Source organism: Bradyrhizobium sp. ISRA442 (assembly GCF_038085055.1).
Classification (GTDB): Bacteria; Pseudomonadota; Alphaproteobacteria; order Rhizobiales; family Xanthobacteraceae; genus Bradyrhizobium.
The window spans coordinates 1-108,758 of the sequence record NZ_JALGCN010000007.1; the positions used below are offsets into that span (position 1 = coordinate 1).

The following is a 108,758-nucleotide window of genomic DNA, read 5'->3' on the forward strand; positions in this document are numbered from 1 at the left end:
GTTGCCCGCCATCTCGAGCAGGCCGGCGCGCTCCTCTGGCGTGGTCGCCTGCGTAGCCCAATCCAAGCATCAGAGTGCTCCAAGCCTAAGTCATCAAGAGACCAGTTTCGCAGGCGTGCGGTTCCGGCGAGAGGTTTCAGCGCGTTGCTAGATCATGTCTGCGTGTTGCGCGATCTGCGGTTGTGATGCTAGACGCCAAGGATGGGGCATGAACGGTTACCGGGGATTCAGTTGGCGCGCGGGCTCGCGGCCCTCAGCATCGCTTATTTCCATTCGTGGGTCGGTTTGTTGAACTTTCCGAAGGACACGGCGCACCTCATTTACCTTCTCGCACAATACGGATGGATCGCGGTCGACGTGTTTTTCGCTATTAGCGGCTTCGTGATCTGCGTTACTATTTCCCGTTCCTCGTTCAGCTCCGGACAGTTCCTCATCAGGCGGTTTTTCCGCCTATATCCGCTGTGGTGGCTCGCAGCGGGCACCTTCGTTTATATGTCCTACCTGTGGTCCTCGCGCGCCATCGATTGGGGCCATGTGTTCTATTGTGCGACCTTGCTTCCAACCGAAGAGTTTCCGATTCTTGATGTCGGATGGAGCTTGCAGCACGAGATGATGTTCTATCTCGCTGCCGCGATCATCGCTCCATGGTTCGGCCTATACGGCATAGCCGTAGCGCTGGCTGCCTCTACTATCGCCTTCCACACGATTCAGATGCCGTGGTATTTTTCTCATCTTGCCATGTATCACTCCGAGTTCCTGGCGGGCATCTTGGCCTTTCTCGCTCGACCAAAACTCAAAACGATTGGTCCTCTTATTCCGCTAGTCATCGGGGTGGCGGGTCTTGCATTCTTCATCGGGTATTGGGGCGGTCGCACGTATTTCCCGATCGCCCTGTTCTTCCTAATTCTCGGGTTTTCCAATCTGGCAGACGAAAGGTCCGTGCCGATGAAAAGCGGCGTTCTTCTCGGCGACGCGTCCTACTCGATCTACCTGTGGCATCCACTCATGTTCAAATTGGCTTACGTGGCGACCGGAAGGATCGCGCTGCCTATCTGGTGCGAGGAGATCGTCCGCTTTGGCACTTTGGCGGTCATTGTGACGTTTTCCGTCCTAAGCTTCAGGTTCTTCGAGAAGCCGATCAACCGGTTTGCCGGCAAGCTTAGAATGCCCCTACCTCTTCGGAAGCACAAACTTACGAGGCAGGAGCGTGAGCCGGCTTTCCCTTTTCCACACCCACGACTGGCAGTAGCTCGCATCAATTTTGAGGCCATAGTGACGACAAGTGCGAAATGTAGCGTTTGTGGAGAGCCCCGCGGTGACGAGCCTACCTGTGCAAAATGCGGCTCAAGCGCGCGGACCTTTTCCCAAGAAAGCTGTATCGGAGTGAAAACCCGGGTCTCGGCTCGAATGCGGCAAAGGCGCCTAGGAGCTGGACGCTGGCTGGTGGACATGATCGTCGGCCATGAACCCCGGAGAGCGAAGGGCGGAGTGCTGATGGGGTGGGTTGAAAAGTTCTGGCGGATGGACCGGCCGGCCGATCTCTATCAGGAGCGCGTCGTTACGGAAGATGGCCAAGTTCTCAGGGACGTGGAAGAGCCGCTCAGCGCCCACTTCGGACATGGATCCGATCGGCCCGATCTCAAGGAGGAGCGTGAGCGAACACGACGCGGGAAAGGATGAGGCCCGCCAGCGTCCGGCGGGCCCCAGGTCTTCACCGTTTCAACCGGCGCATTGCTTGCTCCCCTTCAGCCGTTCCCGAAGCGCGTGAGCGTGATCCGAGATGATCTGCATGACGCGATGCATCCCATCGATGGCCGTATCGGCGTCGGGTTGCGCGAGCATCACAACGAGCAAATCAGTCAGCAAAACGATGTTCGTGATGTCCGCCTCGTTCTCGAAGCGATCGGGCAGCCGTAGCTCAACGATGCTGCTCATTGCCGCGGCCCTTCGTTGCGAGCCTTGAGGCCGGGCGCGCCGTTCTGCTTGCGCTTCACGGGCGCGGCCTCGGCGCCCATCTTCCGAAGCTGGGTTGCCAAGCCTCTAAGGAACGTGTCGACCCATGGCTTGCCGTTGATCCTGTCGGGCAGGTACGGGCTACCGCTGTCGCAACCGGCCCAGTCGATCCGAACCTTGCGGAGGTATTGCGTCCACCGCATGAGACCGGTCCTTGTCGTGGGGGCGTCGATGATCAAGCAGCGCGCCGCAAACATCATCTCGTCAAAAGCCCGCGCAGTGGCTCGGTGCAGCCGGGCGAACTCCTCATCGCTGACCTTGCCCTCGGCCTCATTCTCGGCATAGACGCAGCGGTCATAGATGGCCGCGGCTTCACGGTGCTCGGCGATGCGAAGGTAAGCGTGATCGCCCCCTTGGGCCGGCATTGTTACGCCGCTGTACGGCGCAACCAGGGCCGCTTGTGCCTTCGCGGCGCGCTCCTCCGGGGTGCCGTTCTTCGATCGGCGCGGCTTCCGGGAGTGGATTCGGCGGCTGACGCTGTACGGAAGTGTCTTGATCTCGGCGACGTTCTCAGGGGGCAACGCTGGGCCTTCACGGCCTACGCGGCGCGTCGACAGTTCGATGATGTCGGTCATGGTGGTTCGTCCAGTTGTGGCCTCTCACAGCCATTGCCCGGTGACAGACCGGGCAGCCGGGGGGTGAGAATCAGCCTGGACGACTGATCGGCAGCGCTTTTAAGGGTCTCCCCTCTGGACATGGCGCACCGCCCCCGGCATAAAGGCTAGGTGAGGCGCGCCCGCCAAGGCGCTCCTAAGCGCCATAGGAAACCCGCCAAGGTCTCCACCGCGCGCATGTCAGGCGGCTCCGCCAGGAGCCGCCCCAAGTCCAAGTCCGGGTTCTCACACCCACCGGGCATCCCATCATGATTTGGTGAATTTTGTCTATCCCCTCCGGGGCGCCTCGGCGCGTCCGTGGCCTGTGCATAGGTGGGACAAGCGGGAAACGTGCATCACTTGCTCGCGCTGCGTGCCATCATCGCGACTGGCCGAATCAGCCGGATCGAGGCCCGAGGGCCGTGGAGCGCCGCCGAATGTCGACACCTGTCAGCAAACCAGCACGGAGCAAAATCGTTCGTAACGAACGCCTCACCAATCCGTCGTCGATATCAGTGGGTTGGCTAACCTAGTGATAAAGCCAAGTCTTCTTCCGTTCGTCGACGACGTTTCTCAGGAAGACTCCAGTTACCTGTATATCCAAAGCCAAGGATGCGGCCATCTCGAGCCTTTGACCGCGCCGCCGTTGATCGCGGCATTAAAGCAACAATACCCATTAGCCCTTTCTGCAGGTTTCACGATCGAGCAATTGAGCGCGGCGCTTCCGGCGGATCGCCAAAGTGCACTCGTCGATCTCATTGCTCCACATCCCTTCGTTGAAGGAAGCTTTCAGTTTCGATTGCCGCCATCTGTACTGGAAATGATCATCCCGACGAGACTTCCAAATGGCCCTCCCGTCGAGACCTTGAAACAGCTCGCAAGCGCTCAGCAGTGTGGCGACGAGCTATGTGTGCAGCAGCTAGAGCAACGCGCTCCCGGCTTCACATCCTTGATGACCAAATGGAATAGCTCACCGCTAAAGTCTTTGGTCCTGAACTCAGTCGGAATAGCTATTGCCCACGCAAATGCAAGACGTGTGTGCGGGCTATCGGCTCCTCTTGAAATCTGGATCAAGTAATGGTGGGTGCCGACGGTCGTAAATCCGTTTTGCAGAGCTGCTGCTGCCGTGACCAATCTTAAGGCGTGATGATCCGCGGCGTGACACATCGGCGCCAAGCGCCGGCTGGCCGACGACTAATCCTCATGGAGCGGCTGGCAACACGAGCCAATAGGACCGGCGGTTTGAGCGCGCATCGGTATTGTCACTGCTTGAAAAGTAGAACCTGCCCTTCTGGTGGGAGTATCGCCCCATTCCCTTCTCAGCAATCACGTACCCGCGCGTATGGGGTAGTGGAAGCAGCTTGTCGTCCTCGTAGAGGAGAACGGGCGATTTCTGATTGTCGTCGTCCTCATCAGCAAAGCGCTCGAGCTGAGGTGGAACGAGAGACGAGTAAACGAAGCCGTTGGGATAAATTCGGTACGGAGTTGGCAGCCTGTAGGCGTTAGGAAAGGGCGGACCCTTTGGCTCGACGTAACCCGAATGCACCCATGTGACTAAGGGGATATTGACCAGAGCGATCGTCAAAGCAGCCGCTATCGCCCACGATGATCGCTTTCGCGCTTGACCTGGATGGGCTTTGTCTTCCGAGTGATAGCGCTCCGCGAGTTCCAGCAATGCCTCGCGAGCCCCTTCCGGGCAGCCGTCGGCCGCCATTTCCTGGGCCTGTTGCTCCAGGCGCTCTAAATTATGCTTTAAGATCAACAAAAATATCCCCTAATGGGGGAAAATTCCAATACTACAACCGTCTAGTCAACCCACAGTCGAAGGTTCGCTTGTCGAACTTTCGGATAGCGCTACTTTCATACCAGCAGCGAGGTCGCCTAGCTATTCTCAACGCCAGGCGCCAATTTGGGGAGGCCCAACATCATGTCGGATATCGAAACCAAATCGATTTCGAACCGGACGATCTTGATTGCCCTTCTCATCTTCAATGTCATTGGAATTGGTCTCTCCGAGGTCCAGCGCATGCGACTTGGTCAGCAGAGCACGGATGCCGTGGTCCAGTTGCAGGCAATCGAGCGCCAAAGGCTCGCAGAGCAAGCGGCGGATTTGGACCGTACTTACAGGCTTATCGCTGGGATCAATGAGCGCGTGAACAATGTCGAAATCGCGCTTCAGTCTGGTCCACTCGCCAGTCAAATCAAGGATATCCATGAACGGCTCATGGCCATCCAAATCAAGATTGAGGCATCAACCGCCGCCAAATAGAGGCGAGCGTCATCACGGCGTGATGATCTGCGGCGTGACGTCGATCATCGGCAGTTGCGCGTCCCGCTGCTGAATGATGATGCAGACACCCGGCGTCGTCGCCGTTGCGGGCGCGGCTGGTGCGGACTGCGGATTTATACCGGCCAGGCCAAGCAGAAAGGTCGAGGCGCGGTCCTTGACCATCTCGTTCGCGCTATCGAGCAGCTTCACCTTCGTGGCACCAGCGCGCGCGGCGTTGAGGGTCAAGTTCCGCAGGATCTTCTCGTTCAGGAGCTCGCGGATGTGCGGCTCGCCAATCGACCGGCTCAGATGCTCCCTGGAGAGACCGGCTTTCTCCGCGGCCTCCGTGACCGATGAGACTTCGCCGTGGACCAGGGCATCGAGGGCGACCTTCATGCGCTTCGAGATGTGCCGCCGGCGTACATCGGAGGCTGCGGGTAAATTTTCGCTCATGGCATTTCCTAGCTTGTAAACCCGCTATAGCTCCGCGCTGGCATCGATCCAGCCCGAAGCACTGTTGAACTGAAGCATTGTCGAGTTGCCAGCAGTAAGGGAGGCGCCGGTCGCGGCACCGGATTGGGTTGCTATAGAATTTGCCGAATTGCCGCTGAAGTTCATCGAGCTGACATTCGTCGGAGTAGCTGCTGTTGCGTTCCAGATCTCCATATGGGCAAGAGACGATACGTTGCTTGTAGGGGTCGCCCGCATCTGCACCGGCAGGTCAAAGAGCTTTCCGAAGAACTGGGTCGCACTCCAAACCTGCATTATTCCGATCACGTCGGTCGCGCTGGCGGAGTTGCGACGGAAATAAAAACGCTGAGCCTTCCGAAGCTGCTCGCCCAGGTCTATCTTGACGTAAGGCGAGGCCGTGAACGCGGAACCAGCGACGACTTCAAGCTGAAGATCGTCAACCGTGAAGCTGTCATCCGCTCCGGCCGTGCCGACCGGAGTAACATTGAACTGGATTTCAAGCTGTGTGCAGTTCGACGGGACGGCGCTCACGGACGTCGCGGTCACGCGCGCCGCAGTTGTCGATGTCGTGGCCGTGCCGGAAATGACGCTGGTCTCTCCAGTGTATGCCGACGCGCCACGCTTGCCAGGCGAGCCGGTGCCGCAATAAACGACATAATTCAAGGAGTGGCTGAAGGACTGGTTTGCGCCCTCTTTTGCTGTGAAGCTCAGCGCAACGTTACTTCCCTGAAGGGGGGCGATCTCGTCGCTATCAAGGGGCATCGCATAGCGGATAACAGTCGTACCGGTCTGGCCCGAATTCCGCGTGACCTTAGCGGCCCACAGAGATCCGGTGGCAATGCCAGCCACCTGCGATACCGTGCTCGCCTGGCTGGCTCCCGTCACCAGATACCAGCCATCATTCGAGTATGCCGTGGTTGAGGCCGCGATCGCGACGCTGGTACCGCGCTGCCAGACATCGAAACCGCCGCCCCTCGCAGCCACAGGGTTCATGTTGCCGCAGGTCGTCGCGCTGACGCCACCGCTAAGACCATTGTTGCAAGTCGTGACCGTGCCTGTGCCTGACGCCGTCACCCAGGATGGATTCGCTGCCGCGCCGCCGCTGGAGAGAAGCTGCCCGCTAGTTCCAGGCCCGAGACACACCCATGTCGACGCATTGCGATAAAGCACCGAGCCCTGTGTCGTGCATCCGGTCAGGGTGTCGATCGAGGCGGTCTGCTGCGAAGATGACAGATTGCCGGAGATGTTGCTGAAGGACGGCTGCGCGCACGCCGGCACACCGGAGGTCGAGATCGTGTTCAGCCACTGGTTTACGGCGCAGGTCAGCGACTGAACGCCGCCAAGTGTGGACGCCGTCGGGTTCGGAAGGCGGCCGGCCGGCAGAGTGCCGCTCGAGATGTTGGCAGCGTTCGTGGTGTCGGTCGAACATGATGCGGCCACGCCCGAAAGATCGGAGCACGCGGCCTGCGAAACGAGCCCTGCCCCGTTGCCCTTGAGCGCACCGGTTACCGTACCCGCGCCGCCGCGGGCGGCCGCAAGCGTGCCGGAGGAAATGTTGCTGGCGTTCGTCGCATCCGTAGTAGCCGATGCCGCGAAACTCACCCCGTTCGTTTTCGTGCAGGTGATCGCGCCAAGCGCAGTCAATGTGCAGTCGCCTGTCACCGTTTGCGCGGTGGCGACGTTGCTGGCACTGCCGATGAAGATTTTGCCGTTCGCCAGCGTCAGGCTTCCGCCACCGACGGCATTCGCAACAAACGCGGTCGTCGCGATGCGGTTGCTGTTGTCACCAGGCGGGGCAGTCGGGGCGATGATCGCGAGGTTCGACTGACCGAACGAGCCCTGCGACATCTGAGCGAATGCCGGCCCGGCAGTCACTGCGGCTAGGGCGGCAAGAATGGCTGTGCGTTTGAGCATACGTGGTCTCCAGGCGTCCGGCCCGGAAAGACCCGACGCGGCAAAGGGTGATCAAAAGATCGCCGGACGCCTGGATCTATGGATTTGGCATCCGCGTCACCGCGCTTTCCGGGCGCGAAGATGTGCGGAATGATCAGCGGGTGAGATTCACCCGCAACGCACTCGTGGTATTTACAGAGCAGAACGGATGATCTTTAGTGCCGCCAAACTTCGCAGTGCGGGTTCCGTGATGCTGTATCAGAAGCTCAAGAGTAAAATTCCCGCGGGCGCTAAGCGGGTCATGAGGAGAGCCCTAGGGATTCCAGCGAGTTTTGCCGGGTCAAAGTCGTACAATCGCATCAATGCGGAGGATGCGGCGGCCCGAGTGAATATTTCAACGGCTCGAGTCCTGGTCGTAGGGGCTAACACCGGAGAAGATTGTAGAGAGTTCATCGAGCTCGGCGCGGCGGAAGTTCATGGCCTGGATGTAATCTCTGAAATCGGATCTGCCTTTGCGCACAACCGCGTGACCTACCATCGGCAGTCGATCGAGAAAGCGGATCTTCCGAGCCGTTCATTCGATCTTGTCTACAGCTTCGCGACCATGGAGCACGTTCCCGACATCGCGGCCGGCTATTCCGAGATGGCACGCTTGGTCAAACCCGGGGGAACGATCTTCTCGATGGCTTCGCCGCTCTGGTACTCGCCCTACGGCCATCACATGAGTTGCTTCCATGGGCATCCCTGGGTCCATGTCGCCTTCGACCGAGCGGGAATCCTGGACTACGCACGCGCGAACAAGATTGATGGCGAGCGGGGTCACGGTATCGAAGGTATCGTCGACTACATGCTGGACGCCAGCAACTTCAACATGCGTCATGCGCGTGAGTACGACGATGCGATAAGATCGCTGCGCAATCTGGAAATCATCGAAAACAGCTTGCTCGAAGAAGACCAGGCGTTACTCGATCATCCCCTCGGACAGCGACTTCTCGCGTCAGGCTTTTCGCGGAATCAACTTTTGCCTGTCACCCATCGATTGATCGCTATCGGTCGGTAGGAGCGTGGAGTGCTGCTGTTCACGCGGCCTGATCCTGCCGGCCCTTGCTCCTGACCTGATGCTCCTGACGCGGCTTTCGCCGTGCAACCGTCCGCGCTGTCAAACCGCTGTCTTCGATCAGCAGCAGCTTGACCCCAAGGACCTCGAGCGCCGGGCCCATGCTCATGCGACCTAATGTCCTGCAGGGGTTCGTCCCCAACAGCTTTCCGGAATAACGATCTGAAAAGCCCGCCAAGATGTCGATCTCTTCGCGCGAAATCTGGAGTTGATCAGCGCGATCGCGCAGCGCGGAGATCAAGCCAATGTAGTCGTCGCAGACTCGGGCAAAAGCCATTGGCGCACGCTCCTAAGCGGCTTGTTCGCGCTTCGGCAAGACCACCTTGAGCGGCCCCGATAGGCCGTCATCGAGCCGAATACGGTCATGGCACCACGGCGAGACAGTCATCCGGGACTTCTGCGCCTTGGTGAAGAATTCGTGCACGCGCTTCGCGCTGTAGTTCAAAGGCCGGAAGCAAGGGTGCGGCCAGCTCCGCGTTTCGATGATCTCGCCCGCCTTCACCGGTCGTTCCGCGTACTGCCAGCAATGCGCGTCGCTCACATCGGTGAATGGCCGCTCGTGGCGATAGCGCTCGCGTGGCGCCGGGTTAACAGCAAACGCTGCCCTGTACCGCGGCGTCTCGAATTCCCAGCCGTCGGGCGGCGGTGGACTGAAGGACCAGTTATCATCGCACCAGACCAGAGCCTGCGCAGCCGATTGGGGCAGCTTCCGCGTCGTGCCGTCCCTATGAAAAATTGTCACTTTGTCGGTCATCAGAAATCTCCTTGCGAAATCGTCAGCGCCGCTCAGGCAGCGCGCCGCCCATGCCGACGGGCGGAATGTTGCGATGCGTGTCGTCGAACCCCTCGCCGGGCCCGTTGATCATCGCCGGCCCAAACTCGTACTCGGCAACAATATGGCCCCCGCCATCCTTAATCGGCGTCGCCGGCGCACCGGACGCGATCTCTGAAGCCGCAGATCGAAGCAGGCTCGCCACGCCCAAACGCTCAGCCATGCTGGTCTCGCCGAAGTGGCCGGTGCGGGTGTGGATGCGCAGTGTAAAACAAGCTTTATCGGTCATGGCTGATGCTCTGGCTTAGGTTGGCGGGCGCAATTTGGTCGGCCCAGTCGGGAGCGGCTTCCATTTGCGCCCCGGAGGCTTTGGCGCCGGCGCGGGTTGCGGGAAGCTCTTGAGCGGGCGCGAGGGCTTCTGCGGCGGCGCTGGATGGCGGACGATTTTCATCAGCTAAATCTCCATGCCGTCAGATGAGTATGCGGGGCTCGCTGGTGCGTTTTGCGCCCGCTGAGTCTTGGGTAGCGACGGAAGCGTTTGGACGCTGTACGGACTCGGCTGGGGATTTTGGCGGGCAAAAAAATCTGGCCAGTGCCCGGATGATTTGGGCTGACGTCGTGCGGGCACCGGACCACAGTCTCGATCGGCGACGCTTTTTTTGGCCCCCATCACGCTATAGGCGGGTCCTGGAATCGCGAGGCCCCCTGCCGCTCGCGCGCGGGCATTCCATTCTGTTGGAGTTGCGTTGCTGCGCCCATAAATCCCCGTCGATCAGCGCTCATGATCATCAATCACGTGGCCTGCTGTGAAATCTCCCTGATTTGCAGCGGCTTGTACATGTCGCGAAATTCAAGTGGGCGCTGTGTGGGCATCTTTCGCGATCGGTGACCCGTCTTTCATCACCGTTGCTCCGCCGCATCACGCTGCTTGTCGGCGCAACGCGTAATCGCCCGAGTTTTGAAGCCTCCGTCGCGCCCGCACGACACCACCCAACGTGATGTTCTCGACCCCCTACTCCCGCCCTTGCACATGGTCGGTCATGCAGATGGGAGCGGTGCGTCAGCGAGTGTCGCCGAAGGCAGAGCGCTGCTGGCGCATAGCGGGTTGTGGATGGATGCGCGCGAGGCGTTGTGCACCATTACTGCGCCAACGCATGGAGGGGGCATTGTCGTGTGCTCCAACGACAACCCCATGGGTAGGGTTTTGGCGTTGTCGGCGCAGGCCGATTTGCGCCAACGGTGCGCCAACGGTTTTGCGGTGATGGCGCAACATCACGAAGGCCGCTTTCCATGGCAGACACGGAGTCCCTTGCGGCTCTTGCGGTCGATCGGATCGTCGTATTCCTCGTTGAAGAGGACCCCATTCTCGACCCAGGTGTTCACGATCTGGCGGCACTGTGGCTCGGTCCGATCGGGACAGTGGCGCTGAACGACGGGCCATGCCGCGCGTGTCTTGGCCGGGCCCGCGTCGGAGTAGCGCTGGCCATTCGGCATGCCGGCTTCGATCTCGTCGAGGGCTGCATTAAGCTGGGCGCTGCTGATGCCGTCCCAGGTCTTCGGCGGATGCCACGGCACGACCGTCTGCACTTCGTCCCCATTCGGATAGTCCGGGGTGCCGTTCTCGAGGGGCACCCCGATCAGCTTGAACCAGGTCGCCTCCCCCGACGGTGGGGCGATGTTGACCTTGCTGCTATCCAGCCGGACATACAGCCGCCGTTCCTCGGCCGGGATACCGAAGGTCTCCCCCTCCCCATCGCTCATCCTGGTTAGCGTGTACATGAGCCTGCCGGCGTCGCGGGCAGCGCTGGCACCGCGGCCGGCATCGGCATCGCCAGCGAGCTGCTGGCCCTTCTTCGTGTGGTGCGGGACGTCGACCGCGATATTGAATTCGATTGCCAGCTTCACGAGCAGACCGCAGACAAAGTCCATCGCGCCGTTGTCGTTCTCCTCCATGCCGTGAAGTTTCACGAAAGGATCCAGCCCGACGAGGTCAATCTGCCGGTCCCGGATGGTCCGCCGCAGCATGGCCTCAAGTGGCCCGGTCGCCCGCACGCCATCCTTGATTTCGGCGAGCTTGATGCCCTTCGGAGTGGCACAAAACAGCCAGCCTTTCAGGTCCGCGGGCTCAATGCCGTGATGGATACGGGCTGCGGCTAGGCGTCTCTGGAGTTCGCTGTCGTCATCCTCGAGGCTGAGCAGCAGCACGCGGCCGCGCTTGAACACGTGCTGACCGGTGAGCGGCCGGCCGGTGGCAAGGGCAAGGTACTGGAGCGTCCGGAGCGCGGTCTTGCCGGTCGCGCCCGGCGCGAGCAGACCCGACAGGAAGCGACGGCAGAACTGGTTGCCGAGCAGCCATTCCCGCGGCGGAGGCATGTCGACAAAGTCGCCGGCGTCCCACTCGTTGAGCCCGTCTGGCAGCTCCTGGGCAAGCTGCGCCGGCCTCTCGACTATCGGTTCGCGCCCCCGATCGTCAGCCCAATCCGGGATACTGTCATAGGCGGGCGGCTCCTCGCGCGCAGGCACGCCGATCCCCACCCTGGCAAATGCCTCGTCTACGTCGCTGGTGCGGTCGAGCATTTGGCTTTCCAAAGTTTATGCAGATGCGGCGCATCCAGCGGATGGCGCGTGAGCCAGTCCGTGAGATATTCGGTGCTCTCGCTACGAGCGACGTGCAGGAACGCGTCGATCGTTGATTGCGGCGTTTGGTAGGGCTTGCGCGGGGGCAGCTCGGTCTGCGGCTCTGGCTTGGGGGGCAGTTCGCCCGTCCATTTCCAGCGATCGCGCTCATCGTCGAGCTCGAAACGCATGAGCAATTGCGCGGCATAGCCGCTGGGCAATTCCGGCATCGGCGCAAACGCATCGGCCATCAGAGCCTGAATTGCGTCCTGTCCGACTTCCTCGATCAGCCCCCAGAGCTCGGCCAGCCGCTGCAAGTTGTCGACTGCGGTGTGCAGGTCGATCCAGCCCTCGGAAAAGAACCAGGCCTGCTGCCCACAGACCTCGACGAAGTCGTCGACGTCACCCAAGATACGCCGGTTGGACACCTTGACGGCGGCGTTCATGACACGGCCTCGATCAGGTCGAGTTCGAGAGCCATGGTCTCGGCCTTTTCCAGCGCCTTGCGCAGCTCGGGCAGCTTGGAAACCGCCAGCACCAAGCCCTTCTTGCTCGGCTGCATGCGGCCGTCCTGGGTCGTGAAAAATACCCAGACGCTAACCACCGGGCGCCCCTCATATCGAGAGAGGGTAATCCGCACCTCCTCCCGTCGCTGTCGATTGCGCCAAAAGCTGGCGATCTTCCGCGGTTCAGTGAGCGGATCAGCGAGATGCGTTGCGAATGCAGGGTCTGAGCAGATATCGAGGCCAGTATCCCGACCGCCTCGAATTGCCTGCCGAGCTCGCCTGCTGTTGAAGCGGGCAGGCCCGGTCATGCGGCCTTCTCCTGGTTACGCAGCCACTGCATGACCGAGGGCCAGAAGTACGTCACATCGCGACCGACCCGGGTCACTGGGGGGCCTTTGCCGTCCAACTCCCAGTTTATGAGAGTGCGCTCATTGTAAGGCTTGCCCCGAACAAGCTCGCCAAGCGTTTCAGCGGTCGCGGGGCGAGAGAGGTATTCAGTTTGATTGTTGCTCATTGCGGTGTCCATGCGTTTCACCTGCATGGACGTTCGCTGATTTGCGTGGGGCAAAAACCCCGGGCAATTGCCCCGGCGTTCTATCGGCCGGCGACCGGCACACTCAACCCCGAATGAAAGATCGCAGTCCGTCCCACCATCAGGACGCACTCGTGAAGCGGATTGAGTGCAGACAGTTGGCTGGCTTCGGCCAGAATTTCTTCGGCGAGACGTTCACAGACCGGCCGGTGCCGGCGAAGCCAAGTCCGGATTTGCTCTGCCGTAAACTGGCGATCGTCCCATCGGATGCCTTCCGCGACACGCTTTGCGGCTGTGCGCTCTGTCACGGCCGCGGCCTGCTGATACGCGAGTGCAATCCCCCCAAAACGTTCATGCTCGCTGATGTTGACGCTGGGCGCCCTGCCCGGTCGATAACGGCCGCTGCGCATACCAGCGATGAAGCTCCAGGCCGGGTGTCCGAATCCGCTGGTGAGGGCGACCATGATGTCTGAAGCTTGAAATAGTCCGGCCTCGACCAAGCGCAGTTGATCGTGCTGATATTTTGCTTTGCGATCTTCGATTGCCTGCGTGATGGCGGCGAGTCCAAACGCTACTCTGCACACATCCAGATCATCTTCGCTGTGCGTGTCAGATTTCCCCAGGAGTGCAGCCTGGTAAAGCGCGAGCACGCGCTCGGCAAATTCCGTCTCCGTGCTGTCCTGGGTCATTTGTTGGCCCGCCGTCCTGCCAACTCCTCGACGTTGGATGCCGGATTTAGAATCCGTTCGATCAAAGCCGCGAGAGCCTCAAACGCCGCCCGCTTCTCTTCGATATACGCATAGCGGTCGTAAACACCCCGGACGCCGCCGATCACGTGCCCCAAGCAGCGCTCGGCATGGTCGGCGGGAACACCGGCGCGCGACATGAGCGAGCGGCCGGTGCGGCGCAGATCATGTAGCACCCAACGCGGCATCGGCTCGCGGCCCGCTTCGGTTCGGATCTTTGCGATAGCCTTGTCGAGCTCGCGCTTGGCCTTGCTGAAGCCGCTGAAGCCCTTGGCGCCCTCGGTCGTCGTGAAGATGAACCAGGAATTACCATTGGCGCCGTCGGGCTTCTCACCGATCAGCTCGCACGCGGCCGCGCTGAGCGGAATGAGGTGGTCGATCCCGGTCTTGTAACGATCGGCAGGGATCGTCCAATCGTTGCCGTCGATCTCGCTGGAGTGCATTAGCGCGGCCTCGTTGCGCCGCGTGACCGTCAGCAGGAGCGATTTGACAAACCGCGGATAACAGGCCGGCACGTTCTCAACAACTTCCAGAGCTGCCCACAAGTCGCGCAATTCATCGTCGTTCAATATGCGATCGCGCGCATTTGTCCCGACCTCCCGAATTCCCTTCACGATCGGGTTCGTGAAATCCTCGTTCCGCGCCGCAAACCAATTGAAGCCCTTACGGAGGTAGGCGAGCGTGCGATCGGCCATTACGGGACCGCTCTCGTCCTCGATTTCGTCGAGCATGTCGACGATGTGCGAGCGCCGTAGCCGCCCCTCGCCAAACACCGGCAGGTCCCCGATATCCGGAGCGACGAGGCGCCGGAACGTGCTGGCATACTGATCGGCGCTTTTCAGCGCCTTTTCCTTTAGGCAATAGCGCTCCACGAACATGTCAAGCAGACCGGGCTGCTTCTGCTCGGGGTCTCTTTCCTCCGGTTTTAGCGCCGAATTATTAGCCCCACCAATCTTCAGCCCCTCGGGATCGTCGCCATCCTGCATGCGGCGGGTACGCTCTGGCCGAGGATCCTCGCGCCGGCCGTTCTTCAAGTCTTTGGCGAGCTTGTCTGCTTTGATGATTGCGTCCCGGACGGTGAGCGTTCCGCCCTGGGGGTTCTCATCCCAGCGCCCCAAGGTCTCGAGGTACTTGCGGCCGTCGACCCTGTGGAAGAGCACGAACGACTTCGTCCCGCCCGCGGTGACGCGCACGCCGAAACCGGCAGGTGCCTTCTTTCCCTGAAGGGTCGCACCGCTGAAGAAGTGGACCTTGTTGCCCTTCACCGGTACCGACAAGCCGGCGACGACTTTCTCGCTGATCTGCTGCATCCCGCCTTCTCCGTGTGGGCATTGTGTGGGCACATCGAAGCAGATGCGAGATTCTGTGAGCTTCAATTCGAGGTCAACAGGTTTCCGTCAAAAGTCACTGATTTAATGGGGATTTCTCGACAGAAAACGAAAAACGAGTCTCCGCCAATGACTTAGCACCGGCAGCCTATTTTGACTTTTAATCACGGGCTCCTGGGTTCGAGCCCCAGCGCGCTCACCAACGCAAAAAGCAAGTTCGACGAGACTGTTGCAAGTTGAGGAGCTTGCCAAGATCGCCACGTCGAACAATCAAGTCGTCCACATCGAAAGGTCAACGCGCCTTTCCTCTTCAAGCTCAAAGGTGCCGGGCGAGGAGTTCGGCGCCGAGATCATGCATGCGGCCGAACGCGGCAGGCTCGATCTACATCAGAGCGGAACGCTTGTTCGGCTGCTGCGCCGCTGGATTTGATGGGATTGAGGGTGCCGGGAGTCGAGAACCCTGCCGCCGCCTGAAGCCGGCAGGTGCAGCCCATTATGTCGACAAGGCTCGCGCTACAACAGTTGAACCGCCCTTCATCGCCCGGACGCCAAAGGGCCGCTGCTTTGAAACAGCGGCCCTACCGGGTTGCAATAAATCCGAAATGAAATGCCAGCCCCGGTTCGCATAAGGTATTTCGTGACCGCTTGTTCCCGCTTTAACATTTCTGAGTTTCGTCAGTGCTCAAGTCTGATGTCAGTCAGGATTTTTGCAAACGATTCGGATTTTTCCTTAAACTTTGTTCAGGGAGCGGTACGCAGTTTGCGCAAACTGTTGACTTGCTACGGGGCCATCACAGGGATGTGTGGCTTGCCTCGAGCTTGGGGTGAGGGCCCGCCAAATGCCAGCCCCCGGCGGGCCTTCCCTCAAAGCCGATGAGTCTGCCAAAGCCGATGAGTCTGCGACGAGGTCGAGAACAGGCCATCCACTGACGACGGCCACGACAATGCGACTCGACCGCGAATTCGGTCGCAACCTGCCGGCTGATTTGCCTGCAGCCGAGTTGCAACTCTACTTTGCATTACATCGCGAGCGTTGCTACTGGAGGCGGCCAAGCACCAGCCTGGGGTAGGTTGAGGACGCACGGCACTCGGCCGCCCCGGTCACGGGGCGGCCGTGACCGTCTCTAAGTAGAACACCGAGTACTTAAAGTTCCGTCGCTTCTGGCGGCTTTAAGCCCATGCATTCCAGGGAATTTTCTACATCCAATACGTTCGCCAGCTCGCGCCCCTTCCGCGCCGCTGACTGCTGATCAGTGGGCCGGACGAGCTGAGCCCGTCGGACTTTGAGCCTCGGTTTGTCTGCACGATTGTGGAAAGCGTGGAGCGGCGAGCCGGTCCGGCTTCAACTGGGATGGGCTTGCCGCTATGGGATTATCGATAGCGGCTCAAAGACGGCCCCGGCCGTGGGGGCTTTTAAGGGGATCGTGGTGGCCGGGGCCGTTTGGAGGCGCTTGGACCTTTGGGGAAGGCCAAGCGACCGCAAGCTTACTCAAAGCTCACGGCGCCGTTCTGTTCGCTTCCGCACATTGGCGGCAATGTTCCTCATAGAACATGCCGTTTTTTCCGTTCGGATTCGCATTTGTTATGGCTCTCTCGCTGCCTCGGTAGCTTTCCATGGCCGGGCTGGTTTTTAAATTTCCGATCTATTGTTGTACCCGCGGCGGCGCACAGCTTTAGGGTTGGCCGTGGGCCTGTTTCCGCACGGAATGAGATCAGCGCTTTCAATACTGAGGCCGCCTTCGGGCGGCCTCTCTGCATTCATCGCGGAAAAAAGTCGGCCCCAGCGGTTGGCGGCGGCTGGGGCCTTGGGGTCGAACTCCGGCACCGTACAGGGGGACCCGGTGACCGAAGCACATCGAGAACGCGCCACATTGCCTGTCGTTCCCGACTCATAGAAGGCCCGAAATTCGGATGAACGACGGCCGACAGTCTCCAATGGACCGCATTTGACCCGTTGCCCGAGCATGGCGCTCGTAGGGGAAGCCGCGCCGGGCACCGATGGTCGTCGTGCTCGTTGAAGCCAAGGACGGCGGAGCCATCCCAATCCACCGTGATGCTTGGGGAAAACCGCTCTTGCGTCAGTGCCTCTGCATTTTCCGAATCGGCGCTCCATGCTCGCTCTCGCGAGTGTTCCGATCGCGGGGGGAGACGTGAGCCAGTTCTTATCCGTGCTGTTGCTAGCGACGGCTCTCATGCTGACGGTATGTTTTGGCGTGGCGGCCTGGCGCCTCTCCGACGAGAGAGGCCTCGACATCACCGGCCAAATTCCGCACCCGTCCTACGGGTGGAAGCCGATGCCGGCCAGGTGAGCGCCCCCGAGCACGGCATGGACGCGCGCGTCCTCGCGATTGCATTCGGCCGCCGCTACGACTTCGCCGTGCCGGGCTCGGCCATCTTGCGGTGCTGCCTGGCGAGCATCTCGTTCGGGGTGATGCTCGCGATCGTCGTCTGGATCTTGTTCTTCAGCCCCGTGACGATGTTGGAGTCCCCGCGCAGCATCGCGTCGAATCCGGCCTTCGCGACCTCATGCGCATCGTCCTTCTTCTCGGTGCCGACCTTGGTGTCCATCATGTCGGCGCGGCGGAAGAATTCCGTCTCGGTGGCGCCAGGCATAAGGCAGGTGACAGTCACTCCGCTGTCACGCAACTCCTCGCGCAGCGCGAAGGAGAATGAATCGAGGAAGGCCTTGGTAGCGTTGTAGACGGCCTGGAAGCTCCCCGGCATGAAGCCGGCGATCGAGCCCGTGATGAGGATACGTCCCGAATTGCGCCGGAGCATCTGGTTGCCGGCGCGATGGATCAAATAGAGCGTGCCGGTAATATTGGTGTCGATCACGCACCTGATGCGGGCAAACTCCTGATCGAGGAAGGCCTTGCCGAGTCCGATGCCGGCATTGGCCAGCAGCGCCTCGATCGGCCGCTCGCCCACCGCCGCGCAGAGCATGTCGACACCTTCGGTGGTGGCAAGATCGGTCTCGACCGCTTCCACGCTGACGCCGAGTTTGCGCAGATCGATGGCCGCGTCCTCGATCGCCGACTCGTTCGCCGCGAGGACGAGATCAAAGCCGGCCTCGGCGCAGCATCTCGCGAGTTCCAGGCCGATTCCTGTGGAGGCACCAGTGACGACGGCGAGCTGCTTGGCGGCCATGGGCCAATCCTCCAGATTGCGTTCGCTACGCCCAATCGCCGCGCCGACGGCTCGTTCCAACTCCAGCGCGCAAGCGCATGTCCGCTCCAAGGAAGGCCCGAAGATCGTCCGACCAAGCCTGATGCGGCCCGGGGACCCGCTTGTCCGTGGGCCTGGCTGGTTCGGCCTTGGCGTGGTGGAGCTGTTTGCGCTGCGGCATGTCATTGGCGCGCGAGGAACCATTCGCCTGCCGCGGAGTCTAGCCGATGCTTCCGGTGTTCCCGCCCCCTGCTTGCCGGAAGCCGTTTGGACGAAGCCGTAGCCCCGGCGTCATTCCCTTTAGCGCGCGCCGGGTCTCGGCGTGAGCTTGGAGGCAGGCGATGAGCAGGACCAAAGGTCTGCAACAGCGGATCATCGGCAAGACGAAGCAGGCTGTCGGCGAAATCCTTGGCGACCAGGATCTCCATGAGGATGGGAAGGCACAAGCGGAGAGCGGCCGCGACGAGCAGGAGCGCGACGAGCGGGAGAAGGAGCCGAGCCCGCTCAATCCGCTGAAGAAGCTCAAGCAGCTCACGTGAACGACGGGGCGCAACCTGCGGTTTTCGATGCAGATCGACGCATTGACGATCATGTTTCGACGGTTTCCAAACGCCGCTTGCGGTCGCGCTGGATTGCTGCGGTCGAGCTCGGCCTGATCAGCAGCACCTTCTCGACCGTCGTCAGCCAGCTCTTCGCTGCCCGGATCGGCCGTGATGCAGCGGTCGACTGGATGACGGTCGCCGCCATTCCGGCGCGCGACTGGGCGATCAGTGCCGAGCCATCATGGAGCGCGATCCTGTCCGGAATCGCTTTCCACCAATGGGCGGATTTTTCCTGGGCGCTTGTCTTCTTCGGTGTCCTCGGCCGCTGGACCGCTCACCTGCGGCCGCAGGCGATCCTGGTCCTCGCGCTTCCCTGGGCGGTGTTCTCTTCGGCGATGGAATGGTTTGTGCTGGTGCCGCTGTTTCCGTTCCGGCAGCCGCTGTTCACGCTGCAGCAGCCCTACTGGATCGGCCTGCTCGTGCACAGCTCGTCGGCCGTGATGTATCCCCTGTTCGCGCGACTGCGCTGGGCAGGCAGCGATGCGCCTAAGCAGGATGTGCGCTTCACCGACGCCTGGATCACGGGCGGCTTGGTCGCGATTGCGCTGCTCGGGACGATCGCGCTGTTCGGCCGGCATTGCTACGAACTCCCGTGGATGGGCCGCGACAGGGACGCGGACCAGAGCTTCATTCGGCACATGACCGCGCATCACGCACAGGGCATCGAGCTTGCGCGGATCGCGGCTGAGCGCGCGCACGATCCGCATCTGCAGAAGCTTGCCATGCTGATGGTGGCGAGTCAGACCGGCGAGAACAGGATTTTCGAGAACTGGTGGCTGAGCTGGTTCGACACGGAGATGCCGGACTGCACCGCGCAAGAGCGCGCCGTCATGCCGGGCTTCCTGACCCCGGCTGAGCTACGCCAGGTTAAAACCGCCGCGCCCGAGCGGTTCGACGCGATCTTTGTCGAGATGATGACGCTGCATCATCTGGGCGCGGTGAAGATGGCTGATCAGATGTGGCACAGAAGCGGCGACCCGCGACTGCGGATCATGGCCCATGCCATTCGCCATGAGCAGCAGGGCGAGATCGCGCTGATGCAGGGCGCGATCGGCGTTGCCGCGGTCACCACCGCCTTCCGCAATATGCTCGGCGACAACGTCAATTGACCCGCTGAGGGACCTCGGACGGGCGAGCGGGCTGATGCGCGCTCGTCGCTGCGCTGGCCGTTCCCTTCGAACGGCATCGCTTGCTGCAAAGGCTGCACTCATGCGGACCTATCACAGGTTAATGCCTGCTCTCACGACCTTGAGCAAAGTACCTATGGCTGGGGACCAGCGGATAATCGATGCAAGCAGGCTTTGCGTTCTCCAAACTCGCCGATCGTTTGGCGGGTCTCGCCGACCTCAGTGCCGAGGACCTCGACCTTCTCTCGGATATGCCGAGCGCCATCGCTCATTTCGGCTCTCGTCACGCAATCCTGCGCCATGGCGACGAGCCGACCCAATGCTGCCTGCTGCTCCAGGGATATCTGTCCTGGCAGGACGCAGAAAGCGGCGACGGGCAAATCACGTCAATCTACGTTCCCGGTGACATACCCGACCTGCACACGCTGTACCGTGCTCGCGCCGACAGCGACCTGGTCGCACTCGGCCCGGCCGTGGTTGCCTTCGTCCCGCACCGCTTCTTTCGCGACCTGTCCGGGCGTTCGCCCGCCATGTCGCGCGCACTGCTACTGATGATGCTCGTCGATCACGCCATCCAGCGAAACTGGACCGTGAACCTCGGCAGCCGGGACGCCCTGACCCGCGTTGCGCATCTGCTTTGCGAGATCACGACGCGCCTGCAAAATGTCGGCCTCGCCAGGGACCTCCGATTATCCTCGCCATTTACCCAGTCCGACCTTGCCGCGGCTTGCAGCATCTCCTCGGTGCATGCCAATCGCACCGTCCAGGAGTTGCGCCGCTGCAACCTCCTGCAATGGCAGGGCAAGTTCATGACGATCATGGACTGGCCGGGCCTGGTTCGGCTCGCCGGCTTCGATCCCACCTATCTGGGCGTTCGTGCCACCGGCGACGCGCGACCGTCGCAACCCAGCCTCGTGTCCTCGGGAGCTGCTCTCGCGTAAACAATCACATCGCGCGCATATCGGCGCCTGCCGGATTTTCGATCATGGAAAGCAAAACAGCGATCAAACCACCGCGCGCCTGCAATTTTCCAGTGCGCAGCGCAGCAATTTACGGTAGTAGTCCCTAGGGACGACTTACGCCACGCGGTCGGAAAACGGGAAGGCCGCAAACAGGCAAAGAATTCGGATGGGGGCAATCCACCAATGCTCCATGGAACCTGCGCTAGCTGAACTTGTTCCCAATTGCGACGAGTTCGCGCGGCGCTGGTTGAGTGGGCCAAAGGGGTTGCAGGTTATGGATTGGGTGCTCGGGACGATTGCGGTCTTCTGCTTCGCGGCTGGCCTTAATACGATCGCGCTGCTCTTCGGCGTGGCCGCGTTGATCACCAACGTGGGCATCATCGGCTTGAGATGGAGGGCCCGGGCGCAGGGGACCCTGCTGGACGACGGGTGGGTCGCGCCGAAGCTGGTAACGGCGATCGTCCTACTGTCCGCCGTCTGGTGTCTCGCCGCGCAGGCGGGATTCATCGGGTCGTAGATCGCTTGCCCCTTCTCTCTCCCCAAGGGCGATCACTGGCTGTCGCGCGTTTGACCTATTCCGTCCCGCTCGTTAGTTGGGCTGAGACGCAGCGGGAGGACTGCCGTGAAACTGGTCGGTGTGGTGGGAGTGATCGTGCTCGCGATCTCGTGCGGGTGCGTGCTTGAGGCGAACGCTGCGCTGGGTGACCAGTTCAACGCAATCCCGAAGGACCTGAAGTAGCGGCAACAGCGGTGTTCTTGCTTTCCAAGACCCTGGGCACAGTTGCCATCTTGCCAAATTTTCTTGCAGCAAGCAGCATGATCGGCTGCTTGCTGATGTTGACGCGATACGCCGCCGCTGGCCGGAAACTTGCGATAGGCTGCACCGTCGGCCTGGCGGTGTGTGGGTTCACTCCGGTGGGAAGCCTTTTGCTAAGGCCTCTCGAAGATCGCTTTCCACCATGGCTCCCGGGGGCGGACGCTCCGACCGGCATCGTCATCCTCGGTGGAAGCACCAAGCCCGATATCTCGGCGGCGCATGGACGACCGGTGTCCGACATCGGAGTAGACCGGCTGATCACCGGTGCAATGCTTGCGCGGCGCTATCCGAATGCACGCATCATCTATTCAAGCGGCAATCCCAACCTCCTCCCCGGGAATCTGCGAGAGGCCGATTACGCTCTGCAGATCCTGTGTGAACTGGGCATTTCGAAGGATCGCGTTCAAATTGAAGGCGACTCGCGCAACACAGCCGAGAATGCAATCCTTTCAAGGGCTGCGGCCTCGCCAAAACCCGGTGACCGTTGGCTGCTCGTCACGTCGGCCTACCACATGCCGCGCGCCGTCGGCCTATTCCGCGCGGCAGACTTTCCGGTCGAGCCCGTTCCTACCGGCTGGTTGACCGGTGGGCACACCACATGGCTCGACTTCGGCAACTTCGCCTCTTCCGTCCTTCTCGTCCATATTGCCAGCCGCGAATGGATTGGCCTTGCAGCCTATCGCGCACTCGGAAGAACGAATGCATTCCTGCCCGGGCCCTAGCTCGGCACGCGGACATCAGCGGAGTCGGTACGATCGCGTCCTGGCTCGCAAAATACGAAAAGCCCCAGCGCTTGGAGCACCGCTGGGGCGTTTCGTTCAAATGAATTGGTCAAGCAATGACGTCTTCATAGCAGCAAACGCGGTAAATGTTTGTGAACTGGTTCACACGCCTCGCTCGTACCGATCGTCGGTTTGAACGTTCGGATGCCGCGAGGTAGCATGGCCTCTTTCATGGAGGCTCATTTGAAACAGGTCATTTGCATTGCGGCCATCGCACTGTGTGCTGCGGCCCCTGCACGGTCCCAGACGCTGGTCGATCCCAACAAGGTTGCCCCTGAATATCGTGAGGCCGCCGAAAAGCGCCGAGCCGAGCAGCTACGGCAACGCGAGTGTGCCCTGAAGGCCGATCTGGAAAAGGTGCTGCCGAGGGACCGCACCGCCTATCTCAACCATTGCCTCGACGCGCTCGCTGCCAAGCCGTAGCGCGGCCTAACTCCGCCGCCGCTTCCTCGGAAACAGGCGATCGCGGATGTAGCGCGAGGTCGGCGTCAGGCGGATGCCGCGCGGCTTCTGCCAGGCGGCGCGATCGATCTCCTTCTTGTCGCCGATCGCGAGCCGTCCCTTGGCGTTCTTGGCGATGAAGATCGCATCGCTCATCCTGCGGCCGGTGCGCTTGTTTCTGGCCTTCACTTCCTTCCAGAGGCTGATCCTGCCGAGCTTGAGCTTTGGCAACTCCTCCTTGATCTCCCGCCGCAGGCAGTCCTTCGAGGATTCGCGCGCGCGCCTGCGGCCGCCGGGGAACATCCACAAACCGTCCGATCGTCGTCTGACCAAAAGAACCTTGCCGCGCTTCGCGGCAACCAGCTTGGAAGACTTCACCATTGCTGCCGTAAATCAATACCAGAATCGCGCCAATGGTAACTTGTCTATTTGAATAGACAAGTTCGAGCCCCCGCGTGTCAGTCGCTCAGATCGATCGACCGCTCACAAAGAGCGGGCTGATCCTTGCTCGCCGCTCCCGCCTGCGCCCGATCGGTCCTGATCCACGCGGCCGCGAGCTCCCAGGCGACCGACAGGACGATCGGCCCAATGAAGAGGCCGACGATGCCGTGAGCGAGCGTGCCGCCGATCACGCCGACGAAGATCACGATCGTGGGCGTGTTGAGGCCGCGCCCCATCACGAGCGGCTTCAACATGGTGTCGATGAAGCCGACCAGGACGAGGAACACGGTGAGCAGCAGCGCCGTGGTGACGTCCTTTGCGGTCCAGATCCAGATGATGACGGGCAGCAGCACGAGGAATGCGCCGATCTGCACGATCGAGAGCAGTAGCACGAGAAAGGCGAGAAGGCCGGCGCTCGGCACGCTCGCAAGCTTGAAGCCGATGCCGGCGAGCAGCGCCTGCACGATCGCAACGCCGATCACGCCTTGCGCCACCGCGCGGATGGTCGCACCCGCAAGCTCCAGAAAATGCTCGCTCTGCTCTGGCACGATGCGAAACAGGAAGCCGCGTCCGGCTTCGACCAGCCGCGGGCCGTGCGGAAACAGAAAGCCGGCCACGAACACCGAGACAAGGAACTGGAGCGTCCCGAGGCTGGCGTCGCCGGCTAGCGACAGGAGCGGCCCTGCCAGCGGCTGGAGATAAGGCGCCACCTCGCGCAGCACCGCGCGGATGTTGTTGTAGGCCTGGTCCCAGAGCTCGTAGAGTGTCGGGCCGATGATCGGCCAGGACTTGATCTGCTCCGGCGCCGACTGCAGCGCGAGGTCGCCGGTGCCGAGCTGGCGCGCGAGCTCCCTCACCCCCTCGACCGCGCTAAGGCCGAGCCAGGTCGCGGGGCCGATGACGATGCCGAGCGTGATCAAGGTGAGGATCGCCGCCGCCGTCTTCGGACGGCCGCCGAGCAGCTTGGCGAGCGAGCTGAACGCCGGATAGAACGCGACCGCGAGCACGGCGCTCCAGGTCAGGATCGGCACGAACGGCCGGATGATCAGGAACGTCCAGATGATCAGCAGCGCCAGCAGGCCGAGCCGGATCACGAGCTGGATGATGTCTTCTCCGGTCAGGAGCTGACGAAGACTTTTCACGGGCACGGCCTTCCTTGCGGCATCAACGCGTCTCCACCGCTTGTGCGGCCTTGGGTTATTGCCAGCATCCAACCGGGCGTCAAGACGACCCGGGGCCGCCCCGCCCCCCATGGCACGGCAGAAGCGACGCAAAATAGGAACGCGGCGCGCAGATTGCGCATTCCGAGACCATGGCCCGCCGACCGCAAGAACTTGATGAGCACAGCGGCGTTCACCGCGGTGTCCACTATTCGTTGAAGCGAAATGGCGCACCGGGTTATTGGCGCTGCGCCTATGCGATCGGCTCGAGAGTCAGAACCGGACGGGTTCAAGGCCGGCTGTCGCTGCTCGCCATCAGGCGCGTGACGATGCGGATCGATCGGGACATGCGGGGCGGCCGGATCGGGCAATAGGCGATGTCGCGGTGTGACCGTCCTCAAATCCGGAACCGGTTTGGCTAACACCCATTAACCGGATTTCCTTGGGCCGGTTTACGCCGATGCAAGCGCCCGCGCCTACGCTTGCCGCCCAGGTCCCCAAAAACACTTCTGTGCAATGGCCAACAGCATCTGGACGATCGAAGAATTCACCTGCGCGGGTTGCAGCATGAACTACACCGCGACCAGGGAAGAGCACACCGAGCCGCACTCCGGCAGCTTCAAATGCAGCATCTGCAGCAGCGTGATTCACACCTGGTCCGGCAATCATCACTTCTTCGGCTGGGCAGCGGTGAAAACGAAGCCACCGGTGTTCGGCCGGCGCTGGGCCGGCGTGGAGTGGTAGGCAGACGCTCGGGCCGGCTCACACTCCCGCAGCTTTGTGCTTCAGTGGCGGGGCATATTGGATGTGAATGTGCGCAGCTCCGCCCGCAACAGCGTGGTAGAGACCGGTATTGCCGCCCTTGATTGGGTTGCTGTTGCTTGAATTATAAGCATTCAAAAAAGCGAGCATCTCAGAAATTTGGGTCTCATTGAAATCGCTGCTCCTGATATCGACCGCCGCCCACACTCCATGTGCGGTCTTTCTGTGCATCTTCGTCTTGTCACTTTTATAGATCCGGTCGTTCTCCTCCTGACTCCTCTCGATTTGCGTAATCGTCACATTCTTGTGGAAATTGGTCTCCACGAAGTGCTGCAGCTTTAGCAGTATGTCGCAGAGCTTGGGGTTGTAGTGATGAAGCTCGGAGTACTCCCTTCGCAAACGCGGAGCATCACTTCCCTTGACCAAGACGGGCATCGAACTACTCCCTCAAATTAGTATCTAGGAAGGAACGCGACTGGAAATTCGGAGGAATAGTGCTGCTTTTCCCGATAACTCATATTTCTCGGTTTCAGAGGCTCAAAATAGATCTGCCAAATGACGCTCTTCGCGGGCAGGTAAGCCTTCATATCGCCGCCGACTGATGAGTTCGCGTGATGTAAACGGACACTCCCAATTCGTCTAAGAACGTCACATGCACCGAAGGGTCGGGATGCCCCTGAGGTGGAACTAGGGCGTGGACTCATTAACGCGCAGCCACAGCCTGATTGAAGCGAGTTGAACGAAGGCAAGGTAGTTGGCGGCAAGCCTGTCGTAGCGTGTCGCCACACGACGACATTGCTTGATCCTGTTGAAGAACCGCTCGACCTGGTTGCGAGCGCGATAGAGATACGGGCTGAAGCAGATCGGATCGCTGCGATTGCTCTTTGGCGGGATGTTGGCCCACGCGCCCTTCTTCATCGCAAGTTCTCTGATCCAGTCGGCGTCATAGCCACGGTCGGCGAGTAACATTGCCCCGGATTTCAGACGAGACAGCAGTTTTCCGGCTAGTCGAACGTCGTGCGCCTCACCGGGGCTCAGCGCCAGCCGTACCGGCAGACCATTGCTATCGACCACCGCATGAATTTTGCTCGTCAAGCCGCCGCGTGACCTTCCCATCGATCGGCGCTGGTTTCTCGTAACGCAGGCTCCATGCTGGTGGACGCGGACAATAGATGTGTCGATCATCTGGACAGCGGCATCATGAGCAGTGGCAAGTGCGTCTATGATGCGGCCCCAGACACCAGCCCGCCGCCAACGGACGAAACGGTTATAGCAGGTCGTGTAAGGGCCAAAATGATCCGGCAGATCGCGCCAAGGTGCCCCGGATCGCAGGACCCAGAAGATGCCGTTTAAAACACGTCGGTCGTTTACCCGAGGAACGCCACGAGGCTTGTTTGGCAGCATCGGCTTGATGGCAAGCCATTCATAGTCGGCGAGTTCGTAGCGCATGATTCGTCCCCCCAGTTTGGGAGTTTGAATCATGGGGGGCGGTCCAAGCGCAACGCTTCTGGCCTGGCTCGGCGCTCTCTGGGCAAAGCTTCAGCTAACCGACAGCCCTCGTTGAGTCCGTCGAAAATGATTCAAAGCGGACGTTAGTCGGACCGTGCGGCCGACTCGTCAATTTTCATGATCGGCTGCCTGCCTTGACCTGCTGGCCGACTAGGTCACGCACGATTCAAATTTTGTTTTTTGACCTTGAGGCAGGCAAATCTCCGCCCACTTGGTCGTTGTCACGGTGCGCGGCGATGAACATGGCGACGGCCGACCGGCAATAGGATTCGATTTCGTTGTCGTCCTCTGCTTTCGCCTGATCGAAGCGTGCGATCATCAGGAGATCGGATCCTTTGAAAAGCGCGGCGAACAAGCGGGCGGACCGGAGAGGATCGGGCACGTTCAGAACCGCCTTCGCGTGCAACCGACGCAACAGGGCCTCGATTTCGGCGATGACATGGGCGGGGCCGGCTTCGAAATGGAGCTTGCTTAACGCGTTTTGACTCGTCTTGTCGGCCATGACCATGGCTTCGAGGCTGCGGACGTCTGATCTCAACAGCGTGCGAAGCAGTGATGATCCCACCGCCACGAGCTGATCTTCGACCGAACCGTCGACGCCTTCAAGAAGGGCCTGTGGTGCAAACAACTGATGGCAGCCGGCCGCCATGGCCGCGCCGAACAGCGCCTCCTTGTTCTCGAAGTGCCTGTAGATGCTGAGCTTGGATATCTTCGCTCGCTGGGCGACCTTGTCCAATGTCGTCGCTTGAAAACCCAACTCCACAAAGAGCTCGCGCGCGGCGTCGATGATGGTTTGGCCAAGCGCCTCGTTGGCGGGCCGGCCGCGCCGGCCCTGGCTGTTTTCGGTCACGGCAATTCCAGTACTTGACAGTATCCTAATTCTTGAATTACGATACCATGAAGTATCTGAAATGTGCAAGCCAGGGGGTTAGGGTGACTCCTTCGATGCAACGACGAGCCCTGCTGAAGTTGGCTGCGCTTTCCGCCATCGGCCTCGCCCGCGCTCAGGCCACCGCCAAGCCCAACTCGTCTCCCTCCATCCACAACACGGAGCCCATCACCATGGATGACGTCATCATCATCGGCGGCAGCTTTGCCGGTCTCGCCGGCGCCTTGCAGCTCGGCCGCGCCCGCCGCAAGGTCACCGTTCTCGATACCGGTCTGCCACGCAACCGCTTCGCCGGCCACTCGCATGGACTGCTCGGCCACGATCACAAGCCGCCGCTGGACATCCTGGCGGAGGCGCGGCGGCAGTTGGCGCGTTATCCCGCGATCAAGCTTGTCAGTGCCCGGGCCGACAGCGTCTCCGGCGCCATCGACAATTTCTCTGTCCTTACTGGCGATGGTGAAAGCCTTGCGGCGCGTCGTCTGATCCTGAGCTATGGCGTCGCCGACCAGATGCCTGATGTTCCGGGCTACGCCGAAAGCTGGGGCACGTCCATCGTGCCATGCCCCTATTGCGACGGCTTTGAAGTCGCCGGCCAGCATTGGGGCCTCGTCTGGTCCAGCCCGCAGTCGCACAATCAGGTCAGGCTGTTCCACGATTGGACTGACAAGTTGACGCTCTTCGCCGATGGTCACGACATTCCGCCCGATATCCAGGCCGATCTGGCGCGCCGCAACATACCTCTCGTCGATGGCCGGATCGTCGAGATCGCCCATCACCAGGGCCATATCGCCACCGTCAATCTCGATACCGGCCGCAATGTCGCGGTCGACATCCTGTTCGCCAATCCGCGCAACAAGCCGTCCGCAAGCCTGCATGAAGCACTGGGCCTTGCCACCGTGGCTACGCCCGCCGGCATCGTCCTCAAGGTCGACGAACGCCGTCAAACCAGCACGCCTGGCATCTACGCCGCCGGCGACCTCACCACGCCCTTCTTGCCCTCGGTCACCCAGGCATCATCGCAGGGCGCGATGGCGGGTATCTTCGTCCAGCAGTCGATGGTGGTTTGAGAGCGCAGATTCCCTTCTCCGGTTGCCGCGTGCCATCGAATTGGAGTTGAGGAAGAGAACGATGTCGAAAGAACCAATGAACAGCTTCGCCGGAAAATGGGCTCTGATCACCGGGGCGTCGAGTGGCCTCGGCCTCGACTTCGCAGATCTCCTGGCTGCGCAGAAAGTCAATCTCGTATTGGCGGCCCGAAGGCGGGAGTCGATGGAAAAGCTTGCCGCCGATCTCCGCCGCAAATACGGGGTGGACGTGCTGGTCGAGGCGATCGATCTTGCCGCGCCGGGCGCCGCCAGCCACTTGAAAAGCAGTCTCGATGCGAGGTCGGTGACGATCGACATCTTGCTGAACAATGCCGGATACGGCTTGCACGGCGCTTTGTTGGACACGCCGGTCGAGCGCACGACAGACATGATCCAGCTCAACATCACGACGCTCACAGAGCTGACCTACCTGTTCGGCCGTGACATGGCCGCGCGGCGCTCTGGACATATCCTTCTCGTCGCCAGTCTCATGGCCTTCCAAGCCGTTCCCAGCTACGCGGCGTATGCGGCGACCAAGGCATATGTACTCGCCCTTGGCGAGGCCCTGCACGACGAACTCCGCTCGCATGGTGTGGTTGTTACCACTCTCTGCCCGGGGCACACCGCGACGGGCTTCGATGCGGCAGCCGGCGCAGCCACAACGGCCTTGCTGCGCCTCCTCACCATGAAGCCTCGTCCGGTCGCCGCGAGCGGTGTTCGGGCGCTTATGGAAGGAAAAGCCATGGTGATCGCCGGCCTCGCGAACAAGATGGCAGCCTTTTCAAATCGTCTGACGCCGCGATCAATGCAAAGGGCCACTTTGAAAAGAATAGTGGACGGTTAACTGCAGGGGCGCTGGCGTGCGGAGCTCATCGAACAAGCGGGGGCTCTGAAGGCTGACGATGTACACGGAGCTTCGATCCGGATCTGGTCGTTCCTCTCAAGGATCAGCGGAGAATGGATCGCTTCATCCCGTTCGCCCTCGCTGCTCGCTGGAGACGATGCGCGCTTTGGCATCGGACAGTTTAGAGAACAAGGATATGTCATGGCACAGCACAATGCCGATCGAGCCGCCGGCTGGAATGACCAAAGCGGGGAGCGCTGGGTCGCCCACCAGGCCCGGCTCGACGCCATAGCGGCCGTGTTCGGTCAGGCCGCGATCGAAGCCGCCGCGCCCGCGACGGGCGAGCGCGTGCTGGACGTCGGCTGCGGCGCGGGCGCGTCGAGTCTGGCTCTGGCCGCCCGCGTCGGCGCGGGGGGCCAAGTGCTGGGCGTGGACATATCCGAACCGCTGATCGCCCGAGCGCGCGCGCTCGCGCCACAGGATACGCCAACCCTGTTCCGCGTCGCCGACGCCAGCAGCGCCGAGCTGCCCGAGGGGGCGTTCGACATCCTGTTCTCGCGTTTCGGGGTGATGTTCTTCGACGATCCGACAGGCGCGTTCGCCCATATGCGCCGCGCGCTCAAGCCGGGCGGGCGGGTCGCTTTCGTCTGCTGGCGTGGCGCGGCCGAGAACGATTGGATGCGCCTGCCGATGGGCGCGATTAAGGGCATCGTCCCGGCGACCGCGCCGCCCGATCCCGAAACGCCCGGCCCGTTCTCGTTCGGCGACCGGGGGCGGGTGGCGCGCATCCTGACGGGGGCCGGCTTCAACGATATCGCTATCGCGCCCTTCGATGCTTCCGTCCCGTTTGGCGAGGGCGCGACGCGGGACGCGGCGATCGACGACGCGGTGAAGATGACGTTCGAGGTCGGCCCGCTGTCGCGCGCGCTTGTTGATCAGCCCGACGACATCCGCGCCCGCGCCTCGGCCGCGGTTCGTGCCGCCTTCGCGGACTGCCCCGGCGAGCGGTCGGTGATGATCGACGGCGCGACGTGGATCGTCACGGCGCGCAATCCCGCGCAAGCTGATAGCGATTAGCAGGGGGAGACGCCCTTCGCTGGCCTTGATGGCCGCTGCGCTGGCCGGGTGCAAGGATACCGTGGCGCAAAAAGCCGAACCGCCGCGGCCGGTTGTGGTTGCGACCGCGCATTTTGACGCCGAGACCCCGGAGCGGAGCGCAGCTGCTTAATGAGTACACAGCCTAGTTTCATCGCGATCAGGTTGCGCAAGACTTGGCCGGAGGTGCCGCGCCGAACCCTCAGTTCCTGTCCTATCTCCAAGATAGACATCGGTGTCTTGCCCCAGATGAAGGCCCCGCTCGGTGACTTAAGCCTGGCCCGGACGAGAACAATTGCGCTCTTTTGACATTGTGTAAATCGTGTTCATGTCATCTTCCCAATGCCCATCGCTGCCGGATTGGCATTCGTTTAACCGCCCCTCGCTCCCCATTTCCGTCACCTTTGATCGCCATGTGATTGCTGGATATTTTCAACGCAGCGTGGCTCGGCGAGTCATGCGATCGATTGCTCAACCAAAACCGTTTGAAGGATGCGGATGAAACGCGCGACGCTCCTTGCCCTTGGCTTCCTGTCTGCTGGCGCCCTGCTGCAGGGCAGTGCGAGAGGCCAGACGTCGGTCCCTCCGCCGCTTTCGCTTGCTCCGCCGCCGACTGAACGGGGTGCGGCGCCTTCGGGCGCGACCAACAACCCCTGGCCGCCTATGGCCGCGCCCAAAGCGTCGCCGCCACGAGCGACCGCCAAGAATTCCAAGCCCGCAGCAAAGCCCGATGGCGGGCCGTCATCGGCGACGAACGGTGCCCTGCCGCCGGCGGCATCCGACAAGGTTTCATCACCACCGGTGATCAGCGGGCCTCCACCGTCGCCGGGTCCAGCCGTCGACTACGATGGCTTCAGCGTCGACACCGTCGACGAGAGTGACACGCCAGCCCAGGCAACGCGCCCCACGAGGTCACGCGCAGCAAAGGCCTCCAAGCCCAATGCGCAGACAGATAACATCACTGCGCAGGAATCGATCGATCAAGAAGATGAGGCGTTGAAACGCAAGCTTACGATCTGCCGCGGTTGCAAGTAGGAGACCTGCGGCTGCTGGCTCGTCGCCGGCGTCTCAAGATACGACTAGCCCGTTCTCGCATGAGCCTATTGCCGGATGAAGGCTTTGGCATGTGGGGGGCGCGGAGCAACATAAAAGCGCGCCTCACAGGCGAGGCACGTCAAGTGCTCCGCAATGTCAACCCGCAATCCTGGCGACATTCTTTCCGAGTGGCAATCCGGGCATTCCCTCTTGTTCAACGCGTCAAGAGCTACCGCTTCAGTCATCTCGAACTCATGGAAAGCCGCTCAATCAGACACCGTAGGAGCGCTTGATCTGTTTCGCCATCACGATGGCAGCATCGGTATAACGGCCGTCTGACCAGTATAGATCGCACATTGCCAGACATAACAACGCGAGAAGCGTGATCAAAATTCCCTTGCACATAGCAGACGTCCCCAGTGAAGAGACTGCCAACCGAGCAGGTATCATTTGAGATTGACTGGATATTTCTAGAAGTCGCTGCTGCGACGATCTGCAATGGCCACAAGCTGGCAAGAAGTCGTAACTATTCTGTTAACTGACCCTCGCTCAGGGCGATGATTTACTCGGCTCTCGGAATGAGTGCCCGGCGACCGTGCGAGGTTCGTTGCAAGCCGGCTACTTCTTGTCGGCATCCTCGTCGCTCAGCTTTTCGATGTTTGCGGGAAGGTCCGGATATCGGCCGTATCTGTAGGTGGCGTTCTCGCACTTGACGACCCACACGTCGTAGTCCCGCTTTGACAACTTCGCATCGCGAGTCGCTTTCTGAGGCTTGTTGCAAACAAGGCCCTGGCTGCGTATCTGGGTCGCGAGCAAGTCTGCTGTCGCGTCGGCATAAGCAGGTCCCACATATCGTTTGCTGGCAGGCAAGAGAGCTGCGGCTAGAACAACCAGCATCAAAACGGAGCGATTGGAGCTGTTCACGGTCAACCTCCTTCCAGGTTGTATCGCATTTCTCAGCCTCAAGATTATAATCCCACTCTGGCGCGCGGCAACGTCTGCGAGCGACCAAGCCCGTGCGACGCGATCTGCCGCGAAGGGCAAGGAGCCGACCTACCGTTCGGCCCAACCAGTAGCAATCGCGCTCGCCCAAATGTGCATCCCCTTGCTGCGCGCGAGTTCGGCCATGGGCGCGTTGTCGTATGGTACGTACCGGAGCGTGGCGGACCACCCCGCGCGTCTGTGGTCCAAAATTGTATAGCACGCGTGCGATGTGCCGACCTCGACCACGTATGGGACAGGCACTCGCCCATCGTAACCGGGCAATCCAACGCTGCCAGGATTTACCACCATTCGTCCATTCCTCAGACGAACGACTCGCGGAATGTGTGTGTGCCCGCACAAGATGACTTGCGCGTCTATTCCCTCGGCCGCAGCCTCGATAGTCTCGATCTCCGCGGAAAGACTCCTGGATTTCTTCGCTGCGCTCGCAATGCCGGGTTTATGGCCGAGTGCAGGACCCTCCCCAACGTCGTCCTGGCGGAGCGCCAGGGACCCACGCCGCAGGTCAGTGTCGTCTGTAAGAACTGCGGCTTCTGCTACACTGCGACACCAGTTACACTCCCCTGCCCGCAATCGAGTTTTGGACACAATGACCGCAGCTTTCGTCCCCCAGATCGCCCTCTACCGCCGCTGGCTCGCTGAACAGCGCGGCCTCTCCTTCGCCGGCTATGAGGAGATGCGGCAATGGTCCGTGCGCGATCTCGAGGGCTTCTGGCGCAGCATCTGGGACTATTACGATCTGCAGTCGCCGACGCCGTTTTCGGCCGTGATCACCGAGCGCAAGATGCCCGGCGCGGTCTGGTTTCCCGGCGCGCAGGTCAACTACGCGCGCCAGGTGTTCCGGCACGTCGTGGCGGCGGACGCCGCCGGCCTGCCCGCGATCGTCAGCAGCGGCGAGGACGGACGCCTCACCGAGACGAGCTGGCCGGAGCTGAGGCGCAAGGCCGCCGCGCTCGCGCTGCATCTGCGCGACATGGGCGTCAAGCCTGGCGACCGCGTCGCGGCCTATCTGCCCAACATCCCCGAGACCATCATCGCGTTTTTGGCCACCGCCAGCGTCGGCGCGGTCTGGAGCGTCTGCGCGCCCGACATGGCCGCCCCTGCCGTCATCGACCGCTTCAAGCAGATCGAGCCGAAGGTGCTGATCGCCTGCGACGCCGTCACCTATGCAGGCCGGCGGCACGACCGTAGCGATGTCATTGGCGAGCTCCGCCGATCGCTGCCGACGGTCGAACATGTCATCCTGCACGGCGCGGAAGCAGCGGCCCCCGACGCTCTGCTCTCGGCCATTCTCGCAAGGACCGGTGCGGCGATCGACGCGTTCGAACCGGTCTGGCTGCCGTTCGACCATCCGCTCTGGATCGTCTACTCCAGCGGCACCACCGGCCTACCAAAGCCGATCGTGCACGGCCATGGCGGCGTCGTCATCGTGGTGCTGGCGCTGCTCGGGCTGCACAACGACATCGGCTGCTCCTACCACGAGAACTCGTTCGGCGAGCGCTATCACTGGTACAGCTCGACCGGCTGGATCATGTGGAACAGTCAGGTCGGCGGGCTGCTCAGCGGCACCACCTGCTGCATCTTCGACGGCAGTCCCGCCGGCCCCAAAGACAAGCCGGACTGGACCACGTTGTGGCGCTTCGTCGCCGACTCGAAGTCGACCTTCTTCGGCGCGGGCGCGGCATTCTTCGCAAGCTGCGCCAAGGCCGAGATCGACCTCGCCGCTGCGGGCGACCTCTCACATCTGCGCTGCCTCGGCTCGACCGGCTCGCCGCTCAGCGCCGACACGCAAGCCTGGTTCAACGCGCGCTTCGCGGCGCTGTCGAAGCGCAACGGCAGCAAGGCGCAAGCCGACATCTGGTGGGCGAACATCTCCGGCGGCACCGATTTCGCCGGCGCCTTCATCGGCGGCAACCGCGAGCTGCCGCAGACGCCGGGCGCGATGCAGTGCCGCCTGCTCGGCGCCGCCGTGGAAGCTTTCAGCGAACAGGGCCGCGCCGTGATCGACGAGGTCGGCGAGCTCGTCTGTACCGAGCCGATGCCGTCGATGCCGCTCTATTTCTGGAACGACAAGGGCGACGTGCGCTACCGCTCCAGCTATTTCGAGACCTATCCGGACAATTTCGACGGTAGTGGCCGGGGACCGGTGTGGCGGCACGGCGACTGGCTCAAGATCAATCCCGACGGCTCCTGCGTGATCTACGGCCGCAGCGATGCGACCATCAACCGCCACGGCCTGCGCATGGGCACGAGCGAGCTCTATTCCGCAATCGAGGCGCTGCCGGAGGTGCTCGACTCCCTCGTCGTCGACCTCGAATATCTCGGCCGCGACAGCTACATGCCGCTGTTCGTGGTGCTGCGCGAGGGCATCGCGCTCGACGGCGCGATGCAGGCGAAGATCAACAAGGCGATCGAGGCCGGCCTGTCGCGCAGATTCTTGCCGAACGAGATCTTCGCGGTCGCCGAGATTCCGCGCACCCTCTCGGGCAAGAAGCAGGAGCTGCCGATCAAGAAGCTGCTGCTCGGCCATCCCGTCGAGAAGGTCATCAACAAGGAGGCGATGGCCAATCCCGCCTGCCTCGACTGGTACCTCGCGTTCGCGCGCGACTACCTCGCGCGAACCGCAGCTTGAAGCGGCAATCAGCCGCCGCCGTAGTTGGAGGGATCGAGATTCCTGTTCTCCGACGGCGGGATCGGCGGATAGCCGGGAAACTTGTACCAGCCGGGCGGAACGGCTGAATTCTCGGCGGGCCGAACCACCTCATGTGGCACGGCATGTGGCCGCGGGTGGGCGCGACGCGCCGGCGCTGCAGCGGCTGCGCTGCATGCCGAGATCAAGAGAGCCAAGGCCAGGACGGACCGCATTGAATGTGCTCCAGAAATCCACCCGTCCTGATGTGGTCCGGGAACCCTGCCCCGCCCACGCGCCGCGAGGTCACGACCGGTCACATCGGCGGCATCGCGGATGCCACCGCTTCGCGAAGATCTGCCGAATTGCGCTGATGGCATTTGGAGTCCGTTCACCCATCGTCGCTAGATCAGGACGGATCCTCCGCGACCCCAATGCTCTGTGATGCCGGACCTCAACGCCGTCCTGACCAAACTGAACGATCGCCTGCTCCGCCTCGAAGGCGAGCTGTTCGTGCTGCGCTCGCTGGCGCGCGCGACGCTGACAGCCGGCGACGACCATGCGATCCGGATGCGCAAGCTCGTCGAGGCCGCCAAGGTCGCGCTCAACGACGAGGCCACGCGCCCCCTTGACCGGCCGACGCGCAAATATGTCGATGCGGCTACTGCGCTGGTGGAGGAATTGCTGGTCGAGCCGACGCCGGCGCGGCCGCTGTTCACCGTCATCGACGGCGGCAAGCGGGACTGACGCGTCTCAGGCTGCGGCGCTAGCCGCCTTCAGCCGCCCGATGCCGGCCTCGATGATTGCGATCTCCGCATCGATCTGGCCGATCGGCAGACTGAAATCGTAGCCGGACCTGCTCTTGAGATCGACCGCGAGCCGTTGCCTGTGCATCATCAGCTCATCCAGGCCGCGGCGGTTCTTCAGGCGGACATAGGTGTCGACGATCTGCTCAATCGCGCTCGGCATCCAAATCGGTCCCGGCAGAAAACCCCGCACGGCATTGGCGCCGGCGGGACATTTTCAGTGTCGCGGTACGCAATACAAATCCGCGACAGATTCGTCGATACGCGAAGCTGGTTGAGATCGTGTTACCGTTCGATGATTTCACCGCGCGGCATGAAAAAGCCGCTGGCGATCATGCCAGCGGCTTTACCGGGTTCGAAAATGGATGCGGGATGAAATGTCGCCAGCCCCGGTTCGCCGAGTGTAGCGGCAGGCGGCGGCTCGTTCTGTCCGGAATCGAACACAGGAACGGGCCTTCCGTAGTCTGCCGGCGACGCGGCAACGATCGCGCAAGGCGCAATGTGACGTTCATCGCTCCTGCACATACATCACGATCGAGCCGAGCAGCCCGATCAGCCCACATGCCAGCAGCGCGTATTGCAGGATGGCGAGCGCCTGGCTCGGCGCCTCCGTCGCGCTCGTGATCTCATAGATCAGCAGCGCCGATGTGATCCCGCTCATCAGCATCAGTTTCGGCCATCTCGACACGGCATTCCCCCAACTTGGACGGGTGTTGGACGCAATGAGGCGGCCGCCGGTTCGATACGACCCTATTTGTGCGCATTGTTGATAACCGGCGCAAATGCCCCGCGGGTGGTGACAGAGCGTCCCAACATGTTATCGGGGGATGACGCAGTTGCGAGACGGAACAGAAGCCCATGCGCATTACCCTCGTCGGCTCCCGCCATTTCGGCGTGACCACCCTGAACATGCTCCGGGAGCACGGCGTGCCTGTGGTGCGGGTCGTGGTGGCCGACGGCGAGGATCGCCTGGCCGCGGCGGCCAAAGCCGCCGGCATCGATGTGGTGGTTCAGGCCAATCCAAAGCTGGTGGTGGCCTCGGAGATTGCGCCCGACACCGACCTGATCATCACGGCGCACAGCCACGCCCGGGTCGGCCGGGACGCGCTCGTCGCGGCCAAGCTGGGCGGGATCGGCTACCACCCGTCGCTGCTGCCCCGTCATCGCGGCAAGGCCGCGGTCGAATGGACCATCAAGGAAGGCGACCCGATCGCCGGCGGCACCATCTACCACCTCGCCGAGCGCATGGATGCCGGCGCGATCGCCGCCCAGGACTGGTGCTTCGTCAAGAAGGGCGAGACCGCGCGTGAGTTGTGGGAGCGCGCGCTGGCCCCCCTCGGCCTCAAGCTGCTGGCCGACGTGATCGACTACGCCACGGTGCACAAGGCGCTGCCGGCCAAGCCTCAGGACGAGCAGTTCGCGACCTCGGCGCCGAGTCTTGCCTGACGTTTACCCTTAACGGCCAGCCGCGTTGATTCCACTTCAAAAATCGAAGCCGGAATTGCAAATAAACTATTGTTTCCACAGGAACAATTTTCGCTTTGGCATTGCAACAAACTTCTGTCACATTTCGCCCGAATAAAGCGTCAACATCTTAGACATATTCAAGGACGGAATTCATGCGTTTTGCTCGCATTGCGGTGATCTGTGCCGCTTCAGTTTTCACCGGTACCCTCACCGCTCCCGCCTTCGCCCAGAACCCCTATGACGGCAACTGGCAGGTCACGATTGTGACGAAGACCGGCTCCTGCGAGCCCACCGCGAGCTCCATGCTGACCGTTGCCGATGGCAGGATCACCGCGCCCGGCGCTAACGTTTCCGGCACCATCGGCCGTGAGGGTCTTGTGCGGGTTTCGATCAATGGTGCATATGCCAACGGTCAACTCAACGGCAACGCCGGATCGGGGAAGTGGAATGGAGCATCAGCAGGCATACCGTGCAGCGGGCGCTGGGAAGCATCGCGCCAATAAACCAACTGAGGCTCGTGCCCGAAACCGGCGGCTGCTGATGGCGGCCGCCGTTTTGTTTGTGGGATCAATCGCCAACTCCGAGAGCCACGCCCAAGCCGGTCCGTTCGCGCCGATGGCGGGCACGTGGAGCGGCGCCGGTACCGTCATCCTCGATGACGGATCTACCGAGCGCATCCGCTGCCGGGCCAAATATGCGCCCGTCGGCCCGACCATGGAGATGTCGCTGACCTGCGCCAGCGATGCCTACAAGTTCAACCTCGCCGCCAGTGTGCGTGCCGAAGGCAGCGCCATCACAGGCGCCTGGAGCGAGGCCAGCCGTAATATCAGCGGCTCCCTGCAGGGCCGCGGCGGCGGCGGCAACTTCGAGGTGGTTGCCTCGACCGCTGGCGCCGGCTTCAACGCCAACATCGCGCTGAGAACCAGCGGCAACAAGCAGACCGTCACGATGCGCGCGGACAGCCAGTTCCGCGGCGCCAACATCACGATGTCGCGCTAAGCCGCTATCACGACGCGACAAACGATCCGGCGCCCGCGCCGGATCGTTTGCGTTCAGGCGGTCGGAATGAACGCCGTTACCTCGATTTCGACCTTGGCCCGCTCATCCACCAGCCCTCCGATGTAAAGCAGGGTCGAAGGCGGGAAATTGCGCCCGAGCGTCTCCTTCCAGGCCGCGCCGATACCAGGGCCGGCGGCCTCATAGTCGCTGCGGCTGGTCAGATACCAGGTCAGGCGGACGATGTGCTCTGGGCCGGCGCCGGCTTCCGCCAGAAGCTTGACGATCCGCTTGAGTGCGGTCGCGACCTGGGCCGCAAGGTCCGGCGCGTAATTCCCGGTCTCATCGCCGCCGGTCTGCCCGGCCAGCACCACCCATCGGCCCGGTCCTTCCACCACCACGCCGTGGGAAAAGCCGCGCGGTTCCGACCATCCGGCCGGCTGCAAGATACGCATGAGCGAAGACCTCCCGATTTTCTTGTTGTTCGGTGCAGCCTTAGCACGCCGCCATGCATCGCTGCATCCGCAGATTTGGCCGTTGCAAACTGCGTTGATGTCACCGATACCGGAGATCTCCCTCGGATTCTCTCCTCCTGCACTTTGCGCCGATGAGCACGACACCGTCCAAAATGATGGCTGCGCTGTGGATGGCCGGTTGGCTGTCGCTGATGCTGATCATGGCGGTTGCCGGGCGCGAGACGACGCGCGAGCTGAACGTCTTCCAGATCATGGAGGTGCGCTCGCTGCTCGGCTTCGTGCTGCTCTCCCCGATCATTTACCGCGCCGGCGGTTTCAAGGTGCTGCGGACAACGCGGCTGCCGCAGCACATCGGGCGCAATCTGGTGCACTACGTCGCCCAACTCGGCTGGTTCTTCGCGCTGACGCTGATACCGATCGGTCAGGTCGTGGCGATCGAATTCACCATGCCGATCTGGACCGCGATCCTCGCGGCGAGCTTCTTGTCGGAGCGCATCACACCCTGGAAGACCGCCGCGATCGTGCTCGGCCTTGTCGGCGTCGTCGTCATCGTCCGGCCCGCAACCGGCGAGATCAATCCGGGCCAGCTCATTGCGCTCGGCGCCGCCATGGGTTTCGGGATATCGATGGCGCTGGTCAAATCGCTGACCCGCACGGAAACCGCCCTGTCGATCCTGTTCTGGATGCTGGTGGTGCAATCTGTCGCAGGCTTCGTTCCGACCCTGTTCGTCTGGACCTGGCCGACACCCTATGCCTGGGCCTGGATGATCGTCATCGCCATCTGCGGCACGTTTTCGCATTACTGCCTCGCCAGCGCGATGCGCTATACGGACGCGACCATCGTCGTGCCGATGGACTTCCTGCGGGTGCCGCTGACCGCGACCGCCGGCTGGCTCCTGTATTCTGAGCGGCTCGACGCCTGGACCGTGCTTGGCGCTGCGCTGATCCTGTTTGGTAACCTCCTGAATTTGAAGCCGACTGTGCCCATTCCCGCCCGCGCGCAATGAACCACAAGCCCGCTCGGACGACCAAACAAAGTGGTCGAGCGTGATTTGGATCACGCTCGAGGGGCATTCCATCGTGCACATTCGGCCACACAGTAACGGGTTTGGACCAGGCGAACCGCCTTTTGGTGGCACGAAGTCCGGCACTTCGTGTAGTTTCGCTGCCAATTTGTTGCTGCCTGTAATTCGATTCTGTTGGGGATTTCAGATGCGCTATCTCACCCTCCTCGTCTCGCTGATGTGCATGGCGTTGTCGGTCAGCGCCGCGAAGGCCGACCGCCGTGTCGCTTTCGTCGTGGGCAACGGCGCCTACAAGAACGTTGCGCAATTGCCGAATCCGCCGATCGACGCCAAGGCGATGGCGGCCACGCTGCGCAATGTCGGCTTCGAGGTGATCGAAGGGGCCAATCTCAGCCGCGACCAGATGACGGAAAAGCTCCTGGACTTCGGCCGCAAGGCGCAGGGCTCCGACATCGCCGTGTTCTACTACGCCGGTCACGGCATCGCCGTCGGCGGCACCAATTACCTTCTGCCTGTCGACGCCGACATCAAATCGGAAATGGACGTCAAGCTCGGCGCAGCCATCAACATCGACCTGACGCTCGACCAGACCATGGGTGATGCCAAGGTCAAGCTGGTCTTCCTCGACGCCTGCCGTGACAATCCCTTTGCCGCCAAGATCAAGTCGAACTCGGCGACCCGCAGCGTCAACGTGCAGAGCGGTCTCGCCGAGATGAAGTCGGGTGAAGGCACGCTGATCGCATTCGCGACCGGCCCGGGCCAGACCGCGCTCGACGGCCAGGAAGGCAACAACAGCCCGTTCACTCGCGCGCTGATCGACAACATCACCAAGCCCGGCGTCGAGATCCAGCAGGCGATGACTTCGGTGCGCGCCCAGGTCAACGAAGAGACCCACAAGGGCCAGCTTCCATGGGGCCACACCAACCTGATCGGCGCAGTCTACCTCAATCAGGCCCCGACGGCCCAGGTTGCCAACGCGGCGCCGACTGCGGCTGGCAGCGTGCCGGCAGCCGTGAGCGGCCCCAACGCCGATGCGGCCAATCTCGAGCTCGAGTACTGGCGCTCGGTCAAGGAGAGCAACAAGCCGGAAGAGCTCAACGCCTATCTCTCCGCCTATCCGAACGGCCAGTTCAAGGCGCTGGCGCTGGCGCGACTGGCGGCGATCAAGAGCGGACCGTCGACCACGACCCGCAACCTCAACGCGGGTGTCGATCCGGCGACCTTCACTGATGAAGCCACCCAGCTCACCGAGGACCAGATCGGGCTCGACAAGGGGCAGCGCCGCGATGTGCAGCGTCGCCTGACCGGTCTCGGCTTCGATACCAAAGTCACCGGTGCATTCAGCGAGGAGACTCGTTCGGTGATCAAGCGCTGGCAGGCCGCGCGCGGTTATCCGTCGTCCGGCTATCTCAACAAGCTGCAGCACAAGGCCCTGCTCGCCGAGATCGTGGCTGCCCCGCCGACCGCGAGCGCTGACAGCGCCAAGCCGGCCCGACGCGCCAGCAGCGCCCCCGCGCCCAGCAGCGCGCCTGCGCCCCAGCGCAGCAGCGGCCCCAGCGATGCCGGCGCGGCCTTCGTGGGCGGCGTCGTCGGCGGCATGATGGGCGGCATGTTCCGCCGTTGAGGCTTTGACGTAGATCCCAAACACAAAAAGCCCGGCTCGCCCCGGGCTTTTTTCTTTCGTCCCTCATGGTGAGGAGGCGCGCAAGCGCCGTCTCGAACCATGAAGGCCCAGCTCTCGCAGCGTCGGCCTTCATCCTTCGAGACGCGCGCAAAAGGCGCGCTCCTCAGGATGAGGGGCCAGGGCGGAATGCGCGGAGAAATGCCTACTTCCCCGCCGCCTTGCGCAGCGCCTCGTTGATCCGGTCCTGCCAGCCGGGACCGGCCGCCTGGAAGAACTCGAGCACGTCCTGGTCGATGCGCAGCGTGACCTGCTCCCTGACGCCGGGCGCTACGTTCTTCTTCGGCGGCGCCTCGGCGACCTTGGCGGTCACCTTCTTGAACGCAGCCTCAGCCTCAGTCCTGGCATCGGCCAGTGTCCGCGGCCGCCTCGGTTGATCCGCCATGTCCTAGATCCCCTCAAACAGCGCCGTCGAAAGATAGCGCTCGGAGAAGGACGGTACCACCGCCAGGATAGTTTTTCCCGCAGCTTCCGGTCGCTTGCCGATTTGGAGCGCGGCGGCAATTGCAGCGCCCGAGGAGATGCCGCCCGGGATGCCTTCGTGCCGCGCCAGCGCCCGCGAGGCATCGATGGCTGTCGTGGAGTTGATCTTCACGATCTCGTCGATCACGGAGCGGTCGAGAATCTCGGGAACGAAGCCGGCGCCGATACCCTGGATCTTGTGCGGGCTGTGCTGACCGCCCGACAGCACGGGACTTTCCTCAGGCTCGACGGCGACCACCCGCAACGAGGGCTTGCGCGGCTTGAGCACCTGGCCGACGCCGGTGATGGTGCCGCCGGTGCCGACACCGGCGACGAAAATATCGATGTTGCCGCCGGTGTCGTTCCAGATTTCCTCCGCGGTGGTGCGGCGGTGCACTTCGGGATTGGCGAGGTTCTTGAACTGCTGCGGCATCACCGAGTTCGGCGTTGTCTTGAGCAGTTCTTCCGCGGCGGCGATCGCGCCGTTCATGCCCTGAGCGGCCGGCGTCAACACCAGCTCCGCACCGAGGAACGCCAGCATCTTGCGTCGCTCGATCGACATGGATTCCGGCATCACCAGCTTGAGGCGATAGCCGCGCGAGGCGGCGACGAAAGCGAGCGCGATGCCGGTGTTGCCCGAGGTCGGTTCGATCAGCACGGTGTCCGGCTTGATGATACCGGCCTTCTCCATCGCGATGATCATGGCCGCGCCGATGCGATCCTTCACGCTCGCAGCCGGATTGAAATATTCAAGTTTTGCCAAAATGGTCGCGTTCACGCCGTGCATGCCCGGCAGGCGGCGCAGTCGCACGATCGGCGTATCGCCAAAGGCCTCGACGATCGAATCGTAGACCCGGCCGCGGCCGGGTTGGTGCGCTGCACCCGTGGTGGACGGTGCGTCCATGATGAACTCCCTGTGACAACAATTCGCGCTCTGATCGCAGCTTTCGCGCAGTTACAGACAGCTTATGGCGACACGCAAGCGGCAATGCGGCACATGTTAAATACGCTGCATCGCAAAATCGCGTGAGCTGCAGATATTAGAAAACCAACGTATTTGTGTTGCGACCTCGTCAACTGATTCTGCTTATGTTAGACTTACGTCTTAAAGCAGGGAGGTCACCACGATGTCAGCAGTTGCTGAAGTGTTGTCGACCGTCGCGCTGAACCGCTATCCGCGTTGCAGCGAGTTGCCCACCTGTCCCGTCTGCGCCGACTCGATGGTCGCCGCCGAAGCTTCTGCCTATGTCTCGGACCACGTGATCAGCTATCTCTGGACTTGCGACACCTGCGGCTATGGCTTCGTGACCAAGCACGCCGTCAAATCGCGGTTTACGTGCAACTAGCGCGGGGCGATGTCGCCCCTCGCCCAGTCCTCGCGCGTACGCTGATAGAATTCTTCGAACTTTCCGTGTGAGATCGCGTCCCTGATGCCCTGCATCAGGAACTGGTAGTAAGCGACATTGATCTCGGACAGCAGCATCGCCCCCAGCGTCTCGCCCGCCTTGACGAGATGGTGGAGATAGGCGCGCGCATAGTTGCGCGTCGCCGGCCATGAGCTCTCTTCATCCAGAGGACGGGAATCGTCGGCGTGTCGCGCATTGCGCAGGTTGACCTGGCCGAAGCGCGTGAAGGCGACGCCATGCCGGCCATTGCGCGTCGGCATCACGCAATCGAACATGTCGACGCCGCGCTTCACCGCTTCGAGAATGTCGTCCGGCGTGCCGACGCCCATGAGGTAGCGCGGCCGGTCGGATGGCAGCGCCGGTGCCGTCTCGTCGATCATCGCCAGCATCACCTGTTGCGGTTCGCCGACGGCAAGGCCGCCGATCGCATAGCCGTGAAATCCGATTTCGACGAGGCCCTGCGCGCTGGCGTGACGGAGCTGCGGTATGTCGCCGCCCTGTACGATGCCGAACAGCATGTAACCGTCGGGTGCGCTCTCGAAGGCACGCTTGGAGCGTTCGGCCCAGCGCAGCGACAATCGCATCGCGCGATCGATGTCGTCGCGCTCGGCCGGCAGCCGCACGCATTCGTCCATCTGCATGGCGATGTCTGAGCCGAGGAAGCGCTGCACCTCGATCGAGCGTTCAGGTGACAGCTCCACCTTGGCGCCGTCGATATGCGAGCGGAACGTCACGGCCTTCTCGCTGACCCTGCGCAGGTCGGACAGCGACATCACCTGGAAGCCGCCGGAATCCGTGAGCATCGGCCCGTTCCAGCCGGTAAACCTCTGCAAGCCTCCCAGCGCCGCGATGCGCTCGGCGCCAGGACGCAGCATCAGGTGGTAGGTGTTGCCGAGCACGATGTCGGCGCCGGCATCGCGCACCTCGCGCCAGTGCATGCCCTTCATCGCGCCGGCGGTGCCGACCGGCATGAACGCGGGCGTCCGCACCACGCCGTGCGGCGTGGTCAGGCGGCCGGTACGCGCGGCGCCATCGGTGGCGAGCAACTCGAAATGATTGGGGAGACTCATGGCGGTGCTTATTGCGTGTCGAGCGAAGCCAATCAACCCGCCCGAGACGCCGTTGGAGCGGCCTCTGCCCCAAGCTGGGACACAATTTATCCAGACTTGTTATCGCGGACTTGGGGAACACGGCGGCTTGTTAAATAAAACGATACAGTATAGTTTTATCAAAAGGAGGCTGGACGAGACACCGCGGCAACGCTGACTGCGGCAGCATTTGCGTGATCTCCCGCCGCCAACCCATGCATTCCTCTTCACACTCGACTGATGTGCCCATCGCCTCCGGTGATTGGATCAAACTGGCTGCCTCTCGCTTGTTCGCGTCGGCAGCGGTGGCGTGCAGCGTCGCGCTGACCGCCTGCACCTCCCTGCCGCGGACGCCCTACACCGCGGCCGAGGCCAGCACCTCACGCGTCCTCGACATCGACGGCTTGCGGCGCTACGCCGACGAGCCCATCACGAAGTTCAGCTTCGAAAAAGAGTATAGCGCCGCGAGCCGAACCTATCTGGCGCTCTCCGGCGGCGGCGCCGACGGCGCTTATGGCGTTGGCGTGCTGAATGGTTGGAGCAGGGCCGGCACCCGTCCCACCTTCTCGGTCGTCTCCGGCGTCAGCACCGGCGGCCTGATCGCGCCGTTTGCATTCCTCGGGCCCCAGTACGACGACACGCTGCGGGAGGTCTACACCAGCGGCATCGCGGAGAGCCTTTTGAATGATCCCAGCATCATCCGGGTGCTGTTCGGATCCGGCCTGTTCGGCAATAAGCGGCTGCGCGAGTTGGTGGCACGCTACGTCGGGCCGGAGATCCTCGCGCAGGTCGCACACGAAAATGCCAAGGGCCGGAAACTGCTGGTCGTGACGACAGATCTCGACACCCAGCGGACCGCCATCTGGGACATGGGCAAGATCGCCGCGGTCGGCACGCCCGAAGCGCTGCACCTGTTTCGCGACGTGATGGCGGCCTCCGCCAGCATTCCCCTGGTGTTTCCGCCCATCCTGATCGAAGCCGAGGGCCAGGGCCGGCGGTTTCAGGAGATGCATGTCGACGGCGGCGTGACAGCCCCGGTGCTAACGCTGCCGGAAGCCCTGCTCTTCCAGGGACGTCTGCCCGGCAACGCGAAGATGGACATCTACATCCTCGTCAACAAGAAGATCGAACGAAACTTCGAGCTCGTGTCGAACAGCACCATCGATGTCGCCTCGCGCAGCCTGTCATCGATCACCCAGTCGCAGACCCGCTCGATCATCTTCTCGACCTACGACTTCGCCAAACGCAACCGGCTGGGCTTCCATCTGTCCTATATCGAGCGCGACTATCCAGCGCCGCCCTCGGAAGGGTTCGACACCGCCTACATGCGCGCGCTGTATCAGTATGGATATGAGAAGGCAGCAAGCGGTCAGGCCTGGACCTCGGCGCTGCCGTGACCACCGGGGAACGGCGCCCTTTCGAAACCGTTGACGATACGGCCAATTCGGCCAGATTCGCGATGACGCCCCCGTCCCTGCGCGATATAGAGCGAATGACGACATTGGGAACGCGCAGGAATCATTGGGCATGGGATTGACTGCGACCAAGACAAGAACGCCAACGCGCTCCGTAAGACGCGAGGTGCCGAAATCGCGCGGCGGCCGACCGACGAAGAGCGCCGCGCTCGAGCGCGATCAGCGCCTGATCGAGGTCGCCACCCGCCTGTTCCTGGACCGCGGCTTTGACGCAACCTCGCTCGATGCGGTCGCGGAAGCGGCCCGCGTCAGCAAGCCCACCGTCTATTCCCGTTACGGCGACAAGCGCGGGCTGTTCACGGCCGTGCTGAGGCGCGAAATCGACCGCTGGCTTGCCCCGCTGTCCGCGGCAGCCGAAACCCAGTTCGGCAGCTCCTCGGACATCTCGGTCGAGCAGCGGCTGGTCGAGGTCGGGAGGGAGATGCTGACGTTCACCTGCGGCCCCGACGCCATGGCCTTCAGCCGCATGATGACGTCACAGGCCATCAACTTCCCCGACATTGCCAAGCTCGGCAAGGAGGAAGGCTGGCTGAAAGCCGTCGCCACGACGGCGCGCTTCTTCGATCACCTCGTGACGCAGGGCGCTCTCGACGTCGAGGACACCACCATCGCGGCCGAGGTGTTTCTCGATGTCGTCGTCGGTCACACCCATCGCATGGCGACATTTGGCATGCCGCTCGAGATCAAGTCGGCCGAAAAGCGCATGCGGGCGGCGATCAGGCTGTTCCTGACCGGCGCGCTGGGGCCCGCGGACCGCATTCAAGGCGCCGGCAAGGCCAACGCACGACGGCGCCCGTCCCGCTGACAATTGCGTGAGCTCCGCGAGCTATCCACACGGCACGACGCTCCGGTCGTTGACTAAAATAAAACGATACGGTATGGTTTCATTATAAGCAGGTACGGACCCGTTTTCACCAGCCCCAAAGGGTACGCACCGCCTTTCAGACTTCGATCGCCGCGACGAGCTCCGGCCCGTTGCGACGCTCCGCGGCCGACCGATGCCCAAGGTCGGCCGCGTCTTGTTTGGTGTATGATGCGGCCCGCCCGGCGGCGAGGATTCGAGGATGACGACAGCCAGACGAACTTCGTGGCAATTGTTTGCGATCGCTCTGGCGGCGCTGCTCGTTGCGGCGCCGGCGCGCGCGATCGTCACGACCAGCGGCACGCCCGCCGCCCTTCACAACGAAACGGACGGTGACGCCGAGGCCGACCGTCAAGAGGTCAGCCGCGAGATCGAGCGCTTCCGCAGCTCCACGATCTCGCTGAGTCAGGCCATGACGATCGCCGAAGCACGGCATGCCGGCGCGACCACGGCCGATGTGAGCTTCGACGGCGCCTCGGGCGTGCCGGTCTACCGGGTGAAGACCCTGCACAACGACCGCATCTGGCGGCACACCATCAATGCCGCGACCGGCGAAGTCATCGGCGGCGAAGCCGCCCTGCCCCTGACCCAACTCGACGCGGAGGATCGCAACAACCTCGCAGCGCTTGGCGCGATCCGGCACCGCCTCGCGGATGCCGTGCGCGTCGCCGAGCGCGCGGCGTCCGGCAAGGCGATCAGCGGCGGGCTCGTGCGTGAGCGCGGCCGGCTGAATTTCGCGATCGTCGTCATCAGCGGCGACGATCTCAAGGAGGTCATCCTCGAGCCTCCGGGTGCCCGGACCAAATAGCGGCAGGTCCCGCCCGCGGCCACAATCCCGCCGAAAGGCCATTGACGGGCGCAAAACTCTCCCGCATAAGTCGCCGCCATGTTCACGATCACGAAACGCACGACCAAAACCACCACGGCCTTCGGGGCCCGGGGAGGCGTGCGCGCGTAGTCGTCGACTGAACGCATCAGCTCTACCGAAGCCCCGCCCTCGATGGTCCGGGGCTTTTTTGTTGTCTGCAGCTCAATGGAGGAGAAAGTGAGTAACGATCCCGTCGTCGCGATTGTCGGCGTCACCGGTGCGGTGGGCGCCGAATTCATCGCCACCATGGACAAGCGCGGCTTTCGCGTCGGCAAGCTGAAGGCGCTGGCGAGCGCCCGCTCGGCCGGCAAGACGGTGTCGTTCCGCGGCAAGGCTGTCGTCATCGAGGAGCTCACCGAGCGGTCCTTCGACGGCGTCGACATCGCCCTGTTCTCCGCCGGCGGCAGCATTTCAAGGAAGTACGCGCCGATCGCGGTCAAGTCCGGCGCGGTCGTGGTCGACAACTCCTCGGCGTTCCGTATGGACCCGAACGTGCCGCTGGTGATCCCCGAGATCAACGCGAACCGCATCCGCGACCACAAGGGCATCATTGCCAACCCGAACTGCGCCGCTATCACCGCGCTGGTGCCGCTCTGGCCGATCCACCAGAAGAACCGCATCAAGCGTGTGATCATCTCGACCTACCAGGCCGCCAGCGGCGCCGGCGCGGCGGCGATGGACGAGCTTGTTGAGTCCACCCGCGCCAATCTCAACGGGCAGGTCTATACGCCCAAGGTGATGCCGCACCCCTACGCCTTCAATCTCTTCAACCACAACACGGCCGTTGATCCCGAGACCGGCTACAACGACGAAGAGACCAAGGTCATCAAGGAGACCCGCAAGATCTTCGAGGACGAGAAGATCGCGGTCGGCGTGACCTGCGTGCGCGTGCCGGTGCTGCGCGCCCATTGCGAGGCCATCACCTTCGAATGCGAGAAGCCGATCACTGAGGATCAGGTCCGCGCGATCATGGCGCAGGCCCCTGGCGTGAAGATCGTCGACGACCGCGCCAAGAACTACTTCCCGATGCCGGTCGACGCCTCGGGCCAGGATGACGTCCTGGTCGGCCGCATCCGCAAGGACCTCAGCGATCCCTCAGGGCATTCGATCTCGATGTTCGTGGCGGCGGATCAGCTCCTCAAGGGCGCGGCGCTGAATGCGGTGCAGATCGCAGAGCTGCTGCCGCAACGGGTAATGGCGTAACGAGGAAGATCCGTAGGGTGGGTTAGCGCAGCGTAACCCACCTCTTCTCGTGCGGCGACAAAAGTGGTGGGTTACGCCTTCGGCTAATCCACCCTGTAAGTGCGCCGACGCTAGCCCCTCGCCCGAAACAGCAAACACGCATCCCCGTACGAATAGAACCGGTAACCCTCCGCGATCGCGTGCGCATAGGCCTGCTTCATAGTGTCGAGGCCCGCGAAGGCCGACACCAGCATGAACAGCGTCGAGCGCGGCAGGTGGAAATTGGTCAGCAAAATGTCGACGGCACGGAAGCGATAGCCGGGGGTGATGAAGATCGACGTGTCGGCCGCGAACGGCTGGATCGTGCCGTTCTCGTCGGCGGCGCTTTCGAGCAGTCGCAATGACGTCGTGCCGACCGCGACGATGCGGCCGCCGCTCTTCCGCGCGGTGTTCAGCTTCTCCGCCGTCTCCGCCGAGACGGTCCCCCACTCGGCATGCATCCTGTGGCCTTCGGTGTCCTCCACCTTGACCGGCAGGAACGTCCCCGCCCCCACATGCAGCGTGACGCGATTGATGCCGACGCCGCGATCTCGCAGCGCCTGCTCCAGCCTCGGCGTGAAGTGCAGCCCTGCGGTCGGCGCGGCGACGGCGCCTTCATTGGCCGCGAACATCGTCTGGTAATCGGCAAAATCCTGATCGTCAGGCGTGCGCTTCGAGGCGATGTAGGGCGGCAGCGGCGGGCTGCCGAGATCCGATATCGCCTGGTCGAGCGTCGGCCCGTGGAACGAGAACGATAGCGTCACCTCGCCCTCTGCGCCCTTGGCCTCGACCTCGGCATCGAGATGACCGAGCAGGCAGACCTTGCCCTCATTGCCGAAGCGGATGCGGTCGCCGGCAACGAGCTTCTTGGCCGGCTTCACCAGCGCCAGCCAGCGCGAACCATCCAGTCGCTTGATCAGCGTCGCTTCGATCCTTGGCTCAGTCTCGCGTCCGATGCGGCGGCCCTTGAGCTGGGCGGCGATCACCTTGGTGTCGTTGACGACGAGCTGGTCGCCGGGCTTCAGCCACTGCGGCAAGTCGGAGACCGTCTGGTCGCGCAGCACACCGTTCTCCACGACCAACATCTTCGCGGAGTCACGCGGCTGCGCCGGGCGCAGTGCAATGCGCTCGGGCGGCAGGTCGAAGTCGAAGAGATCGGTGCGCATAGTCGGGCCTGACGCGACACAGTCAGACCCTCATCCTGAGGAGCGCGGAACGCGCGTCTCGAAGGATGAAGGCCCGGTCTGTGGCCTCATGGTTCGCTCGGCGATAGCATCGTCCGTAGACGGCGCGTCGCGCCTCCTCACCATGAGGCGAAACGCCTACTCCCCGTCCGCGGCCATCCGCGCCTTGACGATCTTGTCGGGGTTCTGCACGGGCTCGCCGCGCTTGATCTTGTCGACGTTCTCCATGCCCGCAGTGACCTTGCCCCACACCGTGTACTGGTTGTCGAGGAAGCGGGCGTCGTCGAAGCAGATGAAGAACTGGCTGTCGGCGGAATCGGGATTGGCGGCGCGGGCCATCGAGGCGGTGCCGCGCACATGCGGCTCCTTGTTGAACTCCGCCTTCAGCTTCTGACCCGAACCGCCGGTGCCGGTGCCGTGCGGGCAGCCGGTCTGCGCCATGAAGCCGTCGATGACGCGATGGAACACGATGCCGTCGTAGAAGCCTTCGCGCACCAGCTCCTTGATGCGCGCGACATGGTTCGGCGCGAGATCGGGCCGCATCTCGATGGTAACGGGGCCCTGCGTGGTTTCGAGGATCAGGGTGTTTTCGGTGGCGCTCATGCTCGTTTCTCTTGGGTTGGGGGTGAAGCCTTCCGGCCGTGGAACTGGACCGCGAATGGACGCCCCGCAGCGGCGCCGCCCATCGCATCGGTAAATGGCATTGGCGTGCAGCGTTGCAATGCCTCCATCACCGCAATCCGGTACTGGAGCCGGTCATTGTCGGAGGCCTCCGCGGATTCGTAGGTAATCTTCGGATGGCCCAGGATGTCTCCGGTCCGGTTAAAGCTCACGACGACCGTGATGTCGAGTGCGCGGGCCCGGGAGGGTGGCGGCGGTCTCCAGCAACTGCCCAGCCGTGCGAAGAGGTCGTGGAGGGTGTTGACCCGGTCGGGCGTCTGAGTGCTCGCGCCGGAGGTGCCAAGCAGGAGCGCCGCGACAGCTACCAGGAGCTTTTCGCCGCGGCGCGGCATTGCGCTTGCTACTTGATGTCGGAGGCGACCTGCACCTTCACCATCTTGTCGGGATCGGTGACGGTGCCGCTCGCGGATCCGGGCGGGGCTTTCTTCAGCTTGTCGACGACGTCCATGCCCTGCACGACCTCGCCGACCACGGTGTACTGGCCGTCGAGGCTGCCGCCGTCCGCGAACATGATGAAGAACTGCGAGTTGGCGCTGTCGACGCTGTCGCCGCGCCGCGCCATGCCGACGATGCCGCGGGCAAAGTGCACCTTGGAGAATTCCTGCTTGAGGTTCGGGTATTTCGAGCCGCCGGTGCCGTTGAAGTTCTGGCCGTCGCCGGTCTGCGCCATGAAGCCGTCCATCACGCGGTGGAACGGCACGTTGTTGTAATAGCCTTCGCGCGCGAGCTGCTTGAGGCGCTCGGCGTGCTGGGGCGCAAGATCAGTCCGCAGCTTGATGACGATGCGGCCCTTGGTGGTGTCGATGACGATCGCATTGGCCTTGTCGAGGCCTGCCGGCAGCGATTGCGCGAGTGCCGGGACCGCGAACACGAGCGCGGCAAGAACTGCGAGAATACGGATCATGAAAACTCCGGATCAGATGAGATGAACGCGTGCCGTCAGCCGGCGAACTTTGCCTTGAGCAATGCCGCAACCAGCGGCGGTACGAAGGCCGAAACGTCCCCGCCCATGCCGGCGATCTGGCGCACCAGTGTGGCGGTGATCGGGCGGACCACGGGTGAGGCCGGCAGGAAGACCGTGTGCACCTCGGGCGCCATCGCCTCATTCATGCCGGCGAGCTGCATCTCGTAGTCGAGGTCGGTGCCGTCACGCAGGCCCCGGATCATGATCGTCGCGCCATGTTTGCGCGCAGCGGCCACCGAAAGATCGTCAAATGTCGTCGCTTCGAGAATGCAGCCGGCCTTCGCCGCCACGGGATCGCAGACATCGTGGAGCATCTTCAGACGCTCCTCGGTCGAGAACAGCGGCTTCTTGCCGGGGTGCACGCCGATGGCGACAACCAGCCGGTCGCACAGCGGAACGGCGTGCCGGACCACGTCCAGATGGCCGTTGGTGATCGGGTCGAAGGAACCTGGATAGAAGGCAATGCGCGACATGGCACCGTCCTACCGCGCCCGGCCGTGCCCGGCAAGCCGGACAGGTTCCTCGGCCGTTTCCGGCAAAATATCACCCGCCATATCGGCGCCGGCCCATTTGTTTCGTCCTGAGGCCGACCACGAAACAAAACGGACCGCCAACGAAACCATTTTGCGCATCCGCGAAGACGTCCCGAAACTGGCCATGGTTACTGATCCGCCCAACGAATGACGGGCCGCAAACAAGGCGCAGCGGCCGCATCACAGGGGACCGTCGATGATCAAGGCTCTTTCAGCGATCGCTATTGCCGCGTGTGTTGCCGCAGCACTCACCGTCCTGCCCGGCTTCGCACCGAGGGTTGAGGCCAGCGTGCCGCAGCCGCTTGCCAAGGCCGACCGGCTCGACATCCGCACGACCGGCAAAGACTGCTCGCAGCAAGCTTGGCCGAATTTCGAGGCGTCCTGCCTGCGCCGCGCCGACAGCAAGGCCAATGTCCGCGAGGCCCGGCTGGTGACGGCCGACCGCACCCCGTAGGGCGGTCTGTCAGCTTCGCGTCATATAACCCCCGATATAATCTCGTGGAAATTTGCGACGTCTCGTCGCAGACTGCGTGATACTCGCGCCCCTCGGAATGGCCCGTCGGGCGCGATCCCATCCGGGGGTCGCCGTTGTCCAGTACGCCAGCAGTCGCTTCCGGCCATCATCCTGATCCGCTGCCCCTTGCAATGACCGTGGGCGCCCTCGGGGTGGTCTATGGCGATATCGGCACCAGCCCCCTCTACGCCCTGAAGGAAGCCGCCAAGGCGGCCGCCCATGGCGGTACCGTGACTCACGACGCAGTGCTGGGCGTTGCCTCCCTCATCCTCTGGGCGCTGCTGCTGATCATCTCGCTGAAATATGCGCTGCTGATCCTGCGCGCGGACAACCGCGGCGAAGGCGGCATCGTCGCGCTCTTGGCGCTGCTGCATGCTCGTCATGCCCAGCCCGGCACCTGGCGCGCGCAGCTTCTAGTGGTCGGCCTCGTTGGCGCGGCGCTGCTCTACGGCGATGGCGCGATCACACCGGCGATCTCGGTGCTGAGTGCCATCGAAGGTCTCAAGGTCGATGCGCCCTCGTTGGCGCCGGTCGTGGTGCCCGTGACCATCGCCATCCTGGTTGGGCTGTTCATGATGCAGAAGCAGGGCGCCGGCTTCATCGGCCGCATCTTCGGTCCGGTGATGCTCGCCTGGTTCGTGGTGCTCGCAGCGCTCGGCATCCATGGCATCGTCAAGGCGCCGGCGGTGCTCGCTGCGCTCAGCCCGCTCTATGCCTTCGAATTCCTGATCCATCAGGATTTCCACGTCTCCTTTGCGATTCTCGGCTCGGCCTTCCTGGCCGTGACCGGCGGTGAGGCCATGTATGCCGACATGGGGCATTTCGGCCGCTTTCCGATCCGGCTCGCCTGGTTCGCCGTCTGCCTGCCCGCCCTGGTGCTGAACTATTTCGGCCAGGCCGCGCTGTTGATCACGGATCCGGGCATGCTCGAGAATCCATTCTTCCAGCTCTGCCCCGACGCACTGCATTATCCACTGGTTGCGTTCTCGGCGGTCGCGACCGTGATCGCCTCGCAGGCGATCATCTCAGGCGTGTTCTCGCTGACCCAGCAGTCGATCCAGCTCGGCTTCTTGCCGCGCATGCAGATCCGACACACCACGAGCCACGCGATGGGTCAGATCTACGTGCCGCTGGTGAATTGGCTGCTCGCCGCCGCAACGCTGGGCGCCGTCCTGAGCTTCGGCACATCGGATGCGCTCGCCGGCGCCTATGGCATCGCGGTCTCGCTCCTGATGGCGATCACGACGCTGCTCGCTGCGCTCGTGGCGATCCAATGGGGCTATTCGCCCTGGCTCGTGGTCGCGGTCAACGGCTTCTTCTTCGCGATCGACGTGATCTTCTTCTCGGCCAACTCGATCAAGCTGTTCGAGGGCGGCTGGTTTCCGCTGCTGCTCGCCGGACTCGTCGCCTTCCTGATGTTGACCTGGCGCGGCGGCGTGAAGCTGGTCGAGGCCGCACGCGGCAAGCTGCGCCAGCCGGAAGAGGACCTGATCGAGACGGCGGTCAACAAGTGCCGCGCGAGGTTGCCCGGCACCGCCGTATTTCTGGCGTCCGCGGCGAAAGGCGTGCCGCTGGCGCTGACGCAGTTCGTCAAGCACAACCGCGTCCTGCACGAACGCGTACTGCTCGTCACCGTGCTGATCGAGGAATCCCCGCACATCGCCGACGAGGAGCGTGCCGAGGTGAACGAGATCATTCCCGGCATCACCCGCGTGGTCCTGCATTACGGCTTCATGCAGAACCCCACAATCTACGAGGGCCTGAAGCTCGCCTGCCGCCAGGGCAAGCTGCCCGGCGTCGACCTCTCCGACATCACCTATTACGTCGGCCGCGAGACAATCATCCCGCGTGAAGACGTTCCGGGCATGTGGGTGTGGCGCGAGGGCCTGTTCTCCTTCCTCCAGCGCAATGCCGAACGCTCGGCGGCATTCTTCGGCGTGCCTACGGGACAGGTGGTGGAGTTCGGAACGGAGATCGAGATCTAGCCGACGCGTTGCTCGCACGCGGCAACAACAATGCGCGCAGCGACGCTACGCCGACACCGGTTGCGACAAGACCCCAGGCCAACGAGCACGCGGGCGCCCGAGCGCTGGAGGCGCGGGATTCAGCAAAACAGCGTCCAGCCGCGGATCGGTTGGTGAAAAAAGCTCCACGCCGAATTTGGAACAAGGTGGGCTGCCTTTCGGTTGGTTCTGGCGAGACCAAATCCTCGGCTGGTGCTCCACCATGAATTCTGGCGCCAACGCCACACTCAGCAACTTGCGCGCCGTCGTCATCCTGATCGTGGTCGCCTTCCATTCGGCCCTTCCCTACCTCGCCTCGCAACCGCCGCATCCGTTCGCTTTCGACTCACCGCCCTATCGGTGGATCGCGTTTCCGATCATCGATCGCGAGCGCTGGTTCGGGCTCGACCTGTTCTGCGCATGGCAAGACGTCAGCTTGATGTCCCTGATGTTCCTTTTGGCGGGCCTGTTCGCCCCGCGAGGCCTCATCCGCAAGGGCGCTGCCGCCTATCTCGCGTCGCGGTGGTGGCGAATTGGATTGCCCTTCGTCCTCGCGGTCGCCTTTCTCAGTCCGGTGGCGTACTACGCGTCGTATCTGACGACCGCGACCGATCCATCGCCTGCGGCGTTTTGGCAGCACTGGCGCGCCTTGCCGATGTGGCCCTCGGGCCCGCAATGGTTCTTGTGGCAGCTTCTGCTGCTCAGCGCACTAGCTGCTGCACTGCATGAATTCACGCCATCATGGCCACGGGCCGCGAGCCTAATCGTCGCCAGGTGCGACGATCGTCCGCTGCTCTTTTTTGCAGGCCTGACAAGTCTGTCGGCGCTGGCCTATGTCCCGCTGGCCATGATCTTTACGCCCTGGGAATGGACATTTTTCGGCCCATTGTCTTTCCAGCTAAGCCGCCCGCTACACTATCTTCTCTATTTTTCCGCAGGATTTGCCATCGGCGGCTACGGCTGTGATCGCAGTGTCCTCCGCACCGATGGCCCGCTCGCGCGCCGCTGGCCAGCCTGGGTGGCAGCAGCATTCGCCTGCTTTGCGGTATGGGGCGTGTTGACCTCGCTGACGATGCCGGACTGGAATGCCAGCCCGCCGGCAGATCGCCTCGCCGCGGCTTTCGCCTTTCCCGTTGCGTGCGCAACAGGAGTTATCGCTTTCGTGGCGAGTTCGCTGGCATTGTTGCGTCGCCGTTCGGCGCTCGTCGACAGCCTTTCGGTCAATGCCTACGGCATCTACCTCACGCATTACCCGTTTGTGTTGTGGCTGCAATATGCCCTGCTCGACACGAGCCTGAATGCCGTCGCCAAGGCCACGTTCGTCCTCGTCGCGGCGCTGGCTCTAAGCTGGGCCGCAAGCGGATTGCTGACCGCGAGCGTGAGACTGCTGGTCCACCGGCATTCCGGACTCCCGAGCAAGAGCGCAATCTCAGATCAACCTCGATGACGGAACGTCCATGTCACTGGTCCCGACACTCGCGTCCCGCAATCTCTTCCACGATCGCCTGCGTTTCCTCGCGACGCTCGTTGGAATCGTCTTTTCGGTCGTGCTGGTGATGATCCAGATGGGCCTGTTCCTGGGCTTCGGTCGCATGGTGACGACGATGATCGACCATGCGTCAGCCGATCTCTGGGTGTTGCCGAAGGGAGCGAAATGCTTTGAGGACCCCTCGCTGCTGGATGCGAAGCTGCGTGACAAGGTCGCATCCGTCGATGGCGTCGCCTCTGTGGTCCCGCTAGTCATCGGCTTCTCGGACTGGCGCCTCGAGAGCGGCGAGATAACACCCATCTTTGTTGTCGGCGCCGATTTGCGTGATGGAATCCTGGGGCCATGGAACGTAGTCGAGGGCGACGTCCGCGCGCTGTCGCAAAATGGAGCCGTGGTCGTCGACCGCTCCTACTACGATCGCCTCGGCGTCTCCGAAGTCGGATCGACGGCCGAGATCCGCGGCCGCCGCGTGAAGATCGTGGCCTTGACCGACGGCATCCGCTCCTTCACCACGACACCCTATATCTTCGTGGACCTGAAAAACGCCCGCACCTACACTGGAACCTTTCCCGACCGCGCCAGCAATCTCCTCGTTCGCCTCAAGCCCGACGCCAATCGCGACACAGTCCTTAAGGCCGTCCGGGCTCGGGTTGGTGAGCATGAGGTGCTTACGACAGATGAATTCCGCAGCCGTAGCCGCTCGTTCTGGCTGTTCGGGACGGGCGCGGGCGCTGCGCTGTTTGCCGGCGCATTGCTCGGAGTGATCGTCGGCACCGTCATCGTCGCGCAAACCCTCTATTCGAGCACCAAGGATCACCTCAGCGAATTCGCCACCCTGCGCGCAATGGGTTCGTCGAATGGATATATCTACGGGGTCATCATCTATCAGGCGCTCCTCAATGCGGTCATCGGCTTCGTCCTTGCGACTGCGATTGGCGCCGTCGTTGTTGAGATGACTGCCAAGAGCGCGTTGCCGATCGTCATCACGCCCTGGCTGATTGCAGCTCTGTTTGTGCTGACGGTCGTCATGTGCGTGGCATCGGCGATCGGCGCAATCGTGCGTGTGGTGCGCATCGATCCAGCAACGGTATTCATGCGATGAACGAAACCATCATTGAGGCTGCCGAAATCAAGAAAACGCTTGGCCGTGGCGCCAGTGAGGTGAAGGCGCTGCGCGGTATCGACATGACGCTGCGGCGCGGCGAGTTCACACTGCTGATGGGGCCGTCCGGCAGCGGCAAGACGACGCTGCTTCTCATTCTCGGATGCATGCTGGCACCAAGTTCGGGCACGCTCACCGTCTGCGGCATGCCCACGTCCGGTGTCGACAAGGAGGGACTGGCCAAAATGAGGCGCGACCATATCGGCTTTGTGTTCCAGTCCTATCATCTGTTTCCAACGCTGACTGCCGCGCAGAACGTGCAACTCGCCCTCGACATCCGTCGCGAGCGTGGGCGCAAAGCCAGCGAACGGGCCCGGGAAGCTCTCAGCATGGTTGGTCTGGAGCAGAAGGCCGATACGTTGCCGGGCGAACTCAGCGGCGGTGAGCAGCAGAGGGTCGCGATCGCGCGAGCCTTTGTCGCCAATCCCTCGGTCATTCTCGCCGACGAGCCAACCGCTGCGCTCGACGGCAATAACGGGCGAAGCATCATGCGGATTCTGGCTGACACCGCACATCAGCGCGAGCGCGCCGTGCTCGTCGTCACCCATGATCCCCGGGTCATTCCCTTTGCGGATCGCATCGTCGAGATCGAAGACGGCCTGCTGGTCGACACCGAATCCGGCGGACCTGGGCGGCTGCATTTGCCGAAGGCGGCCGCATTCAGGTCGTAGGGTCCGTGCGGATGAAGCAAGAGGAGAATGATGACCCTTCGCGCCGAAATGCTGCGCCTCGGCATCCGCATGTTCCTGAAACGCCACCATCAGCCTTTCGATGTCGGGACGTGGCGGGCGAAAATGCATCGCATGGAGCGATGGGTGCCACATCCGCCAGCCAGCACCGAGACGAGCGTCGTGCGGGCCGGCCGCCTCACACTACACCGGATCGCCACGCCGGCGTCGCGACCGGGGCGCAACCTGCTCTATCTCCATGGAGGGGCCTACATCTCGGGCGCGCCGATCTACTATCGTCACTTCACCTGGCGCATTGCCAATGCGACCAGGTCGACGGTGTGGGCGCTTGAATATCGCCTCGCACCCGAACATCCGTTTCCCGCCGCGCTGGACGATGCCGTGGCGGGTTTTCTCTGGCTCGCCAACGAAACGAGCGCTCCCGGCGAACTGTTCGTAATGGGTGATTCAGCCGGTGGAGGATTGGCGCTGTGCCTTCTCATGAGGTTGCGTGACGAACGTAAGCCGCTTCCAGCGGCAGCGGTTGCCATGTCGCCCTGGACTGATCTGGCGCTCACCGCGCCCTCGTTGACCGAGAATGCCGCGTCAGATCCGATGTTGAATGTGCATGATATTCCGGAATTCGTGCGCTGCTATCTTGCAGGCGCCTACGCGTGTAGCCCCTATGCATCGCCGCTCTATGGCGACGTATCCGGGCTTCCGCCGGTGCTGATTCACGTCGGCAGCGACGAGATATTGCGGGATGATGCGATCCGCATGGCCGAGAAGCTGAAACAGTGTAATCCGCGGAGCCGGCTGGAGGTCTGGCCGCGCATGCCGCACGTCTTCCAGCTCTTCGTCCCCGTGCTGCCGGAAGCCCATGCTGCCATCGCGCAGATCGGAGAATTCATCTCCAACCTGCGATGCGAGGTAACTTTGCCGGCTTCGCGGCCGGCCTAGGCCGCGCTGCCGTTCCCGTTCTCGCCGTTGCCGTTCTCGGTCTCTTCGGTGATGTGCTCGACCGAGACCACGTGCTCGTCCTCGGCGGTGTCGAACACGATCACGCCCTGCGTCGAGCGCCCGGCGATGCGGATGCCTTCGACCGGGCAGCGGATGAGCTGGCCCTTGTCGGTGACCAGCATGATCTGGTCGGCCTCTTCCACCGGGAAGGACGCCACCAGATTGCCGTTGCGGTTATTGACGCTCATCGCGACGATGCCTTTGCCGCCGCGGCCCGTGGTGCGGTACTCGTAGGACGAGGTCCGCTTGCCGTAGCCGTTGACGGACACTGTGAGCACGACCTGCTCCTGCGCCGACATCTCGACATAGCGTTCCTGCGGAAGCTGGAAGCTGCCGGACGTCTCCTCGGCCTCGGCATCCGCCGCCGTCTCCTCGGCGGCGCTTTCACCGGCCACCGCGCGGCGCATCTTCAGGTAAGCCGAGCGCTCGTCCGACGTGGTCTCGACATGGCGCAGGATCGCCAGCGAGATGACCTTGTCGCCGCCGGCGAGCGCAATGCCGCGCACGCCCATCGAGGTGCGCCCAGTGAACACGCGCACGTCGGTGACGGGGAAACGGATGCACTGGCCGCCGGCGGCGGTGAGCAGCACGTCGTCGCGCTCGGTGCAGATCTGCACATCGACGATCGCTTCGCCCTCCTCCAGCTTCATGGCGATGATGCCGGAGCGGCGCACGTCGACGAAGTCGGACAGCTTGTTGCGCCGGACGTTGCCGCCGGTGGTGGCGAACATCACGTCGAGCTGCCCCCAGGTGGATTCATCCTCCGGCAGCGGCATGATGGTGGTGATACGCTCGCCCTGCTCCAGCGGCAGGATGTTGATCAGCGCCTTGCCGCGCGCATTCGGAGCCGCCATCGGCAGGCGCCAGACCTTCTCCTTGTAGACCTGGCCGCGCGAGGAGAAGAACAGCACGGGCGTATGCGTGGAGGCCACGAACAGGCGGCTGACGAAATCCTCGTCGCGGGTCTGCATGCCGGCGCGGCCCTTGCCGCCGCGGCGCTGCGCCCGATAGGCCGACAGCGGCACGCGCTTGACGTAGCCGGCGTGTGAGACCGTCACGACCATGTCCTCGCGCTGGATCAGGTCCTCGTCCTCGACCTCGCCTTCTTGCTCCATGATCACGGTGCGGCGCGGCGTGGCGAACTCCGCCTTCACCTCGGCAAGCTCAGCCTTGATGATGTCGAGGATACGGGCGCGCGAGCGCAGGATGTCGAGGTAGTCGCCGATCTCACCGGCGAGCTTGGACAACTCCTCGCCGATCTCGTCGCGGCCGAGCGCGGTGAGGCGCGCCAGACGCAGTTCCAGAATCGCCCTGGCCTGCTCCATCGACAAGCGGATCGTACCGTCCGCGTTGATGCGGTGACGGGGATCGTCGATCAGCGTGATGATGTCCTCGACGTCCCGCGCGGGCCAGTCGCGCGTCATCAGCGTCTCGCGCGCGGCAGCCGGCGTGGGCGAGGTCCGGATCACACGGATGATCTCGTCGATATTGGCGACCGCAATCGCAAGGCCGACCTGCTCGTGCGCCCTTTCGCGCGCCTTGCGCAGCTTGTATTTGGTCCGGCGCGTCACGACCTGCTCGCGGAAGCCGACGAAGATCGTCAGCATGTCCTTCAGGTTCATTGTCTGCGGACGGCCGGAGTCGAGCGCGACGGCGTTGACGCCGAAAGAGGTCTGCAGCGGCGTGAACTTATAGAGCTGGTTCAGCACCACGTCGGGCATGGCATCGCGCTTGAGCTCGACGACGACGCGGTAGCCGTCGCGGTCGGACTCGTCGCGCAGGTCGGAAATGCCCTCGATCTTCTTTTCCTTGTAGAGCTCGGCGATGCGCTCCACCATTGTCGCCTTGTTCACCTGATACGGAATCTCGGTGATGACGATCGCCTCGCGCTCCTTGCGGATCGTCTCGAACTCGACCTTGCCGCGCATCACGATGGAGCCGCGGCCAAGATGATATGCGCTGCGGATGCCCTGGCGTCCGAGAATGATGCCGCCGGTCGGGAAATCCGGACCCGGGATGATGTTGTTGAGCTCGTCGATGGTAAGCGACGGATTGTCGATCAGCGCCACGCAAGCGTCGATCACCTCGCCCAGATTGTGCGGTGGGATGTTGGTGGCCATGCCGACCGCGATGCCGCCGGCACCGTTGACCAGCAGGTTCGGGAACCTGGCCGGCAGCACCACCGGCTCTTTCTCGGAGCCGTCATAGTTGTCCTGGAAATCGACGGTATCGTCGTCGATGTCCTCGAGCAGCTTCAGCGCGATCTTGGTCAGGCGGGACTCGGTGTAACGCATGGCCGCCGGCGGATCGCCGTCGACGGAGCCGAAATTGCCCTGCCCGTCGATCAGCGGCGCGCGCATCGAGAAGTCCTGCGCCATGCGTACCAGCGCGTCGTAGATCGCCTGGTCGCCATGCGGGTGGTATTTACCCATGACCTCGCCGACGGCACCGGCGGACTTCTTATGCTTCTTGTCCGGAGTATCGCCGCGATTGTTCATCGCGAACAGGATGCGGCGATGCACCGGCTTCAACCCGTCGCGCGCATCGGGCAGCGCACGCGCCACGATCACGCTCATCGCGTAATCGAGATAGGACTTCTTCATCTCCTCGTAGATGGAAACGGGGCGAATGTCCGAGGGTTGCGCCGGCTGGTCGCCGGGCTTGTTGTCGTCGTCAGCCAAGGGGAAATCCGGTGAGGTTTTGTCTGGGAATCATATAGCGCATCGAGCGCGTGATAACCACCCTCGCAAGGTCCCCAGGAAGCGCTTTTTCCGCTTATTTTTCCAACGACTTACACGCTCTATAGCACTGCCCCCGGAACCGCCGGAACGTGCCGCCGGAAACCACTCCTCAAGCGCCGAAAATCACACGGTGCATGATGCGTCCGGGCACCAGCGTGAACAGGCCCGCCACCACCAGCGCGCCGGTAAAGATGAAGATCATCATCCGGCGATGATCGGCGACGCGATGAGTATGGGCGCGCCACACCGCCAGTGGCAGCACCACCAGCGTGAAGATCGACAGGAGATGGATCGGGCTGAACGGGCCAACCAGCCGGATCTGGTGGATCCAGAATGACGACGCGGCCACGACGGCCATCAGGACGACCCAGATCCAGCCGATCGTCCGATGCGGCAGCGTGCCCTTGGGCGCCGCGAACTGAACGAGGCCAAGCCCGAACGCGGCCATGGCCGCGAAGGCATGCAGCGGAATGGCCGGCGCGGCCTCAAGCAGTGGCGCGAGGCTCATGGGCGGGCGACCTCCAGAGCGGCGGAAACGGCAATGTGAATAGAATTAACATCAAGTTAATACCATTCACATCGCGCCCCGGTCAAAAGCTCAGGCGCAATCTGAAGCAAGGCCCGGAAATGCCAAGCCCTATCAGACGATTGGTAAGGAATTTTGCCGCTTTACGCGAGTTAGCGGGATCCAAGATGCGAGGTACCCTGCGCCCTCGCGGCCTCAGAACGGGATGTCGTCATCCATGTCGCTGTTGCGACCGCCGCCAGCGGCCACAGGACGGCGCGGAGCGCTGCTGACCGGACCGCTGGAGCCGAAGTCGCCGCCCGGCTCCTCGCCGAAGTTGCCGCCTCCTCCGCCGCCACGGCCGTCAAGCATCGTGAGGTTCGAGTTGAAGCCCTGGAGCACGACTTCGGTGGAGTATTTCTCCACCCCGCTCTGATCGGTCCATTTGCGGGTCTGGAGCGCGCCCTCGACGTAAACCTTCGAGCCCTTCTTCAGGTACTGTTCGGCGACCTTGGCGAGACCCTCGTTGAAGATCACCACGCGGTGCCACTCGGTCTTTTCCTTGCGCTCGCCGGTCGCCTTGTCCCGCCAGGTTTCCGAGGTCGCGATCGACAGATTTGCGATCGGTCGCCCGTCCTGGGTGCGGCGGATTTCCGGATCCTTGCCGAGATTTCCGACCAGAATGACCTTGTTGATGCTTCCCGCCATCGCCGCTCTCCACTCCAAACGTCACTGAATTTCGAAAAAGGCCGCACGTTGCCGCGCCATTCGCCCGTTGGGGGGACCCTATACGCTCGCAAGGCGCTTGCAGCCGCCGATCAGCCCGCCACCCCTCAACTTATCCCCACATATAGCATCGGCGGCCGCCTTGTTCCAGATTTGTTCTTGGCGGAACCAACGGAAGGCTGTGACGGCTGAATGACACGGATGCGTCGAGAAAGTGGCAAACCGAGATGGAACTTTTTTGGGTTCCCGCGGACAGTGGAAACCACTTAACATTCATTAACTTACCGGCTCTGTCGTTCGTCAGCGGCTGTTGCATTTCGGAGACGGACTCGGGTGCGACATTAAGCTAGGGTTGTCTCGGAATTAGTTCATATGGGCGTCGCGCCTAATTGACCGCTTCGGGGATTTCGAGAAGCGGGCGAAACTGGGGAGACTGCAATGAATAAGATTTGGGTGGGTGCAATCGGAGCTGTGGCACTGAGCCTGTCAGCTCCAGCGAGCGCGGCGGACCTCGCCGCGCGTCCGTACACCAAGGCTCCGCCGCCTGCGGTGGCCGCGGTCTACGACTGGAGCGGCTTCTACATCGGCATCAACGGCGGTGGCGGCACCAGCCACAAGTGCTGGGACTTCGTGGGCGTTGGCGGTACGCTGTTCGGTGAAGGATGCCACAACGCGACCGGCGGCACGGTCGGTGGACAGATCGGCTATCGCTGGCAGTCGACCAACTGGGTGTTCGGCATCGAGGGCCAGGGCAACTGGGCTGACTTCTCGGGCGACAATGTCAGCCTCATCTTCCCCGGCAGCGCGCTCGTCACGGGCGACCGCAATCGGTCGCGAATCGACTCCTTCGGCCTGATCACTGGCCAGATTGGCTATGCCTGGAACAACGTCCTGTTCTACGTGAAGGGCGGCGCCGCGGTGGTCGGCGACAAGTTCGATATCTTCGCTGCCTCTGGCACGCCCTTTGCGGGCACCCTGCTTGCTTCGGCCCGCGACACGCGCTGGGGCGGCACGGTCGGCGCTGGCCTCGAGTTCGGATTCGCGCCGAACTGGTCGGTCGGTGTCGAATACGACCACATCTTCCTTGGCAATCAGACCAGGGACTTCACCACGCCCGGCGGCCTGTTCTTCCAGACCGATCGCATCAGCCAGAATGTCGATATGGGTCTCGTCCGCGTGAACTATCGCTGGGGCGGCCCGGTGATCGCAAAGTACTGATATCACCCGGATATCGATCGGCGCTTCAAGGCCGGCCTCGCGCCGGCCTTTTTGCTGCGCGCTGCTGAACAATAGGTCAGCAATGCAGCCCGTTTTCTGACCTGTTGTGACTTTTGGGGTACACAACTTCCAGCTTCGCTGGTGTAAGCCGGCTGCAGTTGGACGAGAGCGTCCGATGTCCTTCCTTTCGCACGGAAGGCAAAAACAGAAACCGGGACTGGGACTGAATTGAAGATGAAGAAGGTTTTGTTGGCTTCGGCCTGTTTGTTCGCACTGGGCGCATTTGCTCCCGCCACGGCTGCCGATCTCGCAGCCCGCCACTACACCAAGGCTCCGATCGCTCCGGCCGCGGTCTACAACTGGACCGGCTTCTACCTCGGTGTCGTCGGTGGCGGCGCGTGGGAAAATTCCTCGACCGACCCGAAAATGAAGGGCGGCTTTGTCGGCGGCACGGCCGGCTACAACTGGCAGGCCGGCAACGTCGTGTTCGGCCTCGAAGCCGACGGCGCCTGGGCTGACGTCAGCGCTTCGGTGACCGGCGCCACCGTCGTCCCCGGCTTCGGTGTTGCGACCGCAACGGCGAGCTCGAAGACCGATGCGATGGGCACCGTGCGCGGCCGCATCGGCTGGGCGGTCAACCAGGTCCTGTTCTACGGCACCGGCGGCTATGCCTGGATCGACAACAAGATCAGCCTCTCCGCACTCGGCATCACCGCGTCGGACAGCAAGTGGCACTCCGGCTGGACCGTCGGCGCCGGCGTCGAAGCGTTCTTCGCGCCGCAGTGGTCGGTCAAGGGCGAGTATCTCTATCGCAGCCTCGCCGGCGAGACCTATTTCTCCGGCGCCCTGCCCTCGGGCACGCTCAACTTCCACACCGTGCAGGTCGGCGTGAACTATCACTTCGGCGCCCCGGTGGTCGCGAAGTACTAAGCTTCGCCCCAACGCCATCGCGTTACGAAAGGCCGGCCTTGCGCCGGCCTTTTTGTTCTTGCGCGCTCCTGCTCAGGCGCCGATCACGCGATCCGTATTCGACTGCGAACGAAGCGCCGACAGCCGCTACCGAGCGTTGCTACTGCCACGTGCCGCCAGCGCACCAACAATCCGTTGACGATTCGCAACTCGCACTGGAAATCCGCCCTCGTTCTTCCTACGTTCGCTGACATACCCATCGGCGCCGATCCCGGTTCCCGGCAAAGCGCGCGCCTGAACGCTGGCGCGGCCGCGCGCCTTTGGGATTTTCCCGTTGGGTTTGGGTTCTTGTTTTCGGTTCTTGGGGACCACCAGGATGGATGAAGTGATCAAGGCGAAGCGCCAACAGCAGAACGCGGGCTCGAGCCTGCGCGCAATTACGATCCGTGGCGCACGCGAGCACAACCTCAAGAACATCGACGTCGAGATCCCGCGCGACAAGCTCGTGGTGTTCACGGGCCTGTCCGGCTCCGGCAAATCCTCGCTCGCCTTCGACACGATCTATGCCGAAGGCCAGCGCCGTTACGTCGAGTCGCTGTCGGCCTATGCGCGCCAGTTCCTGGAGATGATGCAGAAGCCGGACGTCGACCAGATCGATGGCCTGTCGCCCGCGATCTCGATCGAGCAGAAGACGACCTCGAAGAACCCGCGCTCCACCGTCGGCACCGTCACCGAGATCTACGACTACATGCGCCTGCTCTGGGCGCGCGTCGGCGTGCCCTATTCGCCGGCCACGGGCCTGCCGATCGAGAGCCAGACCGTCTCGCAGATGGTCGACCGCGTGCTGGCGCTGCCCGAGGGCACGCGCCTCTATCTGCTCGCGCCGGTCGTGCGCGGCCGCAAGGGTGAGTACAAGAAGGAGCTCGCCGAATGGCTCAAGAAGGGCTTCCAGCGCGTCAAGATCGACGGCACCTTCTACGAGCTCGCGGAGGCCCCTAACCTCGACAAGAAATTCCCGCACGACATCGACGTCGTGGTCGACCGCATCGTGGTGCGCGCCGATATCGGCCAGCGTCTCGCCGAGAGCTTTGAGACCGCGCTGAAGCTCGCCGAGGGCCTCGCCGTCGTCGAGTTCGCCGACACGCCGGCCGCCGCGCCTGCGGAAGAGAAGAAGAAGACCGCAAAGATCCACGACAAGAGCGGCCCCGAGCGAATCCTGTTCTCGGAAAAGTTCGCCTGCCCGGTCTCCGGCTTCACCATTCCGGAGGTCGAGCCGCGGCTGTTCTCGTTCAACAATCCCTATGGCGCCTGCCCGGCCTGCGGCGGCCTCGGCATCGAGCAGCATGTCGACGAGGATCTCGTCATCCCCGACAAGGAGCTCACTCTTCGCAAAGGCGCGATAGCGCCCTGGGCCAAGTCGTCGTCGCCCTACTATGTGCAGACGCTGACCGCGCTCGGCAAGCACTACAAGTTCGCGCTCGACACCAAGTGGAAGGACCTGCCGAAGAAGACGAGAGACGCGATCCTCTACGGCTCCGGCGACGACGAGATCAAGTTCTCCTACGAGGACGGCGTGCGCTCCTACGACACCAAGAAGCCGTTCGAGGGCGTCATCACCAACATCAACCGCCGCTATCGCGAGACCGAGAGCGAGTGGGCGCGCGAGGAGCTGGCGAAGTATTTCCACGACGTCCCCTGCGAGGCCTGCAAAGGCTTTCGGCTCAAGCCCGAGGCGCTGTGCGTCAAGGTCGGGGGCAAGCATATCGGCGAGATCTCCGAGCTGTCGGTGAAGCGCGCCGGCGAGTGGTTCGAGGGCGTGCCGGAGGCGCTGAACGCGCAGCAGAAGGAGATCGCGAGCCGCATCCTCAAGGAGATCCGCGAGCGCCTCACCTTCCTGCTCGACGTCGGCCTCAACTATCTCACCCTCTCCCGCTCCTCCGGCACGCTGTCCGGCGGCGAGAGCCAGCGCATTCGCCTCGCCTCGCAGATCGGCTCGGGGCTGACCGGGGTGCTCTACGTGCTGGACGAGCCCTCGATCGGCCTGCACCAGCGCGACAATGCCCGCCTGCTCGATACGCTCAAGCGGCTGCGCGACCTCGGCAACACCGTGGTCGTGGTCGAGCATGATGAGGATGCCATTCGCTTGGCCGACTACGTGCTCGACATCGGCCCCGGCGCCGGCATGCATGGCGGCAACATCGTTGCCGAAGGCACGCCCGCCGAGATCATGCGCAACCCGAAATCGCTGACCGGCAAATATCTCACCGGCGAGCTCGAGGTCGAGGTGCCGGAGCGGCGCCCGCCGAACCATCGCCGCACCATCAAGGTGGTGAACGCCCGCGGCAATAACCTGAAGAATATCACGGCCGAGATCCCGCTCGGCCTGTTCACCTGCGTCACCGGCGTCTCCGGCGGCGGCAAGTCGACGCTGCTGATCGACACGCTCTACCGCGCCATCGCCCGCAAGCTGAACGGCGCGAGCGAAGGCGCCGCTCCGCACGACCGCATCGAGGGCCTCGAGCACATCGACAAGATCATCGACATCGACCAGTCGCCGATCGGCCGCACCCCGCGCTCGAACCCCGCAACGTATACCGGCGCCTTCACGCCGATCCGCGAGTGGTTCGCCGGGCTCCCCGAGGCGAAGGCGCGCGGCTACGAGCCCGGCCGCTTCTCCTTCAACGTCAAGGGCGGCCGCTGCGAGGCGTGCCAGGGCGACGGCGTCATCAAGATCGAGATGCACTTCCTGCCCGACGTCTACGTCACCTGCGACGTCTGCAAGGGCAAGCGCTACAACCGCGAGACGCTGGAGGTCCTATTCAAGGGCAAGAGCATCGCTGACGTCCTCGACATGACCGTCGAGGAAGCCGCCGATTTCTTCAAGGCCGTCCCGCGCGTCCGCGAAACTTTCAACACGCTGCACCGCGTCGGCCTGGACTACATCCACGTCGGCCAGCAGGCGACCACGCTATCCGGCGGCGAAGCGCAGCGCGTCAAACTGGCAAAAGAACTGTCGAAGCGCGCCACCGGCCGCACGCTCTACATCCTGGACGAGCCGACCACCGGCCTGCACTTCCACGACGTCAAGAAACTCCTGGAAGTGCTGCACGAGTTGGTTGCCCAGGGCAACACGGTCGTCGTCATCGAGCACAATCTCGAGGTGATCAAGACCGCCGACTGGGTCATCGATCTCGGCCCCGAGGGCGGCGACGGCGGCGGCGAAATCGTCGCCTGGGGCCCGCCCGAAGACATCGTCAAGGCGCCGCGGAGCTATACGGGCCAATTCCTGGAGCCGGTGCTGAAGAAGGCGCGGAAGCCGAAGCGGCGGAGCACAAGCGAGGCGGCGGAGTAGTTCCCGGCTCTGATGGTATTGAGGGATCGCACCTCTGATGGAGTGCCGGCGATGCTCAGCGCAAACTACCTGCTCCTTTGTGACGCCATTCTCGCCGAGCAGCAGGTGCTTTGCGTCTATGAGGGCCGCTATCGCTGCGCGTATATCACAGGCACCAGGAAACGCGGCGAGGAAGCGGTGCTGGCCAGGCAGTTCGGCCGCGAGAGCAGCAGCCCATTGCCGCAATGGCGGTGCTTAAAGCTGGCGAATGTCAGCGACGCCCACGCTCGTAACGGCCGCCGCTAGCTGCCAACGAATTCAATGACTGCCTCGCCCCGCGCAACGGCTTCGACAATTTGCGGCATGGCACTCAGAAACTGACGGACTAGCGCGCGATTGTCGATATTGCCGACGCGGACCCACAGCACGATCGGCCCCTGCCTCTTTGCAGCGAGAAATCGCGATCCTTGGTCACGAGAATGGCTGATCGAGAAATGGCTTCGTTCCAAATCGCTCCGTCGGTCGCGGTTGCCATCCCGAACTCGACGACATGAGCCGCCTCGAATCCTGCTCGACGCATGGCATCCGCGAGTGCGGGTGGAAGCTGAGCGTCGATCAGGTAAAGCAAGCTATTTGGCCGCTATGATCGGGTGATCGACTTGACGGGCAGCATAGGCGAGCACCGCGTCAATGTCGGCCTCCTCCAGATACGGATAATCCTCGAGAATGCTCTCGCGCGACTGCCCGGCGGACAGCAATCCCAGAACGTCGGCAACTGTGATGCGCAGATCGCGAATACAGGGGCGTCCATGCATGCGTTCCGGGTCGACCGTAATCCTTGCCAGTAGCTCCGACATCTGTCACCTCTGTGGAGGTCAATATAGCATCTCAGATAGCATCTGTCAGTGCGTCGCCAGCGAGCATGTTGCTCGATCCGCCCGGCACCTCTCCCGCAATGCCCTACTCCCTCGCCATCTTCGATCTCGACGGCACGCTGGCCGACAGCTTTCCGTGGTTCCTGCGCACCATCAACGATGTTGCCGATCGCTTCGGCTTTCGGCGCGTCGCAGATGAGGAGGTCGAGGGGCTGCGGCATGCGTCGACGCGCGAGATCCTCACGCGCCTCGAGGTGCCGCTGTGGAAGCTGCCGGCGATCGCGCGGCATGCGCGGCGGTTGAAGGCGGAGGCGGCGGCGGAGATTTCGCTGTTTGCGGGCGTCGAGGCGATGCTGGAGGCGCTGTCGCAGAGCGGCGTGCAGCTCGCGCTGGTGACCTCTGACAGCGAAGCCAATGCGCGCGAAAAGCTCGGCGATGCCGCGGCCCTGTTCTCGCATTTCGACTGCGCCGCATCGCTGTTCGGCAAGCCCGCGAAATTCCGCCGTGTCATCCGCCGCGCCGGCGCGGAGCGAAGCCGTGTGATCTCCATCGGAGACGAGGTCCGCGACATCGAAGCGGCGCGGGCTGTCGGCATTGCCTGCGGCGCCGTGTGCTGGGGCTACGCGGCGCCGGCGGCGTTGCGGGCGCAGAAACCGGACCACACGTTCGAGCGGATGGATGAGATTGCGCGCGCGTTGGGTCCGGTGCCGTAGCCCGGATGAGCGTAGCGATATCCGGGGCCGTCCATGGATGAAAGCGGCCCCCGCATGTCGCTTCGCTCATGCGGGCTACGGGACATCCGCCTCCTACTGCGTCCGCCTGAGAAACGCCCCGAACGCGCGCGGGCCGTCGCCGACCTTGACCTCGCCAATCACCTTCAGCTCGACCGCGTCGATGATGCTGAGTGAGTTGCTCTCCCAGTTGGCCACGATGATCCGCTTGCCGTCCGCGGTCGCCGCGATCCCTTCCGGATAATCGCCGACCGTGATGCGCGTGACCGGCTTCAGTGTCGCAAGATCGAACACGCTGACGGTGCCGCCATATTGGTCGGTGACGAAGCCGCGGCCTTGTGCCAGCGCCACGGCATAGGGGCGCATGCCCACGGCGATCCGGCCGACCTCGCGCGCCCCGGCGATATCGATCACCGACACGTCGTTCGATTCGACGTTGGCGGTATAGGCGCGCTTGCCGTCCGCGTCGATCGTGACGCCGAACGGATGTGTGCCGACCTTGACGATCGCCTTGCGCTGCCGCGTTGCGGTATCGACAATGGACACGCTGTCGGCATCGCGATCTGCCGAGAGCAGGAGCCGCCCGTCTGATGTCACCGCGAGGCCCGACGGCGAGGCGCCGACCGCGATTTCAGCGACCAGGCGCTGCTCTTTCGGATCGACCACCCGCACCGCCGCGGCGTACCAGTCGGCAACATAGACTGCAGCACCATCCGGCGCCACCGCGACACCGAGCGGACCGCCGCCGACATTGATCTTGCCGATGATCCGCCGGGCGGCGGCATCGACCACCGTAAGCGCCTTGGCTTCGGGGCTCGTCACATAGGCGAAGCGTCCGTCCGGGGTCACGGCGACACCCGCGGGCTTGCCGCCAATCGCGATGGTCGCGACAGGCCGCGCGGTTGCGAGGTCCACGACCGTTAGATTTTCGCTTAGCTGATTGGTGACGAACGCCTCCTCGGCCGAGGCTTTCTCGGCCGAGACCAGGCCGATGCTGGCGGCGAGCGCCGCCAGAACCAGGACGCGCACGGTCAGCTTCCGCTCTCGATCTTCTTCTTGAGCGCCGCGAGGCCGGTTTGATAGAGCGCCCTCACCGCCTTGACCGAGTTCTCGTCATTCAGCTCCGGCGGCGGATCGTTGTTGGGAAAGCCGCGGTAGAACGCGCCGGCCCATTCCAGCGTCGAGCCCTTGCCGTCGGCGCTCGGCGACACCGTCAGCGTCGAGGAATAGTTGGTGACCGGCAGCACCTTCACGTCGACGGTGGTGATCCGGTAGGAATAGGTCATCGCGCCGGCGTCGAATTTGTAGAGCTCCTCGTCGACGGTGGCGCCGCCGGTCAGCGTCAGCCGCCGCGTCGCGCCGATCTCATTGCCCTTCTCGCCCTCGGTCTTGGTGACCGGCGCGAGCCAGCTCATGTCCTGGAAATTGCCGATCACCGCCCAGACCTTGGCCGGCGGTGCGTTGATCTCGATGGATTCCCGCACCTTCTGCCGGGTCGGCCCGTGGGCCCAAACCGGCTCAAAAACCGCCGTCAATGCCATCCCCGCCACCGCCAGCGCCGCCACCCCGGCGATCGCCCTTCCGATCGTCACCCTCATGTCGTGTCCTCACGTTTGATCTTGCGCGACTGACGCGCGCTGGGAACATCGTAACGCATATTTGGACCGTGGGGAGACAAGTTCGTGGCGCCGCCGTGGCGGGACCACTGTGGGCCACCATCCCTTGGGTTGCCCGACGGGCAAAACACCCCAGTGCCCGGTCAAGCCCGGCATCCATCGTCGCCCTCAAATAATTCGCTTTACGCGAATTCGGAATTGTCGCATATTTTGCCCATCCTGGCCCGGTCCGAGGGGCGTATCGCGATCGTCACGACACGTGGGTTGGGATGCGGTGGACGCGGCGGCATCGGCGCGAAGGGAGTTGCAGGGCGGGTCACTCCGTGAGCGACTACCGCGCGCACACGACCGGTGCAGCTCGCGTACGGCAAAATCGCGTGGTCCTGGCGCCCGGAGTCTGTGCGCCAAATCTTGCGGTGATGTGGCGGCCCGACCGGGTCCGCAACATCAGTCATCCGCAAGGCGACGGGGGCAATAGTGCATCGCTCCCCGGGGAGAGCGCGACATAAGCCGTAAAGCCACTGCGCAGGGAAGGCCGGGATGTCCTGGCTGCCCTGTGTGCCGCTGTGCATCTGTTTCCAGCGCATTTGCGCACAGCGGACCGCGGGTGCCAGCCGGCACCCGGCCTTCCCTGCGCCCTCGGCACTTTTGAGGGCGGCAACTGCCGCAAAGCTCGGGCAGGTCATGCCGCGAGAACGGGAAGGTGTGTTCACAGAACGGGACAGAAATGGGAATTGAAGCCAAGCACTCTACGCACACTCCGTCATTGCGGGCGACTGGTCCGCCGAAACTCGCAGAGCGAAGCTGGAAGCGAAGCAATCCAGAGTGCTCCCATGGAGAGAGTCTGGATTGCTTCGTCGCAAGAGCTCGTCGCAATGACGACGGAGAGAACGAGGTTCACTCCGCCAGCGTCGCCTCCACGAAGCCGCGCGGGTCCGCGCAAAACTCCCGCATCACCCGGTAATGATCAGTCTCTTCCACCGTCACCGGCTCAAGGCCGTATTTGCTGAGCCGCAACAGCTTCGCGTTGGGATAGGCCATCAGCATCGGCGAATGAGTGGCCATGATCACCTGGCAATTGCGGGAGGAATCCATGCGGTGCAGCAGCTTCAAAAATTCCATCTGCCGCGCTGGCGACAGGGCCGACTCCGGCTCGTCGAAGATGAAGATGCCTTGCCGCTGACAGCGCTCCTCGAAGAACCGCAAGAAACCTTCGCCGTGGGAATAGGACAGGAAATCGGGCGGCATGTCCGAGACTTCATCGAGATATCTGGCGACGGAAAAGAACGTCTCGGCGCGAAAGAACCAGCCGTTGGTGATCTTCGGTACCCAGCCGGCACGCAGCGCGACGGACAGCTCTCCACCCATGATCTCGCGCGCATTGGAATGATCGACCGGTCTATACCCCTTGCCCCCGCCGGCGTCGTCATAGCCCGCGAGCGCGGCGATACCCTCCAGAATCGTCGATTTGCCGGTGCCGTTCTCCCCAACGATGATCGTGATCGCGGTGTCGAAGTTCAGGTCGAATTCTTCGCTGAAGAGGGGAAGACAGTACGGATAGGCCTCCCAGTCCGGCACCAGAGCGCGGTCGAGCCAGACGCGCCGGAGATAGGGCGCGGGCAACCTGATGTCGCGATTTCGGCCTCGCATCTCCGCTCCTCCCTACACGTGCCATATCGCACGCCCAATTGGAACATAACAGGAACAATTCCGCTTGGGAAGTGGCATCATGACCCGGCCACAAGCCCCGGTGGCACCCTAGGCCAGCGCCTCCAGCACCAGCTCCATGGTCATAAGCACCGGATTGTCGCCGCGGATCAGGCGGCCCTCGGCGAGACCGCCGGTGTAGTCGACCAAGGCGACGTCGAGCACGGCTTCGAGCACGCCGGGCTGGCCCGGTGCGATCGTCCCGGCCGTCACCGCCAGCTCGGTGGCAAATGGCTCGGTCACGCCGCCATGGGTGAATCGCGCGCCGATGGTCGAGCCGACGCCGCCATGGATCTTCGCCCGCGCGATGTCGCGCTCACGGCAGAAGCCTTCGAGGCAGCCCGCAAAATCCTGGTTCGGTCGCACCCGCAGCGCGAAGGCGCGGCTGGTCGTGCGCGCACCACTGCTCGCGGCGGCCACCGGTCCGAACAGCTTGAAGTTGGTCTCGGGATCGGACTCCGCCTTGAACATCGCACCATCGAGACCGAAGGCTTCGACCTCGAACGGCTCGGCAACGATCGTCTCCTCCGGCAGCATGTGGCCGCCGCTGGCGCGGCCATCGGCCTCGTTCCAGAGTCCGTGGCAATGAAAGAATGGTGCACCGTCGCGCGTGCCGAGCGTCATGCTGCCGAGCTTTGTATGCGTTACACCGTTGGGGCGGAACGTCTCGCTGTAGAACGCGGCATTCTGACCGGTCTTGGACAGCGCCGGCATGACATAGGCGAACGGTCCGAGCGCGCCGCGCCGGAAGTTCAGCACGCCCCCGGCAAAGCCTTCCGCCGCAAAGCCACGCCGCGCGGCTTCCAGCAGCGGCACACCCGCTTGAAGCCTGAACGAGAAAGCGCGCCCCCTCGCCTCCACCCATTGGATGCGCTCGGCGACCGGCGCGCCCGGCTGCTTGATGCTGCGCATGACGCCCGCTCAGCCCGCCTGCTTCTTGTCGAGATCGAGCAGCCCGCGGGCCTCGAGCTCGTCGCGCACCATGCGCTTGGGGATCTTGCCATAGCCGGACTTCGGCAGGGCCTCCCAGAAGAAGAAGCGCTTCGGCATCTTGTAACGTGGCACCTTGGGGCCAAGGAACGCCGCCATCTCGGCTTCGCTTACGGGCTTTGCGCCCTCGCGCGCGACGCAGACGGCAACGCCGACCTCGCCCCAGGTCGGATCGGGCACGCCGAGGACGGCGACCTCGCCGACGGCGGGATGCGTCAAGATCTTCTCCTCGATCTCGCGCGGATAGATGTTGGAGCCGCCGGAGATGTACATGTCGGAGGCGCGGCCGGTGATGTAGAGGAACCCTTCCTCGTCCATGTGGCCGAGATCGCCGGTGCGGAACCAGCCGTTGCGGAACGCCTTCGCATTGGCCTCGGGATTGTCGTAGTAGCCGGCGAACACCGCAGGGCCAATCACGCAGATCTCGCCGCTCTGGTTCGGCTTCAGCTCGCGGCCCTCATCGTCCTGGATCGAGACCTGCATCCCGGTGCGCTCGAAACCGCAGGTGCCGATCTTCGCGTGCGGACCGTCCTCGGGATCGTGCAGCGCCGCCGGGAGCACGGTAATGTTGCCGGTGACCTCGCCGAGGCCGAAATACTGCACGATGACCTTGCCGAGCTTCTTCAGCGCGGCCTTCTGGTCCTCGCGATACATCGGCGCGCCGGCATAGATCACCTGGCGCAGCGAGGAATGATCGTATTTGTCGGCGGCGGGATGCTCGATCATCATCTTCAAAATCGTCGGCACCGTGAACAGATTGCTGACGCGATGCGCTTCGATCAGGCGGAACGCCTCGTTGATATCGAATTTTTCCGTCGGCAGCAGCACGGTACGCGCGCCGCGCGCGGTCTGCATCAATTGATGCACGCCGGCGCCATGAGACAGCGGCGCCACCACAAGCGATGCGTCCTGCTCCGTCGTGCCGGGCGTCAGATCGGCGAGATGATTGGTCACCACGAACCCCATCTGGCCGTGGGTGAGCACGGCGGCCTTGGAGCGGCCGGTGGTGCCGGAGGTGAAGAAGAACCAGCAGGGATCGTCGTACTCGACATCCACATTCGCGACATCAGCGCCGGCCTGCGAGGCGATGGCCTCCGCCACGCTTCGCTCGCCGAACGAGGCCTTGCCGTCGATGCTCCAGATGAAGTCCAGCGCGCCGCCGCTCACGGCCGCAGCGTGCTCGGGAAAATCGACGTGACACAAAAACGCCTTCGCACCGGAGGCCTGGGCAAGATAGGCGACCTCGTCCGGCATCAGGCGGAAATTGGTGGGAACCCAGACCGCACCAAGCCGGAACGCCGCGAACATCGAGACGAACATCTCGTCGCCATTCTTGGAATGGACGAGGATGCGGTCGCCCTTCTTGATGCCGCGCGCTGCGAGCGCCGCCGCCAGTGCCGAGACCTGCGCATCGATTTCGCGCCAGGTCCAGGATCTGTCGCCCCACACGAATCCGGGGCGCGAACCATGCCGCCGCGCATTCTGGGTCAACATGTGAGCGAGATTCATGACGCGGCGGGACATGCGCAGGGGCTGCATGGGGTTTCCTCTTCGATGGCGGATCGCGTGCTTGTGCCCCGCCCTTTGCATCCCATTTATCGCCATCGCCCGCAACGTAGCAAGGCCGCCGGCCGCACCTCGCCTTACGGCTTCCCGAACTCAAACGGCATCGCCGAGATGGCCTTCTCCTTGAAACAGCAGAACGAAGATGAGGAGCAAATATCTCATTCGCGTTGGTCGCCGCCGCGACCGCGACCGTTCAGGGAATCTTAAACATGATCGGCGCAACCTCGCGCAGTTCTCGCGTACAGAGTGCCGCATCATGGTCAAAGCGCCCGCCGTCCTCCTGTTGTCGCTGGCGCTTGCCGGATGCGCTGTGGCGCCGCAAGCGCGCCTCGCCTCGGATCCCGCGTTCACACCCGCGCGCTATGCCTGGGATGGCGCCGGCGAGGATCCCAATCAACCGCGTTCCGTCTCTGGCCCATCGCGCACCGTTGCACGAGCCGACCGCAACAACGCGCAGGCGGGATTTTAGCCCTATTCGAAAGAATGGTGGCAGGCCCAGGACGGCATCGAGGCCGAGCAAGACGCCAGGGTCAACCGTTCGCTCGTCATCTGCCAGGGGTGCCTGCGCCCGCGGCAACAACAGCCTGAAGACGCGCGGCTGGCCAAGGCGGCCGATTGAACCGACCGCAAACCCGCCGACCAGATCGTGCATTATGATTTCGTAGGCGAGGCCGATAGCTGGAAGATCGACGACATCAGGGGCGCCTCCGACGACGAGGCGTGGTCGATCCGCAAGATGCTGACGGAATCGCTGAAGAGCTGACCGGAGACGACATGAGCGACGTCATCAACAACAAAACCCACAGCCGCTACGAGCTCGCCGTCGAGGGCCACCTCGCCGCGACCTACTATAAGCTCGATGGCGACGTCATCACTTTCGTCCATACCGAGGTGCCATCGGAGCTCGGCGGCAAGGGCATCGGCTCGAAGCTGGTTAGGGGCGCGCTCGATCAGGTCCGCACCTCAGGCCTGAAGGTCGTCGCGCAATGCCCGTTCGTGAAGGCGTGGATCGACAAGCACCCGGACTATGCGGATCTTGTGAAGAGATGAGGGTTCAGGCCCGCCCATAGCCAGGCGGATCTGCCGACATCTACGGCCTACTGTCCATGCTTGAGCATCTCCTGGTCATTCAGGTCCCAGTCCTGCCAAAGCTGGAGCACGCCGAGGAGCACCACCACCGCGCCGAGGCTCGTGTGGTAGATGCGCAGAAAACCCTCACCGGAATAGCCGAGGACATAGGGCGAGCCGATGAGCCACAGTCCGATCAGAATCGTCGTCACCTCTTGCCAGCGCTGCAGCGAGACATATTCGAGCTGGCTGATGCCAAATACGGCGAGGCCGACTGCGACCGCATTCAGGATCGCCATCTGCTGTCCCACAATCGCCGCCTGATCCTGGATGGGAAACCATGGCGACGCGACGATCAGCGCGCCGAGCAGCATCCCGCACCAGTCTTCCCATGTTCGATGAGTATTCAAGAAACCAAAGTCCGACATCGTACCCTCCTACAACAGAGGCATACGTCGGCGGCTGGCGATCATGACACTCCGAATGTCTAACGACCCTGCCGGCCGCATTCGGGCGTATGTCCTGTCAAGAATGTCGCAACCGCCGTGGAACTTGCAAGAGCGATGGCGCGGATTATTTGCGGTCGCGTGCGGTGCTGCCTGGTCAGGCACTCGTACTGCACTGCAACTACAGGGCACCGAGCTTCTGGAGCGCCTCGCGCGCGGCCGGCAACCCGGGCCGCAGCTCCAGCGCCTTCCTGAAGTCGGCGATGGCACCTTGCCTGTCACCAAGCCGAAGCCTGGCCTGGCCGCGATTGTTCCAGGAGAACACGTCGGACGGATCGTATTGCAGCGCCTTGTCGTAGTCGGCGAGCCCGCCCTTGTTGTCGCCCTGGTAGAGCCGGATCATACCGCGATTGCGCCAGCCGCGCGCATCCGTCGGCGCGACCCGGATCGCCTCGCCGTAATCGGCGGCGGCGCGGTCGAGCTGCTCGCTGTCGCGATAGACGTTGCCGCGATCGATATAGGCGAGCAGACCGGGCGCCAGCTTGATCCGCATGGTGAAGTCGGCGAGCGCATGCGGCATGTCGTGCTTGCGATAGTAGGCGTAGCCGCGATTGGCATAGGCCGTGGCATAGTTGGAGTCGAGCTTGATCGCGGTGCTGAAGTCAGCCAAGGCGCCGTCGAGGTCGCCCTTGTTATAGCGGGACTCGCCGCGGTTGCTATAGGCGAGCGCCAGCGACGGATCGAGCTTGATGGCCTGGTCGTAGTCGGCGATCGCGCGATCGTAGTCGTGCTTGAAGGAAAAGACGCGGCCGCGATTGTTGAAGGCGCAGGCATAATCCGGAGCGAGCCTGACCGCCTCGTCGAGGTCGGACAGCGCGGCATCGAGTTCGCGCTTCTCGGTCAGGCCATGGCCGCGGTTGCAATAGGCACCGGCGAGCCTGCGGCCGCTCTCGCTCCTAGTATCGATCACGGTCGAGCAGGCCTTGACCCGCTCATCCGGCGAGCTGGTCAGTCCGACGCACGCCTCCCAGGCCGGGCCGCCTTCCGCCGAGGCCGGCACCGGCGACATCGCGGCGAGCGCGGCAAGTACGGCCATGAGGCTGATCGGGACACGCATTTTTCGGATATCTCCCCTGCGGCAACCTTCCTTGGTCGCGCCTTGGCAAGAGCCGGTTCAGGCGCCTAGATCGGGGAAACAAGCCTCGCTTCGGAAGGGTCACGCATGGCGGCATCGGTACGCGACAACAAGGACAAGAGCCGCTTCGAACTCGACGTCGGCAGCGAGGTCGCCTTCGCCAATTATCGGCTGACGCCGTCGGCCGTGATCATCACCCACACCGAGACGCCGCGCGCGCTGCGCGGCCGCGGCATCGCTTCCGAGCTGATAAAGGGCGCGCTGGAATTGATCCGCCACGACGCCAAGAAGGTGATTGCCGGCTGCGGTTTCGTCGTCGACTATCTCGACAGGCATCCGGAGGATGCCGATCTCGTCGCCTGAAAGCAAAAGGGGCCCGCGATCTCGCGGGCCCCTGCTGCGACGGTGATGCCGATCAGTGCTTGATCTCGGGCGGCAGCTTGCCGCCATTGGCGGCGAGCTTGGACATGACTTGCTTGTGCAGCCAAACATTCATGCTGGCCGAGTCGTTCATGTCGCCGGTGTAGCCGAGCTCCTTGGCGAGGTCCTTGCGGGCGGCAAGGCTGGAATCGATGTCGAGCGCCTTCATGAGGTCGACGATCGAGGTGCGCCATTCCAGCTTCTCGCCCTTGTGGGCGGCGGCGGCCTTGTCGACGATCGCGGCGACGTCCACGGTTGCCATGGGCGCAGCAGCAGGCGCAGACGACGGCGCCGATGCGCTCGGCGCCGAGCCGGCGGGCGCACTGCCCGCAGGGGGCGCGGCAGCGGCCGGCTCGCTGCCGAAGATCGCGCTCATGATTTTCCCGAAAATACTCATGTCTGCTCCCCGAATAGGATCCGTTGGAAGGCCTTCACTTATAGCCGAAGTTTCTGCGTTGCGCCCGCCGAGTTCAGCGAAGCTGCAACCAGCATCAGCTTATCTGCGGCGAAATGACGACCGAATGACACGCTCGAGGTTGCACTGCGGCATCGAATCTCACCCATGCGTGCGGGACAGGACTCGGAATTGGGAGTACGGTTGACGTTCAGCTCGCGATGCCATCTGGATCTCGCGTCTGGTCGGGATCGCGAAAGTCAGAGAAGAGCGGCCGCTTGCGCCGTTTGCCGGCGCCGGAGTTCGGCCGCATGGCAAGGGAGCTAGCGACCATGGCCACGTTCTACCAGGGCAATGTCCCCACGATGGCCCAGACCGCGGATGCGGCTGGACCTGTGATCCGAACCATCCGACTGTCCGACCTGCATGACGCGCTCAAGCGCGGTTGGGAAGATTTCAAGGCGGTTCCGAGCCACGCCATCATCCTCTGCGTGATCTATCCGGTGCTGGGCCTCGTGCTCGCCCGCGTGGTGATGGGCTATTCGGTGCTGCCGCTGCTGTTTCCACTGGCCGCGGGCTTTGCCCTGATCGGCCCGTTCGCCGCCCTCGGACTCTATGAGCTCAGCAGCCGGCGCGAACGCGGTGAGGAAGCCAGCGCCTGGGATGCCATGGAGGTGCTGCGCTCGCCTTCATTCGGCGCGATGCTCGGCCTCGGCACGCTGTTGCTCGCGCTGTTCGTGACCTGGGTCGCGACGGCGCAGGCGATCTACGTTGCAGCCTTCGGCTATGAAGGCGTGACCGGAATCTCGGATTTCGCAAGGCGCGTGCTGACGACGCAACAAGGCTGGTGGCTGATCGTGGTCGGCTGCGGCGTCGGCTTCGTGTTCGCGCTGGGTACGCTTTGCGTCAGCGTCGTGTCGTTTCCACTGATGCTCGACCGCCATGCCGGCGCGCTGGAGGCGGTGGTGACCTCGCTTCGCGTCGTGGCGAAGAACCCGGTGCCGATGGCGGCCTGGGGCCTGATCGTGGCAGTGCTGCTGGCGCTCGGAACGATCCCCGCTTTCCTTGGCCTGGCCGTAGTCATCCCCCTGCTCGGCCACGCCACCTGGCACCTCTATCGCAAGGCAATCGCCTCCGAACCCGGTGCCCGTCCGGTGCCGCCACCGCCGCATCGTCCACGCAAGCCGGCGGCCGATTTCCCGGCCAACCTCTTCCCCTGGCGGAATGACACGAACGCCTAGTAACATGCAGCGACAGCCGATCCTACCCGCGTCGTGGGCAGGATCGGAGTGTCTTCAAACGCCTTGCTTTGGCCGCGGTTACTCCCGAGATTGTCGCCGCCGGTCATGCCACTTCACGGAATGAATTCATTCGAATGACCCCGACGATTTCTCGTCTCGCCCTCACCGCCTTCATCCTCACCGCGTCCATCCTGTCCGCCGAGCCCACGCTTGCCGCAGTCGCCTGCGGCTCGGGCAACTTCGATGCCTGGCTTGCCGACTTCAAAACCGACGCCGCCGCCAAGGGCATCTCGCAGCAGGCGATCACCGCGGGGCTTGCCGGCGTGACCCTCGATCAGACCGTGCTCAATCGCGACCGCTCGCAAAAAGTCTTCAGCCAGAGCTTTGAGGAATTTTCCGGCCGCATGGTGCCGCCGCGCCTGCAGCGCGGCTCCAACATGATGAAGCAATATGGCTCGGTGCTCTCCCGCATCGAGCAGGCGTACGGTGTGCAGGGCGAGGTGCTGGTCGCGATCTGGGGGCTCGAGACCGATTTCGGCGTCAACATCGGCAAGTTTCCGACGATCCGCTCGCTCGCGACGCTGGCCTATGACTGCCGGCGCGCCGAGCAGTTTCGCGGCGAGCTGATGGATGCGCTGCGCATCGTCCAACGCGGCGATCTGGCGCCGGCTGAAATGCGCGGTGCCTGGGCCGGCGAGATTGGCCAGACCCAGTTCATGCCGTCATCCTGGATAAAGTACGCCGTCGACTTCGACGGCAACGGCAAGCGGGACCTGCTGCACAACGCGCCCGACGTGCTCGCCTCCACCGCGAATTATCTGGCCGGCTATGGCTGGCAGCGCGGCAAGGATTGGCAGCCGGGCAGCCCGAATTTCGCGGTGCTACAGCAGTGGAACAAGAGCGAGGTCTACGCCAAGACGGTCGCCTATTTCGCGACCCAGCTCGCGCGCGCTCCTTAGGACAGGTCCTGAACAAAAGCGTAGGGCCGATCGCGCCGCGACCGGCCCTCTTTGAGCGTTTACTTACCCATGGAGGCGCGCATCGCCTTGTTCAGGTGTGCGCCGCATACACCCATTTTGCCGTTGAGCAGTGAGTCCTGAGCTGCCGCGATCTCCTTCTGGGCGACCGTCTTGCTGTCGCCATCCGGCATGTTCTCGATCGCGGTCTCGGTGTGCTCCAGATTGGCCGAGCTGCACCCACCAGCCGCATGTTTTGCGGCTTGAGCCGGCGCAAGGGCCAAGGGAACGGCAGCAATTGCAATAACCCCGAGTAACTTCGTCATGATGTTACTTTCCTTCTCTTATTCTTGAACACAGAGCCGGCGGCATTGCCGGAATCTGCCACGTGACTTTCCCCGGATGCGGCAACTTGCCGCAATAAATTCCCCGCGAGAATTGCGTGATGTTGCGCGCCGCGCAGAGCCGCATGCGAAATTTCTGATTTTCATTACAACTTTGTAATCAGCTTCACACGCTCGGCGTGTGTACAGCGCGGCAACGATGCGCGCCAACTGCACGAACCAAAACGACCGGCTCTTCATGCCCCGGGGGATGATTCCGGATTTCGAACGCTCACGCGAGCTGCCCAAGGATTGGTTGGCCTAAGTAATGAATATATATTCATTTCAATAAGATCGCTCAACATGCGATTCGCGCATATGTCACTTGGGTCTAAAAGCTGCCGGACTGTCTTGCGGACGGTCGATACACGACTTATTTCATCTCCATTGGGAACCGTCAGGCACGGCAATAAACCCATGATCTCATGGAAGTTTATCGCTGAACTTAGGCGATCCCGCCCATCTCTTGGGCGAGACTGCCGAGAGGTTAATCGTTTCTTACTTGCGCTATGCGCTATTTGCTTAGCTGCATCGCAACATCGGAACTTCCGCACTGCAACACACCCATCTATATTCATTTCAACGATGACGCTCAGGTCAAGAGCTGAATCGAACTACAGGAGACTACAATGCTGCTCTCGCTCATCCGCATGATCCAGGCTTTCCGGGACTATCAGCGCAATGTTGCCGAGCTGTCCCAGCTCAGCGATCGCGAACTGGCCGACATCGGCCTCGATCGCTCGGACATCCCGCGCGTTGCCGCCGGTCAGTATCAGGGCTGATACCGTTTCAGCCCTTACCGGACGAACCCGATAGCGCCCGCCTCGTGCGGGCGTTGTCGCATCTGGAAGGCAGAAAACTCGATCTCGGCGATTCCAACGGCCGCCAAAAAGCGCTACCTGTCCGAGCCATGACAGGACCCCAATCCAACACCGTGCATGTGATCGGCGCCGGGCTAGCCGGCTCGGAGGCCGCCTGGCAGGTGGCTAAATCAGGCATCCCGGTGGTGCTGCACGAGATGCGGCCGACCCGCATGACTGAGGCTCACCGCACCGACGGGCTCGCCGAGCTCGTCTGTTCGAACTCGTTCCGCTCCGACGATGCCGCCAACAACGCTGTGGGCCTGCTCCACGCGGAGATGCGCCGCCTCGGCTCGCTGATCATGCGCGCCGCCGATGCCAACCAGGTGCCCGCTGGCGGCGCGCTGGCGGTCGATCGCGATGGCTTTTCCGCCGCGGTCACCAAGGCGCTCAACGACCATCCCCTGATCGAGATTGCTCGCGACGAAGTCGCCGGCCTCCCGCCGGCCGAATGGGACAACGTGATCGTTGCGACTGGCCCCCTCACCTCCGCACCGCTGGCCGACGCGATCCGCGGACTGACCGACGAGAACGCGCTCGCCTTCTTCGACGCGATCGCGCCGATCGTGCACCGCGACTCCATCGACATGTCGGTGGCCTGGTTCCAGTCGCGCTATGACAAGGTCGGTCCGGGCGGCAACGGCGCCGACTACATCAACTGCCCGATGACCAAGGAGCAGTATGACGGCTTCGTCGCCGCGCTGCTGGCGGGCGAGAAGACCGAGTTCAAGGAGTGGGAGACCAACACGCCCTATTTCGACGGCTGCCTGCCGATCGAAGTCATGGCGGAGCGCGGGCCCGAAACCTTGCGCCACGGGCCGATGAAGCCGGTCGGGCTGACCAATCCGCACGATCCCAGCACAAAGCCCTACGCGATCGTGCAACTCCGCCAGGACAACAAGCTCGGCACGCTCTACAATATCGTCGGCTTCCAGACGAAGTTGAAGTACGGCGAGCAGCAGCGCATCTTCCGCGCGATTCCGGGTTTGGAGAAGGCCGAGTTCGCTCGTCTCGGCGGCCTGCATCGCAACACTTTCCTCAATTCACCCAAACTGCTCGACGGCCAATTGCGCCTGCGCGCACAGCCACGACTGCGCTTTGCCGGCCAGATGACCGGCTGCGAGGGCTATGTGGAATCCGCCAGCGTCGGCCTGATCGCGGGCCTCTATGCGGCAGCGGACGCGCGCGGCGAGCGGCTTACGAGCCCGCCGGCCACGACGGCGCTGGGATCGCTGCTCGGCCACATCACCGGCGGCCATATCGAGACCATCGAGGCGGGCACACGATCGTTCCAGCCGATGAACATCAATTTCGGCCTGTTCCCGCCGCTTGCAAGCGCACCGACGAAGAAGGCCGACGGCACACGCCTGCGCGGCAACGAGAAAACGGTGGCCAAGAAGCAAGCGTTGAGTGCGCGGGCGCTTGCCGATCTCGATCGCTGGATCGCCGATCACCTGCACATTGCCGCGGCGGCGTGAGCTTTCGATGAGCCTCCCCAAGGAAGACGCCGCGGTGCTTTCGGCGCGCTGGACGGACGGCGTGCTGCTCAAGCGCGACGTGTTCTCGACAGTCGAACGGGGCCGCTTTCGCAGCGACAGCGGCGAGGTCGACGCCGTCCTGCGCCGGCTCGACGAAGTCCCGTGGTGGTCGTTCCTACTGGCGCGCCACCTATTCGCGCGCGAGAAGCATGCCCTGGCGCTCGCCAAAGGCCTGAACGTCGGTCCCGAGTTGCTGTGGGCTGGACGTCGCGCGCTGGTCCGCGGCTTCGTCGACGGCGCCGCGCTGCATTTGGCCAAACCGCATGGCGACCTCGCCTATTTTCGCTCGGCCAAGGCGGCGCTGCGCCGGTTGCGCCGCGCCGGTATCTGCCACAACGATCTCGCCAAGGAGCAGAACTGGCTGGTCGGTCGCGATGGGCGCGCCTATGTCACCGACTTCCAGCTTGCCGCCTGCTTTGAGGGACGCGGACGGCTCTATCGCATCCTCGCCTATGAAGATCTCCGGCATCTCCTCAAGCACAAGCGCTCCTATGTGCCGGAGGCCCTGACGCCGCGGGAGCGCAAGATCCTGGCAAAGAAATCCCTCGCCGCGAGCCTGTGGCTTGCCACCGGCAAGAAGGTCTATCGCGCGATCACGCGCGGCCTGTTCAACTTCACCGACCGCGAAGGCGGCGGCCGCCGCTTGGTCAACGACGCGCCGGTGCTGACCGCCCTGATCCGCAAAAATCCGGCCGTGCGCGACACCGCCATCGTCGCCTTCGCCGACCGCCGCTCGGGCGTCGGGCTCTATGCCTTCGTCGAGGCCGACCAGGCCGCCCTCGAAGGTCAGCTCCGCAACGAGCTCACTGCCGCCAGGGGACCGAAGCCTCCCGAACACATCCAGGTCGTGCATGCCCTGCCGCGCGATACCAGCGGCAAGCCGCGCACCGAGATCCTGCAGCTAGTTGCCATGAACCAGCTCGACCTGATCGAGCCGATGATGAGGAACGACCAGGACCGCGCCTTCCTCAAGGACATCCTGGAGCAGCGCAAGAACCTGCGTGACCGCTTCAATTTCGAGGCGAATCTGCCGGCCAGCTAGCTTGGACCTGCCTTGAAGCGTCCACATTGCCGATGGAGAAGCGACGCAGATATCACGGTGGCTTGGTGGGGAATGAGCACCTGGGGGTCAATGACGCGTCGCATGGCCGGCGGAATCGTCGCGGGTCTTCTGCTGGCAGCCGCGCCCGCGATGGCCACGGACTCCCCTGCCGAACTGATCTCCAGCTACCGCCTCAAGCATGGCGAGGCCCGCGTCGTGCGCGACGCAACCCTCGACCGCATTGCGCTGGAACAGGCGCGCGCGATGGCGGCGAAGGACGATCTCAGTCACGAGGTCCTCGGCCCGTTCACCAGGCGGGTCGCGCCGGCGCGTGCGGGCCGCGCCGCGGAAAACATCGCCTATGGTTATGACAGTTTCGAGAAGACGCTCGGCCAGTGGATCGACTCCTCAGGGCACCGCAAGAACCTGCTGCTGCACAACGCCTCCCGCGTTGGGATCGCAAGCGCCAGGAATGCAAGCGGCAAGCGCACCTACTGGGCGATGGTGATCGCAGGCGATTACGAGCCGAAGCCAGGCAAAGGCAAGAAGGACAAGGAACCGCTTGTCGTTGTGAAGCGTGAAGTCGCGCCCTCAAGCCGGCCCAAAGCCGGCGGCTGCCACATCAAGCTGCTCAGCCTCTGCATTTGAAACCGAGCCCGGCGGCGTACGCTGCAAAGCGAAAAGACCACCTGCGGCAAATCGACCGCGACCTTCGGGCCAGCTTCAGGTGCGAGCCGCCCTTCCTCCAAGGCAGGCGGTCATATATGAGGGATTTGCCACCGGAATATCCTTCGAAGCGAATTGGCAACGTTCATGGCGGTAGTTCGTTAATCCGAGTATCGCAATCTGACACTTGATCGACGCAAGCGCGGATAGGCAGTTCGGGGAATGACATGGCAGATCGGTTGACGGCGGCGCAATGCAGCACGGCGATGCGGCGTCGAGGCCCCCCCGGCATTGTCACATTCGCGGCGATGGCCGCTCTGACGGCACTGACCGCAGGCGCCGCGGCCAAGCAGGCGCGCCCCGCCGTCGAGGCGACGGCGCCGCGCGAGGCCGGCGCGCCGATTATGGCGATCGTGTCGATCCAGAGCCAGAAGGTCACATTCTACGACGCCGACGGCTGGATCCTGCGCGCCCCGGTGTCGACCGGCACGACCGGACGCGAGACCCCGGCCGGCGTCTTCGCCGTCATCGAGAAGGACAAGGACCACCACTCGACCATGTATGACGATGCCTGGATGCCGAACATGCAGCGCATCACCTGGAACGGCATCGCACTGCATGGCGGCCCCCTGCCCGGCTATGCGGCCTCGCACGGCTGCGTACGCATGCCCTACGGCTTTGCGGAGAATCTGTTCGAAAAGACGCAGATCGGGATGCGGGTGATCATCTCGCCGAACGACGCGGCCCCGGTCGATTTCTCCCACCCGGCGCTGTTCGTGCCGAACAAGCAGGCCATTGCGGCAGCCCCGGCGCGTGCCGATACACTCTCCCGCGAAGCCGAGGAAGCCACCAGGGCAGCCGACGAAACGAAGAGCGCCGCCGCGGCGGCGGCACGCGAAGCCGCATCGCTCCCGACGACGTTGCGCAAGCTGGAACAGCTCAAGGCTCGGGCCGACGCCGAACTCGCCTATGCCGACAAGGCACTCGCGACCGCAAAAACGGATCAGGCCAAGGCTCGGGCCGAGGAGCAGAAGCAGAAGGCCGCCGCCAACGCCGCGGATGCGGCGACGCAGCTCGACGCCGCCAAGACCGATGCGCAGCCGAAGCGCGACGCCGCTGCGGCGGCAAAAGATGCCGCCAAGGCGGCTGCAACCAAAAAGGCCGACGCCGTCAAGGCGGCGACCGAGGCGAAGCTCGCGCTCGAGCCGGTCTCTGTGTACATCAGCCGGTCGACGCAAAGGCTTTACGTGCGGCGCAACACGCACAAGCCGGCGCCGGACGGCGGCGGCGAGGTGTTCGATACGAGCATCGAGGTTCCGGTCACGATCCGCAACCCCGACCAGCCGATCGGCACGCATGTGTTCACCGCGATGGCGAAGAACGATACCGGCCTGCGCTGGAGTGTGGTCACGATCGACGACGGCGACAACGCCAAGGACGCGCTCGACCGCATCACCATTCCGCAGGACGTGCTCGATCGCATCGCGCCGACCGCCGTGCCGCGATCGTCGATTATCATCTCGGACGAGCCGCTGAGCAAAGAGACCAACTATCGCACCGAGTTCGTCGCGGTGCTGAGCAACCAGCCCCAGGGCGGCTTCATCACGCGCAAGCCGACGACAGATATGATTGCGAGCCGCGACGGCGGCTGGGGCGACGACGACGGCTTCGGTTTCTTCTTCCAGCAGCGCAGTTATGACCAGCAACCCGGCACCGGTTATCCGCGTCGCCGCGGCGGCCAGTATTATCAACCGATGCAGCCGATGCAGCGGGGTTGGTGGTAGGACGGCACACTCGATCGCTAGCGCACCGTCTCGATCAACGCGCCGGACGAAGTGCCGGCGACGTCAGCCGCGGCGCGCCGCCTTGATCGCGGCGACATCGATCTTCGTCATGCCCATCATCGCTTCGAATGCGCGCTTTGCTTCGGCACCGCCGGCCGCCAACGCCTCGGTGAGCACGCGCGGCGTGATCTGCCAGGAAACGCCCCATTTGTCCTTGCACCAGCCGCAAGCGCTTTCCTGTCCGCCATTGCCGACGATGGCGTTCCAGTAGCGGTCGGTCTCGTCCTGATCGTCGGTGGCGATCTGGAACGAGAAGGCCTCGTTGTGCTTGAACACGGGACCGCCGTTGAGGCCGAGACAGGCGACGCCGGCAACAGTGAACTCGACCGTCAGCACATCGCCCGCGTTGCCGGACGGATAGTCGCTGGGAGCGCGGTGGACAGCCTGCACTGCGCTGTCGGGAAACGTCTCGGCATAGAAGCGGGCAGCAGCTTCGGCGTCCTTGTCATACCAGAGGCAAATCGTGTTCTTCGCCATCGCGAGTCCTTTCAGTTCCAACTCAAAGCGTGCCCATTCCCCAAGCGCGCGTCAGCTTAGAATCTTGTTCGCCTGGCTGTCACCATGGGTGGCCAACTTGCCGCAGTGGCGCGTGTTCAAATATCGCGTTCGGAGCCGGCAAAATCTCTCAAAGCGTCCCGCTGCCACAGTCGAAATTGGAATGTGGACGCAAGATACGACGAATGCGCTTCATTCGAATAGTCGCACGCCGCTCACGTGCAGCGCGCGCTCAGGCCGGACGCGCTGAGTCTGGCCATGACTTCGTCGAGATGCGCGCTGTCGCGCGTCTCGATGACCAGTTGCAGCAGCGTCGCCTTGGCCGGAAGGTCAGAGAACGTCCGCTGGTGCGAGACCTCGATGATGTTGGCTCCGGCCTCGGCGAGCAGCGCAGCTACCGCAGCGAGCTGGCCCGGCCGGTCGGGGATATCGAGCGACAGTTGGGTCAGCCGTCCCTCGCGCGCGAGCTCGCGGGTCAGGACGGAGGCGATCAGCCGCGTGTCGATATTGCCGCCGCTGAGGACCAGGCCAACCTTCTGGCCGGCAAAGCGGGACGGATCGGACATGATCGCGGCAAGGCCGGCGGCGCCGGCGCCCTCAACGACCGTCTTCTCGATCGAGATCAGGCTCGCGACCGCGCGCTCGAGCTCAGCTTCATTCACGAGCGCGATGTCCTCGACGAGACGGCGGACGATCTCCATGGTGATCTTGCCGGGCGATTTCACCGCAATGCCTTCGGCCAGCGTGTCGCCGCGCGCGGGCAGGTTGCCGTCGTGAATCGCGTTGTACATCGAGGGATAGAGCCAGGCCTCGACACCCAATATCCGCAATGAAGGCTTCAGCGACTTCGCGGCAATGGCGATGCCGCTGATCAGTCCGCCGCCGCCGATCGGGACGACCAGCGTATCCAGCTCCGGCACCGCCTGAAGCATTTCCAGCCCGACCGTGCCCTGCCCCGCGATGACGAGCGGATCGTCATAGGGGTGGACGAAGATCATGCCGCGGGCCTCGCCATGGCTTCGTGCAAACGCAGCGGCCTCCTCCAGCGTCGCACCGGTGACGATCACCTCGGCGCCGTGGTGCCTGGTGTTCTCGACCTTCACCATCGGCGTGCCGACCGGCATCACGATGGTGGCGGGAATGCCGAGCCGCTTGGCGTGATAGGCGACACCTTGCGCGTGGTTTCCCGCCGACATGGCGATCACGCCCCGCGTGCGCTCCTCCGGCATCAAGGCCGTGAGCCGGTTGAGAGCACCGCGCTCCTTGAACGAGGAGGTGAACTGGAGGTTCTCGAATTTGAGCCAGATGTCGCAGCCGCAGATGCTGCTCAGCGTCCGGCTGTAGTTGCAGGGCGTTTCGACGACGGCACCCCGAACGATGTCGGCCGCGGCACGGATATCAGCCGGCGCAACCGGAAGGCCGGTCAGATCGACCGGATCAACCGTCGTCGAAGATGCGGTTTGGGACAACTCAGCCATAGGACAGCATAGAGCATTTGGCCGGTCCAGGCGATATGCGAGCCGCTATTTGGTAAATTCACGCGACCGCGAGGCCCGCCACAACGTCCATAGCGTGCGCAGTCTCGACGACGGGGCCGGCGTGAACGGATTGCGATCCGCCCGCGACAGCCGCCTCAGGTCGGCGCGCGCCTGGCTCAGGGGCAAAAATGCTGATCGTGCCGATGCCGGCACCTCAGCCAGCAGCGAAGCGGCCGTTGCGAGGTGCTGCCGCGCTTCATTGAAGAGCTGGTCGAGAACGGCGCGCAGAGCGGGCGTCTGCTGGCCGGCGAACACGTCCTCCATGCGGCAGCCATGGCTCTCGAGAATCTGCTGCGGCAGGAACAATTGCCGGCGCGCGGCATCGCGCGGCAGGTTGGCGACGACCTGCACCATGCCCTGGGCGAGCCCGGCATGGCGTGCAAGGTGCTCCATCGCCGCCCATGGCGGCGCCACGATCCGGGCCGCCAGCGCGAGCAGCGCCGAAGAGGTCGCATCCAGATAGCCTTCCAGGGCCGACATGGTCGGCATCGGATCGTTGTAGAGATCGAACTGGTGCTCGTCGACGAGCAGCGACAACGGTTCAACCGGCAGATCGAATTCGCGGATCGCGCGCAGGAGCTCGGCGGCCACCGGGTTGCCCTCGGCGCTGCCATGCGCATGGCCCGCCAGCATGTCGGTCCACCATTGCAGGCGGATTTCGCCGGGCAAGGGCTGGCTCACCTGGTCGCGTACGCGGACGATCTCGACATTGAAAGCGTAGAGCGCGAGCAGCGCGCGGCGCTCGGCGGCGGGCACGAACAGGGTTGCGACATAACGCGGAAAGTCGTGACTGCGCACGAGATCGGCGCAGAAGGCGACGGCATCGGCAGAAGGCGCAGTGCTGCTCATGGCACGGCGATCAAGGCGGCCGCGACACGCCGCCGTTCGCCGATCATGATGTTGTAGGTGCGTACCGCGGGCCCGGTCTGCATCGTATCCAGCACCACCCTCACCGCCTTCAGCGCCTGGCGCAGCTCCGGCGGCGGCAGCCAGAGACCGGTTCCGGTTCCGATCAGCAGTGTGTCGATGCTGTTGGCGGCCGCGAACACCCGATCCAGCGAATAGCGGTCGATCTTCGCGGGATCGGTCACGTCCCAGGCCCAGATCGCGTCGGGCAGGCAGAGTAGCGAGCCTCGGTGCGACATCCCGGCAAAAGCGAAGCCGCCCTTGCCATAGGCTTCGATCGGCGCCGAGCGCGGGAAATGCGGAGCGTTGGGATCGCCGGTCATGCGCTTCGTCCGAATTGGCCTACTGCCCTCGCAAACTCGTGCGAGGGCACGCGGTTCGGATCATGGCCGATTTTTCTTTGCCGGCGCAGCCGTATCCGCGGTGTCTTCACGATGCGTGCCCACGCCGAGATAGATCAGGATCGGCGCCGCGATGAAGATCGAGGTGTAGGTGCCGACCAGCACCACGCCGAACATCATCACCGCGGTGAAGCTGTGGATGGCATGGCCGCCGAACAGGAGCAGCGCGAGCAGCGCGAGCGTCACCGTGACATGGGTGATGATCGAGCGCGACAGCGTCGAGTTGATGGACTCGTTGAGGAGCTGCGGCATCGGCATCTTCTTATAGCGCCGCAGCATTTCACGGATACGGTCGTAGATGACCACTGTATCGTTCAGCGAATAGCCGAGAATGGTCAGAAGCGCCGCGATGCTGGTCAGGTCGAAATCGACCTGGCTGATCGACATGAAGCCGATCGTCAGCACGATGTCGTGCACGTTGGCGATCATGGCCCCTAACGCGAACTGCCATTCGAAGCGGAACCAGAGATAGATCAGGATCGCGACGATCGCGAGCATCAGGCCGAGCATGCCGAAGGCCAGCAGCTCGCCGGACACGCGCGGTCCCACCACCTCGACGCGGCGGTATTCGACGGTATCGCCGAGCGCACCGCGGACCTTCTGCACCGCCTCCTGCTGGGCAGCATCACCACCCGGCTGCTCCGCGACACGGATCAGGACGTTCTCGGGGCCGCCGAACTGCTGCAACTGGACTTCGCCGAGGCGCAAGGCATCGAGCGTGGTGCGCATCGCCGCGATGTCGGCGGTGCCGGACTTGGCCTGCACCTCGAGCAGCGTGCCGCCGCGGAAGTCGATGCCGAAATTCAGGCCATGGGTGAAGAACAGCGTGATCGCGACGATCGACAGCGCTGCCGAGATCGGGAAGCTGATGCGGCGGAAGCGCGTGAAGTCGAAATGTGTGTCGTCCGGGACGATGCGCAGCGACGGCAGCACGCCGAGCGCGGCAACGACGGTGAGAATGGCAATCAGGATGCCAAGCCCGATGAGAACGTAGTGGGTCACGGTCTTAGCTCCTAGATCGGCACGCTCTGCGGCCGCTTCCACCGCACCCACCCCGCCACGATCAGCCGGGTCAGCGTGAAGGCGGTGAACACCGTGGTGATGATGCCGATGCCAAGCGTCACGGCGAAGCCGCGCACCGGACCGGTGCCGATGTAGAACAGCACAGCGGCGGCAATGAAGGTCGTGATGTTGGAATCGAGGATGGTCGCCAGCGCCCGCTTGAAGCCGGCGTCGATCGCCGAGATCGCGTTGCGGCCGCCACGCAGCTCCTCGCGGATGCGCTCGTAGATCAGCACGTTGGAGTCGACCGCGATGCCGACGGTGAGCACGATGCCGGCAATGCCGGGCAGCGTCAGCGTGGCGTTGAGCAGCGACAACAGGCCGAAGATCATGGCGACGTTGATCGCCACCGCGATGTTGGCGAACAGGCCGAACAGCCGGTAGGTCAACAGCATGAACACGATCACCATGATCGAGCCGACATAGGCGGCAAGCTCGCCCTTCTCGATCGAGTCCTGGCCGAGGCCCGGACCGACGGTGCGCTCTTCCACGACCGTGAGCGGCGCCGGCAGCGCGCCGGCACGGAGCAGCACGGCGAGATCATTGGCCGACTGGACGGTGAAATTGCCGGAGATCTGCCCCTGCCCGCCGGTGATCGGCTCGCGGATCACCGGCGCCGAGATCACCTCATTGTCGAGCACGATTGCAAACGGCAGCCCGACATTCTCGGTCGTGGCCTGCGCGAACTTGCGGGCGCCGACCGAATTGAAGCGGAAGCTGACGATCGGCTCGTTGGTGCGCTGGTCGAAGCCGGGCTGCGCATCGGTGAGCTCGCCGCCCGAGACCAGCACCTGTTTCTTGACGACGTAAGGCACCTTCGGCGAGCTCGTGCTCATCAGGAGCTCGGATTCCGGCGGCAGCCTGCCCTGCTGCGCCTGGTCCGGCGATATCGAAGTATCGACCATCCGGAATTCCATCTTCGCGGTCTTGCCGAGCAGCTCCTTCAGATGCGTCGGATCCTGAAGCCCCGGCACCTGCACTAGAATGCGGTCATTGCCCTGGCGCTGGATCACCGGCTCGACGGTGCCGAGCTCATTGACGCGGCGCTCGACGATCTGGATCGACTGCTCGATCGTGCGGCGCATGCGCTCGACCATCGCGGGCTGCGACAGCGCCAACCGAATCAGGCCGCCGCCGGCATCGGTGACCTCGAGGTCACGTTGCGAACCCGAGCCCAAAAGGCCGCCGATCGGCTGCGCGAGATCACGCAGCTTGGCGAGCGCGGGCTGCAGGTCGGTGTCCTTGACACGGACCTCGACCGCGTCGCCGCGGGTCACGAGGCCGGTGTAACCGATCTTGGCCTCGCGCAGGGCGCGGCGGACATCGTCGCGGACCTGGTCGAGCTTCTCTTTCTTCACGTAGTTGGAATCGACCTCGAGCAGCAGATACGAACCGCCCTGCAGGTCGAGGCCCAGCACGAGCCGGCGCTGCGCCCAGGCGGGCCAGGTCTTGACCTGCGCCTCGGGGAAGAAGTTCGGGACCGCGCAAAGGCACACGATCAGCGCTGTCAGGATAATCCCCAGCGCCCTCCACCGCGTGAAATACAACATCGACTGGACCTGTCAGATCAGGAGATTCTCGAGACTCGCGCGAGCGCTCAGCTTGCCGAGGTGTCGTCCTTGGCGCTTTCCTTGGCCGGCTCGCCCTTGGCGCGAACGCCGGAGATCATCTGGCGCATCTGCCGCACGCGCACACCGTCGGAAATTTCGAACTCGATCTGGTCGTCGTCGACGACCTTGGTGACCTTGCCGACGAGGCCGCCCGAGGTCACCACGGTGTCGCCGCGGCGGATGTTCTTCACGAGGTCGGCATGGTCGCGCACCTTCTTCTGCTGCGGCCGCAGAATCAGGAAGTACATGATCACGAAGATCAGGGCGAACGGCAGCAGCGACATCAACATGCTGTTGGTGTCGCCAGCGCCCGCAGCCTGGGCATACGCAGGGGTAATGAACATACGGACGGTCCTCGTGAGAACGGGGGAAAGCCGGTCAGGCCCGTTGGGCGACCGGCTCGGTCAAATTCGCGCGGACTATAGCGGCCAGCGCCCCAATTGCAACGCTGCCAGACCGTCGATTTGGCCACCTTGCGGCGGGCCTTGAGGCCCGATAAGGCTGCGTTCTCAGGAACTTCGGACATGCCCAGAAAACCAAGTAAAAGCCCGGCCGGCAAAGGCCTCAAGACCCCTGCCGGAAAGCCCGCCCGCGTCGCGGCAAAACGCCCCACAGCAGCCCCCGTCGACCTCTCCCAGGAGCGCATCGTCCGCGCGCTGGAGACCATCGCGGCGCACCTTTCCGCCCAGGCGAGCCCCGCCGCGGTGGCCGAATCGTTCGACCGCGCCGATGCCTTCGTCTGGCACCCGGACGGCCGCCTCTCGGCGGTACCGCGGGTCAGCCGTGTCGAGCTCTTCCTGCTGAAGGGCGTCGACCGCATGCGCGACATCCTCATGGAGAACACCGAGCGCTTCGCAGACGGCCTGCCCGCCAACAATGCGCTGCTCTGGGGCGCGCGCGGCATGGGCAAGTCGTCACTGGTGAAGGCCGCTCACGCCAGCATCAATGCCGACCGCGCCGCCGCTGACAGGTTGAAGCTGATCGAGATCCATCGCGAGGACATCGAGAGCCTGCCCTCGCTGATGGAGCAGCTTCGGGCCTCCTCCTTCCGCTTCATCGTGTTCTGCGACGACCTCTCCTTCGACGGGAACGACGCCTCGTACAAGTCGCTCAAGGCCGTGCTCGAAGGCGGCATCGAGGGCCGGCCAGACAACGTCATTCTCTACGCCACCTCAAACCGCCGCCATCTGCTGGCGCGCGAGATGATCGAGAACGAGCGCTCGACCGCAATCAATCCCGGCGAAGCGGTCGAGGAGAAGGTCTCGCTGTCGGACCGCTTCGGCCTCTGGCTCGGTTTCCACCGTTGCAGCCAGGACGAATACCTCGCGATGGTGCGCGGCTATTGCAGCCATTTCGGCATCAAGATCGACGACGAGGCGCTGGAGCGCGAAGCGCTGGAATGGTCGACGACGCGCGGCTCGCGCTCGGGCCGCGTCGCCTGGCAGTTCGTGCAGGAGCTGGCGGGACGGCTGGGTGTGAAGCTGACGGTGAAGTAGGCAGTAGGCCCCGGGGCTGCCGCCCCAAGCACCACCGTCATTCCCCGCGAAAGCGGGGAATCCAGCACGCTGCGGCTTCTCCGGATCGCGTCACTGTCTCTGGAATACTGGATCGCCCGCTCCAGTGCGCAATTGCGCACAAGGCGGGCGATGACAGTCTCTGTGTGGTGATAGCCTGCCCTACGACGAGTTCAGGCCTCACGCCCCGTTCAGGAATTGAAGCGGGTCAACCGGGCTTGATCCCTTGCGGATCTCGAAGTGGAGCTGGGGCGACGCCACTTCCCCGGATTGACCCGACTTGGCAATGACCTGGCCGCGCTTGATGGTATCGCCGCGCTTCACCAGCAGTTCACTCGCATGGGCATAGGCGGTGACGTAGCCGTTGGAGTGCCGCACCAGGACCAGATTGCCATAGCCCTTCAGCTCGTTGCCGGAGTAGGCAACGACGCCGTCTTCCGCCGCCTTGACCGGCGTGCCTTCGGGCACTGCAAGGTTGATACCGTCATTCGACTTGCCATTGGTCTTGGCGCCGTAGGTCGTGATCACCTTGCCACGCACCGGCCAGCGGAAGGTCGGCAGCGCGCCGGTGGCGTCCGCGGCCTTCGGTGCCTCGGCGGGCTTCTCCTCGATGTTCGCCGTGGCCTGGGCCAGGCGAGCACTCTGAACTGGTGTTGCGGCGGCGACCTTGGTGGCGGGCGCGACCGCGGCGGGCTGGGCAACGGGTGTCGGCGCCACCAGAGCCGGCGCCGGAGCGACCGGCACGGCGACCGCGGCGGTCTTGGCACCGGGTACGGTCAGCTTGGTGCCGAGCTTGAGCTTGGCGGACGGCTCGAGACCATTGGCGCGGGCGAGCTCGGCCGCGGAAATGTGGTTCTTGCGGGCGATGCTGGCCAGCGTGTCGCCGCGATTGACGAAATGGATGCTCGGCGGAGCGGCGACGGCAACCGGCTTGGCCGCAGGCGCCATCGTGGGAGTCGCAGCGACGGGGGCTGGCGCGGCGGCAGCCGTTGTGGCCGCGCGCGGGATGATGAGCTGCTGGCCGGGCGACAGCGTGCGCGGGCCCTTGTAGCCGTTGGCGGCAAGGATCGCCTGCGGCGTGACGTGATAACGCTTGGCGAGAATGTCGAGCGTGTCGCTGGTGCCGACGATGATCTTGGTCCCACCGGCCGGCTGGGCCGCTGCGACCGAGCGCGGCGGCACGGTGGCAGTGGTCTCAAGATGCGGCTGCGCCGGCGGCGTGTAGGAGCCGACGCCGCGCCCGCCTCCGGACACGCCCCCGCCCGAAACCGGATAGGATTGCGGCGCGGCAACCGCCGGCGGCGGCAAGGGCTGCGACTGGTAGTAGCCCGGCTGTGTCTGCGGCCGCGCATATTGCGGCAGCTCACGCTGCGGCGGAGGCGCTTGCTGCACCGAACCGGTCGACTCGGAGGCGAAGGGGTTGGAGAAATTCGTCTGGGAAAGCCGCGACGACATGTCGGCGCTGCACCCCGCGAAACCGAACGAGATCAGCGCCAGCACCGCGACCTGCGGCACGCGGCGCGAGTAAAGCAACTCGGCGACAGCGGACATGGTTACTCACTCGTACGCAACAGAACTGGTCTTTTAAGTAAACACGCGCCGAGTAAATAACGGCTTAACCCTCCCAATAAGATGTTGGCAGCACAACCGATCCGGGAATCTACAACTCCCGTGCCACGCCGGGCAGCGCGGGCACGAAGCGGACGTCGACCAGTTCCTTGCGCTCCAGGCCCGTTTCACTACGGGTCAGGCGGATCAGCGTCTGCACGCCCTGATGCGGCCCGACCGGCGCGATCAGGATGCCGCCGACATCGAGCCGCTCGATCAGATTCTCCGGAATCTGCTCCATGGCGGCCGTCACAATAATCCGGTCGAACGGGCCGATATTGGCGGGCAGGTTGAGGCCGTCGCCCAGCATCACCTCGACATTGTGACAGCCGAGCTTCTCGAGCCTGGCGCGCGCGGCATCGGCGAGCCTGCGGTAGCGCTCGACTGTGAGCACATGCCCGGCGAGCCGAGACAGCACGGCAGCCTGGTAGCCGGAGCCGGCGCCGATCTCGAGGACGCGGTGCTGCTTCCGGAGCTGAAGCTGTTCGGTCATGTAGGCGACGACGAAGGGCTGGCTGATGGTCTGCCCGCAGGCGATCGGCAGCGCGCTGTCGCGGTAGGCATCCTCGCGATCGGCCTCGTCGACGAACAACTCGCGCGGCACCTCCTCCATGGTGCGCAGCACCGCTTGGTCGCTGATCCCCCGACGCCTCAGCGTGAGCTGAAACATCATCTTCTCCGGCGGCTGCTGATGGGAGGCCATGTGCCTGTGTTCGTCTCTTCGGGACAGTGCCGAACTCTCGATTCTTGTTCCGGCTCAGGAACTCATGATAGCCTTTTGGCGCAGCATTTGACCACATTTGGCCAGCAACGGATCAACTGCGATCGCCGTTTGCAGGTTTCCGCCAGCCGAAACGCGCATTGCGTCGCTTGGCGTTATCTGCGAACGTTTGTGCGAATGGGCAAGGACTCACTTATGGCTGCGGGAAGGCTGTCGGGCCGTTCTGTATTCCTCGTCGAGGACGAGGTCATGATCAGAATGATGGTCGCGGACATGCTGGAAGAGCTCGGCTATAGGGTCGCGGCTGAGGCAGGCGACATCAACGAGGCGATCCGGCTCGCCCAATCGACCGAGTTCGACCTCGCCATCCTCGACGTCAACGTCAACGGCAAGGTGATCTCGCCGGTCGCCGACCTGATCAAGGCCAAGGGCTGCCCCTTCATCTTCGCGACTGGTTACGGCTCGTCGGGCTTGCCCGAGCAATATCGCGACCGGCCGGCGCTCCAGAAGCCGTTTCAGCTCGACGCGCTCGGCAAGACCATCGAAGCCGCGCTTCGCGGCGGCTAGATCCTATTTCAGCATCGCGTCGAGCGCCTCGGAAAACGCTTCATCGGTGCGGTCGAGCCTGAGCGGCGTGACCGAGACGTAGCGGTCCCGCAATGCCGCGAGGTCGGTGCCGTCGGCAGGCGTGTCCAGCATCGCGGTCCGCTCGAAGCCGATCCAGAAATAGGGATTGCCGCGGCCGTCCCGGCGCTCGTCGATCTTGAGGAAGCCGAGATTGCGCTTGCCCTGCCGCGTCACGCGGATGCCGAGAACATCCTCGGGCGCACAGGACGGGAAGTTGACGTTGATCACCGTATCCTTCGGGACGCCTGCCGCGATCACCTTGCGCAGGATGTCGGGTCCGAACTTGCGCGCGGTGTCCCACGGCGGACGCTCGCGCGTCTCGACGCTGAATTCCTGCGACAGCGCGAACGACGGCAGGCCCAGTATGGTGCCTTCCAGCGCGCCGGCAATGGTGCCGGAATAGACCACGTCCTCGGCGACGTTGCGGCCCTTGTTGACTCCGGACAGCACCACATCGGGCAGCTTGGCGCCCAGGATGTGGCGGGCACCCATGATGACGCAGTCAGTCGGGGTGCCGCGCACGGCAAAGTGCTGCGGACCGACCTCGCGCAGGCGCAACGGGTCGTTCAACGACAGCGAATGCGACACGCCGGACTGGTCGAGCTCGGGGGCCACCACCCAAACATCATCCGACAGCGCCCGCGCGATTTCCTCCACGACCTTGAGCCCGGGGGCGTGGATACCGTCGTCATTGGTGCAGAGAATGCGCATGCCGGGGTCGATTCCAAGAGTTGGGCGAGGCGTTGGGTGAGGCCGTCTTATCTGGCTCTGGCCGATCAGGCAAACCGGCTGGTTTTGCGGGATTTCGGCTGAGCCCGACAATCCAGGACTGCTGGAACCGCTGCCCCCGAGCCGGCACCGCACCCCTTCCGGCCCTGCCCGCCTAACGGCGGATGCGCCACTGCGGCAGGAAGCGCGCGAGTCTGCCTTCGGCCCGCAACTTCATCGCCGGCATGACCGGGTTCGCGGCCGGCGATGCGTCGATCCGGTCGAGCGCATCCAGTTGCGCTACGATGGCAGCGGCCGCTTGTGCTTGCGGAAAGCGTCCGCGTGCCACCGTCAGCGCCTTATCAAAGTCCTCGACATTGACGCCGGGCTTGGTCCGCCGGTTCTGGATGAGATCGTCGTCCCAGAGCCGCGCGATCGCGATGTCCAGCACGCCGCGCAAGCGCTGGTCGACGGCCTGGATGCCAAATCCGGTCACCGCCCATTGTCTGCCGACCCAGAAGATGTCGCGGTGCAAGGGCATGAGGCTGCGATTTCGAGTTCTCGGGCAGCCGTCAGGATATCCAGCCGCCCGATCTTCGCAACCCGAACGACGTACTACTCGCGCGCGATCACCTTCAGCCCGCCCATATAGGGCTGGAGCACGTCCGGGACGGCGATCGAGCCGTCCTCCTGCTGATAGGTCTCCATCACCGCGATCAGCGCGCGGCCGACCGCGGTGCCGGAGCCGTTCAGCGTGTGCACGAAGCGCGGCTTTCCGTCGGGTCCGCGCGAGCGCGCATCCATGCGCCGCGCCTGGAAGTCGCCGCAGACCGAGCAGCTCGAGATCTCGCGGAACATGCCGCCCTCGCCCTGCCCGGGCATCCAGACTTCGATGTCATAGGTCTTTTGCGCCGAGAAACCCATATCCCCTGCACAGAGCGTCATCACGCGGTAGTGCAGGTCGAGCTGGCGCAGCACTTCCTCGGCGCAAGCGAGCATCCGCTCCAGCTCGTCCTTGCTCGTCTCCGGCGTCGTGATCGACACCAGCTCGACTTTGGTGAACTGGTGCTGGCGGATCATGCCACGGGTGTCGCGCCCGGCAGCGCCAGCCTCGGCGCGGAAGCACGGCGTCAGCGCGGTGAGCCTCATCGGCAACTGCTTCTCGTCGAGGATGGATTCGCGCGCGAGATTGGTGAGCGACACCTCCGCCGTCGGGATGAGGCCGAGACGCTCGGTCCGCAACCGCTCCTGGTCCGGCGCGGCCAGCAGTTCGCCCTTGATCGCCCAGAACTGATCGTCCTCGAATTTCGGCAGTTGCCCGGTGCCGAACATCACCTCGTTGCGCACCAGCAGCGGCGGATTGATCTCGGTGTAGCCGTGCTCGGTCGTGTGCAGGTCGAGCATGAACTGACCGATCGCGCGCTCCAGGCGCGCCAGTCCCTTCTTCAGCACGACGAAGCGCGCGCCGGAGAGTTTTGCCGCCGCCTCGAAATCCATGTAGCCGAGCGCGCTGCCGAGATCGTCATGCAGCTTCGGCGCGAAGCTGTAGTTGCGCTTGTTGCCGAAGACATGGTGCTGCACGTTGCCGTGCTCGTCGACGCCATCGGGCACTTCATCAAGCGGCAGGTTCGGGATCGCGGAGAGTTCTTTCGCAAGCTCCTCGTCCGCCGCTCTGGCGGCGGCCTCGAGCTGCGGCATCGTGGTCTTCAACTCGGCCACCTCGGCCATCAGCTTGCCCGCACGCGCCTCATCCTTCGTCTTCTTGGCGTCGCCGATCTCTTTCGAGGCAGCATTGCGCCGGGCCTGCGCCTGTTCGGAGGCCAGGATCGCCGCCCGCCGCTTCTCGTCGATCGCGAGCAGTGATGCCGACAACGGCTTCAGGCCCCGTCGTGCGAGGCCGGCGTCGAAGGCTTGCGGATTGTCGCGGATCGATTTGATGTCGTGCATGGCCGTGGTCCTGATGAGCGCTCAACAGCCAACGCTCGTGCTGGGAGTTTGCGCCGCGCTTCCCACTACCACAGGCGTCATCGCCCGCGAAAGCGGGCGATCCAGTATTCCAGGGACGGCAGTGATTCCTCGATAGGCCGCGGCGTACTGGATTCCCCGCTTCCGCGGGGAATGACGTCCGCAATTGGGCACGGTCGAGCGCCCTACTCGGCCGGATTGGCGCTCGACGATGCGCCGCTGCTGGAGGCCTGCGACGCGGCCGCCTTCTTCTCCACCATCGCCACCGCGATGATCGAGCCCTCATAGAGAGCCAGCAGGGGAATGGCGAGCGAGCACTGGCTGAGCACGTCCGGCGGCGTCAGCACAGCCGCGATGATGAAGGCGATGACGATGAAATAGCGCCGCTTCTCCCGCAGCATCTGCGAGGTGATGATGCCGATGCGGCCGAGCAGCGTCAGGATCACCGGGAGCTGGAAGGCGATGCCGAAGGCGAAGATCAGCGACATCATCAGCGACAGATATTCGCCGACCTTGGGCAGCAGTGCGATCTGCGCGGTCTCCTCGCCCCCCGCCTGCTGCATGCCCAGCGAGAAGCGGATCAGCATCGGGAGCACGACGAAATAAACCAGCATAGCGCCCAGCACGAAGAAGAACGGGGTCGCGACCAGATATGGCAGGAAGGCCTGTTTCTCGTGCTTATAGAGGCCGGGCGCGACGAACTTGTAGATCTGCGTGGCGACGATCGGGAACGAGATGAAGCCGGCGCCGAACAACGCGAGCTTGAGCTGCGTGATGAAATATTCGAGCAACGCCGTGTAGATGAACTTCGAATTCTCCGGCCCCGCGACCCACACGAACGGCCAGACCAGCACGTTGTAGATCTGCTTGGCAAAGAAGAAGCAGAGGATAAAGGCCACGCCGAAGCCAAGCAGCGCCTTGATCAGCCGCGACCGCAGCTCGATCAGGTGGTCCATTAATGGCGCTTTGCTGGCTTCGATATCGGCGTCGGTCATGACGCTTTAGCGTCCTTGATCGCCTCGGGTGGCGCGGTGTCCTGGGTGACCGGCGCTGGCTCGACCTCACGGGTGATGGCGAGCGGTTCGTTCGCCGCGGCATGTGCCTCGGCTTCCACGAAGGTCTCGGGCGTCGGGGCTTCCGGTGTGGTTGGCGTTACCGGCGCCTCACTTGAAGTCGCCGGCGGCTCGATTGTAGCGGTCGTTGAGGCCTCGGCCGGCTTGTCGAGCGCATCAACGCGCAGCGCGTCGCTGACGTCCTTCTGCAGCGAGGTCATCAGGTTGTTGCCGGTGAAGCCGGAGGCGGCTTCCTTGACCTCATCAAAGCTCTTCTTGAGGTCGGCCATCTCGGCCTCGCGCATCGCCTCCTGGAATTGGCCCTGAAATTCGGCGGCCATCTTGCGGGCCTTGCCCATCCACTGTCCGACCATGCGCAGCACGCCCGGCAGCTCTTTCGGGCCGATGGCGACGAGCGCTACGACCCCGATGAGGACCAGTTCACTCCAGCCGATGTCGAACATGAGATGTTCCGTTCAGGCCAGCCGCAGCCGGCCCAATCCTCTTCGCTGAGGGATCGGGGCCGCCCGCGTCTGTCCACTCTTTGGCTCAGACGGCCTTGCTGCCGACGTCGGACCGGGCCGCGGTCGGCGCGCCATTGTGCTCGATGGACTTGGCCGGCTCCGGCTTGTCGGCGGGCTTGTCGTCGTCCTGCATGCCCTTCTTGAAAGCCTTGATGCCCTGCGCCACGTCACCCATCAGGTCCGAAATCTTGCCGCGGCCGAACAGCAGCAGGACCACTGCGATCACCAAGATCCAGTGCCAAATGCTAAGCGAACCCATCCTGCAACCCTCCAAACACGCATGGCCGGGGACCGGCCGATCTTTACCGAAACCTAGGCTTCGCAGGTGTCAAAAACAAGGACCAAGGCAGCGCCAATTCGCTGTTGGCGCTAGGTAATCTTGCTAGTGTTAACTCGTCGCAGGGGGCCCGTAGAAAGACGGGACGTCAGTCCTCGCTGCCGCCCTCGCCGCCACCTTCCGATGTCTCCGGCTCGGGTGCAGGCGCGAGCGCCAAGTCGAGGTCCTCGCCCGGTTCCAGCGGATCCTCGTCCTCGCGCAATGTCGGATCATCGGAGGGATTCGGCACGCTGAAGCCGGTCGGCAGCCGCGAATCCAACAGGCCCGTGCCTTTCAGTTCCTCCAGACCCGGCAGGTCGCCAAGCTGTTCCAGGGTAAACTGCGACAGGAAGGCCTCGGTGGTTCCGAAGGTCAACGGACGGCCCGGCGTCTTGCGCCGGCCGCGCGGCTTGATCCAGCCGGTCTCCAGTAGCACGTCCAGCGTGCCCTTCGAGGTCACGACGCCGCGGATCTCCTCGATCTCGGCGCGCGTTACCGGCTGGTGATAGGCGATGATCGCCAGCACCTCGATTGCGGCGCGCGACAGGCGGCGGGTCTCAGTGCTCTCCCGCGTCATCAGCCAGGCGAGATCGCCGGCGGTGCGGAACGTCCATTTGTTGGCGACGCGCACGAGATTCACTCCGCGCGTCGCGTATTCAGCCTGCAACTGGTTGAGTGCGGCCTTGACGTCGACGCCTTCCGGCATCCGCTTGGCCAGCGTCGCGGTATCCAGCGGTTCACTCGAGGCGAACAGCAACGCTTCGAGCAGCCGCAATTCTTCGGGGCGCGCCTGGGATTCGTTGTCCATCGGCTCGACCTCTTCTACCCGAACTTCCGCCAAGGCCATGGCAGCTTCTCCTTCTTGCACTTAACCGACCGGAGCGTCAGGCGCAGGAGCTGCGTCTGGTACCGGTTTATGGCGCCCCTTCCGAAAATAGATGGGCGCAAACGCCTCTTTCTGGTTCAGTTCCAACTGACCTTCCCGCACCAGTTCGAGCGCGGCGGCGAAGCTCGAGGCGAACACTGTCGCGCGCTGCGACGGATCGGCGACGTAGCGGACCAGGAAGTCGTCGAGGCTTCCCCAGTCATCCGATTCAGTGATGCTGCCGACCAGCCGCTCCAGAGTGGCGCGTGCTTCGGCGAGCGACCACACCGTGCGCTTGGCGAGATGTACGCTCGCGAGCACACGCGACTGGCGCTGCGCGGCATAGGCGGTGAGCAGGTCGTACAGCGTCGCCGTGTATTTCGGATGCTTGACCTCGGCGATCTGCTCGGGCTCGCCCCGCGGGAAGATGTCACGCAGCAACTGCTGCCTGTTCATCAGCCGGTTGGCGGCCTCGCGAATGGCTTCCAGGCGGCGCAGCCGGTTGGCGAGCGCAGTCGCCATCTCTTCTGCGCTCGGACCTTCAGCCGTCGGCGGCTCTGGCAAAAGCAGGCGCGACTTCAGGAACGCGAGCCAGGCCGCCATCACGAGATAATCGGCCGCAAGCTCCAGCCTGATCTTTCGCGCCGCTTCGATGAAATGCAGGTACTGATCGGCCAATGCCAGGATCGAGATCTTGGCGAGATCGACCTTCTGCTGCCGCGCGAGCGCGAGCAACAGGTCGAGCGGGCCCTCATAGCCTTCGACATCAACGACCAGCGCCGGTTCACCCTCGGCAAGCTCTGCGGGCCGCCCGGTTTCGAACGATAGGATTTCTGCGGTCATGCGGAAGCCGTGTTTGCCCGTGCGATCAATGCGTCCAGTTCCGCGCGAGCGGCCGCCCGGTCGAACGGCTGCGGCGGCTTGCGCGCGGCGAGCGCAGCATTCGCCCGGTCCAATGCCTTGCCCGACAGTTCAGGCGTTTGCCCGGCGACATCGCGCATCTCCTCGATGTTGCCATTGCAGTGCAGAGCCATGTCGCAGCCGGCCGCGAAGATGGCCCGGGTCCGCTCGGCAAGGCTCCCCGCCAGCGCGTTCATCGACACGTCATCACTCATTAACAAACCCTGGAACCCGATCAGGCCACGAATCACCTGAGCTATCATTGTCGCAGAAGTCGTCGCCGGATGGGCGGGGTCGAAGGCGCTAAACACAACATGTGCAGTCATGGCCATCGGCAGATCCGCGAGCGGCCTGAAGGCGGCGAAATCCGTCCGTTCCAGCTCATCCCTGGACGTGTCGACCGTCGGCAGCTTGAAATGGGTGTCGGCGGTCGCGCGTCCGTGGCCGGGGATGTGTTTGAGAACGGGCAGCACACCGCCCTGTTCCAGCCCGTCCGTCACTGCGCGCGCGATCGCCGCGACCTTGCCCGGCGAGGTGCCATAGGCGCGGTTGCCGATTACGGCGTCGGCGTCCGGAACCGGTACGTCTGCCAACGGCAGGCAGTCCACGGTGATGCCGAGATCGGCCAGATCGGCCGCGATGAGCCGGGCGCTGAGGCGCGCCGCCGTCAGCCCAAGGGCCGAATCAGTGTCGTACAGGGCCGCGAAAACGGCGCCTGGCGGGTAGACCGGCCAGTGCGGCGGTCCTAGCCGCTGCACCCGTCCACCTTCCTGATCGATCAGGACCGGGGCATCAGGGGCGTCTGCAGCGTCCCGTAATTCCCTAACCAGTGAAGCGACTTGCGCCGGATTATCGACATTGCGCTTGAAGAGAATGAAGCCCCATGGCCGTTCGGCACGGATAAACTCCCGCTCGGCGGTGGTCAGTTCCGTTCCGGATACACCGGTAATGAAGGCCCGCGTGCTCATAAGGGCCGATTAACCCTACCCCGCTAGGGGGTCAAGGAAAGCGCCGTTAATTCCTCTGGACGAGGCACTGCGGTCCACCGGCAGATTTCAGACTGTTGCAGACCTGCACGGCCTCATCCGCCGAACCGAACGGCCCCGCGAAGGCGCGGTAGACGATTCCCTTGCCCTTGTCGGTAAGATCGACCCGCTTCACCACCGGAGACCGCGAGCCCAGCACGTTGCCGTACTTGCCTTGGAGCACACGATAGGATGCCTGGGCGCTCTCTTCGCTGAGCTGCGAGGAGACCTGCACCAGATAGCCACCACCAGCGCTGCTCGGGGGCGCGATCTGCGTCGGATTCGTTGCCGCCATCCGCTGCCCCGCCATTGGTGCGGGCGGTTCGGACGGTGCCAGCGACAGCGGTTGGTTGGCGCTGGCATTGGCCGAGGTCGGCGGATTGTGTGATGAGGTCGGCGCAGCGACAGGCTTCGGCGGAGCCGCGGGCTTCGCGGCCGCAGCCGTTTGCGGCGTCGTGCTGTCGGTCTGATCGCCCTTCACGGCGAGTGTCTTGATCCGGCGCGGCTCGTTATTCGGCAGAGTGCCGTTGCTGGCCATCTGGCCTGCGTTCGGCGGCGGCAGCGTTGACGGCGAGACGCTCGCGACCGGCGGCGGATTTGCGTTCTGGTTCAGCGGCGGAAACACCACGCGTGGACCGCCCGACTTGGCGTTGAGATCGACCGGCGCTTCCTCGCGCGGAACGATCTTCTCGCTGCCGTCGCCGCTCACCATGCGGTCCGGCACCTTGGCCGAGGAGTCGGACGGCGTCGGCACGACCTTGGTTGGCGTGTTGTCGGCCTTGATAATCGGCGGCTCGCCGCTACGCGGCGATCCCATGTAGCTCTTGTAGGCGAAGGCTGCGCCGGTGCCGACCACGGCCAGCGCCAGGATCGCCACGACCGTCATCATGCCGCCGCGCTGCTTTTTGGGCTCGTCGAGCTCAGCCTCGGGATAGTCGCTCTGGAAGGCGTAAGGATCGTCCGGATACGCCGCCTCGCGTTGAAAATCCTCCTGGCCAGCCTCGAGCCGTCCGTACAGAGCCTCATCGTAGCGCGACGGATCGGGCTGCTCGTGTGGATCCTGGTACGCTTGGTCGTGGTAGGCTTGGTCCCGGTAGCCGTGATCCTGATACGCTTGCCCCTGACGGGCCTGCGGCTGATCAAAATCAGGCTCCCGCTGTGCCGGCTGCGCCGAATAGCGATGCAGCGGGTGCACGGGATTCACCGTCACGGGATAGTCGGGCTGCGGCGCAGATGCGGGCTGCTGCGGCTGTACGTTGGCGCGGCGCATCCATGACGGCGGCCCGGGCGGAGGCGCCGGCGGGGCCGGCTCCTCGTAGCCCTGCTGGTAGCTATCCTGCGGGTAATCGTCTTCCGGATGGTGTTGGGCCGGCTGCTGGTACGGTGCGGGCGCAGGCGCCGCCTTCCGCGCGCCGGGTTGGCCCTGCGCCGCAAACGGATCGGTCTGCCCGATCAGGCGGGCGAGTTCGGCCAAAGGATCGCTTTCCGCCCGCCCATGCTGGTCGTCACCACGACGATAGTCATCGGAAGGAAACGGTCTGTGCTGATATCGATCGGCCATCGTGATGATGCGTCCCTTCGGGAAAGCCGCGCGCCCCTCGACCAAGGCGCGACTTTCGACCCACAAGGCTTTCAACCAAGTCTAAGCGGTCCGGCTTCTGCCGGTTACCCCCGAATTCCCATTAAGTAGTTCGCCCCAAACTACCGCATCTCGTTCGGGGCATGGACGCCGAGGATGGCGAGGCCCGATGCCAGGACCGAGACGACGCCCTGGACCATGGCCAGCCGCGCCTTTGTAAGCTGTGCATCATTATTGATAATGAAGCGTAAATAGGGCAGATCGCGCCCCTTCGTCCAAAGCGCGTGAAATTCGCTAGCTAAGTCATAGAGATAAAAGGCAATTCGGTGCGGCTCATGGGCGCCTGCTGCCGCTTCCAGCATCCGCGGATAAATTGCGAGCCGCTTGAGCAGGTCGAGCTCCGCCGGGTCTGACAGCCGCTCCAGCGCCGACTCGCCGAGCCAGGCAAGGCGCTTGTCCGCCTCCTCGGGGAGTTCTGGAAATACCTCCGCCCGGGCGTTCCGGAAAATCGAGTGACCGCGGGCATGGCCGTACTGCACGTAGAATACCGGGTTGTCGCGCGATTGCTCCATGACCTTGGCGAGGTCGAAATCCAGCACCGCATCATTCTTGCGGTAGAGCATCATGAAGCGGACGGCGTCCTGGCCGACCTCATCCACGACCTCACGCAAGGTGACGAAGTCCCCGGATCGCTTGGACATTTTGACTGGCTCGCCGTTGCGCAGGAGCTTGACGAGCTGGACGATCTTGACGTCGAGGCTTCCCTTCCCGGATGTCGTCGCTTTCACCGCCGCCTGCATGCGCTTGATGTAGCCGCCATGGTCGGCGCCCCACACGTCGATCATCTCAGCGAAGCCGCGGTCGAACTTGTTCTTGTGGTAGGCGATGTCGGAAGCGAAGTAGGTGTAGGAATTGTCCGACTTGATCAGCGGACGATCGACATCGTCGCCGTAAGACGTCGCCTTGAACAGAAGCTGTTCGCGATCTTCCCAGTCCTCGACCGGCGCGCCCTTCGGCGGCGGCAGGCGGCCCTCGTAGATGTCGCCCTTGGCGCGCAGGAAATCGATGGTCTCGGCAACCTTGTTGTTGCCGCTCTCGATCAGCGAGCGTTCCGAGAAAAACACGTCGTGGCGGATGTTGAGGGCGGCGAGATCGTCCTTGATCTCGTCCATCATCATCG

General features: G+C 63.5%; 121 protein-coding genes and 2 pseudogenes (1 of these 123 running past the window's edge). 53 read left to right on the plus strand and 70 right to left on the minus strand.

What is annotated here, in order from left to right; all coding sequences use genetic code 11:
* Positions 1-231: 231 nt before the first annotated feature.
* Positions 232-1,680, plus strand: a complete 1,449-nt coding sequence (locus tag MTR72_RS16445; protein ID WP_341510647.1) for an acyltransferase family protein — start codon at positions 232-234, stop codon at positions 1,678-1,680.
* A 39-nt stretch (positions 1,681-1,719) separates the two neighbouring features.
* Here MTR72_RS16445 and MTR72_RS16450 read toward each other — a convergent pair whose 3' ends face one another.
* The gene (locus MTR72_RS16450) at positions 1,720-1,935 is read right to left on the minus strand and encodes a hypothetical protein (protein ID WP_341510648.1); all 216 of its coding nucleotides are present in this window, start codon (positions 1,933-1,935) and stop codon (positions 1,720-1,722) included.
* Complete coding sequence (locus MTR72_RS16455) at positions 1,932-2,588, minus strand: hypothetical protein (RefSeq protein ID WP_341510649.1); 657 nt, start codon at positions 2,586-2,588, stop codon at positions 1,932-1,934. The genes MTR72_RS16450 and MTR72_RS16455 overlap by 4 nt, the downstream gene beginning before the upstream one ends.
* Before the next feature lie 550 nt (positions 2,589-3,138).
* Between MTR72_RS16455 and MTR72_RS16460 the strand changes: the two genes are divergently transcribed.
* Positions 3,139-3,684, plus strand: a complete 546-nt coding sequence (locus MTR72_RS16460) for an LPO_1073/Vpar_1526 family protein (RefSeq protein WP_341510650.1) — start codon at positions 3,139-3,141, stop codon at positions 3,682-3,684.
* 123 nt (positions 3,685-3,807) lie between these two features.
* Here the strand turns inward: MTR72_RS16460 and MTR72_RS16465 are convergent, their stop codons facing one another.
* Complete coding sequence (locus tag MTR72_RS16465) at positions 3,808-4,368, minus strand: hypothetical protein (protein ID WP_341510651.1); 561 nt, start codon at positions 4,366-4,368, stop codon at positions 3,808-3,810.
* A gap of 165 nt (positions 4,369-4,533) precedes the next feature.
* On the opposite strand from MTR72_RS16465, the gene MTR72_RS16470 reads away from it, so the two are divergent.
* The gene (locus tag MTR72_RS16470; RefSeq protein ID WP_341510652.1) at positions 4,534-4,875 is read left to right on the plus strand and encodes a hypothetical protein; all 342 of its coding nucleotides are present in this window, start codon (positions 4,534-4,536) and stop codon (positions 4,873-4,875) included.
* A 12-nt stretch (positions 4,876-4,887) separates the two neighbouring features.
* Here the strand turns inward: MTR72_RS16470 and MTR72_RS16475 are convergent, their stop codons facing one another.
* Positions 4,888-5,328 carry a hypothetical protein gene (locus tag MTR72_RS16475; RefSeq protein WP_341510653.1) on the minus strand — a complete coding sequence of 147 codons (441 nt, stop codon included), beginning with the start codon at positions 5,326-5,328 and terminating at the stop codon, positions 4,888-4,890.
* 24 nt (positions 5,329-5,352) lie between these two features.
* Positions 5,353-7,260 carry a hypothetical protein gene (locus MTR72_RS16480; protein ID WP_341510654.1) on the minus strand — a complete coding sequence of 636 codons (1,908 nt, stop codon included), beginning with the start codon at positions 7,258-7,260 and terminating at the stop codon, positions 5,353-5,355.
* Positions 7,261-7,447: 187 nt separating this feature from the next.
* On the opposite strand from MTR72_RS16480, the gene MTR72_RS16485 reads away from it, so the two are divergent.
* Entirely contained in the window at positions 7,448-8,299 is an 852-nt protein-coding gene (locus MTR72_RS16485; RefSeq protein ID WP_341510655.1) for a class I SAM-dependent methyltransferase, read from the plus strand.
* Between the two features lie 19 nt (positions 8,300-8,318).
* On the opposite strand, the gene MTR72_RS16490 is transcribed toward MTR72_RS16485, so the two are convergent.
* The 9 genes from MTR72_RS16490 to MTR72_RS16530 form a co-directional block, all read right to left on the minus strand.
* Positions 8,319-8,597: a hypothetical protein gene (locus tag MTR72_RS16490; RefSeq protein ID WP_341510656.1), complete on the minus strand. Its 279-nt coding sequence runs from the start codon at positions 8,595-8,597 to the stop codon at positions 8,319-8,321.
* 48 nt (positions 8,598-8,645) lie between these two features.
* On the minus strand, positions 8,646-9,110 hold the full coding sequence (locus MTR72_RS16495) for a hypothetical protein (RefSeq protein ID WP_341510657.1): 465 nt from the start codon (positions 9,108-9,110) through the stop codon (positions 8,646-8,648).
* Positions 9,111-9,132: 22 nt separating this feature from the next.
* On the minus strand, positions 9,133-9,417 hold the full coding sequence (locus MTR72_RS16500; RefSeq protein ID WP_341510658.1) for a hypothetical protein: 285 nt from the start codon (positions 9,415-9,417) through the stop codon (positions 9,133-9,135).
* 983 nt (positions 9,418-10,400) lie between these two features.
* A complete protein-coding gene (locus MTR72_RS16505; RefSeq protein ID WP_341510659.1) occupies positions 10,401-11,705 on the minus strand; it encodes an AAA family ATPase in 1,305 nt (434 codons plus the stop codon).
* Positions 11,681-12,190: a hypothetical protein gene (locus MTR72_RS16510; protein ID WP_341510660.1), complete on the minus strand. Its 510-nt coding sequence runs from the start codon at positions 12,188-12,190 to the stop codon at positions 11,681-11,683. The genes MTR72_RS16505 and MTR72_RS16510 overlap by 25 nt, the downstream gene beginning before the upstream one ends.
* Positions 12,187-12,558: a transcriptional coactivator p15/PC4 family protein gene (locus MTR72_RS16515; protein WP_341510661.1), complete on the minus strand. Its 372-nt coding sequence runs from the start codon at positions 12,556-12,558 to the stop codon at positions 12,187-12,189. The genes MTR72_RS16510 and MTR72_RS16515 overlap by 4 nt, the downstream gene beginning before the upstream one ends.
* The gene (locus tag MTR72_RS16520) at positions 12,555-12,776 is read right to left on the minus strand and encodes a hypothetical protein (RefSeq protein ID WP_341510662.1); all 222 of its coding nucleotides are present in this window, start codon (positions 12,774-12,776) and stop codon (positions 12,555-12,557) included. The genes MTR72_RS16515 and MTR72_RS16520 overlap by 4 nt, the downstream gene beginning before the upstream one ends.
* A 68-nt stretch (positions 12,777-12,844) precedes the next feature.
* Positions 12,845-13,471 (minus strand): hypothetical protein, encoded by a 627-nt coding sequence (locus MTR72_RS16525; RefSeq protein ID WP_341510663.1) that lies wholly within the window; start codon positions 13,469-13,471, stop codon positions 12,845-12,847.
* On the minus strand, positions 13,468-14,838 hold the full coding sequence (locus MTR72_RS16530) for a tyrosine-type recombinase/integrase (RefSeq protein ID WP_341510664.1): 1,371 nt from the start codon (positions 14,836-14,838) through the stop codon (positions 13,468-13,470). The genes MTR72_RS16525 and MTR72_RS16530 overlap by 4 nt, the downstream gene beginning before the upstream one ends.
* A gap of 247 nt (positions 14,839-15,085) precedes the next feature.
* On the opposite strand from MTR72_RS16530, the gene MTR72_RS16535 reads away from it, so the two are divergent.
* Both MTR72_RS16535 and MTR72_RS16540 read left to right on the plus strand, forming a co-directional pair.
* The gene (locus MTR72_RS16535) at positions 15,086-15,286 is read left to right on the plus strand and encodes a hypothetical protein (RefSeq protein ID WP_341510665.1); all 201 of its coding nucleotides are present in this window, start codon (positions 15,086-15,088) and stop codon (positions 15,284-15,286) included.
* A gap of 1,720 nt (positions 15,287-17,006) precedes the next feature.
* The gene (locus tag MTR72_RS16540; protein WP_341510666.1) at positions 17,007-17,165 is read left to right on the plus strand and encodes a hypothetical protein; all 159 of its coding nucleotides are present in this window, start codon (positions 17,007-17,009) and stop codon (positions 17,163-17,165) included.
* A 55-nt stretch (positions 17,166-17,220) separates the two neighbouring features.
* Here the strand turns inward: MTR72_RS16540 and MTR72_RS16545 are convergent, their stop codons facing one another.
* A complete protein-coding gene (locus tag MTR72_RS16545; RefSeq protein ID WP_341510667.1) occupies positions 17,221-18,003 on the minus strand; it encodes an SDR family NAD(P)-dependent oxidoreductase in 783 nt (260 codons plus the stop codon).
* 359 nt (positions 18,004-18,362) lie between these two features.
* On the opposite strand from MTR72_RS16545, the gene MTR72_RS16550 reads away from it, so the two are divergent.
* The 6 genes from MTR72_RS16550 (at position 18,363) to MTR72_RS16575 (ending at position 22,734) form a co-directional block, all read left to right on the plus strand.
* Positions 18,363-18,560, plus strand: coding sequence for a CsbD family protein (locus MTR72_RS16550; protein WP_280963812.1), 198 nt, complete (start codon positions 18,363-18,365; stop codon positions 18,558-18,560).
* A gap of 77 nt (positions 18,561-18,637) precedes the next feature.
* Positions 18,638-19,732: a DUF305 domain-containing protein gene (locus MTR72_RS16555; protein WP_341510668.1), complete on the plus strand. Its 1,095-nt coding sequence runs from the start codon at positions 18,638-18,640 to the stop codon at positions 19,730-19,732.
* 179 nt (positions 19,733-19,911) lie between these two features.
* A complete protein-coding gene (locus MTR72_RS16560; protein ID WP_341510669.1) occupies positions 19,912-20,691 on the plus strand; it encodes a Crp/Fnr family transcriptional regulator in 780 nt (259 codons plus the stop codon).
* Positions 20,692-20,902: 211 nt separating this feature from the next.
* On the plus strand, positions 20,903-21,229 hold the full coding sequence (locus tag MTR72_RS16565; protein ID WP_280963809.1) for a hypothetical protein: 327 nt from the start codon (positions 20,903-20,905) through the stop codon (positions 21,227-21,229).
* Positions 21,230-21,468: 239 nt separating this feature from the next.
* Entirely contained in the window at positions 21,469-22,251 is a 783-nt protein-coding gene (locus MTR72_RS16570) for a YdcF family protein (protein ID WP_341510670.1), read from the plus strand.
* Positions 22,252-22,494: 243 nt separating this feature from the next.
* A complete protein-coding gene (locus MTR72_RS16575) occupies positions 22,495-22,734 on the plus strand; it encodes a hypothetical protein (RefSeq protein ID WP_280963807.1) in 240 nt (79 codons plus the stop codon).
* A gap of 6 nt (positions 22,735-22,740) precedes the next feature.
* Here the strand turns inward: MTR72_RS16575 and MTR72_RS16580 are convergent, their stop codons facing one another.
* Complete coding sequence (locus MTR72_RS16580) at positions 22,741-23,133, minus strand: NUDIX hydrolase (protein ID WP_341510671.1); 393 nt, start codon at positions 23,131-23,133, stop codon at positions 22,741-22,743.
* Between the two features lie 77 nt (positions 23,134-23,210).
* Complete coding sequence (locus tag MTR72_RS16585; protein ID WP_341510672.1) at positions 23,211-24,341, minus strand: AI-2E family transporter; 1,131 nt, start codon at positions 24,339-24,341, stop codon at positions 23,211-23,213.
* Positions 24,342-24,869: 528 nt separating this feature from the next.
* Here MTR72_RS16585 and MTR72_RS16590 point away from each other — a divergent pair.
* Positions 24,870-25,097 (plus strand): hypothetical protein, encoded by a 228-nt coding sequence (locus MTR72_RS16590; protein WP_341510673.1) that lies wholly within the window; start codon positions 24,870-24,872, stop codon positions 25,095-25,097.
* A gap of 18 nt (positions 25,098-25,115) precedes the next feature.
* On the opposite strand, the gene MTR72_RS16595 is transcribed toward MTR72_RS16590, so the two are convergent.
* From MTR72_RS16595 to MTR72_RS16605, 3 genes are all read right to left on the minus strand, one after another.
* Positions 25,116-25,550, minus strand: a complete 435-nt coding sequence (locus MTR72_RS16595; RefSeq protein WP_341510674.1) for a hypothetical protein — start codon at positions 25,548-25,550, stop codon at positions 25,116-25,118.
* A gap of 252 nt (positions 25,551-25,802) precedes the next feature.
* Positions 25,803-26,564: an IS5 family transposase gene (locus tag MTR72_RS16600; protein WP_341510675.1), complete on the minus strand. Its 762-nt coding sequence runs from the start codon at positions 26,562-26,564 to the stop codon at positions 25,803-25,805.
* Between the two features lie 226 nt (positions 26,565-26,790).
* A complete protein-coding gene (locus tag MTR72_RS16605; RefSeq protein ID WP_280963899.1) occupies positions 26,791-27,474 on the minus strand; it encodes a TetR/AcrR family transcriptional regulator in 684 nt (227 codons plus the stop codon).
* Between the two features lie 212 nt (positions 27,475-27,686).
* Here MTR72_RS16605 and MTR72_RS16610 point away from each other — a divergent pair, with 212 nt between their 5' ends.
* From MTR72_RS16610 to MTR72_RS16625, 4 genes and pseudogenes are all read left to right on the plus strand, one after another.
* Positions 27,687-28,580, plus strand: coding sequence for an NAD(P)/FAD-dependent oxidoreductase (locus MTR72_RS16610; RefSeq protein WP_280963898.1), 894 nt, complete (start codon positions 27,687-27,689; stop codon positions 28,578-28,580).
* A gap of 61 nt (positions 28,581-28,641) precedes the next feature.
* Positions 28,642-29,442, plus strand: coding sequence for an SDR family NAD(P)-dependent oxidoreductase (locus tag MTR72_RS16615; RefSeq protein WP_280963897.1), 801 nt, complete (start codon positions 28,642-28,644; stop codon positions 29,440-29,442).
* Positions 29,443-29,643: 201 nt separating this feature from the next.
* A complete protein-coding gene (locus tag MTR72_RS16620; protein ID WP_341510676.1) occupies positions 29,644-30,519 on the plus strand; it encodes a class I SAM-dependent methyltransferase in 876 nt (291 codons plus the stop codon).
* A gap of 28 nt (positions 30,520-30,547) precedes the next feature.
* Positions 30,548-30,658 (plus strand): annotated as a pseudogene (locus MTR72_RS16625) (efflux RND transporter periplasmic adaptor subunit); the annotation flags it as partial.
* A 1,532-nt stretch (positions 30,659-32,190) separates the two neighbouring features.
* Here the strand turns inward: MTR72_RS16625 and MTR72_RS16630 are convergent.
* Both MTR72_RS16630 and MTR72_RS16635 read right to left on the minus strand, forming a co-directional pair.
* On the minus strand, positions 32,191-32,496 hold the full coding sequence (locus MTR72_RS16630; protein WP_341510677.1) for a hypothetical protein: 306 nt from the start codon (positions 32,494-32,496) through the stop codon (positions 32,191-32,193).
* Between the two features lie 129 nt (positions 32,497-32,625).
* The gene (locus MTR72_RS16635) at positions 32,626-33,162 is read right to left on the minus strand and encodes a metallophosphoesterase family protein (RefSeq protein WP_341510678.1); all 537 of its coding nucleotides are present in this window, start codon (positions 33,160-33,162) and stop codon (positions 32,626-32,628) included.
* 1 nt (position 33,163) lies between these two features.
* Here MTR72_RS16635 and MTR72_RS16640 point away from each other — a divergent pair, with 1 nt between their 5' ends.
* Positions 33,164-35,206: an acetoacetate--CoA ligase gene (locus MTR72_RS16640; protein ID WP_341510679.1), complete on the plus strand. Its 2,043-nt coding sequence runs from the start codon at positions 33,164-33,166 to the stop codon at positions 35,204-35,206.
* Between the two features lie 8 nt (positions 35,207-35,214).
* Here the strand turns inward: MTR72_RS16640 and MTR72_RS16645 are convergent, their stop codons facing one another.
* The gene (locus MTR72_RS16645) at positions 35,215-35,439 is read right to left on the minus strand and encodes a hypothetical protein (RefSeq protein ID WP_341510680.1); all 225 of its coding nucleotides are present in this window, start codon (positions 35,437-35,439) and stop codon (positions 35,215-35,217) included.
* Positions 35,440-35,647: 208 nt separating this feature from the next.
* On the opposite strand from MTR72_RS16645, the gene MTR72_RS16650 reads away from it, so the two are divergent.
* Positions 35,648-35,950 carry a hypothetical protein gene (locus MTR72_RS16650; RefSeq protein ID WP_280963797.1) on the plus strand — a complete coding sequence of 101 codons (303 nt, stop codon included), beginning with the start codon at positions 35,648-35,650 and terminating at the stop codon, positions 35,948-35,950.
* 6 nt (positions 35,951-35,956) lie between these two features.
* On the opposite strand, the gene MTR72_RS16655 is transcribed toward MTR72_RS16650, so the two are convergent.
* The 3 genes from MTR72_RS16655 to MTR72_RS16665 form a co-directional block, all read right to left on the minus strand.
* On the minus strand, positions 35,957-36,172 hold the full coding sequence (locus MTR72_RS16655; RefSeq protein ID WP_280963796.1) for a hypothetical protein: 216 nt from the start codon (positions 36,170-36,172) through the stop codon (positions 35,957-35,959).
* Between the two features lie 122 nt (positions 36,173-36,294).
* Complete coding sequence (locus tag MTR72_RS16660) at positions 36,295-36,453, minus strand: hypothetical protein (protein ID WP_341510681.1); 159 nt, start codon at positions 36,451-36,453, stop codon at positions 36,295-36,297.
* A gap of 64 nt (positions 36,454-36,517) precedes the next feature.
* Complete coding sequence (locus MTR72_RS16665; RefSeq protein WP_280963794.1) at positions 36,518-36,697, minus strand: hypothetical protein; 180 nt, start codon at positions 36,695-36,697, stop codon at positions 36,518-36,520.
* 170 nt (positions 36,698-36,867) lie between these two features.
* Here MTR72_RS16665 and MTR72_RS16670 point away from each other — a divergent pair, with 170 nt between their 5' ends.
* The 3 genes from MTR72_RS16670 to MTR72_RS16680 all read left to right on the plus strand — a co-directional run bounded on the left by MTR72_RS16670 (position 36,868) and on the right by MTR72_RS16680 (position 38,475).
* Positions 36,868-37,455, plus strand: a complete 588-nt coding sequence (locus MTR72_RS16670) for a formyltransferase family protein (RefSeq protein WP_341510682.1) — start codon at positions 36,868-36,870, stop codon at positions 37,453-37,455.
* Between the two features lie 173 nt (positions 37,456-37,628).
* Positions 37,629-37,979 carry a hypothetical protein gene (locus MTR72_RS16675; RefSeq protein WP_280963792.1) on the plus strand — a complete coding sequence of 117 codons (351 nt, stop codon included), beginning with the start codon at positions 37,629-37,631 and terminating at the stop codon, positions 37,977-37,979.
* Positions 37,924-38,475: a hypothetical protein gene (locus tag MTR72_RS16680; RefSeq protein WP_341510683.1), complete on the plus strand. Its 552-nt coding sequence runs from the start codon at positions 37,924-37,926 to the stop codon at positions 38,473-38,475. Before MTR72_RS16675 ends, MTR72_RS16680 begins: the two co-directional genes overlap by 56 nt.
* 53 nt (positions 38,476-38,528) lie before the next feature.
* On the opposite strand, the gene MTR72_RS16685 is transcribed toward MTR72_RS16680, so the two are convergent.
* A complete protein-coding gene (locus MTR72_RS16685; RefSeq protein ID WP_341510684.1) occupies positions 38,529-38,927 on the minus strand; it encodes a RidA family protein in 399 nt (132 codons plus the stop codon).
* 152 nt (positions 38,928-39,079) lie between these two features.
* On the opposite strand from MTR72_RS16685, the gene MTR72_RS16690 reads away from it, so the two are divergent.
* Together MTR72_RS16690 and MTR72_RS16695 are read left to right on the plus strand one after the other, a co-directional pair.
* The gene (locus tag MTR72_RS16690; protein WP_341510685.1) at positions 39,080-39,955 is read left to right on the plus strand and encodes a DMT family transporter; all 876 of its coding nucleotides are present in this window, start codon (positions 39,080-39,082) and stop codon (positions 39,953-39,955) included.
* Positions 39,956-40,160: 205 nt separating this feature from the next.
* Positions 40,161-41,597 carry a caspase family protein gene (locus MTR72_RS16695; protein WP_341510686.1) on the plus strand — a complete coding sequence of 479 codons (1,437 nt, stop codon included), beginning with the start codon at positions 40,161-40,163 and terminating at the stop codon, positions 41,595-41,597.
* A 202-nt stretch (positions 41,598-41,799) separates the two neighbouring features.
* On the opposite strand, the gene MTR72_RS16700 is transcribed toward MTR72_RS16695, so the two are convergent.
* Both MTR72_RS16700 and cysK read right to left on the minus strand, forming a co-directional pair.
* The gene (locus MTR72_RS16700) at positions 41,800-42,039 is read right to left on the minus strand and encodes a BrnA antitoxin family protein (RefSeq protein ID WP_280963787.1); all 240 of its coding nucleotides are present in this window, start codon (positions 42,037-42,039) and stop codon (positions 41,800-41,802) included.
* A gap of 3 nt (positions 42,040-42,042) precedes the next feature.
* On the minus strand, positions 42,043-43,020 hold the full coding sequence (gene cysK / locus MTR72_RS16705) for a cysteine synthase A (protein ID WP_280963786.1): 978 nt from the start codon (positions 43,018-43,020) through the stop codon (positions 42,043-42,045).
* 223 nt (positions 43,021-43,243) lie between these two features.
* Here cysK and MTR72_RS16710 point away from each other — a divergent pair, with 223 nt between their 5' ends.
* Positions 43,244-43,462 carry a hypothetical protein gene (locus MTR72_RS16710; RefSeq protein ID WP_280963785.1) on the plus strand — a complete coding sequence of 73 codons (219 nt, stop codon included), beginning with the start codon at positions 43,244-43,246 and terminating at the stop codon, positions 43,460-43,462.
* Here the strand turns inward: MTR72_RS16710 and tgt are convergent.
* The gene (tgt, locus tag MTR72_RS16715; protein ID WP_341510687.1) at positions 43,459-44,592 is read right to left on the minus strand and encodes a tRNA guanosine(34) transglycosylase Tgt; all 1,134 of its coding nucleotides are present in this window, start codon (positions 44,590-44,592) and stop codon (positions 43,459-43,461) included. The genes MTR72_RS16710 and tgt overlap by 4 nt on opposite strands.
* A gap of 305 nt (positions 44,593-44,897) precedes the next feature.
* On the opposite strand from tgt, the gene MTR72_RS16720 reads away from it, so the two are divergent.
* The 4 genes from MTR72_RS16720 (at position 44,898) to MTR72_RS16735 (ending at position 49,018) form a co-directional block, all read left to right on the plus strand.
* The gene (locus MTR72_RS16720; protein ID WP_445819602.1) at positions 44,898-46,007 is read left to right on the plus strand and encodes a patatin-like phospholipase family protein; all 1,110 of its coding nucleotides are present in this window, start codon (positions 44,898-44,900) and stop codon (positions 46,005-46,007) included.
* 130 nt (positions 46,008-46,137) lie between these two features.
* Positions 46,138-46,890, plus strand: a complete 753-nt coding sequence (locus MTR72_RS16725; RefSeq protein WP_280963783.1) for a TetR/AcrR family transcriptional regulator — start codon at positions 46,138-46,140, stop codon at positions 46,888-46,890.
* A gap of 259 nt (positions 46,891-47,149) precedes the next feature.
* On the plus strand, positions 47,150-47,755 hold the full coding sequence (locus tag MTR72_RS16730; protein ID WP_341510688.1) for a PepSY domain-containing protein: 606 nt from the start codon (positions 47,150-47,152) through the stop codon (positions 47,753-47,755).
* A gap of 225 nt (positions 47,756-47,980) precedes the next feature.
* Positions 47,981-49,018, plus strand: coding sequence for an aspartate-semialdehyde dehydrogenase (locus MTR72_RS16735; RefSeq protein WP_341510689.1), 1,038 nt, complete (start codon positions 47,981-47,983; stop codon positions 49,016-49,018).
* Between the two features lie 110 nt (positions 49,019-49,128).
* Here the strand turns inward: MTR72_RS16735 and queA are convergent, their stop codons facing one another.
* From queA to coaD, 5 genes are all read right to left on the minus strand, one after another.
* Positions 49,129-50,202, minus strand: coding sequence for a tRNA preQ1(34) S-adenosylmethionine ribosyltransferase-isomerase QueA (gene queA / locus MTR72_RS16740; RefSeq protein ID WP_341510690.1), 1,074 nt, complete (start codon positions 50,200-50,202; stop codon positions 49,129-49,131).
* A gap of 156 nt (positions 50,203-50,358) precedes the next feature.
* Complete coding sequence (locus MTR72_RS16745; RefSeq protein ID WP_280963779.1) at positions 50,359-50,823, minus strand: peptidylprolyl isomerase; 465 nt, start codon at positions 50,821-50,823, stop codon at positions 50,359-50,361.
* Positions 50,820-51,233 (minus strand): hypothetical protein, encoded by a 414-nt coding sequence (locus tag MTR72_RS16750; protein WP_341510691.1) that lies wholly within the window; start codon positions 51,231-51,233, stop codon positions 50,820-50,822. The genes MTR72_RS16745 and MTR72_RS16750 overlap by 4 nt, the downstream gene beginning before the upstream one ends.
* Before the next feature lie 8 nt (positions 51,234-51,241).
* On the minus strand, positions 51,242-51,805 hold the full coding sequence (locus MTR72_RS16755) for a peptidylprolyl isomerase (protein WP_280963777.1): 564 nt from the start codon (positions 51,803-51,805) through the stop codon (positions 51,242-51,244).
* Positions 51,806-51,840: 35 nt separating this feature from the next.
* Entirely contained in the window at positions 51,841-52,338 is a 498-nt protein-coding gene (coaD, locus tag MTR72_RS16760) for a pantetheine-phosphate adenylyltransferase (protein WP_341510692.1), read from the minus strand.
* Between coaD and MTR72_RS16765 the strand changes: the two genes are divergently transcribed.
* From MTR72_RS16765 to MTR72_RS16795, 7 genes are all read left to right on the plus strand, one after another.
* Positions 52,328-52,549 carry a hypothetical protein gene (locus MTR72_RS16765; RefSeq protein ID WP_341510693.1) on the plus strand — a complete coding sequence of 74 codons (222 nt, stop codon included), beginning with the start codon at positions 52,328-52,330 and terminating at the stop codon, positions 52,547-52,549. The two genes, coaD and MTR72_RS16765, sit on opposite strands and share 11 nt — an antisense overlap.
* A 45-nt stretch (positions 52,550-52,594) precedes the next feature.
* On the plus strand, positions 52,595-52,852 hold the full coding sequence (locus tag MTR72_RS16770) for a hypothetical protein (protein WP_341510694.1): 258 nt from the start codon (positions 52,595-52,597) through the stop codon (positions 52,850-52,852).
* A 191-nt stretch (positions 52,853-53,043) separates the two neighbouring features.
* Complete coding sequence (locus MTR72_RS16775) at positions 53,044-54,897, plus strand: potassium transporter Kup (RefSeq protein ID WP_341510803.1); 1,854 nt, start codon at positions 53,044-53,046, stop codon at positions 54,895-54,897.
* 241 nt (positions 54,898-55,138) lie between these two features.
* Complete coding sequence (locus MTR72_RS16780; RefSeq protein WP_341510695.1) at positions 55,139-56,362, plus strand: acyltransferase family protein; 1,224 nt, start codon at positions 55,139-55,141, stop codon at positions 56,360-56,362.
* A 10-nt stretch (positions 56,363-56,372) separates the two neighbouring features.
* Positions 56,373-57,506, plus strand: a complete 1,134-nt coding sequence (locus MTR72_RS16785) for an ABC transporter permease (protein WP_341510696.1) — start codon at positions 56,373-56,375, stop codon at positions 57,504-57,506.
* Complete coding sequence (locus tag MTR72_RS16790; protein ID WP_341510697.1) at positions 57,503-58,237, plus strand: ABC transporter ATP-binding protein; 735 nt, start codon at positions 57,503-57,505, stop codon at positions 58,235-58,237. Before MTR72_RS16785 ends, MTR72_RS16790 begins: the two co-directional genes overlap by 4 nt.
* A 30-nt stretch (positions 58,238-58,267) precedes the next feature.
* Positions 58,268-59,194 (plus strand): alpha/beta hydrolase, encoded by a 927-nt coding sequence (locus tag MTR72_RS16795; RefSeq protein WP_341510698.1) that lies wholly within the window; start codon positions 58,268-58,270, stop codon positions 59,192-59,194.
* On the opposite strand, the gene gyrA is transcribed toward MTR72_RS16795, so the two are convergent.
* The 3 genes from gyrA to MTR72_RS16810 all read right to left on the minus strand — a co-directional run bounded on the left by gyrA (position 59,191) and on the right by MTR72_RS16810 (position 63,208).
* Positions 59,191-61,935 (minus strand): DNA gyrase subunit A, encoded by a 2,745-nt coding sequence (gyrA, locus tag MTR72_RS16800; RefSeq protein WP_341510699.1) that lies wholly within the window; start codon positions 61,933-61,935, stop codon positions 59,191-59,193. The two genes, MTR72_RS16795 and gyrA, sit on opposite strands and share 4 nt — an antisense overlap.
* A 169-nt stretch (positions 61,936-62,104) precedes the next feature.
* Positions 62,105-62,503, minus strand: a complete 399-nt coding sequence (locus MTR72_RS16805) for a DUF2306 domain-containing protein (RefSeq protein ID WP_341510700.1) — start codon at positions 62,501-62,503, stop codon at positions 62,105-62,107.
* A 213-nt stretch (positions 62,504-62,716) separates the two neighbouring features.
* Entirely contained in the window at positions 62,717-63,208 is a 492-nt protein-coding gene (locus tag MTR72_RS16810; protein WP_280963768.1) for a single-stranded DNA-binding protein, read from the minus strand.
* A 456-nt stretch (positions 63,209-63,664) separates the two neighbouring features.
* On the opposite strand from MTR72_RS16810, the gene MTR72_RS16815 reads away from it, so the two are divergent.
* The 4 genes from MTR72_RS16815 to MTR72_RS16830 all read left to right on the plus strand — a co-directional run bounded on the left by MTR72_RS16815 (position 63,665) and on the right by MTR72_RS16830 (position 68,990).
* The gene (locus MTR72_RS16815) at positions 63,665-64,444 is read left to right on the plus strand and encodes an outer membrane protein (RefSeq protein WP_341510701.1); all 780 of its coding nucleotides are present in this window, start codon (positions 63,665-63,667) and stop codon (positions 64,442-64,444) included.
* A 234-nt stretch (positions 64,445-64,678) separates the two neighbouring features.
* Positions 64,679-65,374, plus strand: a complete 696-nt coding sequence (locus MTR72_RS16820) for an outer membrane protein (RefSeq protein ID WP_341510702.1) — start codon at positions 64,679-64,681, stop codon at positions 65,372-65,374.
* A gap of 355 nt (positions 65,375-65,729) precedes the next feature.
* Positions 65,730-68,705, plus strand: a complete 2,976-nt coding sequence (gene uvrA, locus MTR72_RS16825; protein WP_341510703.1) for an excinuclease ABC subunit UvrA — start codon at positions 65,730-65,732, stop codon at positions 68,703-68,705.
* 51 nt (positions 68,706-68,756) lie between these two features.
* Positions 68,757-68,990 (plus strand): hypothetical protein, encoded by a 234-nt coding sequence (locus tag MTR72_RS16830; RefSeq protein WP_341510704.1) that lies wholly within the window; start codon positions 68,757-68,759, stop codon positions 68,988-68,990.
* A gap of 79 nt (positions 68,991-69,069) precedes the next feature.
* Here the strand turns inward: MTR72_RS16830 and MTR72_RS40470 are convergent, their stop codons facing one another.
* Together MTR72_RS40470 and MTR72_RS16835 are read right to left on the minus strand one after the other, a co-directional pair.
* Positions 69,070-69,312, minus strand: coding sequence for a DUF5615 family PIN-like protein (locus MTR72_RS40470; RefSeq protein ID WP_445819603.1), 243 nt, complete (start codon positions 69,310-69,312; stop codon positions 69,070-69,072).
* A 1-nt stretch (position 69,313) separates the two neighbouring features.
* On the minus strand, positions 69,314-69,541 hold the full coding sequence (locus tag MTR72_RS16835; protein WP_280963762.1) for a DUF433 domain-containing protein: 228 nt from the start codon (positions 69,539-69,541) through the stop codon (positions 69,314-69,316).
* A gap of 98 nt (positions 69,542-69,639) precedes the next feature.
* Here MTR72_RS16835 and MTR72_RS16840 point away from each other — a divergent pair, with 98 nt between their 5' ends.
* Complete coding sequence (locus MTR72_RS16840; RefSeq protein WP_341510804.1) at positions 69,640-70,272, plus strand: HAD family hydrolase; 633 nt, start codon at positions 69,640-69,642, stop codon at positions 70,270-70,272.
* A gap of 93 nt (positions 70,273-70,365) precedes the next feature.
* Here MTR72_RS16840 and MTR72_RS16845 read toward each other — a convergent pair whose 3' ends face one another.
* The 6 genes from MTR72_RS16845 to MTR72_RS16870 all read right to left on the minus strand — a co-directional run bounded on the left by MTR72_RS16845 (position 70,366) and on the right by MTR72_RS16870 (position 76,821).
* Positions 70,366-71,319 (minus strand): YVTN family beta-propeller repeat protein, encoded by a 954-nt coding sequence (locus MTR72_RS16845; protein WP_341510705.1) that lies wholly within the window; start codon positions 71,317-71,319, stop codon positions 70,366-70,368.
* A 2-nt stretch (positions 71,320-71,321) separates the two neighbouring features.
* Entirely contained in the window at positions 71,322-71,888 is a 567-nt protein-coding gene (locus MTR72_RS16850; RefSeq protein ID WP_341510706.1) for an SRPBCC family protein, read from the minus strand.
* Positions 71,889-72,803: 915 nt separating this feature from the next.
* Entirely contained in the window at positions 72,804-73,556 is a 753-nt protein-coding gene (locus MTR72_RS16855; protein ID WP_341510707.1) for an AAA family ATPase, read from the minus strand.
* A gap of 108 nt (positions 73,557-73,664) precedes the next feature.
* Entirely contained in the window at positions 73,665-74,525 is an 861-nt protein-coding gene (locus MTR72_RS16860) for a PCC domain-containing protein (protein ID WP_341510708.1), read from the minus strand.
* Positions 74,526-74,534: 9 nt separating this feature from the next.
* Positions 74,535-76,142, minus strand: coding sequence for an acyl-CoA synthetase (locus MTR72_RS16865; RefSeq protein ID WP_341510709.1), 1,608 nt, complete (start codon positions 76,140-76,142; stop codon positions 74,535-74,537).
* 220 nt (positions 76,143-76,362) lie between these two features.
* The gene (locus MTR72_RS16870) at positions 76,363-76,821 is read right to left on the minus strand and encodes a hypothetical protein (protein ID WP_341510710.1); all 459 of its coding nucleotides are present in this window, start codon (positions 76,819-76,821) and stop codon (positions 76,363-76,365) included.
* On the opposite strand from MTR72_RS16870, the pseudogene MTR72_RS40475 reads away from it, so the two are divergent.
* Together MTR72_RS40475 and MTR72_RS16875 are read left to right on the plus strand one after the other, a co-directional pair.
* Positions 76,792-76,932, plus strand: a pseudogene (locus tag MTR72_RS40475) (DUF3828 domain-containing protein); the annotation flags it as partial. The gene MTR72_RS16870 and the pseudogene MTR72_RS40475 sit on opposite strands and share 30 nt — an antisense overlap.
* An 11-nt stretch (positions 76,933-76,943) precedes the next feature.
* Entirely contained in the window at positions 76,944-77,219 is a 276-nt protein-coding gene (locus MTR72_RS16875; protein WP_341510711.1) for a GNAT family N-acetyltransferase, read from the plus strand.
* A 47-nt stretch (positions 77,220-77,266) separates the two neighbouring features.
* Here the strand turns inward: MTR72_RS16875 and MTR72_RS16880 are convergent, their stop codons facing one another.
* Together MTR72_RS16880 and MTR72_RS16885 are read right to left on the minus strand one after the other, a co-directional pair.
* Entirely contained in the window at positions 77,267-77,665 is a 399-nt protein-coding gene (locus MTR72_RS16880) for an SPW repeat domain-containing protein (protein ID WP_341510712.1), read from the minus strand.
* Between the two features lie 199 nt (positions 77,666-77,864).
* Positions 77,865-78,800 carry a tetratricopeptide repeat protein gene (locus tag MTR72_RS16885; protein WP_341510713.1) on the minus strand — a complete coding sequence of 312 codons (936 nt, stop codon included), beginning with the start codon at positions 78,798-78,800 and terminating at the stop codon, positions 77,865-77,867.
* A gap of 105 nt (positions 78,801-78,905) precedes the next feature.
* Between MTR72_RS16885 and MTR72_RS16890 the strand changes: the two genes are divergently transcribed.
* Positions 78,906-79,181 (plus strand): GNAT family N-acetyltransferase, encoded by a 276-nt coding sequence (locus tag MTR72_RS16890; RefSeq protein WP_341510714.1) that lies wholly within the window; start codon positions 78,906-78,908, stop codon positions 79,179-79,181.
* A gap of 52 nt (positions 79,182-79,233) precedes the next feature.
* Here MTR72_RS16890 and MTR72_RS16895 read toward each other — a convergent pair whose 3' ends face one another.
* Positions 79,234-79,635 (minus strand): DUF3597 domain-containing protein, encoded by a 402-nt coding sequence (locus MTR72_RS16895; protein WP_341510715.1) that lies wholly within the window; start codon positions 79,633-79,635, stop codon positions 79,234-79,236.
* A 329-nt stretch (positions 79,636-79,964) separates the two neighbouring features.
* On the opposite strand from MTR72_RS16895, the gene MTR72_RS16900 reads away from it, so the two are divergent.
* Positions 79,965-80,873, plus strand: a complete 909-nt coding sequence (locus tag MTR72_RS16900; RefSeq protein WP_341510716.1) for a DUF2189 domain-containing protein — start codon at positions 79,965-79,967, stop codon at positions 80,871-80,873.
* 134 nt (positions 80,874-81,007) lie between these two features.
* On the plus strand, positions 81,008-81,832 hold the full coding sequence (locus MTR72_RS16905) for a lytic murein transglycosylase (protein WP_341510717.1): 825 nt from the start codon (positions 81,008-81,010) through the stop codon (positions 81,830-81,832).
* A 59-nt stretch (positions 81,833-81,891) separates the two neighbouring features.
* On the opposite strand, the gene MTR72_RS16910 is transcribed toward MTR72_RS16905, so the two are convergent.
* On the minus strand, positions 81,892-82,155 hold the full coding sequence (locus MTR72_RS16910) for a hypothetical protein (protein WP_341510718.1): 264 nt from the start codon (positions 82,153-82,155) through the stop codon (positions 81,892-81,894).
* A gap of 686 nt (positions 82,156-82,841) precedes the next feature.
* On the opposite strand from MTR72_RS16910, the gene MTR72_RS16915 reads away from it, so the two are divergent.
* The 5 genes from MTR72_RS16915 (at position 82,842) to MTR72_RS16935 (ending at position 88,102) form a co-directional block, all read left to right on the plus strand.
* Positions 82,842-82,994, plus strand: coding sequence for a DUF1127 domain-containing protein (locus MTR72_RS16915; RefSeq protein ID WP_007590701.1), 153 nt, complete (start codon positions 82,842-82,844; stop codon positions 82,992-82,994).
* 128 nt (positions 82,995-83,122) lie between these two features.
* Positions 83,123-84,550, plus strand: a complete 1,428-nt coding sequence (trmFO, locus tag MTR72_RS16920; RefSeq protein WP_341510719.1) for a methylenetetrahydrofolate--tRNA-(uracil(54)-C(5))-methyltransferase (FADH(2)-oxidizing) TrmFO — start codon at positions 83,123-83,125, stop codon at positions 84,548-84,550.
* Positions 84,551-84,557: 7 nt separating this feature from the next.
* The gene (locus tag MTR72_RS16925) at positions 84,558-85,652 is read left to right on the plus strand and encodes a serine/threonine protein kinase (RefSeq protein WP_341510720.1); all 1,095 of its coding nucleotides are present in this window, start codon (positions 84,558-84,560) and stop codon (positions 85,650-85,652) included.
* Positions 85,653-85,724: 72 nt separating this feature from the next.
* Positions 85,725-86,300: a CAP domain-containing protein gene (locus MTR72_RS16930; RefSeq protein ID WP_341510721.1), complete on the plus strand. Its 576-nt coding sequence runs from the start codon at positions 85,725-85,727 to the stop codon at positions 86,298-86,300.
* Positions 86,301-86,545: 245 nt separating this feature from the next.
* Entirely contained in the window at positions 86,546-88,102 is a 1,557-nt protein-coding gene (locus MTR72_RS16935; RefSeq protein ID WP_341510722.1) for a L,D-transpeptidase, read from the plus strand.
* A 63-nt stretch (positions 88,103-88,165) separates the two neighbouring features.
* On the opposite strand, the gene MTR72_RS16940 is transcribed toward MTR72_RS16935, so the two are convergent.
* The 7 genes from MTR72_RS16940 to yajC all read right to left on the minus strand — a co-directional run bounded on the left by MTR72_RS16940 (position 88,166) and on the right by yajC (position 94,518).
* Positions 88,166-88,639 (minus strand): VOC family protein, encoded by a 474-nt coding sequence (locus MTR72_RS16940; RefSeq protein ID WP_341510723.1) that lies wholly within the window; start codon positions 88,637-88,639, stop codon positions 88,166-88,168.
* Positions 88,640-88,872: 233 nt separating this feature from the next.
* Positions 88,873-90,135, minus strand: a complete 1,263-nt coding sequence (locus tag MTR72_RS16945) for a threonine ammonia-lyase (protein ID WP_341510724.1) — start codon at positions 90,133-90,135, stop codon at positions 88,873-88,875.
* Between the two features lie 45 nt (positions 90,136-90,180).
* Positions 90,181-91,044, minus strand: coding sequence for a phytoene/squalene synthase family protein (locus MTR72_RS16950; protein WP_341510725.1), 864 nt, complete (start codon positions 91,042-91,044; stop codon positions 90,181-90,183).
* A complete protein-coding gene (locus MTR72_RS16955) occupies positions 91,041-91,424 on the minus strand; it encodes an Mth938-like domain-containing protein (protein ID WP_280963738.1) in 384 nt (127 codons plus the stop codon). The genes MTR72_RS16950 and MTR72_RS16955 overlap by 4 nt, the downstream gene beginning before the upstream one ends.
* 60 nt (positions 91,425-91,484) lie before the next feature.
* Complete coding sequence (gene secF, locus MTR72_RS16960; protein ID WP_341510726.1) at positions 91,485-92,504, minus strand: protein translocase subunit SecF; 1,020 nt, start codon at positions 92,502-92,504, stop codon at positions 91,485-91,487.
* Between the two features lie 11 nt (positions 92,505-92,515).
* Positions 92,516-94,114: a protein translocase subunit SecD gene (gene secD / locus MTR72_RS16965; RefSeq protein ID WP_280963736.1), complete on the minus strand. Its 1,599-nt coding sequence runs from the start codon at positions 94,112-94,114 to the stop codon at positions 92,516-92,518.
* A 47-nt stretch (positions 94,115-94,161) separates the two neighbouring features.
* A complete protein-coding gene (gene yajC, locus MTR72_RS16970) occupies positions 94,162-94,518 on the minus strand; it encodes a preprotein translocase subunit YajC (protein ID WP_279377589.1) in 357 nt (118 codons plus the stop codon).
* A 180-nt stretch (positions 94,519-94,698) separates the two neighbouring features.
* On the opposite strand from yajC, the gene MTR72_RS16975 reads away from it, so the two are divergent.
* Complete coding sequence (locus tag MTR72_RS16975; RefSeq protein ID WP_280963735.1) at positions 94,699-95,670, plus strand: ATP-binding protein; 972 nt, start codon at positions 94,699-94,701, stop codon at positions 95,668-95,670.
* A gap of 198 nt (positions 95,671-95,868) precedes the next feature.
* On the opposite strand, the gene MTR72_RS16980 is transcribed toward MTR72_RS16975, so the two are convergent.
* Together MTR72_RS16980 and MTR72_RS16985 are read right to left on the minus strand one after the other, a co-directional pair.
* Complete coding sequence (locus MTR72_RS16980) at positions 95,869-97,239, minus strand: LysM peptidoglycan-binding domain-containing M23 family metallopeptidase (RefSeq protein ID WP_280963734.1); 1,371 nt, start codon at positions 97,237-97,239, stop codon at positions 95,869-95,871.
* 109 nt (positions 97,240-97,348) lie between these two features.
* On the minus strand, positions 97,349-97,999 hold the full coding sequence (locus MTR72_RS16985) for a protein-L-isoaspartate(D-aspartate) O-methyltransferase (RefSeq protein ID WP_280963733.1): 651 nt from the start codon (positions 97,997-97,999) through the stop codon (positions 97,349-97,351).
* A gap of 213 nt (positions 98,000-98,212) precedes the next feature.
* Between MTR72_RS16985 and MTR72_RS16990 the strand changes: the two genes are divergently transcribed.
* Positions 98,213-98,584: a response regulator gene (locus tag MTR72_RS16990; RefSeq protein WP_280963732.1), complete on the plus strand. Its 372-nt coding sequence runs from the start codon at positions 98,213-98,215 to the stop codon at positions 98,582-98,584.
* A 3-nt stretch (positions 98,585-98,587) separates the two neighbouring features.
* On the opposite strand, the gene surE is transcribed toward MTR72_RS16990, so the two are convergent.
* From surE to argS, 11 genes are all read right to left on the minus strand, one after another.
* Positions 98,588-99,355: a 5'/3'-nucleotidase SurE gene (surE, locus tag MTR72_RS16995; protein WP_341510727.1), complete on the minus strand. Its 768-nt coding sequence runs from the start codon at positions 99,353-99,355 to the stop codon at positions 98,588-98,590.
* Positions 99,356-99,527: 172 nt separating this feature from the next.
* Positions 99,528-99,893: a hypothetical protein gene (locus tag MTR72_RS17000; RefSeq protein WP_341510728.1), complete on the minus strand. Its 366-nt coding sequence runs from the start codon at positions 99,891-99,893 to the stop codon at positions 99,528-99,530.
* Between the two features lie 74 nt (positions 99,894-99,967).
* On the minus strand, positions 99,968-101,299 hold the full coding sequence (serS, locus tag MTR72_RS17005) for a serine--tRNA ligase (protein ID WP_341510729.1): 1,332 nt from the start codon (positions 101,297-101,299) through the stop codon (positions 99,968-99,970).
* Positions 101,300-101,502: 203 nt separating this feature from the next.
* Positions 101,503-102,312 (minus strand): twin-arginine translocase subunit TatC, encoded by an 810-nt coding sequence (gene tatC, locus MTR72_RS17010; RefSeq protein ID WP_280970813.1) that lies wholly within the window; start codon positions 102,310-102,312, stop codon positions 101,503-101,505.
* A complete protein-coding gene (tatB, locus tag MTR72_RS17015; RefSeq protein WP_341510730.1) occupies positions 102,309-102,833 on the minus strand; it encodes a Sec-independent protein translocase protein TatB in 525 nt (174 codons plus the stop codon). The genes tatC and tatB overlap by 4 nt, the downstream gene beginning before the upstream one ends.
* Positions 102,834-102,918: 85 nt before the next feature.
* On the minus strand, positions 102,919-103,152 hold the full coding sequence (locus MTR72_RS17020) for a twin-arginine translocase TatA/TatE family subunit (protein WP_341510731.1): 234 nt from the start codon (positions 103,150-103,152) through the stop codon (positions 102,919-102,921).
* Positions 103,153-103,318: 166 nt separating this feature from the next.
* The gene (scpB, locus tag MTR72_RS17025) at positions 103,319-104,056 is read right to left on the minus strand and encodes an SMC-Scp complex subunit ScpB (protein WP_341510732.1); all 738 of its coding nucleotides are present in this window, start codon (positions 104,054-104,056) and stop codon (positions 103,319-103,321) included.
* Positions 104,057-104,077: 21 nt separating this feature from the next.
* Entirely contained in the window at positions 104,078-104,917 is an 840-nt protein-coding gene (locus MTR72_RS17030) for a segregation and condensation protein A (protein WP_280970810.1), read from the minus strand.
* Positions 104,914-105,942, minus strand: a complete 1,029-nt coding sequence (nagZ, locus tag MTR72_RS17035; RefSeq protein ID WP_341510733.1) for a beta-N-acetylhexosaminidase — start codon at positions 105,940-105,942, stop codon at positions 104,914-104,916. The genes MTR72_RS17030 and nagZ overlap by 4 nt, the downstream gene beginning before the upstream one ends.
* Positions 105,943-105,988: 46 nt before the next feature.
* Entirely contained in the window at positions 105,989-107,560 is a 1,572-nt protein-coding gene (locus tag MTR72_RS17040) for an SPOR domain-containing protein (RefSeq protein ID WP_341510805.1), read from the minus strand.
* Positions 107,561-107,700: 140 nt separating this feature from the next.
* Positions 107,701-108,758: the 3' portion of an arginine--tRNA ligase gene (gene argS / locus MTR72_RS17045; protein ID WP_341510734.1), read on the minus strand. It continues 733 nt past the right edge of the window; 1,058 of the gene's 1,791 nt are visible here — the last part of the coding sequence; its start codon lies off the right edge, out of view — the gene reads right to left on this strand; it ends in the stop codon at positions 107,701-107,703.

What these genes read in the sequence shown, in the direction of transcription:
- MTR72_RS16935 (WP_341510722.1), top strand. Translation starts at nt 86,546, where the DNA reads ATGGCAGATCGGTTGACGGCGGCGCAATGCAGCACGGCGATGCGGCGT.
- MTR72_RS16820 (WP_341510702.1), top strand. Translation starts at nt 64,679, where the DNA reads ATGAAGAAGGTTTTGTTGGCTTCGGCCTGTTTGTTCGCACTGGGCGCA.
- MTR72_RS16785 (WP_341510696.1), top strand. Translation starts at nt 56,373, where the DNA reads ATGTCACTGGTCCCGACACTCGCGTCCCGCAATCTCTTCCACGATCGC.
- MTR72_RS16955 (WP_280963738.1), bottom strand. Translation starts at nt 91,424, where the DNA reads ATGACCGGCGATCCCAACGCTCCGCATTTCCCGCGCTCGGCGCCGATC.
- MTR72_RS16860 (WP_341510708.1), bottom strand. Translation starts at nt 74,525, where the DNA reads ATGCGCAGCATCAAGCAGCCGGGCGCGCCGGTCGCCGAGCGCATCCAA.
- coaD (WP_341510692.1), bottom strand. Translation starts at nt 52,338, where the DNA reads ATGTCGCGCATTGCCTTCTATCCAGGTTCCTTCGACCCGATCACCAAC.
- MTR72_RS16890 (WP_341510714.1), top strand. Translation starts at nt 78,906, where the DNA reads ATGGCGGCATCGGTACGCGACAACAAGGACAAGAGCCGCTTCGAACTC.
- MTR72_RS16600 (WP_341510675.1), bottom strand. Translation starts at nt 26,564, where the DNA reads ATGCGCTACGAACTCGCCGACTATGAATGGCTTGCCATCAAGCCGATG.
- MTR72_RS16805 (WP_341510700.1), bottom strand. Translation starts at nt 62,503, where the DNA reads ATGAGCCTCGCGCCACTGCTTGAGGCCGCGCCGGCCATTCCGCTGCAT.
- MTR72_RS16770 (WP_341510694.1), top strand. Translation starts at nt 52,595, where the DNA reads ATGATCAAGGCTCTTTCAGCGATCGCTATTGCCGCGTGTGTTGCCGCA.
- MTR72_RS16865 (WP_341510709.1), bottom strand. Translation starts at nt 76,142, where the DNA reads ATGCAGCCCCTGCGCATGTCCCGCCGCGTCATGAATCTCGCTCACATG.
- MTR72_RS16835 (WP_280963762.1), bottom strand. Translation starts at nt 69,541, where the DNA reads ATGTCGGAGCTACTGGCAAGGATTACGGTCGACCCGGAACGCATGCAT.
- queA (WP_341510690.1), bottom strand. Translation starts at nt 50,202, where the DNA reads ATGCGCACCGATCTCTTCGACTTCGACCTGCCGCCCGAGCGCATTGCA.
- MTR72_RS16985 (WP_280963733.1), bottom strand. Translation starts at nt 97,999, where the DNA reads ATGGCCTCCCATCAGCAGCCGCCGGAGAAGATGATGTTTCAGCTCACG.
- MTR72_RS16930 (WP_341510721.1), top strand. Translation starts at nt 85,725, where the DNA reads ATGAGCACCTGGGGGTCAATGACGCGTCGCATGGCCGGCGGAATCGTC.
- MTR72_RS16990 (WP_280963732.1), top strand. Translation starts at nt 98,213, where the DNA reads ATGGCTGCGGGAAGGCTGTCGGGCCGTTCTGTATTCCTCGTCGAGGAC.
- MTR72_RS16485 (WP_341510655.1), top strand. Translation starts at nt 7,448, where the DNA reads ATGATCTTTAGTGCCGCCAAACTTCGCAGTGCGGGTTCCGTGATGCTG.
- MTR72_RS16450 (WP_341510648.1), bottom strand. Translation starts at nt 1,935, where the DNA reads ATGAGCAGCATCGTTGAGCTACGGCTGCCCGATCGCTTCGAGAACGAG.
- tgt (WP_341510687.1), bottom strand. Translation starts at nt 44,592, where the DNA reads ATGAGTCTCCCCAATCATTTCGAGTTGCTCGCCACCGATGGCGCCGCG.
- MTR72_RS17030 (WP_280970810.1), bottom strand. Translation starts at nt 104,917, where the DNA reads ATGACCGCAGAAATCCTATCGTTCGAAACCGGGCGGCCCGCAGAGCTT.
- yajC (WP_279377589.1), bottom strand. Translation starts at nt 94,518, where the DNA reads ATGTTCATTACCCCTGCGTATGCCCAGGCTGCGGGCGCTGGCGACACC.
- MTR72_RS16655 (WP_280963796.1), bottom strand. Translation starts at nt 36,172, where the DNA reads ATGCCGAGCGCGATTGAGCAGATCGTCGACACCTATGTCCGCCTGAAG.
- MTR72_RS16755 (WP_280963777.1), bottom strand. Translation starts at nt 51,805, where the DNA reads ATGATCCGTATTCTCGCAGTTCTTGCCGCGCTCGTGTTCGCGGTCCCG.
- MTR72_RS16795 (WP_341510698.1), top strand. Translation starts at nt 58,268, where the DNA reads ATGACCCTTCGCGCCGAAATGCTGCGCCTCGGCATCCGCATGTTCCTG.
- MTR72_RS17020 (WP_341510731.1), bottom strand. Translation starts at nt 103,152, where the DNA reads ATGGGTTCGCTTAGCATTTGGCACTGGATCTTGGTGATCGCAGTGGTC.
- MTR72_RS16810 (WP_280963768.1), bottom strand. Translation starts at nt 63,208, where the DNA reads ATGGCGGGAAGCATCAACAAGGTCATTCTGGTCGGAAATCTCGGCAAG.
- nagZ (WP_341510733.1), bottom strand. Translation starts at nt 105,942, where the DNA reads ATGAGCACGCGGGCCTTCATTACCGGTGTATCCGGAACGGAACTGACC.
- MTR72_RS16900 (WP_341510716.1), top strand. Translation starts at nt 79,965, where the DNA reads ATGGCCACGTTCTACCAGGGCAATGTCCCCACGATGGCCCAGACCGCG.
- MTR72_RS16950 (WP_341510725.1), bottom strand. Translation starts at nt 91,044, where the DNA reads ATGAGCAGCACTGCGCCTTCTGCCGATGCCGTCGCCTTCTGCGCCGAT.
- MTR72_RS16525 (WP_341510663.1), bottom strand. Translation starts at nt 13,471, where the DNA reads ATGACCCAGGACAGCACGGAGACGGAATTTGCCGAGCGCGTGCTCGCG.
- MTR72_RS16515 (WP_341510661.1), bottom strand. Translation starts at nt 12,558, where the DNA reads ATGACCGGGCCTGCCCGCTTCAACAGCAGGCGAGCTCGGCAGGCAATT.
- MTR72_RS16505 (WP_341510659.1), bottom strand. Translation starts at nt 11,705, where the DNA reads ATGCTCGACCGCACCAGCGACGTAGACGAGGCATTTGCCAGGGTGGGG.
- MTR72_RS16725 (WP_280963783.1), top strand. Translation starts at nt 46,138, where the DNA reads ATGGGATTGACTGCGACCAAGACAAGAACGCCAACGCGCTCCGTAAGA.
- MTR72_RS16645 (WP_341510680.1), bottom strand. Translation starts at nt 35,439, where the DNA reads ATGCGGTCCGTCCTGGCCTTGGCTCTCTTGATCTCGGCATGCAGCGCA.
- trmFO (WP_341510719.1), top strand. Translation starts at nt 83,123, where the DNA reads ATGACAGGACCCCAATCCAACACCGTGCATGTGATCGGCGCCGGGCTA.
- MTR72_RS16680 (WP_341510683.1), top strand. Translation starts at nt 37,924, where the DNA reads ATGGAGCATCAGCAGGCATACCGTGCAGCGGGCGCTGGGAAGCATCGC.
- cysK (WP_280963786.1), bottom strand. Translation starts at nt 43,020, where the DNA reads ATGGACGCACCGTCCACCACGGGTGCAGCGCACCAACCCGGCCGCGGC.
- surE (WP_341510727.1), bottom strand. Translation starts at nt 99,355, where the DNA reads ATGCGCATTCTCTGCACCAATGACGACGGTATCCACGCCCCCGGGCTC.
- MTR72_RS16815 (WP_341510701.1), top strand. Translation starts at nt 63,665, where the DNA reads ATGAATAAGATTTGGGTGGGTGCAATCGGAGCTGTGGCACTGAGCCTG.
- MTR72_RS16545 (WP_341510667.1), bottom strand. Translation starts at nt 18,003, where the DNA reads ATGGCCGCCAAGCAGCTCGCCGTCGTCACTGGTGCCTCCACAGGAATC.
- MTR72_RS16885 (WP_341510713.1), bottom strand. Translation starts at nt 78,800, where the DNA reads ATGCGTGTCCCGATCAGCCTCATGGCCGTACTTGCCGCGCTCGCCGCG.
- scpB (WP_341510732.1), bottom strand. Translation starts at nt 104,056, where the DNA reads ATGGCCTTGGCGGAAGTTCGGGTAGAAGAGGTCGAGCCGATGGACAAC.
- MTR72_RS16915 (WP_007590701.1), top strand. Translation starts at nt 82,842, where the DNA reads ATGCTGCTCTCGCTCATCCGCATGATCCAGGCTTTCCGGGACTATCAG.
- MTR72_RS17040 (WP_341510805.1), bottom strand. Translation starts at nt 107,560, where the DNA reads ATGGCCGATCGATATCAGCACAGACCGTTTCCTTCCGATGACTATCGT.
- uvrA (WP_341510703.1), top strand. Translation starts at nt 65,730, where the DNA reads ATGGATGAAGTGATCAAGGCGAAGCGCCAACAGCAGAACGCGGGCTCG.
- tatC (WP_280970813.1), bottom strand. Translation starts at nt 102,312, where the DNA reads ATGACCGACGCCGATATCGAAGCCAGCAAAGCGCCATTAATGGACCAC.
- MTR72_RS16690 (WP_341510685.1), top strand. Translation starts at nt 39,080, where the DNA reads ATGAGCACGACACCGTCCAAAATGATGGCTGCGCTGTGGATGGCCGGT.
- MTR72_RS16580 (WP_341510671.1), bottom strand. Translation starts at nt 23,133, where the DNA reads ATGGTGAAGTCTTCCAAGCTGGTTGCCGCGAAGCGCGGCAAGGTTCTT.
- MTR72_RS16980 (WP_280963734.1), bottom strand. Translation starts at nt 97,239, where the DNA reads ATGTCCGCTGTCGCCGAGTTGCTTTACTCGCGCCGCGTGCCGCAGGTC.
- MTR72_RS16560 (WP_341510669.1), top strand. Translation starts at nt 19,912, where the DNA reads ATGCAAGCAGGCTTTGCGTTCTCCAAACTCGCCGATCGTTTGGCGGGT.
- MTR72_RS16640 (WP_341510679.1), top strand. Translation starts at nt 33,164, where the DNA reads ATGACCGCAGCTTTCGTCCCCCAGATCGCCCTCTACCGCCGCTGGCTC.
- MTR72_RS16830 (WP_341510704.1), top strand. Translation starts at nt 68,757, where the DNA reads ATGCTCAGCGCAAACTACCTGCTCCTTTGTGACGCCATTCTCGCCGAG.
- MTR72_RS16475 (WP_341510653.1), bottom strand. Translation starts at nt 5,328, where the DNA reads ATGAGCGAAAATTTACCCGCAGCCTCCGATGTACGCCGGCGGCACATC.
- MTR72_RS16775 (WP_341510803.1), top strand. Translation starts at nt 53,044, where the DNA reads ATGACCGTGGGCGCCCTCGGGGTGGTCTATGGCGATATCGGCACCAGC.
- MTR72_RS16495 (WP_341510657.1), bottom strand. Translation starts at nt 9,110, where the DNA reads ATGACCGACAAAGTGACAATTTTTCATAGGGACGGCACGACGCGGAAG.
- MTR72_RS16745 (WP_280963779.1), bottom strand. Translation starts at nt 50,823, where the DNA reads ATGAGCGCCACCGAAAACACCCTGATCCTCGAAACCACGCAGGGCCCC.
- MTR72_RS16905 (WP_341510717.1), top strand. Translation starts at nt 81,008, where the DNA reads ATGACCCCGACGATTTCTCGTCTCGCCCTCACCGCCTTCATCCTCACC.
- MTR72_RS16925 (WP_341510720.1), top strand. Translation starts at nt 84,558, where the DNA reads ATGAGCCTCCCCAAGGAAGACGCCGCGGTGCTTTCGGCGCGCTGGACG.
- serS (WP_341510729.1), bottom strand. Translation starts at nt 101,299, where the DNA reads ATGCACGACATCAAATCGATCCGCGACAATCCGCAAGCCTTCGACGCC.
- MTR72_RS16595 (WP_341510674.1), bottom strand. Translation starts at nt 25,550, where the DNA reads ATGCCCGTCTTGGTCAAGGGAAGTGATGCTCCGCGTTTGCGAAGGGAG.
- MTR72_RS16565 (WP_280963809.1), top strand. Translation starts at nt 20,903, where the DNA reads ATGGAACCTGCGCTAGCTGAACTTGTTCCCAATTGCGACGAGTTCGCG.
- MTR72_RS16670 (WP_341510682.1), top strand. Translation starts at nt 36,868, where the DNA reads ATGCGCATTACCCTCGTCGGCTCCCGCCATTTCGGCGTGACCACCCTG.
- MTR72_RS16855 (WP_341510707.1), bottom strand. Translation starts at nt 73,556, where the DNA reads ATGCGAGGCCGAAATCGCGACATCAGGTTGCCCGCGCCCTATCTCCGG.
- MTR72_RS16895 (WP_341510715.1), bottom strand. Translation starts at nt 79,635, where the DNA reads ATGAGTATTTTCGGGAAAATCATGAGCGCGATCTTCGGCAGCGAGCCG.
- MTR72_RS16550 (WP_280963812.1), top strand. Translation starts at nt 18,363, where the DNA reads ATGAGCAGGACCAAAGGTCTGCAACAGCGGATCATCGGCAAGACGAAG.
- MTR72_RS16500 (WP_341510658.1), bottom strand. Translation starts at nt 9,417, where the DNA reads ATGACCGATAAAGCTTGTTTTACACTGCGCATCCACACCCGCACCGGC.
- MTR72_RS16620 (WP_341510676.1), top strand. Translation starts at nt 29,644, where the DNA reads ATGGCACAGCACAATGCCGATCGAGCCGCCGGCTGGAATGACCAAAGC.
- MTR72_RS16480 (WP_341510654.1), bottom strand. Translation starts at nt 7,260, where the DNA reads ATGCTCAAACGCACAGCCATTCTTGCCGCCCTAGCCGCAGTGACTGCC.
- MTR72_RS16530 (WP_341510664.1), bottom strand. Translation starts at nt 14,838, where the DNA reads ATGCAGCAGATCAGCGAGAAAGTCGTCGCCGGCTTGTCGGTACCGGTG.
- MTR72_RS16615 (WP_280963897.1), top strand. Translation starts at nt 28,642, where the DNA reads ATGTCGAAAGAACCAATGAACAGCTTCGCCGGAAAATGGGCTCTGATC.
- MTR72_RS16700 (WP_280963787.1), bottom strand. Translation starts at nt 42,039, where the DNA reads ATGGCGGATCAACCGAGGCGGCCGCGGACACTGGCCGATGCCAGGACT.
- tatB (WP_341510730.1), bottom strand. Translation starts at nt 102,833, where the DNA reads ATGTTCGACATCGGCTGGAGTGAACTGGTCCTCATCGGGGTCGTAGCG.
- MTR72_RS16610 (WP_280963898.1), top strand. Translation starts at nt 27,687, where the DNA reads ATGGATGACGTCATCATCATCGGCGGCAGCTTTGCCGGTCTCGCCGGC.
- MTR72_RS16750 (WP_341510691.1), bottom strand. Translation starts at nt 51,233, where the DNA reads ATGCCGCGCCGCGGCGAAAAGCTCCTGGTAGCTGTCGCGGCGCTCCTG.
- MTR72_RS16675 (WP_280963792.1), top strand. Translation starts at nt 37,629, where the DNA reads ATGCGTTTTGCTCGCATTGCGGTGATCTGTGCCGCTTCAGTTTTCACC.
- MTR72_RS16710 (WP_280963785.1), top strand. Translation starts at nt 43,244, where the DNA reads ATGTCAGCAGTTGCTGAAGTGTTGTCGACCGTCGCGCTGAACCGCTAT.
- MTR72_RS16765 (WP_341510693.1), top strand. Translation starts at nt 52,328, where the DNA reads ATGCGCGACATGGCACCGTCCTACCGCGCCCGGCCGTGCCCGGCAAGC.
- MTR72_RS17000 (WP_341510728.1), bottom strand. Translation starts at nt 99,893, where the DNA reads ATGCCCTTGCACCGCGACATCTTCTGGGTCGGCAGACAATGGGCGGTG.
- MTR72_RS16840 (WP_341510804.1), top strand. Translation starts at nt 69,640, where the DNA reads ATGCCCTACTCCCTCGCCATCTTCGATCTCGACGGCACGCTGGCCGAC.
- MTR72_RS16850 (WP_341510706.1), bottom strand. Translation starts at nt 71,888, where the DNA reads ATGAGGGTGACGATCGGAAGGGCGATCGCCGGGGTGGCGGCGCTGGCG.
- MTR72_RS16685 (WP_341510684.1), bottom strand. Translation starts at nt 38,927, where the DNA reads ATGCGTATCTTGCAGCCGGCCGGATGGTCGGAACCGCGCGGCTTTTCC.
- MTR72_RS16940 (WP_341510723.1), bottom strand. Translation starts at nt 88,639, where the DNA reads ATGGCGAAGAACACGATTTGCCTCTGGTATGACAAGGACGCCGAAGCT.
- MTR72_RS16470 (WP_341510652.1), top strand. Translation starts at nt 4,534, where the DNA reads ATGTCGGATATCGAAACCAAATCGATTTCGAACCGGACGATCTTGATT.
- MTR72_RS16875 (WP_341510711.1), top strand. Translation starts at nt 76,944, where the DNA reads ATGAGCGACGTCATCAACAACAAAACCCACAGCCGCTACGAGCTCGCC.
- MTR72_RS16880 (WP_341510712.1), bottom strand. Translation starts at nt 77,665, where the DNA reads ATGTCGGACTTTGGTTTCTTGAATACTCATCGAACATGGGAAGACTGG.
- MTR72_RS16870 (WP_341510710.1), bottom strand. Translation starts at nt 76,821, where the DNA reads ATGCACGATCTGGTCGGCGGGTTTGCGGTCGGTTCAATCGGCCGCCTT.
- MTR72_RS16455 (WP_341510649.1), bottom strand. Translation starts at nt 2,588, where the DNA reads ATGACCGACATCATCGAACTGTCGACGCGCCGCGTAGGCCGTGAAGGC.
- MTR72_RS16735 (WP_341510689.1), top strand. Translation starts at nt 47,981, where the DNA reads ATGGAGGAGAAAGTGAGTAACGATCCCGTCGTCGCGATTGTCGGCGTC.
- MTR72_RS16695 (WP_341510686.1), top strand. Translation starts at nt 40,161, where the DNA reads ATGCGCTATCTCACCCTCCTCGTCTCGCTGATGTGCATGGCGTTGTCG.
- secD (WP_280963736.1), bottom strand. Translation starts at nt 94,114, where the DNA reads ATGTTGTATTTCACGCGGTGGAGGGCGCTGGGGATTATCCTGACAGCG.
- MTR72_RS16510 (WP_341510660.1), bottom strand. Translation starts at nt 12,190, where the DNA reads ATGAACGCCGCCGTCAAGGTGTCCAACCGGCGTATCTTGGGTGACGTC.
- MTR72_RS16945 (WP_341510724.1), bottom strand. Translation starts at nt 90,135, where the DNA reads ATGGCTGAGTTGTCCCAAACCGCATCTTCGACGACGGTTGATCCGGTC.
- MTR72_RS16780 (WP_341510695.1), top strand. Translation starts at nt 55,139, where the DNA reads ATGAATTCTGGCGCCAACGCCACACTCAGCAACTTGCGCGCCGTCGTC.
- MTR72_RS16910 (WP_341510718.1), bottom strand. Translation starts at nt 82,155, where the DNA reads ATGACGAAGTTACTCGGGGTTATTGCAATTGCTGCCGTTCCCTTGGCC.
- MTR72_RS16975 (WP_280963735.1), top strand. Translation starts at nt 94,699, where the DNA reads ATGCCCAGAAAACCAAGTAAAAGCCCGGCCGGCAAAGGCCTCAAGACC.
- MTR72_RS16520 (WP_341510662.1), bottom strand. Translation starts at nt 12,776, where the DNA reads ATGGACACCGCAATGAGCAACAATCAAACTGAATACCTCTCTCGCCCC.
- MTR72_RS16730 (WP_341510688.1), top strand. Translation starts at nt 47,150, where the DNA reads ATGACGACAGCCAGACGAACTTCGTGGCAATTGTTTGCGATCGCTCTG.
- MTR72_RS16650 (WP_280963797.1), top strand. Translation starts at nt 35,648, where the DNA reads ATGCCGGACCTCAACGCCGTCCTGACCAAACTGAACGATCGCCTGCTC.
- MTR72_RS16790 (WP_341510697.1), top strand. Translation starts at nt 57,503, where the DNA reads ATGAACGAAACCATCATTGAGGCTGCCGAAATCAAGAAAACGCTTGGC.
- MTR72_RS16590 (WP_341510673.1), top strand. Translation starts at nt 24,870, where the DNA reads ATGGCCAACAGCATCTGGACGATCGAAGAATTCACCTGCGCGGGTTGC.